Raw genomic sequence first — 110,809 nt, 5'->3', positions numbered from 1 at the left:
GTTGTGGGTCGAAGAAAACAAGCCGCGCGGCGCGACGTTCATCTTCACCTTGCCGGCTTAGGTGAGGCAACAACACGACGGCGAATGACGATGGAGCAATCCCCACTTGGCCTCCCCTCGCCTGACATCAGTCGGACGACACGGCAAAGCATCTGACGGGGCTAAATGCGGTTCACGCACGGCCAGCGGCACAGCCTTCTCTCCATGCGAGGCAACCAAGCGAAAAGAGGAGAACTCAAGCGGCCTGTCGGCGCCTGAATCGCCGGAAAGACCGAAACTCCCGCAGATCGCATTACCGCCAAGAATGGCTGGTCGATTGTGCCATCCCCAGGAGGAACGACATGCGCTTCACGCTGATCATCATTGCCCTGGCTCTTTCCGGCTGCGGCGGCTCCGACCAACCCAATGGAGTCGCCCGGAACCTGACCTTGGGAACGGCACAATGCTCCAAGTTCGCCTGGGGAACCTCTCAGATGGCCGAGTGCCTTGATCGGGCCGCAGCCAGCCAATCGGCGACGGTCGGTGGCGCGAAGCAGGGCGACAGCGGCTGATACCGCACGATATCAGAGCTCTGGTCCCGGTAGTCCCATCACAAGTCGGCGAGATCGCGTCGCACCCGCTCACGCGCCTTGTGCACTGCAACAATTGTTCATATGTAACACGTGCCTCAAGCAACCTCCCCAACATTCGAAAGGAGCGATCCATGCTGGAAAGGCACGATTGTGAGTGTGCGCTCGAGACCGAGCACGACCACGAAGAGAACCACGAAGCGCAGCAGCAGGACGACACCGAAACGTTCTCGCCGCGCGACCACCAGGCGGGCTTCTGGAGCTAGAAGCCGAGACGAGTGCGGAGGGCTTTGGTGCCCTCCGCCGACTACGGCGAGGCAGACGAACCCGCCCGCGCGATGCCGGCCTGAACGAGCCCGAGCTGCGCCCCTCCCCCTATATCACGCCAACGTCGAGCCACAGGCCGCAGCGAAAGCCGCCAGCGCAGCGAGGCTGGTGAGCAATGCCAGCGGAAACCGCATCAGGCTGCGCCTCGTCCAGTCGCGCGCGGCGATTTCATCGACCGTCTCCGCCTTCTCGAACGCGATCGCCTTCGGGATCATGTCGAAGGCCGACCAGAGCCGCAGCACAACATGCGCGGCGAGAGCCAGCAGCAAGGCCCGGCGGACTCCGTCATTGCCCCAACCGAGATAGAGCGTGACGAGCAGGACGAGCTCGAAGGCGGTATGGGCTGGAATCCAGAACCCGGCACGCCAGATCCCGCCCTTGCGGGGTTGGACGATCTCCGGCTTGCGGGGCCAGGCCCGGTCGACGACGCCATGCTCGAAAATGCCGCCGCCCAATCCGATATTGGCCAGAAGCGCCGTCAGCGCCGTGGACAGCACGACCGCATCCATGGAATTATCTCTTCAGCTAATTATCTTTGCAACTAAGATATGTGACGAATGGCCCTTCCAAGTCAAGACCAGGCGATCGCGCGCCTGACGACGGTCCTGCGTCGGATGGGCGCCGCCAGCGCCCTGCACAGCCAGGCGGTCGCCAAGCGGGTCGGCCTCGCCTCGGTCGATCTCGAATGCCTGGACCTGATCCTGCTGGCCGGTCCCGTGACCGCCGGGCAGATCATGGAGCACACCAAGCTGACCAGCGGCGCCGTGACCGGCCTGATCGATCGCCTCGCCAGGAAGGGCTATGTCGAGCGGGCTGCCGATCCGCAGGACCGACGCAAGGTCCTGGTCCGGATCGTGCCGGAGGCGGTCAGGCCGATCGAGAATCTCTTCATCCCGATGGCAGAGCGATCGGCGGCGATCATGGCGCAGTACAGCGTCGAGGAGCTCGACCTGATCGCCGGCTTCGTCGAGAAGGGCACCAAGCTCGCGCTGGAACGCGCCAAGGAGCTGGACGGCTAGCGGCGCCGCCCAGCCTGTCTCGCGACGTTACCGCTTGACCGACGCCATGTCGGACGACTCCCGAGCGAAGGGAAACAGGGCCTGCAGCCGGCGGTCGCGCAGCCAGAGGCCTCCCCACATGAACAGCCCGAGATAGAGGCTGAAGAGCACATGGCTGAAGAGCGGGCTTCCGACCCGGATTTGCGTCGCCATCGCGCCGCCCAGCAGGCCCATCATCAGGATCGCGCCCAGCACGGCCGTACGCGGGACGAGGTAGAGCACGAGGCACGCCAGCTCGATCAGGCCGATCATGAAGGCATAGCCGGCCGGCCAGCCGAGCTGCGCCATCGTCTCCTCGGCAATCGGCATGCGCAGCAATTTGGGCGAGATGGATGCGCCCAGCATGAAGAGCGCAAAGACCCCTGTCAGGACGCGACCCGTCCAAAGCGCAGCGTTGGTGTTCATGAAACTCTCCCTCGATACCGGAGCCAGCAAACCTCACCGTGCGCCATTGCATGACAGGAATGATCCTGCGGTCAGGTCCTCACCGAGCGTGGGATTCTTACTGACGCGTGATGGAACCGATCATGCGAAGCTCGATCGCATCGCCACCACCGCCCTGGGCTGCTGGCCGAGGTGAACGGCCCGCCAAAAACCGCGACGCGAGCGCATCTGAACCGAGGAGACCCCGATGGCCCTGACCGACTTCAAGACGATCGACGACTACCTCGCCAGCCTCAGCGACGAGAACAGGGCTGGCGTCGAGGCCATATGCGCCGCGATCAGGCGGGCCGTTCCGGAGGCCGAAAGCGTCATCAGCTACCAGATCCCGGCCTTTCGCCATGGTGGCGGCTGGATCTTCTATGTCTCGGCCCACAAGGACCACTACTCGCTCTCCTGCCCGCCCCCGATCCCGTCCTTCGAGGCGTTCAAGGACGAGCTCGCGCGCTACGCCAAGACGAAGTCGGCGCTTAAGCTGCCGAAGAAGGAGCCGCTCCCGATCGAGCTGATCGAAAAAATGGCGGCCCTTCACGCGAGCCACAATCTGGCGCTGGCTGGGAAGAAGCGCGGGAAGGCGTGACGTTGCAGCCACGCCCTGCCTCCTCGCACCTGACGCCTTTCAGGCTGCGTGGCGCGCAGCGAGATTCGTCGAGGCTTGCCCGCGTGATGCCTCGGGCGCCTCGAGGTTGAAATAGGAAACCAGCGCGGCGAGCCTGTCGGCCTCCTGCGCCAGGGCCTGGGAGGCTGCGGTCGACTGCTCGGCCATGGCGGCGTTCTGCTGCGTCGCCTGGTCCATCTCGTTGACCGCGGTGTTGACCTCCTGCAGGCCCGTCGCCTGCTCCTGCGCAGCCGAGGCGATCTCGGCCACCAGCGAGGTGGCACGGGTGATCTCGCCCGACATCCGCTCCAGCGCCGTTCCGGTCTGGCCGACCAGCGCGACACCCTTCTCGACCTCGACGCTGGATGCGGTGATCAGCCCCTTGATCTCCTTGGCCGCATCCGCCGAGCGCTGCGCCAGCGCGCGCACCTCGGAGGCGACGACCGCAAAGCCCTTGCCGGCATCGCCAGCACGCGCCGCCTCGACCGAGGCGTTGAGGGCGAGCAGGTTGGTCTGGAAGGCGATCTCGTCGATGACGCCGACGATCTGCGAGATCTCGTCAGAGGATTTCTCGATGCCGCTCATGGCGGCGACGGCCTCACGCACGATCTGGCCGGACTGCTCGGCCTCGCCCTTGACCTGGGTCGTGGCGAGGCTCGCCTGACGCGCACCCTCGGCGGTCTGGCGCACGGTCGCGGTCAATTGGTCGAGCGCGGTCGCGGTCTCCTCGACGGAAGAAGCCTGCTGCTCGGTGCGGCTGGCGAGGTCGTCGGCCGCCTGGCTGATCTCGCCCGCGCCCGCCTTCATGCTCTCGGTACTCGTCGCGATCCGCCGCATCGTGTCGCGCAGCTTTCCGATCGCCGCGTTGAAGTCGTCCTTCAACTTGGCGTAGGCGGCTGCCACCGGCTGATCGATGCGATAGCCGAGATTGCCATTGGCGAGATGCTCCAGGCCGGTCCCCAGCACCGAGACCACCACCGCCAGCTGCTCGGTGGCGTCCTGGCGCTCGGCCTCGTTACGCGACCGCTCGGCATCGGCGGAATGGCGCTGGGCCTCGACCTCCTGCTGGGCATGACGCCTTTCAGCAGCGATGGCTTCCTTCTCGATGGCGGCGCGCTTGAAGACATCGACCGCCTGCGCCATCTCGCCAATCTCGTCACGACGCGACAGCGAGGGAACGAGCACGTCGCGATCGCCCTGCGCCAGCGCCGTCATCGTGCTGGTCATGCCGCGCACCGGGGCGGCGATCCAGCGGTTCAGCATCCAGGCGCAGGCGATCGCCGAGATCAGGCTGACGAGCGCGACCAGGGCCGAGGCCGACAGCGCAGCATCCATGATCGAGCTCAGGGCGGAGATGTCGGAGACCAGCGCATAGGCTCCGATCACATCGCCGCGGTAGTCCTTGACCGGCGCGTAGACGATGGCGCTGTCGCGCCCGGCAATGGCGAGACGCTGAACCTCCGTCGTCCCACCCAGGCCGAGACGCAAGCCCTCCTGCGAGAGCAGGCCGTCATCGGGAAGCGTCGAGGCGAAGCGCTTGAGCTCGCCATTGGCCAGGACGAAGAAAGCGATGTCGTTGCCGGAGATCTTCTTGAACGCGTCGAAGAAGGCCTGGCCGAAGCTAAGTCCGACCTCGACCGTCCCGACGGCCTTCCCCTCGAAACGCACCGGCATCACGCCGCGCACGCCAAGGCCCTCGACGCCGTTCTCGAGGCCGAAGACCGGCTTGCCCGCCTTGTTGGCCTCGACCACCGTGAAGCGGAAGGAAGACAGGTCATCGCCGAACTTCTCCGGACGATGCGCGCGCAGGAACGAGGTCGCCGGCGCAACGTGGAACTGCAGCTGGACGACGCCGTCATTCGCCTTCAGCGCGGCGAAGCCGGGGACAGTTGCCGCGGCCAGGGCGTCTCGATCACCGGCAGCGAAACGCGCCTGGATCTGGGCATTGCTCGCGATGACATGTGCCATGGAGACGGCGCGCTTGATCTCGCTGTCCAGGCTGGTGCGCAAGGTTTCCTGCGCGCTGGTCATTTCGCGGGCGATGGTCTCGGTCAGAATCCGGTTGCCGAGCCGCTGCGTCGAAAAGGCGCCGGCCGCGGCGACCAGTGCGACGGCGGCCGTCAGGGCCATGCCGATGACCGCGCCGACACCTGTCAGGCGAAAGCGCTGCCGCGGCGATTGCGGACGGCCCATGCTCAGTCTCCCCGGTCTTCGCACCTCTTTCCATCAAGATATTCGGATATCTGATAATGATCGTTTAACATTAACCAAGGCGCCTTGCCGGGCCGCCAAGGCAGCCCGGCGCGCTTGCGCCAGGGGATAACCCTGAAGGGTTGCGATCCCTCAGGCCGCTTCGCGAATGAAGCGGCTGAGGAAGAGCCTCGTGCGCGGATGGCTCGGATTGGCCAGCACCTGTTCGGGCGGGCCCTGCTCGACGACGAGGCCGCCATCCATGAAGACGACACGGTCGGCCGCCTCGCGGGCAAAGCCGATCTCATGGGTGACGACGATCATGGTCAGGCCCTGGCCGGCAAGATCGCGCATCGTCGAAAGCACCTCGCCGACGAGCTCGGGATCGAGCGCCGAGGTCGGCTCGTCGAACAGCATCAGCTTCGGCCGGATCGCCAGCGCCCGGGCGATGGCGACGCGCTGCTGCTGGCCGCCGGAAAGCTGGCGCGGATAGGCGTTTGCCTTCTCGGTCAACCCGATGCGGGCGAGCAGCTCCATGGCGTAGTCGGTCGCTTCCTTGCGACTGCGGCCATGGACGCCGACCGGCGCCTCGATGATGTTCTCCAGCGCCGTCATGTGCGGGAAGAGGTTGAACTGCTGGAAGACCATGCCGATCTGGCGGCGCTGGGCCGCGATGGCGCGGGCCGAGAGCTTGATCAGCCGCTCGCCACTGAGCCGGTAGCCGATCTGCTCGCCGGCGACCATGATCGAGCCGCGCTGGATCGCCTCGAGATGGTTGATGCAGCGCAGGAAGGTCGACTTGCCGGAGCCGGACGGGCCGAGCACGACGACGACCTCGCCCGGCATGACGTCGAGATCGATGCCCTTCAGCACCTCGTTGTGGCCGAAGGATTTGTGGACGTTGCGGGCGCTGACCAGCGGCGCGCCCTCGCTCGCGATCCGGCTCATGGCGTCGCCTCCGCAATGACCGGCATACGTTCCGTCGCACCGCGTTCGCCGCGGGCATAGTAGCGCTCGATGAAGCCCTGGCCGATGTTCAGGACCGTGGTGATAATGAGATACCAGATCACCGCGACCATCAGCATCGGGACGACCTCGAAAGTGCGGTTGTAGACCGCCTGCACCGAATAGAGCAGATCGGCCATGGCGATGACGCTGACCAGCGAGGTCGCCTTGATCATGCTGATCAGCTGGTTGCCGGTCGGCGGCACGATCGAGCGCATCGCCTGCGGGATGATCACCCGCCACAGCGCCCGCGCCCGCGTCATGCCGAAGGCGTCGCTCGCCTCGGTCTGGCCCTTGTCGACCGAGAGCAGGCCGCCGCGGATGATCTCGGCCATATAGGCGGCCTCGTTGAGCGAGAGGCCGGCGATCGCCGCCGTCATCGGCGTGATCAGGTCATTGGTGTGCCAGCTGACCAGCGTCGGCCCGAACGGGATCGAAATCGAGATCTCGGGGAAGAGCGTCGAGAGATTGTACCAGAAGATCAGCTGGACCAGCAGCGGCGTGCCGCGGAAGAACCAGATGAACAGACCGGCGAGGCCGCTGAACAGCCGATCGTCGGAGAGCCGGGCGATCGCCAGCAGGAGGCCGATGATGACGCCGATCACCATCGCCACCACGGTGAGGCCGAGCGTGACGTAGAGCCCGCGCAGGATCGACTCGGCCGTGAACCATTGCGCCACGACTGGCCAGCCGAAATTCGGGTTCCAGGCGACGATCCAGGCGAAATTGGCGGCGACCGCGAGCACGAAGGCCCAGGTCAGCCAGCGCCCCCATTCGACCGGGCGGTGGGCGTTGGCGACGTCGCGCAGCGTCGCCTGCCGGTCGTGCATCGGCTCAGCCGCGCTGCTCATGGCTTGCCCGCTCAGTTCTTCGAAAGGTTGATGCCGGGCTCACCGATCATGTTGTTGTCGAGCCCCCATTTCTTGAAGATCGCCTCATAGGTACCGTTCGCCTTGAGCGTCTTGATCGATGCAAGCAGGACCTCGCCGAGCGGCGAGCCCTTCGGCACCACCGCGCCCTGGAACAGGTCCTGGAAGCCGTTGGCCTTGCCGACCGCGGCGAGCTCGAGATCGCCCTTGGCCTGCTGGACGAAATAGGTCAGCGGCGCCTGCGAGGAGAAGAAGCCGTCGGAGCGCCTGGAACGGACCGAGAGGATCGAGGTCGGCTGGTCGGTGAAGGACATCACCTCCAGCGCAGGCTTGCCCTCGGCCGCGCATTTCTCGGCCTGCGCCTTGATCACCTTCTCGGCCGAGCCGGCCGACATCACCGCGATCTTCTTGCCGCAGGTGTCGTCGAGGCTGGCGATCGCCTTCGGATTGCCCTTCTGCACCGCGAAAATCACGAACTCCCGGACATAATCGACGAAGTCGTTCGACTCCTGGCGCGACTTGAAGTCCCCGACCGGGCCCATGGCGAACTGGTAGCGGCCGGAAGCGATGCCGCTGAGCGCCGCAGCAAGCCCACTCACCGTCGCATGCTCGATCTTGACGCCGAGCAATTGGCCGATCGCGTCGGAGAGCTCGGCGGCGGCGCCGGTCATGGTCTTGGCGTCGGTGACAATCTCATAGGGTGGGAAGGAGCCGTTGTTGACCGAGATCATCTTGCCGGCGGTGCGGATCGCCTCCGGCAATTTGGCGCGCAGGGCCTCGTCGACCTTCTGCTCGGGGATCTTGATGCTGGCATCCTGGGCGAAGGCCGGAGCCTGCAGAAGTACCGCAGCCAGCGCGGCGGCTCCGGCGAATTTCACGATCATGTTCATGGCGACGTTCCCTTTTTATGGTTTTCAGTAGATCAGCGGCCCGCTCTTAGGCGGCGAGCTCGGGGCCGGCGAAGCGGCGATTGGCGAGGACCGGCAGCGCGGCGCGTGCCGCGGCGATACGGGCCGGGTCGATCTCGGCATAGATCAGCGCCGGAACCTCGCCGGCGCGGGCGATGGCGACGCCGAGCGGATCGACCACCATGCTGGCGCCGATATTGCGCGGGCCGCATTCGCCGGTGGCGATGACGTAGCAGGTGTTCTCCAGCGCGCGGGCGGTGACCATCACTTCCCAATGTGCCTCCTTGCCGAGGCCGCGCACCCAGGCGGCCGGCAGCAGCAACACATTGGCGCCGTCGAGCGCCAGGCGCCGGGCGAGCTCGGGGAAGCGCACGTCGTAGCAGGTCATCAGCCCGCATTTCAGCCCGGCGATCTCGAGCAGCGGCGGCACCTCGGTGCCCGGCTCGACATTGGTCGATTCCAGCGCCGAGAAGGCGTCGTAGAGATGGAGCTTGCGATAGGCCGCGACGATCGCGCCGTCGCGGACCGCGACATGGATGTTGAAGACGCGGCCCTTGCCGTTCGGCACATGGATGCAGAACAGCGTCGTCAGCGCCGAGCCCTTGCTGGCAGCAAGGACGCCCTGCATGAACTGACCGTCGAGAGGCTGCGCCGTCTTGAGCACGATGTCGGGATCGGTGATGTCGCGGGCGAGGATGCCTTCCGGCAGCAGCAGCAGGTCGGCGCCGGCAGCCTTGGCCTCACCCATCAGGCGGACAGAGGTGGCTAGGTTCTCCTGCCATTCGCGGCTGACGGCGAATTGTCCGAGCGCGGCTTTCATCAGATGGCTCCTTCCAGCGCGGAGGCGGCCGGGAACAGGGTCTCCGGCGTCAGGTCGGTCTCGGCGAGCTGTTGGATGTGCAGCTGCTCGATGAACGCGGTGATCATCGTCCGGTTCGCGGCAAGCCCGCTCTCGTTCCAGCTCTCGGGCAGATCATGGCCGCTGCGCACCAGCTCGTCGATCAGCCAGGGCGTGGTGTCGGCATAGCGGCGGCGCTTCTCCAGCCAGACCCGCCCACTTTCGTCGAGGAGATCGCTGAGCGCCTGCGGCAGCCAGGGCTCGCGGGCGGCAAGCTCGGGCTTGATGCCGATGATGTGCATGCCGGGCACGAAGCCGACCTTGCCGAAATAGTCGCGCTCGGCGGCGCGGACATCCGGCAGCAGCGCCCGGAAGCGCGAGCCTTTCGAGAAGAAGCCCTGCGGCATGAACGGCATCAGCACCGCCGCGATCTCGCCAGCGGCGAGCAGGTCGAGCAAGGGTGGCTGGCCGGGCAGCGCCTCGATCCGGCCCGGTCGGGCATAACGCCCGACGCGATCGGTGATCGGATGGTCGGCGGCAAGGCGGCTGACGGCCCAGAAGGCATCGTCGATGCCAAGGCCAGCCGCGGCCATTGCGGCGCGGGTCCAGGTGTTGCCGGAATCCTGCCAGCCGGCGATGCCGATGCGCTTGCCGCGGAGTTCGTCGAAGCGGGTCAGCTTGCTGTCGGCTGCCGTGACGACGCAGCGATGGCGGAAGCCGCGCATGATGAAGTTCGGGATGCCGACGACGCCGGTCTCGCCGCGGGCTCGGCCGGTGGTGTAGCGGCTGAACGAGATCTCGCTGGCGTCGAAACGCGGATCGCTGGCGAAGTCGTCGGGCAGCGCGGCGAGGCGCTCGATCTTCAGCTCGAAACGGTCGGACGCGAGATCGCCGAGCAACAGCGGCGTGATGAAGTCCCAGTCGCGCAGGGCCAGCCGGATCACAGGTTTCAAACGACAGCCTCGCTATGCGGAAAACCTTGGACAGCGGCGAGATTAAATGTTCATTTTGGCTGATCAATCGCTATTACGTTCCTGAACATTTATTTTTGAGTCGATGACCGACGAACCCGACGCCTCCTGGCTGGCAAGCCGCCTGACGCAGCGCACCGCGCGCGGCCTCGCGCTCGACCTCAGCCAGATGATCCGCTCCGGCCTGCTGCCGGTCGGGACGAAGCTGCCGACGGTGCGGGAGCTCGCCTTCCGGCTCGGCGTCAGCCCAGGCACGGTCTCGGAAGCCTGGAGCGAGCTGAAGCGGCAGAAGATCGTCTCAGGCCGCGGGCGCGGCGGCGCCTGGGTCAGCGGCGACAATGCGACGCCGCGGCCGACACGGATGGCCAGCGTCGCCGATTTCGGGCCGGACGCACTCGACCTCTCGCTGGCGGTCCCGGACGCCACGCTGATGCCGCCTCTGGCCGAGGCCCTGGCGCGGGCTGCAACGGCGGAGAACCTCAACAGCTATGAGCGCACGCCGATCCTGCCGGCACTGCGCGAGGCGGTGGTGCCGCACTGGCCCTATGGACCGGACGCCTTCCTTGCCACCAATGGCGGCTACAACGCCGTCTACTCGGTGCTGCACGCGACCGTGCTGCCCGGCTCCTGCATCGCGATCGAGGATCCGACCGCAATGCGGCTGCTCGACATCATCGAGGACCTCGGCGCCGAGATCCTGCCGGTCGGCCGCGATGCTGAAGGCCCCCTGCCCTCGGAACTCGCGGCCGCGCTGGAGCGGCGCCCGTCGGCCTTCATCTTCCAGCCACGCACCCATTCGGTGACCGGTCAGCATGTCAGCTCGGCACGGCTGGCCGAGCTCGGCCGGGTGCTCGCCGGCAGTGATACGCTGGTGATCGAGGACGATGGCCTCGGCGACGTCTCGATCCACCCGCCGATCAGCCTGGGCGCGACGATGCCGGAGCGGGTCGTGCATATCCGCTCCTTCTCGAAATCGCTGGGGCCGGACCTCCGGATCGCCGTGCTGTCGGCACCGGCCATGGTGATCCGGCAGATCCAGTCCTATCGCAGCTTCTCCTCGGGCTGGACCAGCCGGCTGCTGCAGGCCGCGACTGCCTGGCTGCTGACCGATGCCGAGACCGGCCGGCGGGTCGAGGAAGCTCGCGCGGTTTACGCCCAACGCCGGCAGGCGCTGGTCACTAGCCTGGGGGAGCGAGGGCTCGTCATGCCGGAGAGCGACGGGCTGTGCATCTGGGTTCCCGTCGAGAGCGAGCAGTTCGCGCTGGTGACACTGGCGGCTCACGGCATCGCGGTGCTGCCCGGCAGCAAATGCGCGGCGAGGCCGACCGAACATGTCCGGGTCGCGACCGCGATCCTGGCCGAGGGTTATGAACGCGTCGCCGAGGCGCTGATCAAGGCGGCGCAGCGGGGCGATACCCGACCGTAGCGCTCGCTTTGCGGCGCATGTCGCAGGCACGAGCCCGGAATGACAGCGCGGCGAGGAGCCCTGCTATGGCTGATGCAGCGTTGTCGTATGGACCGGCAACTCCTCGTCCTCGAACAGCTCCGGGTGTTCGGCAGCGATGCGCGGCAGCGCGTTGAGGATCTCACGCAGATGGATGCGCATGGCAGTCGCAGCGGTATCGGAATCGCCGCCTTCGAGCGCATCGACGATGGCGTTGTGCTGGGTGATCAGCAGCGGGATCGGCGAGGTCCCGGGCAAGGAGAGATAGCGCACCCGGTCAGTCTGGGCCCGGGCGCTCTCGACCACCTTGCCGGCATAGTCGCAATCGACGATCTCGGCGATCGCCTGATGGAAGGCCTCGTCCAGTACGGTGAAGCCGGAATAGTCATCGCGCCCAGCGGCAGCGGCCTGTTCGGCGATCAGGCGACGTAGGCGGGCGACGCCAGCGGGATCGATCAACCGGCTCGCTGCCCGCGCCAGTGCGCATTCCACCGCCTCGCGCACGAAGCGAGCATTGGCGACCTCGCGCATCGAGATCTTCATGACATAAGTGCCGCGGCTCGGCAGGATCTGCACCAGCCCGGCCTCGGAGAGCTTGATGAAGGCCTCGCGCACCGGCTGCCGGCTGACGCCGAAGCGGCCGGCGATCTCCTTCTCCGACAGCGCCTCGCCGGGCCTGAGCTCGCTGGCAATGATCGCCTGACGCAGGGCCGCGACGAGCTGCGGCGCGATCGGATCGCGAAGCCGGAGCTGGACGTCCATGAGCAAAACTCCTTCGGCCCGCCGTACCGACATTATACCGGTATGGTGGCCTAACGGCAAACGCCGAGGGTCAACCCTCCCGCCGGCGCAGCAGATAGGTGTCCATGATCCAGCCGTTCTGCGCGCGAGCGGCCTCGCGGGTGCGGGCGATCTCGTCAGAGACCTCCACGAGCGGACCGGAAGCCAGCACCTCCTGCGGCGCGCCGAGATAGGCGCCCCACCAGATGTCCAGACCAGCCGGATCGATCCTGGCGAAGGCCTGCTCGCCGTCGAGCATGACGATCGTGCTGCCGGCCTCGTCGCGAAAGCCGCCCTCGGCGAGCTTGCGGCCGGTGGTGATGGTGACCGGCTCGCCGATGCGGTTCAGCACCAGGCGATGTGCCGCCGCCAGCGCCTGGACGCTGGTGATGCCGGGGATGACGTCATAGTCGAAGACCAGACCACGAGCGCGTACGGCTTCGATGATGCGCAGCGTGCTGTCGTAGAGCGAAGGATCGCCCCAGACCAGCAGCGCCCCGGTCTGATCCTCGTCGAGCTCCTCGCGGAACAGGCGCTCATAGCTCTCGGCCAGCGCCGCATGCCAATCGTCGACGCTGCCGCGGTAATCGTCGCCCGCAGCGGCGCGCTTGGGCACGGAAAGCGGCACGGCGCGCCAATTGTCATGCTCGATATAGCGCCGGCAGATCTCCTCGCGCAGCGCGCGCAAGGCCGATTTCTCGGCACCCTTGTCCGGCACGAAGACGACATCGACGCTGTTCAGCGCCCGCACTGCCTGGATCGTGACGTGCTCGGGATTGCCGGCGCCGATGCCGATGATCCTGATCCTGCGCATGGGCACCTCTTTTGTGTTCGAGGCGCCGCATAGCACGATCCAGCAGGGGCGCGTCATGCTCGGGCGCAGGCGCGAGCATCTCGTTCCGGAAATTCTCGGGTCTGCGCTTCGCTTCGCCCGAGAATGACGCCCTTTTCCTTAACCCAACAAATTGCGGACCGTGCGCATGAAGACCCGAGCGCCGGGCGCGATGATTGCGTCCGGGAAGTCGTAATCGGGATTGTGCAGCGGCGGGGTGTCCTCGCCGGAGCCGAGCAGGAACATCGCCGATTTCGAGGAGCGGCCGAACAGGCCGAAGTCCTCGGAGCCGCGCTGCGGCGGCGTCTCGCCACGCGCGATGCCCTCCTCGTCGCAGGCCTGGCGCAGATGCGCCACCGCCTCGGGATGGTTCTCGCAATGATGGAAGACGTCGTGATAATCCATCGACACGGAGAGCCCGCCGGCGGAAGCGGCGTCGCGCACCAGCGCCTCGGCCTCGGCGCAGAGCGAGCCCATCAGGGAATCATTCAGCGTGCGCAAGGTCGCCCAGAGCTCGGCGCGGCCGGGGGTAATACCGAAGGCCGGCTCACCCATGCTGGCATGGGTGACCGTGACGAGGCGGTAATTGCCCTCCAGCGCGCCGCCCAGGCCGAGCGCGGTCAGCTCCGGCATCAGGCGAGCGAGCGCCTTCATCGGCGAGACCGCATGCTCCGGCGTCGCCGCATGCGAGGTGTGGCCGGTCAGCACGATCTTCAGGCCGCGCGAGGCGCAATTGGCCGGACCTTCCGAGATCCGGACAGCGCCGAGCGGCAGCCCGGGCTTGTTGTGCAGCGAGAAAGAGAAGTCGGGCGCGATCTCCGGAAACTTCGGATCGGCGATCACCGCGGCAGCGCCCGCTCCGGTCTCCTCCGCCGGCTGGAACAGCAGGATGGCGCGTCCGCGCTGTGGCCGCTGCCGGCCGAGCCCGCGCGACAGCGCCGCGACCGTGGTCATATGGCCGTCATGGCCGCAGAGATGGCCCTTGCCCGGCACCTGCGACGAATGCGGCACGCCGGAAAGGTCCTCGATCGGCAGGGCGTCGAGCTCGCAGCGGACCAGCACGGTCGGGCCGGGCTCGGCCCCTTCATAGATCGCGGCGACGCCATGGCCGCCGAGGTCGGTGACGATCCGGTCGGGCGCGCTCGGGGCGAGGAAGTCAACAATGGCCTTCGCCGTCTGGCGCTCCTCGCCGGAGATCTCCGGCGCGCGATGCAGGGCATGACGCAATTCGATCAGCTCGACCATGTCGGAATTGGTGAGAAACATGCCTGGCGCTTCCTCGGGTGATTTGCTTCGAGCATCACCAGTGCGCCGGCGGGTTCAACCCCTGTCGCCGCCCGGCCAGGGCAGACGGCCATGCATCCCGCTCACACCGCCAGCAACCCCAGCGCCCGCTCGATGCGCGAGCAGCCGCCGCGGCTGCGCGCCTTGCGATAGGCCCGGCTGAGGCGGCCGCTTGCATAGGCGTCGACGACGATGGCGTGGACATAGCTCTTGCGCACCACGGCTGGCGTGTTGACCAGCCGCTCGGCGATGGCGCGCATGATGTCGGCGAGCTGGCGCTTACGGCCGCGCTCGCTGGCGGCGATGTCGGTCGAGAGCAGCAATTCGGCCGCCGCGGCATTGGCGGCGAGCATGCGCAGATCCTTGCTGGAGATCGGCAGGCCCGCCGCTTCCTTCAGATAGGCGTTGATGTCGGCGGCATTGATCGCGGCGACCGAGCCGTCCTCGGCGCGGTACTGGAACAGGCGTTTGCCCGGGATGGTCTTCAGCCGGGTCAGGGCGCGCGCGAGCGGAGCGTCGTCCCGGCCGCAGGTGATGTCCTTGCCGCCCTTGCCGCGGAAGGCGAGCGTGACATGCTTGCCGGAGACATCGACATGGCGCTTCAGCAGGGTCGAAGCGCCATGGCTGCCATTGGTGCGGGCATAGACCTCGTTGCCGACGCGGATATGGCAGCGATCGATGACCGCGGCGGCACAGGCCAGCGCCTTGGCGCGTGAGAGCGTGCGGTCCTTGAGGTCGGCGGCGATGCGCTCGCGCAGTTTCGGCAGCGCATTGATCAGGCGGCCGAGGCGCTTCAGCTTGCGGCGCTCGCGCACCTTCTCCCAATCCGGGTGATAGCGATGCTGGATGCGCCCGGCATCGTCGCGGCCGGCGGCCTGGAGATGGGCGCGCGGATCACTGGCGATCAGCACATCCTCATAGGCCGGCGGGATTGCCAGCGAGCGGATACGGGCGAGCGTTCCTTCGTCGGTGATCTTGCCGCCGTCGGCGTCGCGATAACCGAAATTGCGGCCGACCCTGACGCGGCGGATGGTGAGATCGTAGATGGTCGCACGGCGCAGGCGGCCCTGGCTCGCATTGGCGCCTTCCCTGCCCTTCGTGACCATTCAGCGCCTCCGCAGCTCGACCGGCTGCGGATGAATGCAGGATAGGCTCCGAGGTTCCCTACCGCTTCGCCCGCGCGACGATCTGCGTCGGGTTGACGAAGCGCAGCGCGATCACCAGCCAGACCAGCGTCGTCACCATGTAGATCACCGCCATGGCGTCGATCGACTGCACGGCGCGCACGCCGGCGGCGAAGACCGCGTAATAGAGCGCAACCACCAGCGTCTGGCTCGTCGGGCCGGCCGTGAGGAAGGTCAGCTCGAACATCGCGATCGTGCGGACCAGCACGAGCAGCAGCGCGGCGAGGATGCCGGGCATCAGCAGCGGCAGCAGGACGTGGATGAAGAGCTTGAAGGTGTTGGCGCCGAAGACGCGCGCCGCCGCCTCGATCTTGGTGTCGATCTGCTCGATGAACGGGATCATCACCAGGATGACGAAAGGCACCGTCGGCACGAGATTGGCGAGCACCACGCCCGACATCGAGCCGGCAAGGCCGGTGCGGTAGAGCACCGTCGCCAGCGGGATGCCGAAGGTGATCGGCGGCACCAGAAGTGGCAGCAGGAAGAGCAGCATCACCAGCTTCTTGCCGGGGAAGTCGCGCCGCGCCAGCGCATAGGCGGCCGGCACGCCGATCAGTCCCGAGAGGAAGACGACGAGGAAGACGATCTGGAAGGTGACCGTCAGCACGTCGCCGAGCTGGAACTCGGCCCAGGCGGCGCCATACCAGCGCGTCGTCCAGCCGTCCGGCAGCCAGGAGCGCAGCCAGCGCGTCGAGAACGAACTCGTCACCACCGCGGCGATCATGCCGAACAGGTTGACGATGAAGAAGCCGATCAGCGTCCAATTGGCAGCGGCCCAGAGTTTGGTCGAGAGGCGGGTGTCCTTGACCATCGGATCAGCCCTTCCCGCCGCCGGCCGGGCCGCGATAGAGCATACCGCGCAGGCCCAGAACTGCGACGACGATCGCGAGCTGGACCATGCCCATGATCATCGCGACGGCCGAGGCCATCGAGTAGTCGTATTCCTCGAAGGCGGCCTGGTAGGCGGCGATCGAGATGACGCGGGTCGGTCCCGCCGGCGCCCCCAGCAGCACCGCCGAGGGGAAGACCGAGAAGGCCTGCACGAAGGAGAGGCAGAAGGTGATCGCGAGGCCCGGCAGCAGCAGCGGGAAGAGGATGTGCTTGAAGCGCTCCCAGGGTCCGGCGCCGAGCGTCGCGCCGGCCTGCTCCAGCGCCGGGTCGACGCCGGTGAGATAGGACAGCGTCAGCAGGAAGGTGAAGGGGAAGCCGGTGATGACCAGCGAGAGCATCACGCCCCAGTAATTGTGCAGGAGCTTCACCGGCGAGGAGATGATGCCGAGCGTCATCAGCGTGCGGTTGAACCAGCCTTGCGGGCCGAGATAGTTCAGCAAGCCTTCAGCGACGAGCACGGTGCCGAGCGTGATCGGGATCACCAGGATGGTGGTGAGCAGGCGTTGGTTCTTCATCAGCCGGACGCGGAAGGCGATCGGGATCGCCAGCAGCAGCGTCACGATCGTCACAGGCATGGCGAGCCAAAGCGTTGTCGCGATCGTGCCGTAAAGGAAAGAATCCGAGAAGAAGCGCTGATAGTTGGCCAGCGCCCCGCCCGCCTTCGGCGTGAAGGAGAGGAAGAGCCCGTAGAAGAACGGGTAGATGAACAGCGCCAGCAGGAAGATCACCGCAGGCAGGACGAGCAGGGTCAGCCCGTCGAGGCCGCGCGCGGCGAGGCGCTGCTTGAGCGGAATCTCGGCGGTGCCGGGCGCCGCGCCAGACAGAGTGCTCATGCGCCCTCTCCGAAGACGAGGACGCGATCCGGAGCGGCCGAAAGGCGGATCTCGGTGCCCGGCGCGATCCGGCTTTCGGCGAGGAAGGTCAGCGGCGTATCGTCCGCCATGCGGGCGAAGCCGACGAATTCACGGCCGTGGAACTCGGTCGAGACGACCTTGGCTTTGAGCCCCGGAGCGCCATCCGCCACCGGGTGCAGGTCCTCGGGGCGGATCGAGATATGGGCGCCCTGCCCGGCCGCAACCGGCGACCTGACGCGCCCGGCGACGCCGACCTCGCCGACCGTGACCGTAGCCAACTCCGCCGTGGCGGAGGCGACGCGGCCGGCGACCTTGTTGCGGAAGCCCATGAACTCGGCGACGTCGAGATGATCGGGCCGCGAGAACAGGTCCTCCGGCCCGCCGACCTGGCGGATCTCGCCATCGCGCATCACCACGATGCGGTCGGCGAGCGAGAGCGCCTCCTCCTGGTCGTGGGTGACGTAGATGGTGGTCGCGCCGAGCGTGTTGTGGATGCGCCTGATCTCGGCGCGCATCTCGAGACGCAATTTGGCGTCGAGATTGGAAAGCGGCTCGTCCATCAGCACGAGTGGCGGCTGGACCGCGATGGCGCGGGCGATGGCGACGCGCTGCTGCTGGCCGCCGGAGAGCTGGCCTGGCAGCTTCGCCTCCTGGCCCTGCAGGCGGACCAGCGCGACGGCCTCGGCGACGCGGCGCTCGCTCTCGGCCTTGGCGATGCCGCGCATCTTCAGGCCGAAGCCGATGTTCTTCTTGACGCTCATATGCGGGAAGAGCGCGTAGCTCTGGAAGACCATGCCGAAGCCGCGCTCTTCCGGGCGGAGCGGGTCGATGCGCTTCTCGTCGAGCCAGATGCCGCCGCCGGTCGCCGGCAAGAGGCCGGCGATCAGGTTCAGCGTCGTCGACTTGCCGCAGCCGGATGGGCCGAGCAGCGCGATGAACTCGCCCTGCTTGATCGTCAGCGAGACGTCCTTGACGGCATTATGCGTGCCGAAGTCGCGGCAGAGCCGGTCGAGCCTGAGTTCGCGGAAATTCGCGGCATGTATCGACATGAAGGACCATCGAGTTGGAACGGATGGGCGGTCGGCTGAAGGCAGGCGACAGCAAGGCGGCAGGCCGGTCAAGGACCGGCCTGCTTCGTGATCTCGGCAGGGGCTATTTGCGCTTGGCGCCGCCGACCTGCTCGTCCCACATGCGGAAGGCGACGACCATCTTGTCGGGGTCGAGCGGCGTCTCCAGCGGCGCCTCGGCGATCAGCTTCTCGTATTCGGGCCGGCCGAATTCCTTGATCGCCTTCTGGCTGTCCTCCGGGGCCATGTCGAGCGTGACACCCTTCACCGCCGGGCCCGGATAGAAATAGCCCTCGTCATAGGTGTAGGCCTGCTGCTCCTTGGTGAGCAGGAAGCTCATCAGGTCGAGCAACACGGCGAGCTTGTCGTCGCCGACGCCCTTGGGGATGCACATGTAGTGCGCGTCGGTGACCCAGTGGAAGCCCTTGATCGCGCCGACCTTGGCCTCCTTCGGCACGACGCCGAGAACGCGCGGATTGATGTCCCAGCCGGTGGTGGTCACCGTCATGTCGCGCGAGCCCTCGCCGAGCTCCTTCATCACCGCGCCGGTGCCGGCAGGGTAATACTCGACGTTCTCGCCGATGGCCTTGAGATAGGCCCATGTCTTGTCCCAGCCCTTGACCGGATCCTTCGGATCGCTGTCGCCGAGGATATAGGGCAGGCCCATCATGAAGGTGCGGCCGGGGCCGGAATTGGCCGGGCGGGCATAGAAGAAGCGGTTCTTGTTCTGCTTGGTGTAGTCGAGCAGCTCCTGCGCCGTCGTCGGCACGGTCTTGACCTTGTCCGGCATGTATTCGAGCAGCGGCCCCGAGGGGTAGTAGGTCACGACCACGCCCTGCCCGCTCGCCAGGCCCTGCATCTTGTTGGCGCCGTCGAGATAGATCTCTCCGAGCTTGGGCAGCGCGCCGGCCTGCTGCGGCAGCAGCGGAATCCACAGGCCCTGCTCGACGCCGGCCGAGAGCGCATCGGTGCCGGTCAGCACCATGTCGATGTCGACGCGGTTCGCCGCCTGCTGCGCCTTGATCTTGCCGGGCAGTTCGGGGGCCGGCGCCTTGGTGAAGGTGATGCGCGAGACCAGGTTCGGCTTGGCCTTGCGATAGTTCTCGAAGGCCTTCTGGGTCAGCGCCAGATTGCCGGCGACGTCGACGATCGACAGCGCGACCGGCGAGGTCGGCAGCCTCAGCCCCTGGGCGAAGACGCCGGGCGCAGCCGCGAGACCGGCCATGCCAGCGACGCCGCCGAGGAATGTGCGGCGATGGATCGTATCCTGGACCATGTTCTCCCCTCCCGGCGGGTTCGCCGCCTGCTGTTTCCCCAGCCCGTGAAAAGCGCGCTCTTGCAGCACTTTTAGCACCGGCGCTTACTGAATTCGCGGCTTTCGGAGTTGACGCCTCCGTTTGGGCCGGTATCCTAGTATACTAGTGAACAAGAGCTTGGCAATGGGCATCGCCGCGGCGAGACAGAGCACCGACCAGATCTACCGGGCGCTGCGCGGCGACATCCTGAACGCGGTGCTGCGTCCGGGTGAATCGATCTCGGAAGCGCGTATGGCGCTGCAGTTCGGCGTCAGCCGCACGCCGGTGCGCGAATCGTTCAAGCGGCTGGTCGAGGACGGCTTCCTCGTCGTCGTGCCGCAGGTCGGCACCTTCGTCGCGCCGATCGACCTCGCCGCCGTCTATGACAGCCAGTTCGTGCGCGAGACGCTGGAATGCCGCACGGTCGCGCTGGCGGCGAAGAACATCGACGAGGACGGGCGAACGACCCTCGCCGCTCTGATCCGGACGCAGGAGCAGGCGCTGGCCGATGGCGACCGGGCGGGCTTCTTCCGCAGCGACGAAGCCTTCCATGCCGAGCTCTCGCGGCTCTCGGGCCACCCTTCGGTCTGGAGCCTGATCGAGAGCGTCAAGGCACAACTCGACCGTGTCCGCTGCCTGTCGCTGGAGACGAGCGGCTGGTCCGACATGATCCTGCGCGAGCACCGCGAGATCGCCGCCGCGGTCGCGTCCGGCGACGAGGCGAAGGCCGAGCGCACCATGCGTGCGCATCTGCGCACCGTCTTCGATGCGATCGAGGCGATCGCCCGCGACCATGTCGAAGCCTTCGCCGCGAGCGGCGGGCTCAGCAAACCCACCTGACGACGCCGCGACAGACGGCAGCCCAAAAAGGACAGACGACGATGGAACAGACCTGGCGCTGGTTCGGCCCGGACGATGTGGTGACGCTCGCCCAGGCCCGGCAGGCGGGTGCGCGCGGCATCGTCAACGCGCTGCACCAGATCCCCTATGGCGTGGTCTGGAGCGTCGAGGAGATCGAGAAGCGCAAGGCGATCATCGAAGCCGACAAGAGCCTCGGCCTGCGCTGGGCGGTGGTCGAGAGCCTGCCGATCCACGAGGACGTCAAGATCGGCGAAGGCGACCTCGAAACCATCTTCGCCAATTACCGCCAGTCGCTGCGCAACCTCGCCGCCTGCGGCATCGAGGTGGTCTGCTACAATTTCATGCCGGTGCTAGACTGGACCCGCACTGACCTCGCCCAGCCCTTGCCGGGCGGCGGCACGGCGCTGCGCTTCAACCTGCACGAATACGTCGTCGTCGACCATTTCATGCTGCAGCGGCCGGGCGCCGACGAGGGTCATTCCGCCGAGGTGATGGACAGGGCCAAGGCGTGGTTCGAACGCTCCTCGGAAGCAGACCGGGCCAAGCTGATGGCCAACATCATGGCCGGCCTGCCCGGTGCCTATGACCGCTACGACGTGCCAGGGCTGAAGCGCATCCTCGCGCGCTATGCCGACATGAGCCATGACGGCCTGCGCGCCAATCTGAAGCGCTTCCTCGAAGCGGTGATCCCGACCGCCGAAGAGGTCGGCATCCGCATGTGCATCCATCCGGACGACCCCCCGCGGCCGCTCTTCGGCCTGCCGCGCATCTGCTCGAACGAGGACGACATCGCCTTCATCCTCGGCGCGGTCGACTCGCCGTCGAACGGCCTCACCCTCTGCTCCGGCTCGCTCGGCGCCAATCCGAAGAACGACGTGCCGGCGATTGCGCGCCGCTTCGCCGACCGGATCTGGTTCGCGCATCTGCGCAATGTCGCCAAGGATCCGGACGGCTCGTTCATGGAGGCCGAGCATCTCGGCGGCGACACCGACATGGTCGCCCTGGTCGACGCGCTGATGGCCGAGCAGACCCGGCGCAAGGCCGGCGGCTGGCGGCATTGGCGCATCCCGATGCGCCCCGACCACGGCCACGAATTGCTCGACGACGCCAAGAAGGGCTCGTTCCCGGGCTATCCGGCGGTCGGCCGCCTACGCGGCCTGGCGGAGCTGCGCGGCGTGATGACAGCGCTTGCGAGCGTCAAGGGGTATGCGAGCTGAGGAGCCTGACAGATCGTTCGATCATCAAGACCGATCGCGCTTCACCTTGACCGGTTGCGCGATCTCGATCGAACCGCCTGCAGCGAGATGGGGGCAGGCTTTGGCTATGCGAATAGCCGCCTCCATGTCATCGGCCGTGACGAAGCTCAGCCCGACGACAGGGTTTGGCCCACCATCATCATTGACTGCACCGTCTGGGTGGACGGTCTTGCTGGCGACCATCGGGTTGATATTGCCCTCGAGAGCCTCACCCAGCTGGTCCATCCAGTTCAGCCACGCCGTCATCAGCTCGGGATTTTCGGCGGCGGTCTTCGGGATGCTGCCGCCATGATAGGCGAATAGATACTTCGGCATAATCTTTACTCCTCTCTACGGGAACTCACGTCACTCCTCTCGGCGCGCAACGCCGCAAGCTCAACTGGGCAGATGTCTTGGGGGCACGCGGCGATATCGCACAGTCGGCAAGTCAGCTCACAGGTTGCCCGGTCTGGCGTCAGAGCGGTCAACATCGCGTCGAGCATGTCCGCCAGCTGCTCTTGCTGGCGCGTCGAAAGCACGGTCAAAGCACGCGAAAAAGCTGAGCGGCGCGCCTTCAATACCGCTTCCGCACTCTCGGTCCCGGCCGGCGTCAACAGCACCGCACGGGACCGCCCGTCATCCAAGCTCGCACGGCGCTCGATCAACCCGTCGGCCTGCAGCTTGTCGACAAGGCGCGTGGTCCCCGCGGCCGAGAGTCCAACGATCTTCCGCAAGTGATCTATCGGCCTGTCCGGAAAGGCGAGCACGGTGGCAAGTGCTGCCGCTGCCGTGACGCCTTGGCCTGAAGCATTCTCGATATTGATCCGCATTGCGTCAGCCAGTGCAATGACGAACGCGCCGAGCAGATTGTTCACGCGCTGATCTGAGTTCATGGTCCTAATATTTGCTTGCGTTACGCAAATAGTCAAACGACGATACTTCCTGGCGCCATGGGTGACGCTGGCTGGATGTACGTGGCAGCGAACAGCGTTATCGCGTGCAGATCGAGACGCCGGCCGGTCTGAAAGAGCTGTCCTGAGGCAAGGGCCTCGGCTCAGCGCTCGACCGGCCGATTCGGCGCCCTCAGCAGCGGCAACGCCATGGCAACGACCGGCACAATCAGCAGCGCCCAGGCACAGGCATAGCCGAACTGGTCGGCGACCAGGCCGAATATCCAAGGGCCCAGTGCCATGACGAACAGGCAGAGCGTCGAGGCGAAGCTCACCGTCGAGGCAATCGAGCTCCGCGGCGCCATCTCGGCGATCCCCAGCAGATAGAGCGGGAACCAGCCGATCCCGAAGATGCCGAAGACAACGAGGACCACCGCCGCCAGCGGCGCCGGGACGGCCGCCGGCAGCGCAGCGAGCACCGCGGCAGCGCCAGCCCCGAGGAGCGCGGTCACGGCGAAGGACTGGGAGCGTCGCCCGGGCCTGAACCTGTCGCTGAGCCAGGGCAGCATGACGCGCCCGGGAATCCCCGCAAGCTGCGCCAGCGCGAACAGGCTCGCCGCGCCGAGCATGCCGAGCGCGAGGGCGTCGGCCATATAGCCGATCGCGTGGGCCGTGAAGGTGAACTGGAAGGCCGACATGGCGATGCCGAGGCGGAGCACCGGCCAGAATTGCGGGCTTTCACCGACTGTCCGGATCAGTTCGCGCAGAGGCAGCGGCATCTCGCGCTTGGCCCCCACCGCCTCGCCCTCCTTGTAGAAGAGCAGGAACAGCAGCGCGCCGAGCAGCGACACCGTCGCGCTGGACCAGGCCGCCGCATGCAGGCCGAAACGCACCGCGAGCAGGGGCAGTACGGCGGCTGCGATCATCGTGCCCAGGGGTACCGCCGCCTGGCGGAAGCCGGTGGCAAGGCCGCGATGCCGCGGCGGGAACCAGCGCATGATCGCCCGCGTCCCGCCCGGCTGTACCGCAGCGTAGGTGCCGCCGAGGAAGGCCATGCAGACCAACAACCCGGTCAGCTCGTCGACAAAGGCGGCCGCAGCCATGGCGAGTGCCATGCCGAGCATCGCCAGCCCGACCACGATCCGCTCGCCATGGCGATCGATCGCGCGGCCGAGCGAATACATCGTCACGATCTGCGTGCCGTTCATGGCGGTGACAGCGAGCGCCGCCGAGGCGAGCGAGACGCCGAACGCATCCCGCCAGAACGGGACGAGGATGTAGACCCCCTGCGAGACGAACGAGCCCGCCGTTTGCGTCGCGACCGCCACCGTCAGCACGGTCCAGATATAGGGGTCAGTCTCGGCATGGCTCGCGACCGCTTCGGGAGCGAGGTTCGGACCTGTCTTCGACATCGGCAGCTGGACTCTGGCTAGGGGCTGCCGTGACAAAACACTGATCCGAAAGCGATCGAAACTGTCGTGCCCTCAGTTTCAATGATATCACTTTGTTATGGAAATGCGCCTCACGCTCGACCCGGAAGCCGTCGAGACCTTCGTCCTCGTGGCGGAGCACCGCTCCTTCACGCGCGCCGCCGGCCTGCTGAACACGACCCAGGCTGCCACCTCGCTGCGCTTGCGCCGCCTGGAGGAGCGGCTGGGCCAGCGCCTGCTCGAACGGACGCCGAGGCGCGTCACCCTCACCTCCGCCGGCGAGCGCTTCCTTGCCCCCGCACGCGAGTTTCTGGCCGCGCACCGCCGGGCGACCGATGCGCTTTCCTCCGACAGCGTTCGCCTCTCGGTCGGCATCACGCACCATCTGGTCGGGCCGGATCTCGCCCGCCTGCTGCAGGCTGCGGGCAAGCGCGACGGCGGCGTGACCTTGAACTTGCGGATCGGCTCGACGCGCGCGCTTCTCCAGCGCTACGACGCGGGCGACCTCGATGCGGTCATTGCCCTGCGTTACGACGAGAGCCGCCGCGACGGCGAGCTGTTGACGGACGCGCAATTCGGCTGGTTCTGCGCCCCGGACGTCCCGGTCGCCAGAGACGAACCGCTGCCGCTGGCGGCTCAGCCGGAGCCGTGCAAGCTGCGCCTGATGGCTATCGAGGCACTGGAAGCCGCCGGCATCCCATGGCGCGAAGCGTTCACCGGCGAAGGTGCCGCCGCAGTCGGCGCCGCCGCGATGGCGGGCCTCGGCGTCGCCCTGCTCGCCCGACAGGCCGCGCCGACCGGCCTCAGCGAGATCGGAACCCGCCTCGCGCTTCCCGCCGTGCCGACCCGGCCGATCGTCCTGCACTCAAGCGTCAGCCAACCGCGCGCGGCGGCGACGCTCACGGCAATCGCAGCTGCGTTTCGGTCCTGAGCAGCGGCCTGCCGGCGAAACCGCCCGGCTATCTCAGCACGTACCCCGCCTCGGTCAGCGGCGTATATTCGTAGCAGCAGTTCCATTCGTAGAAGCCGCCGGTCATCAGCCTCGCGCAGGCCGCCGGCTAGGGCATTGGTGCATCCCGGCTGACCTCGCTAAGAATATGCTCGACGACACCATCTGCCTAATGGGGCTAATTACCTGCACGTCTCGAAGATGACATTTGCCAGCGTGAAATATACAGTGAACAACGGTGATGATATTTAATCTAAACAATCATTGCAATTTGATATTTTAGTATCATTTTATTATGAGCATTTTTATAGCAAAATACTCAATACTAGAATATTACTTACGGCTTGAATCCTTTCTAAATCCTACGGTGTCTGGTAAGTTTCTTAGCGCAAGAGACATTAATCTTAAAAAACCCTCTTCACTATGCTTCCCGTCATTTATTATCTGAAAGGCACCAACAACGGTCAAAACAAGAATTATTGCTATTATTGCAAATGGTATATACAAAATTGAAACATATTGAGCAGAGACTAGAAATAAGCAACCAATTATGATTGCCGTAAATAAATAAAATGACCCAGACAACCATGGGTTATTATTTTTCTTTATATCCTGAGTCATAGCTTTATCTTGCTGAAAGGCCAATTCTCGTAGCTTCTCTCTAAATTTACTTAAAATTTTTGATTTTTCTTCTATACTTTCTGCTTCAAGCCCCCACATCATTTCCTCAAATCTATCACGATCCACAATTCCAATATCCGCATCCTCCAAATATTTACGGTACCCCGACAGAACGGCAGCACTAAGGGATCGCTCCGCGCCCGTTCCGACTACATTCATTACAAATATTGTATTTCTACCAACTTCAAACCAATGAAATAAATAATCTTTTTTATCAGAAAACGCATTTCTTATTTTGGCTATGACATCAATGGTTCCATCATTAAATGGGTCTCTTTTTATAATTTCCGACCAACTCAGATCTATATTTTCAAAAAAATTTCTAATTTCAGCCTCGAATGCATCTCCCTTGCTAAATACCCATGTCATGAAAGCAATTCCAGCCTCCAAAGCATCTCTTCGGGAGATATTCTTCATTTTTTCTCTCACCCTCGTCTATTAATAGCTGCAATCCGACTCAACGAATTGCGGTCACAAAAGCTCTTGAGAGACAAGATTGCTGCAAGCCAGTCTTATTACCAGATATATAATACTCAAATTCAGCAGCAACGCGAGGTTGAAGCAAAATCGCGTGCGTGCCTCCGCTACCGATCGGCTCAAATCACGCGAGGACGCGTTGATCGGCCAGATGGACCAGCCGGCCGCCGGCGATGGTCGCGACGATGCGCGGCTGCAGCCCCGGTGCGATGAGGACGAGGTCGGCGCGCTTGCCCGGCGCGATGACGCCACGGTCTGAGAGGCCGAGCGCCGCGGCAGGCCCCTGCGAGACCAGCTGCCAGGCGGTGGCGAAGTCCGTCGCGCCCTTGCGCACGAGGATGAAGGGGGCGAGCGGCAGTGCCGGATAGTAGTAGTCGGAGGCGAGGATGGTGCAGAGCCCTTCGCGCACCATCGCCTCGGCAGCCGGGCAATCGAGATGCGAGCCGCCGCGCACGACGTTCGGCGCGCCGAAGACGATCGCCTCGCCATGGGCTGCGGCCTCGCGCGTCGTCGCCTCGTTGATCGGAAACTCGGCGACGGTGACGCCGAGGCCACGATACCAGCGCCGCATCTCCGGCGTCATGTCGTCATGCGACATGGTTGGGACGCCGGCCGCGCGCGCCGCCGCCGCCAGTCGCTCGATCGAGCCCGGCACCTCGTCCCTGCGGTTCCAGACGTTCTCGGCCAACACCATGAAATCCTCATGCGTCAGCCCGGTACGCTCGACCATCTTGGCGATCTTGCCCGGCCGGCTGCTCGATTTCAGGATGCCGCCGGTATGGTCGTTGAAGGCGAGCACGCCGACACGGCCGGAGCCGAGCCAGTCGATGATCTCGGCCTCGGCAGCGAGGTTGAAGGTCTCGTGGCGCAGATGGAAGCGGGTGTCGGCGCCAAGCTCGGTCCTAAGCGCCGCGATCCGCTCGACCAGCCGGCGAGCGTTCTCAGCGCCGCGCAGGCCGGGTTCCCAGGACCAGGTGACGCCGTGGAAGGCCGTGGTGATGCCGCTCGCCAGCATGGCGCGGTCGGCGTCGCGCAGCGCCAGGTCGATGTCGAAGGCGACGCCCGGACGCGGCATGATATGGCGCTCGAAGGCGTCGCCATGGCAGTCGACGATGCCCGGCAGGACATAAAGGCCGGTTGCATCGAGGCGCAGCGCCGTAGCGGAGGCAGCGCCATCGAGCTCGACGATCGTCTCGCCTTCCGTGGCCAGGTCGGCACGGACGAGCGCGTCGGTCAGCACCTCGCCACCGGTGATATGCAGACTCATGCCCCGCCTCCGTCGCTGAAAGGACGGCGCGCTTGGCTGCTCTTCATGACATGGCGATGACGCCGCCTCAGCCGGCGAGGATCGCAAGCCCGGCAAGGACAAGGCCGCCGCCGGCGACACGGGCGAGAAGCGGAGCGCGGACCGCAAGCGCTCCGGCAAGCAGGATGCCGACAAGGTGGAGTGCGGTTGTCGCGAGGATGAAACCGGTCGCATAGGCGAGGCCGCTGGCGTTCTCCGGCAGCTCGGCGCCATGGGCGAAACCGTGGAAGATGCCGAGGATGCCGCAGGCGAGCGTGCCCGCGGCGAGCGGCGGCGAGGCCTTCAGCGCGACCGCAGCCCCGAGGATGATCACCGAGAAGGCGATGCCGATCTCGACGCCCGGCAGCGCCCCGCCCGACATGCCCCAGACGCCGGCCAGCGCCATGGTGCCGACGAAGGCGGCGGGATAGGCGATGCGCGCCCTGCCGCCGATGAGGCCGGCCCAGAGGCCGACCGCCACCATGGCCAGCAGATGGTCGAGCCCGGTCAGCGGATGCATCAGGCCGTGGACGAAGCCGTCGATCGGGCCGGCGCCGGTATGAGCGAAGACCGGAGCAGAGGCGAGGGTCAGCAGCATGGCAAGGAGTCCGGTCGCACGCATCGTCATCATGAAGTCCTCGTCAGCTCAGGACCGGCGCCTTCAGGCCGCCGGCGGTCTCGATGAAATCGACGACCAGGTCGACGCCCTCCCCCGCCCGCGTATTGGTGAAGGCATAGGGGCGCTTGCCGCGCATGGTCTTCGAGTCCCGGTCCATCACAGCAAGATCCGCGCCGACATGCGGGGCAAGGTCGGTCTTGTTGATGACCAGCAGGTCCGAGCGGGTGATGCCCGGGCCGCCCTTGCGCGGGATCTTCTCGCCGGCCGCGACGTCGATGACGTAGATCGTCAGGTCGGCGAGCTCGGGCGAGAAGGTCGCGGCGAGGTTGTCGCCGCCGGATTCGATCAGGATCAGGTCGAGCGAGGGAAACTTGCCGCGCATCTCCGCGACCGCCGCGAGGTTGATCGAGCAGTCCTCGCGGATTGCGGTATGCGGGCAGCCACCGGTCTCGACGCCCATGATCCGTTCCTCCGGCAGGGCGCCGGAGACGGTGAGGATACGGGCATCCTCCTTGGTGTAGATATCGTTGGTGATGGCGCAGATCTCGTAGCGGTCGCGCATGCGCTTGCACAGCGCTTCCATCAGCGCGGTCTTGCCGGAACCGACCGGGCCGCCGATGCCGACACGCAAGGGGCCGTGGGGAGAGCTGGTCATCGATCAGGGTCCTTGCAGGAGCAGAACGGCATAGCCCGCGGCGATCAGCAGGCAAAGCGGCGAGTAATAGCGGCGATCATAGCTGGCGAAAGGCTCGCGCGGATGCAGCCGCCGCCAGGCCGGCAGGTAGCCGGCGATTCCGCGAAGCAAGAACACCGCCATGATCGCGAAGCCGCCGAACTTGAGCAGCGGGCGCAGGGTCGCCGTATCGGATACCGGTGCAAGGAGCAGCGGCCAGATGGCCGTCACAGCAATCGCCAGCGCGACAAGCAAGCAGAGCCCCGGCGACGGCATGCGCTTTGCCCTGGCATTGCCGATGACGGTGGCGATCAGCTCGTCCTCACTCGCCGCCGGCCAGAGACCGCCCCGGCCCCAATAGGCATGCAGCGCGGCGATGGCAGCCAGGACGAGCGCCAGCGCGAGTGCAACAGCAGAGGTCATCAGTGAGCTCGCCTCTGGATTGTCATTTGCATGCGCCACACGTAGCGTTGCCGGAACGGCCAAAGTCGTAACGCGAAACGCTCGCGACAGTCACGAGCGATGGCGCATCCGGGAGGCGAAGGAAGATGATGCGTCTTTTCGGCAACCCGGCCCATCATGTGCGCGCCATGGCAGCAGCTGTCGCATTCATCGCAAGCGGCATGCTGGCGAGCGAGAGCGTTGCCCAGACGAATCCGACCGACGAGAAGCGGGCGCTGGCGGTCGAGATCACTCAGGCCGGGCTCGAAAGCGTCAACCTTGATCAGCTTTCGCTGGCTGCGCTCGACCAATTCGTCCGCAACTCCCCGAATAAATCCGAGGAATTTCGACAGGTTCTACTTTCAATGGCGCCCATTGTACGCGGCGAAGTAGAGCCCATGATGAGCGATATCACCAAGATCGTAGCGCGCTTCTATGAGGAGCGCTTCGAGGTCGATGAACTTAAGCAGCTCCGTTCCTTCGTCCTGAGCCCCGTCGGCAAGAAACAGGCACGCTTGGGGTCCGAGTTCTCGGCGCGCTTTGCTGTCACCCTGCAGCAATCGATGGCGGCTCGCGCCCCGGCCATCGAAGCAAAGATCAAGGCCGAACTGGGTAAGCGAGGCTACAAGCTCTGAGCCCATTGGCGGCCGCTCAAGACCGGAACAATCGCGAATATTGCGTCTCGTGCTTCAGCGACGCGAGGTCGGAGCGGAAGACGCAGCCGCCGAGATCGTCGAGCGCCATCGCCTCCGCCCGGACCGCGGCCTCGCGCAAGGCCGGCGTCAGCCGGGCGATGACCTTCTGCCCGTCGGTCTGGCCGACGATGCCGAGCCGGACGGCGGCCGAGACGAGATTGGCAATGAAGGCGAGCGCGAAGGCCTCGAGCGAAGGCGCCAGCGGCAGGCCATGGCCGCTGGCGGCGACGCCAACCGCGATGGGATAGGCAACATCGCCCGGCCAGGCGGCGCGCAGCGCGTCGATTGAGGCGCAGGGCCAGGCGGCGGCAAGCGCCGAGACGAAGGCGTTGCCCTGCGTCACCGTCTCCAGTCGGCGCTCGGCCGAGTTCGCCAGAGCGAGCGCCAGTTCCGCGATCTCCCGTAGCGCCTTGACATCGCCCTCCCCGCTCGCACGCCAGGCGGCGACGAAGAGGATGAGGTCATTGCGCAACGCACCGTGCTCGACGAGGGCATCGAGCCAGTCGGCGAGGCCCTCGGCATCAGTGAGATCGCCGGTCTCGAAAGCCCATTCCAGCCCGTGCGAGTAGGCGAAGCCGCCGACCGGAAAGGCCGGCGAGAGCCAGACCATCAGGGGCAGCAGCGCGCCCTGCATGGCTCAGTGATCGTGCTTGTGGCCCTTGTGGCCGTGCTCATGGCCGTGATGGCCATGATCGTGCTTGTGGCCGTGGTCGTCATGATGGTGGTGGTCATGGCCGCAGTCGCAGGCGGCGCCGTGGGCGTGCTCGTGCCCGTGATGATGCTCGTGGCCATGATCATGGCTGTGGCCGGCATGGGAATGGTCGTGGTCGTGGCCGTGCTCATGACCGTGATCGTGATGATCGTGACCGTGATGGTCATGGCCGCAATTGGCGTGATCATGGTCGTAGGCGCCGCGTTCCGGCTGGAATGGCCGCTCGACATCGGCCATCGCGCAGCCCTGGCCGCGGACCATCTCGGCCAGCACATGGTCGTGCTCGATATAGATCGCGGTCGCGGTGATCTCGGCCGGGGTGTGGCGGTTGCCGATATGCCAGGCGACACGCGCCAGCCGCAGCGGGTTCTCGGCGGTGATTTCGATCAGCTTCTGCGCCGCCGCCTTGATCAGCACGAGCGAGCCGTCCTCGAGCTTGACGGCGTCGCCGTCGTTCAGCGCGGTCGGCTTGTCGAGGTCGAGCAGGATGTCCTGCCCGCCATCGCCTTTCAGCGCGACGCGGCGGCGATTGCGGTCCTCATGGTCGAGAGTCAGCGTCTCGACGACCCGGTCCTGCTTGACCGCGGCCTTGCGGACGACGGAGATGGCGCGCTGCATGACGAAACCCGTGGCGTGATGGATCAGAGGCGATCGACCGATCGCGGTTCCACCACTTCGATCACCGGAGCGGCGCTGACGCAAGTCCCGGCGATGGCGAGGAAGGCCTGGAGATGGGTCTGCTGCATGTGCCGGTCGACATCGGCGCGCTTCTCCCAGCTCTCGACACTGAGAAAAAAGCCGGGATCGGAGAGGCTTTCGCAAATGTCGTAGCCGAGGCAGCCCTGCTCGCGACGCGTTGCCGCAATGCAGTCGCGCGCCGCCGCGACGAAGCGCTCGCGCTCTGTGGAAAGGACCCTGGCGCGGGCGATGACGAGGACGGGATCGGACATGCCGGACAGAGCTCCAGAGTTACAGGCCCATTCAGTACGCGGCAGAGACAGGTTTGGATGCAGCACCTAGTCTATTAGCCAAATAAATAACTCTGGCTCGCTCAGCGCAGGCGCGGTTAGATCGGCGGGCCAATAATCAAGGGATTCTCATGCTCGGAATTTCAGCACACCGCGCCCGTAATTTCGGCAGCGCTCTGGCGGGCCTCTGCCTCGCGGCGGCGCTTCCGATCGCTGCCCAGGCCCAGACGACACTGGAGCGGATCAAGCAGCGCGGGCACCTGGTCTGCGGCACCAGCCAGGGCGTCGCCGGCTTCTCGCTGCCGGATGCGCAAGGGCAATGGCGCGGCTTCGACACCGATCTCTGCCGGGGCCTGGCAGCGGCGATCTTCAACGACCAGGAGAAGGCGAAGTACATCTCGCTCGCCTCGAAGGACCGGCTGACGGCGCTGCAAAGCGGCGAGATCGACGTGCTCTCGCGGACCACGACCTGGACGCTCGGCCGCGACGCCGGCTTCGGCCTCAACTTCACCGCGATCAACTATTTCGACGGCCAGGGCTTCCTTGTCCGCAAGAGCACCGGCGTAAAGGACATCAAGGCACTGAACGGCGCCTCGATCTGCGTCGCGCAGGGCACCACCACCGAGCTCAACCTCGCCGATTATTTCCGCAATCACGGCATGAAATACGAGGTCATCGCCTATGCCGGCCTCGACGAGACGATCCAGGCCTATGAGGCCGGCCGCTGCGACGCCTACACCACCGACCTGTCACAGTTGGCGGCGAACCGGATGAAGCTCAAGGTCCCGGCCGAGCATGACCTGCTGCCCGAGATGATCTCGAAGGAGCCGCTCGGTCCCTGGGTCCGCCAGGGCGACGACGGCTGGTTCGATATCGTGCGCTGGACGGTCTACGCCATGCTGAACGCCGAGGAGTTCGGCATCACCCAGGCCAATGTCGAGGAGATGGCGAAATCGACCAATCCCGAGATCAAGCGCCTGCTCGGCGCCGAGGGCAAGTTCGGCGAGGGCCTCGGCCTCTCCAACGACTGGGTGGTGCGCATCGTCAAGGCGGTCGGCAATTACGGTGAGAGCTTCGATCGGCATCTCGGCACCAAATCGCCGCTCAACCTGCCGCGCGGCATGAACCGCCTGTGGACGCAGGGCGGCCTGCAGTACGCGCCGCCGGTACGCTGATTCAAGGTTCGAGGCCGAGCATTGCCAAAGAGCGCTCGATCGGCCTCGACCAACCATCCCGGCCACGTCGCATGGCATCGCCCAGCGCATCCTGCCAGGCATAGGGAGCGTCGGCGCGCAGCAGTTCGATCATCGCCCTCGCCTGTGCGAGGTCCTTGCGGCTCTTGATGATCTCATGCGCGCCGCGCCTTTGCGCGACGATGAGCTTGTGAACCGCAAAACGGCTCGGCTGGGGCAACATCACCGGAACACCCGCGCCGTGCAGAGCGACCGCGGGGATCGGCTCCGCGATCAGCCAGTCGAGATGCTGGAGGGGCGTCGCGCCGGCGGCGAGCTCCTTGAGAGGCATCGGGTCGCGGTCGCTGCGACGACGCAGTGGGGTCAACAGATCGACGACGAACCCTTGCGCGTTGCGGAAGCGCGAGGATGGCGCTTTCGGGTCGAGCCCCGGTACGGCGGAAAAGCTGGTTTCGGCACGCCGCAAGATCGTCAGCATGCTCTCGCTCTCGACATCCGCATCAAGCGCCAGATCGGCCGTGGCGAGATCGAGGTCCTGCGTCATCACCGTCGCTGCCGGCAGGACGGCGCCGAGCAGTGGCGGATAGCACTGATAAGCTGCCGTGCCGACCAACACGGCGCCGCGCCGGAACAGACCGGCATGGGCGATGGCATCGGCCACCTTTCCCAGCGCAGCGGTCGGGCCCGGAATGAGGCGCCGCAGCGCCGCGACCAGGCGGCGGCGCTCTTCCCGTCGCGCCATCTCGGTGCGGGCGGCCTCGGCGCGCGCAAGCACGTCGGGATCATCGGCGCGACCAAGATGCTCGACTGTGCGGCTCGTCCCGACCCAGCGCTGCAGGCGCAGATAGCGGATGCCGGCGACAGTCGTCGCCACGACCGTCGCCTCGTCCGATGACGCCGTCTCGACCTGTTGCTGCAGATCGGCGTAAAGCGTCTGGATGTTGAGCGGAATGCGCTGCATCCCGATTTAGTAGCACAAACTGAGGTTTGTGCTACTAAATCAACATCACCCTCAGCGCGGCAGCCCCTTCACCTCGTCGTCGAACTTCTTCAGGAGGCGCGAGCGCTCGGCCGGGCTGCCCCAGCGCGGGGTGTCGTAGTCGATGAGCTTGATCTCCTCGAATTTCGGCGCGTCAGGCGAAAGCTTGGAATTCCTGTTCGACGGGATCGAGTTGATCTTGAGCTTGGCGTTGATGTCCTGCGCCTCAGGCGAGAGCGTGAAATCGACGAATTTGCGCGCCGCTTCCGGGTTCTTGCCGCCCTTGATCACCGAAACCGAGCCGGTCTCGTAGCCGGTGCCCTCGCAAGGAGCGACGATGCCGATCGGCGCGCCCTGCAGCTTCTGCGTCAGCATGTCGTGCATGAAGGCGATGCCCACCGCCGTCTCGCCGAGGGCCGTCGCCTTCACCGGGGCGATGCCGGACTTGGTGTACTGGCTGATGTTCCTGTGCAGGCTCTTGAGGAATTCGAAGCCCTTGTCCTCGCCTAGGCGCTGGACAGTGGTGGCGAGGAAGACATAGGCCGTGCCGGATGAGCTGGGATCGGCGACCTGGACCTCGTCCTTGAACTTGGGATCGAGCAGGTCGGCCCAGCATTTGGGCTCGACCAGTTTCTTGCTCTTCAAGGTCTCGGTGTTGTAGCCGATGCCGAGCGCACCGAGATAAATGCCCGAAGTCTGGAACTTCGACTGCTCGGCATGGCGCCTGGCCCAATCATGCAGTTCCGAAAGCTTCGGCGACTTGTACTCGTCGAGCAGGCCCTCGTCGGCGGCCTGCAGATGCGGCTCGCCCGGCCCGCCCCACCAGACGTCGCCGCGTGGATTGGTCGCCTCGGCCTTGACCTGGGCATAGACCTCGCCGGTCGACTTGCGCACCATCTGGACCTTGATGCCGGTCGCCTTCTCGAAGATCGAGGCACCCTCGCGGCACTGCTCCTCGAGGATCGAGTAGTAGACGGTGACCTGGCCCTGGGCGGCCGCGGGCGTCGCGAGGGCGGCGAGAGCGACGCCAGCAAGTGCGGCAGCGTGAGACGAACGGAGCAAGGCAACCTCCCTGGACGGCTGATTTTATTTAGCCGTCTACAAGAATGAGAGGCCCGCCAAGTGTCAATATCGAAGGCCAAGCAAGCCCGAGCTCAATGCCGCCGGGTCCGGTCCGGCAGCTTGTTGATGGCCCTGTCGGCGCCCTGATCCTTGCCGAGAACGCCTTCGCGCAGCACCTTCGTCGCTGCATCCTGTTTCTTTTCAGGGGATGTCTTCAGCGGTTTCGTCGTCCTGGTGGCTTCGAGACCGATCTCCTTCGGCTTCTTGCCGTCATTGCGAGCGCTGGCGGCAAAGGTCGCAAGCGCTTCCGGCTGCTGGCCCTTGGGGCCTGCTGTCTTGGACTTAGCCATGGGTGCCTCCCTGATCTGATGGGAGGGAACGTGGAGGTGGCAGGCGATGTTCCCGCTGTCTTGGCCGCTCAGAACAGGAAATACCGCTGCGCCAGCGGCAGCTCCTTCGCCGGTTCGCAGACCAGCAGCTCGCCGTCAGCCACCACCGCATAGGTCTCCGGATCGATCTGGATGTCCGGCGTCGCGTCGTTGTGGATCATGCTCTTCTTGGAGATGCCACCGCGCACGTTCTCGACCGCGACCATCTCCTTGTCGGTGCCGAGCCGGCCCTTGAGGCCGTTCGCCATGGCGGCCTGCGAGACGAAGACCAGCGAGGTCGCGGTCACCGCCTTGCCGAAGGCGCCGAACATCGGCCGGTAATGCACCGGCTGCGGCGTCGGGATCGAGGCGTTGGGGTCGCCCATCGGAGCTGCGGCGATCGAGCCGCCCTTGACGACGAGATCGGGCTTGGCGCCGAAGAAGGCCGGAGACCAGACGACGAGATCGGCGAGCTTGCCGACCTCGACCGAGCCGATATGGCGGGAGATGCCATGGGCGATCGCCGGATTGATCGTGTATTTGGCGACATAGCGCTTGGCGCGGAAATTGTCGGCGCCGGTGCCGGCATCCTGCGGCAGCGGGCCGCGCTGGACCTTCATCTTGTGGGCGGTCTGCCAGGTGCGGGTGATCACCTCGCCGATACGGCCCATGGCCTGGCTGTCCGACGACATCATCGAGAGTGCGCCGAGATCGTGCAGGATGTCCTCGGCGGCGATCGTCTCCTTGCGGATGCGGCTCTCGGCGAAGGCGAGGTCCTCGGGGATCGACGGCGACAGGTGATGGCAGACCATCAGCATGTCGAGGTGCTCGTCGAGCGTGTTGACGGTGAACGGCCGGGTCGGGTTGGTCGATGAGGGCAGCACGTTGGGCAGCCCGGCGACCTTCATGATGTCAGGGGCATGGCCGCCGCCCGCCCCTTCGGTGTGGAAGGCGTGGATGGTGCGGCCCTTGAAGGCCGCGACCGTGTCCTCGACGAAGCCCGACTCGTTCAGCGTGTCGGTGTGGATCATCACCTGGATGTCGTATTCGTCGGCGACCGAGAGGCAGTTGTCGATCGCGCCCGGGGTCGTGCCCCAGTCCTCGTGCAGCTTGAGCGCGCAGGCGCCGGCCTCGATCATTTCTGTCAGCGCGCCGGGCAGTGCGGCATTGCCCTTGCCGGCGAAGGCGAGGTTCATCGGGAAGGCGTCGGCGGCCTTGATCATCTGGCTTAAGTGCCAAGGGCCTGGCGTGCAGGTCGTCGCCAATGTGCCATGGGCCGGGCCGGTGCCGCCGCCCAGCATGGTGGTCAGCCCGCTCATCAGCGCATCCTCGATCTGCTGCGGGCAGATATAGTGGATATGGCTGTCGAAGCCGCCGGCAGTGACGATCTTGCCCTCGCCGGCGATGACCTCGGTGCCGGGGCCGACGACGATCGTCTCGTCAGGCGCAAAATTGCCGAAGCCGGCCTGGATGTCGGGATTGCCGGCCTTGCCGATGGCGCAGATGCGGCCAGCCCTGATGCCGATATCGGCTTTCACGATGCCCCAATGGTCGAGGATCAGCGCATTGGTGATGACGGTGTCGACGGCACCGTCGGCGTTCCTGACCTGGCTCTGGCCCATGCCGTCGCGGATGACCTTGCCGCCGCCGAACTTCACCTCCTCGCCATATGTGGTGAAATCCTTCTCGACCCTGACGACGAGCTCGGTGTCGCCGAGCCGGACGGTATCGCCGGTGGTCGGACCGAACATCGCGGCATAGGCATTGCGCGGAAAGGCGAAGGGCATGGGCTATCCTCGTCAACCAGCCGGCTGAGCCGGCATATCGTCAATGCTTCTGGCTGCAGCGGCAGCGGCTTGGTCGAACAACAGGTCGAGCGGGCTGTTGAGACCGCGGCAGCCGGCGGCGACATCGTTCGCGAACTGCAGCCAGGCGCGCCGACGCGCCTGGTCCCAGCCGACGGGCGGGTCTTCCGCCAGCTCGCGCAGGCCGCTGATCTTGTCGGCGAGCCGCAGCAGGCGGGCCGCTTCGCTCTTCTCGCCGATCGTCTCGATCTGCATGCGGTGCCGCTCCGCCTCCGGCAGGCTCTTGTCGTCACTCACTTCGGCAACGAGAGATGCAACTCGCGGGCCGAAGAGGCTCTCGATCTCATCGCCCGTGATCTTCGTCTTCTCGACGGCGTCATGCAGCCAGGCCGCTGCGACCAGCTCGGCATCGGGCTGCTCCAGCGCCTTGGCCAGGAGATCGGCAACTTCGGCGAGATGCAGGATAAAGGCGGGACTGCTCCCGCCCTTGCGGGTCTGGCCGGCATGGACGCGCGCGGCAAAGCCTGCCGCATGTGTCACCAGCGCGATCTGGTCGCGCAGGACATGATCGTCGTCATGCATCGGAGCGCCCTCCCGAAGGCTCGCTTCCCTCAGCCCCTGTGTCTGCCGCAACCACAGCCACCTTCTTCTTCGCCACCGGCTTCTTGCGTCGTTTCGGCTTGCGCCTGGGCAATTGCGCCTCCTGCAGCATTTCGAGCTGGACCTGCTGGATCTCGGCGAGGCGCTGCCATTGCCGCGTGATCAGATGGTCGATCTTCTCGTGCAGGTGCCGGACCTCGAGCTCGGCCTTGAGGTTGACCTGGTAGTCGTTGAAGGAGCGCAGGCGGTCCTTCGCCTCCTGCCGCTTCTGGCTCATCATGATGATTGGCGCCTGGATGGCTGCGATGCAGGACAGGACGAGGTTGAGCAGGATGAAGGGGTAAGGATCGAAGGCGCTGGCCGCCATCGCGATGTTCAGCGCCATCCAGCCGAACAGCACCACGCCGAAGCTGATCAGGAAGGCCCATGAGCCGCCGAAGCTGGCGAGCCCATCCGAGAGACGCTCGCCGAGGGTGCGATGCTCCTCGAAATCGTCCTCGACGTTCTCCGCGATGGTCTCCTGCCGGGCGATGCTCTCGGCGACCTCGCGGTCGAGATCGGTGTACTCGCCGTGCTCCTCGCGCAGGATCTCCTCGACATAGCGCGTACGGTAGCGCGCCAGCTCCTTGAGGCTGATCAGGCTGTGATCGTCGAGATCGGGGAAGTCGCGCCGGATATGCTCGACCAGCGAGGGCCGCAGCGTTCCGAGCGCGATCAGGCTCTTGCGGCTGAGCTCGGCGCCGCTGATGGCGCAGACGCCACGCTTGCCCTTGCCGGTTTCGAGCGTCGGGAGAGACGGGAGCACAGCGTCGTCTTGCATCGCGGCCTGGCCTGAGGATGGTTCGAGCATGGCAGGTACCGCCGGCCGGCGGAAGCCGACGACGCCATGTCACAACGCTGAAGCGGAATCTCGTCGCAAATGCGGTCTCAGGCGCCGCCTCACAGCTTGCCCATGACCTCCTGGCGGAAGCCATAGACCTCGCGCTTGCCAGCGAGCGCGACGAGCCTGACCTCGCGGGTCTGGCCGGGCTCGAAACGCACGGCGGTGCCGGCGGGAATGTCGAGCCTGAACCCTCTGGCCCTCTCGCGCTCGAAAGCGAGTGCGGGGTTGGCCTCGAAGAAATGATAGTGCGAACCGACCTGGATTGGCCGGTCGCCGGTGTTGGAGACGGTGAGCGTCAGGCTCTCGCGGCCCTCGTTGAGAATGAGATCGCCCGGCAGGGTCGTGACCTCGCCCGGCTTCAGCCTGCCCTTGGAGCCGCGAATCGGCTCGTGGACGGTGACGAGCTTGGTGCCATCAGGAAAGGTCGCCTCGACCTGGACGTCGTGCAGCATCTCGGCGATGCCGTCCATGACCTGATCGGCCGAGAGGACATGGGCGCCCGCCTCCATCAACTCGGCGACGGACTTGCCGTCGCGCGCACCCTCGACCACGAAGTCGGTGATCAGCGCGACGGCTTCGGGATGGTTGAGCTTGACGCCGCGCTCGAGCCTTCGCCTCGCCACCATGGCAGCCATGGCGATGATGAGCTTGTCCTTCTCGCGCGGCGTCAGATTCATGCCTTGACCTTCTCGTCCTCGTCCTCGGCGACTTCGTCTTCGTCGTCTTCAGCGACTTCGGCGTCCTCGTCCTCTTCCTCGTCCGCCTCGTCGTCGGTCTCGTCCTCATCCTCGTCTTCGTCGTCGAGGGTGGCGTATTCATAGGCAAAGACGATCTCGCCCGTCGCCGGATCGAAGCTGCTCGAGGTCGACTCGTCGAAGGCCTCGATCAGCATCTCGGCATCCTCGGGGCCGTCGACATCGAAGCGGCGCACGGCTTCCTCGCCCTCGCCCTTCAGCGCGAGCTCGATCGCCCAGCCGCGGGAGCCGGTATCATAGACGCATTTCAGTCCCTGGATTGCCAGCATCACGCTCTCCTCAGATTGACCAGGTGCGCGGCAGCGCACGGCCGATCAGATGCCCGAGGAGCATGACGAGGGCGCGACGCAGCGCCTGTGCGTCGGCGGAGAGAAGGCGGATCAGAAGGAAGCCGTCGAGCGTGCCGGCGCCGGCTTCGACCGCGGCGAAGGTGGGATCATCAGCGAGCAAGGCGCGGATTTCGCCGAGCTTTTCCGGCTGACCAGGCCCCACCGCGAGGACCGTCGCGGCGGCCCGCGCGCCCTGCCCGATCGCCTTGCGACCCAAGGTCGCGTCGATGGCGCCGTCGAGCCGCAGATCCTCGGCGAAGATCAGCTTTCCGTCACGGCGGATGCGCCAGCGGTCGTGCAGATGACCGCGCGACAGGCTCTCGCCCATGGCGGCGCGGCCGAAATAGAGTGTCTCGGCAGCGATAAAGCTGGCATCGGCCACGAGCGCGACATCGAGGCTGCGCGCCAGGCGCGAACCGGAGAACAGGATCGTCTCCTGCGGCAGCCAGGCGAGCTCGGCACCATCTGCGACGTCGACGCGGGTCTCGACCCGCGTCTGGCTGCCCTGGCTGCGATAGATCTTTTCTGCCGCCTGCGTCGTCACCACCGCCTGCGCGCCGGGTTCGAGGGCGATCCGCGTGACGGCGCGGTCGCCACCGGCCATGCCGCCGGCGGTGTTGATCAGCACAGCTTCGCAACGCTCGTCATAGGCGGTCGGGAAGCGGGCGCGGTAGCCGCCGCTCTCGGCGACCTCCAGCCGCATCGTGCGCGCGCCGACCTTGCCAAAGCGCAGGCGCACGCCACCATCGGCGCGGACATAGTCCGGCAGGATCGGTTCGGGTGATTGCGGCAACGCGGGCGCGAACATGGGAGGCTCTGACGATCCGGCGCAGTTTTCCGCGCAATGCGCCGGCTCGCAAGATCGGCCCACGGCCTACCTGCCCATATTCTAGGCAGTACAGCCTCAGAAGCTGACTTCGCCGTTCTCCTCGCCATCCCAGTATTTGATGCGCTGGGCGCCAACCCTGATCATCACCAGGCCGGGCGTGTCGACGCCCTCCTTGAACCAGGCGTCAAGATCGGGAGACCAGTGCTCGGCGAAGGCCTGCTTGTCGCGGATCAGATCGGCCCGGCCCTCGACCGCGACGAAGAAGCCGTCCTTGCTGGAGAACTGCAGTCCGACCGTCGGGTCGCGCTCGATATCGCCGACCATCCGCGTCGAGTCTTCGGTGAAGTAGAAGGAGTCGCCGTCGTACTCGACGTCGGAATTGTTGCTCATCGGCCGCGCCGCGAGCTCGCCTCCATCCGTCCGCGTGGTGAGGAAGGCGATGTCGATGTCGCGCATCTTCTCGGCGATGTCGTGAAGGTTTCTGCTGGCCATGGCTTTCCTCCGGCGAGTTCGGGGTCTCGCCATCTACCGCCGAAGGGCAGCGAAGTTCCCGCGCCTCAATGCGCCGCGAGGAAGCGCTCGACCTCATCGCGCGTCGGGGTACCGGCGCGGCCGCCGAAGCGGGTGCATTTGATCGCGGCTACCGCCGAGGCGAAGCGTACCGCGTCGCGCTCTCCCTGCCCTTCGGCCAACGCCAGCGCGAAGGCGCCATGCCACACATCGCCGGCACCGAGCGTATCGACCGCCTCGATCGGAAAGGCCGGCAGATGGGCGATGCCGCCATTCTCCATGAAGAGCACGCCGCGCGGGCCGAGCGTCACCGCAAGCCAGTTCTGCGCGCCGCGCACCAGTGCTTCCAGCGCCGCCCGCGGCTCCTGCCCGCCCGAGATCTCGCTTAGTGCCTTCTCGCTGAAGGCGACGTGGCTGGCGGCGGTCACCATCTCCGGATGGGTCGGCTGGCGGTCGCCATCGATCACGCCGGGCACGCCGGCCTGGCGGGCGAGCTGCAGCGCCGCGAGCGAGCCCTCGCCCCAGCGGGTATCGACCAGCACGCCGTCACAGCCGGCCGGCAGCGCATCGGGCAGCCAGTCGGTCGTCAGCGGCGTCTTCGGGTCGGTATAGGAGACGACCATGCGCTCGCCCTGGGCGTCGATCAAGATCGAGGAGACCGGCGAGCGCAGGCCGGGAAAGCGCGGTGAGAGCGAGGTGTCGACGCCGTCCTGCTGCAACTGTGCGACGATGGTGTCGCCGACGGCGTCGTCGCCCAGGCGCGTCGCCAGCCAGGCCTTACCGCCGAGCCGGCCGATCGCGGCCGAGCCGCTGCCGGCGCAACCGCCGCCGGTGACGACAAGATCGCGCGCCCGATCCTTCTCGCCGGGGTTGGGCACGCGCTCGACGCTGTAGACATAGTCGAGCGTCGCGATACCCAAACAGAAGACACCGGCCATGCGACTTACGCTCCGAACCTGAATTCGCTGATCTGGCGATAGACCTCGCCGGGGCGCAGCACCGTCGAGGGGAAATGCGGGAGGTTGGGCGAGTCCGGCACATGCTGCGGTTCGAGCGCGATCCCGGCGCAGGCGCCGTATGGCGCTCCGTCGAGCCCTGCGACCGGGGTATCCAGCTTGAAGCCGTCATAGACCTGCAGCGCCGGCTCGGTGGTCCAGACTTCCATGGCAAGACCGGAGCGGCGCGAGCGCAAGGTCGCGGCATGGGCGAGTTCGAGGCCCGTCGCCGCCGCCGGCTCGCGGCGGTCACGGCGCAGCAGATAATTATGGTCGTACCAGAAGCGCGAGCCGTCCGGCTTGTCGAAGCGGATCGGCCGGCTCTTTCGGAAATCGAAGGGGGTCCCGGCTACCGAGGCAACCGAGCCGTCCGGGATCAGATCGGCATCGACCGGGGTGATCAGATTGGCGCGGACCTCGAACTCGTGGTCGAGGATGTCCGGACCATCGTCGAGGCGGAAATAGGAGTGATGCGCCAGGTTGACGATCGTCGGCGCGTCGGTCGTCGCAGTGAGCTCGATCCGCAAGGTCGCAGCCCCGGTGAGGCTGTAGCGGCAGAAGAGATCGAGCGTGCCGGGATAGCCGGCATCGCCGGCGGGGGAGACCAGCGCCAATATCGCGCTCGCCTCGTCGTGCTGCACCAAAGTCCAGGGCCGCTTGCCGAAGCCCTGCCCGCCGCCATGCAGCGAGTTGCGGCCGTGCTCATTCAGCGGGGTCTGGTATTCGACACCGTCGAGCATGAAGCGGCCGCCGCCGATGCGGTTGGCGAAGCGGCCGGCGATCGCGCCCATATGTGGAGAGTATTTGGGATAGTCGGCGAAGTCGGGGAAGCCGAGCACGACGCGCTGGCGCCCGCCATTGGGCAGTGGCACGACGAGATCGCGCAGCACCGCACCCCATTCCATCACCCGCGCTTCTGCTCCGGAGGCCGAGCGCAGCACGGCCTCGTGGATCGGCGTGCCGTCATCGAGCGTGCCGAACAGCATCTTGGTCAAGGCCAGCCTCCCGCCGCGCCGCCCTTCACCCGAGCGGTCGCGGCTCCCTCGCTAGTCGCAGGTGCGCTGTACGCGCAAGCCCTGCTGCTATGCCTTCACCAAGCCCCGGTATTCGGCATGCTCAGCCACGGCTCGGCCGGCGGCTTGGGATCGCCCTTCTGCAGGATCTCGATCGAGATGTTGTCGGGCGAGCGGACGAAGGCCATGTTGCCGTCGCGCGGCGGCCGGTTGATGGTGATGCCGGCCTTCATCAGCTTGTCGCAGGTCGCGTAGATGTCGTCGACCTCATAGGCGAGATGGCCGAAATTGCGCCCGCCCGTGTAGACTTCCGGATCCCAGTTGAAGGTCAGCTCCAGCGTCGGGCGGCCGCGGCTGCCCTGCTCCTTGACTGCAGCCGCATCGTCGGGCGCAGCGAGGAAGACGAGGGTGAAGCGACCCTTCTCGTTCTCGATCCGGCGGGTTTCGACCAGGCCGAACTTGTTCACATAGAAATCGAGCGCGGCATCGAGGTCGGTGACGCGAACCATGGTGTGGAGATAGCGCATAATTTTTCTAAGCCCTTCTAACTGTTTGCTAATTCCGACACCTGAACGGTGACCATCTTGCAACTGGTTAGCACGGCCCGTAGCAGCCTTTCCAGACTGGCGGTGGCTAGCGCCTGATAATAGTACGCGGCGTAGACCTCCGAAACGCTGCCACGTTCGACACCGCATGGAGAGGTTGATGGCATCTTTTGGTATCCCGGCCGGATTGGCCAAGCTTAAAGGGCGTACCACGCGGCCGCCCATCGGAGCATTTCGCCGCTGCATCGCCGCTGGTAGAAGTCATGTGTTATTAAAGCACGTCCTCATCGTTCGAATCAAATGAAGTCGAGAACGCCATCTCATCGAGATGCCGCTCATCGCCGGGAGCTAGCAATAGTTCCAGAGGAAGGTTGTTGAACATAATGTACCTTTCGACCAATTTTTTCATTCTTTTACCTTTATCGCTCACACTGTAATAGAATAACAGCACTAATTCTTGATCAGATATCTGAGATCTTAGAATCCTTGTGTATTTATATTTGTCCCCGATTGCTGAATTGTCAATAAATCTGAGTATGTTGAATATATATCGAAAATAATGTCCAACATTTTGTCGATGATCACCGTGAAACACTCGATAGCCATTCTTTAAATTCTCTAGCCTAGGCTGCTTTGAATGCTCTTCAAAGTGACTGATATTGGTTCTCAAATAGGCTACGAGAGAAATAAATGCTTGACGCCCCACCTTCCCCGATCCCGACATTGAGATTCCTTCGACAATCCCGTTATATAACCCGAGCATTTGAAAGAATGTCGCTTCAAAATTGCTTTGTCTAAGTGTATCAAGTTGAGCTTCAAGGGCAGTCGCTGCACGTGCGTATTCCGCCCTTGTAAGGCTTAACTCAGCTCGCTGAAGAACAATGGTGATAAGCACGCCGGTGAATGTCAGAAATGTAAGCGCCGGGTTCAGAAACCCTCCAAAAAAATCGCCGGCCTGCCCGAGCTTATCAAACTTCACGCCGGCCAGCGTGAGAGTGAGATAGACCATGGATGCGATCGTTACCGCGCTAACCGCGACCAAGAACAGCCTGTAGAGCGCCAGCTTTGCGCCGCCTTCGCCTGGATCAACGATGTTGTCAAAAAAGCGCCGGGCGGCGCCGATACGTGCGGGCGGAACCTGTTCACTCATTGAGCACCTGCTTCATCGATGGAACCTGCCAGCAATTCAGTCGCAACCAGCCAAAAGTCGTATAGGATTGTTTTTAATTATACTTCTGGACGGGGCAACAGCTTCCCAACCATTCCCATGCCATCACGCAGCTCTAAGTGGTCGTTTGGCTGTATGAGATCGAGCGGTAAATTGTCGAGCATATCGTACCTGCCGACATATACCCGCATCTTCTGACCTTTTTCCGAGAGCACGTTATAAAACAGCAGAGCGAGCTCAAAATCTGACAACTGCGCCCTCAAAATTCGTGTATATTTTATTTTTGGGTCAACGACATCGTAACTCAGCCTTGGCAAATGCGCCTCATCAATAAATCTGAGAAAATTATACAAATACCGATAATAATGACTTAGATCTTTTCTCCAAGACTGCCAGCACGTGCGGTATGCGTCCTGAATTTTTTGCAACTCCGTGGGACCATTCGCACTCAAACTGCGATTAAATTGCTCTCTCAGCCGACTCATATATTCCGAAAAGCATTCCCTCCCCCTAATCTTTTCGCCTTCATGGGGAGCCGGATACTCAATACTTTCTAATATGCGGTTCTGAACCGCCAGCATCTGAAAGAAAGTGTTCTCGAACTACTGCCGCTGAGCCTCACGGTGGCTTTCCGCCAGATCGGACCGCTGCAGATAGATCGAGTACATGACGCCCATGAAGGCGAGGAAGCTCAACAGCGGGTTGACGAAGCCGCCGAAAAGATCGCCGCGCGGTCCGAGTTCGGCCCACTCGCGCTTGTTGGCGCTAGGCCAAATCCACTCGGGCATTAGCGGCAGGAGCCATCCGACCGTGACAATAAGGAGAGCCAGAGCGACGAATGCGCCTAGCGGCCAATGCTTTTTCATTTAGCGCTCCCCCACCCCCAAGTGCATAGCCGCAACCTAAACGCGCTTCACGCTAGATCTTCGCCCTATGCCGATTTGAGAGGCCCTATGCACATTTTTATCTAGGACGACGTGCGCCTCGAAGGCTCGGTTAGATAGCGCATCGTTTGTCTCCCGGGGTTGATCTGGCAGATGGATCGGGCCAAACCCGGCCACGATCAAAGAGGGCTCGCGCGGACCTATCATGAGCGAAACGCAGGATCGCACGCCGAACCCGGCCGGCCCGGTGTCACCCGCCGAGGTCTCCCGGGTCAAGCAGAAGGCGGCGACGCTGTCGGTGATCGCCAGCGTCGTGCTGACGCTCGCCAAATTCGGCGCCGCAATCCTATCGGGCTCGCTCGCCCTGATGACCGACGCGCTGCAGGGGCTGATCGACATCGGCTCGACCATGTTCACCTGGTTCGCCGTGCGCGCTGCCGACAAGCCGGCCGATGACGAGCATCATTACGGCCACGGCAAGTTCGAGGCGCTCGCCGCGCTGCTGGAGACCGCGATCCTATTCGGGCTCTCGGGCGCAATCCTGTGGGAAGCGGCCAACCGCCTGTGGACCGGCAGCGAGCCGCATGTCGCGGTGACGCCGATCGTGATCGGCGTGCTGCTGTTCTCGCTGATGGTCGACGCGACGCGCTGGCGCACGCTGACCATGGTCGCCAAGGAGACCCGCAGCGAAGCGCTCTCCGCCGAGGCGCTGCATTTCGCCACCGATTTCGTCGGCACGGCGCTGGTGCTGCTCGGCCTGATCCTGACGCGGATGGGCGTGCCGATGGCCGACAGCGCGACGGCGCTGGCGCTCGCCGTGTTCATGATCGCGACCGCGGTGAAGCTCGGCCGGCGCACAGTCGATACACTGATCGACGCCGCGCCTAAGGGCGTCGCCGAGCGCCTGCGCGAAGCGGCGCAGGGCGTTGCCGGCGTGGTCAATGTCGAATGGCTCAGGCTGCGGCCCGCCGGCGGCGTGGTGCAGGGCGAGATCGGCATCCAGGTCTCGCGGACCCTGCCGCTCGACCGCGTCAGCGCGATCAAGGATGACCTGCTGCGGGCCCTGGCGGTCGTCGAACCGGATTCGGCGCTGACCGTTACCGCCAACCCGGTCCAGGTCGACGACGAGACGGCGCTGGAACGGGTGCTGCTGATCGCGCTGAAGATGAAGGTGCCGGTGCACCATGTCAGCGTCCACACGATCGGCGAGCGGCTCGCCGTCTCGCTCGACATGGAGGTCGACGCGGTGCTTCCGCTCGGCGAGGCCCACGAGATCGCCACAAGGCTGGAGAACGCGATCCGCGCCGAGTTCGGCGGCGAGACCGAGGTCGACACCCATATCGAGCCGATGGAGACCGGCCAGCCTTCCGGCCACAACGCACCCTGGGAGGTGGTCGAGGCGATCGGCAAGGCGATCGCCCAGGAAGCGGCCCATTTGGCCGATGCCGGCGGCCCGATCCGCGACATCCACAGCGTCCGCGTGCGCGAGACCCGCAACGGCCTGGTGGTCAACTATCACTGCCGGGCCGATGCTGCGCTCGACGTCGCCGCCGTGCATAGGGCCGTCGACAGGATCGAGCGCAAGGTTCGCGAGGCCCGGCCGGATGTCTGCCGCCTGGTCAGTCATGCCGAACCGGCGGTGGTATCCAACGACAAGACCTATGCCCTGCCCTGACGGCTTCCGTCGTCGTCTCCGGCTTCATAGATAAAAGCGACTGAAGGAAGCGAGCCTGCCATGCGCGCCGAAGACGCCCCGCTGATCCGCCTCGAGGATTATCGCCCCTCCGACTGGCTGATCGACACTGTTGATCTCGACATCGTCCTCGATCCGACGCGGACCAGGGTGCGCGCGCTGCTGCAATTGCGGCCGAACCCGGCCGGCCATGCCGGCGCGCCGCTCGTCCTCGATGGCGACGAGCTGACGCCGGATTCCATCCTGCTCGACGAGGTCCAGCTCGATCCGGCGCTGTATTCCCTTTCGCCGCAGGGGCTGACGATCCAGGCGCCGCCGGCGCGGGCCTTCTCGCTCCGGATCGAGACGACGCTCGACCCCAGCGCCAACACCAAGCTGATGGGGCTCTACCGCTCCAGCGGCGTCTACTGCACGCAATGCGAGGCGGACGGCTTCCGCCGCATCACCTATTTCCTCGACCGGCCGGACGTGATGAGCGTCTACACGGTCCGCCTCGAGGCCGAGAAGACGCAGGCGCCGGTCCTGCTCTCCAACGGCAACCTCGTCGCCGCGGCCGAACTGCCTGGCGGCGAGCGCCATTTCGCCGTCTGGCACGACCCGCACCCGAAGCCGGCCTATCTGTTCGCGCTGGTCGGCGGCAAGCTCGACCATGTCCGGCAGCCTTACGTCACGGCTGATGGCCATAAGGTCGAGCTCGCCGTCTATGTCGAGCCGGGCAAGGCCGGGCGCGCCGGCTGGGCGCTGGATTCGCTCGAGCGCTGCATGCGCTGGGACGAGCGCGTCTTCGGCCGCAACTACGATCTCGACGTATTCAACGTCGTCGCCGTGTCGGACTTCAACATGGGGGCAATGGAGAACAAGGGCCTCAACATCTTCAATGACAAATATGTGCTCGCCGACCCGCTGACGGCGAGCGACGGCGACTATGCCTCGATCGAGGCGATCATCGCGCATGAGTACTTCCACAACTGGACCGGCAACCGCATCACCTGCCGCGACTGGTTCCAGCTCTGCCTGAAGGAAGGCCTCACCGTCTTCCGCGACCAGGAATTCTCCTCCGACGAGCGCTCGCGCCCGGTAAAGCGCATCGCCGATGTGCGCACGCTGCGTTCGACGCAGTTCTCCGAGGATGCCGGCCCCCTCGCCCATCAGGTTCGGCCGCGCGCCTACAAGGAGATCAACAACTTCTACACGCCGACGGTCTACGAAAAGGGCGCGGAGGTGATCCGCATGCTCAAGGTTCTGATCGGCGAGGACGCCTTCGCCCGCGGCATGGACCTCTATTTCCAGCGTTGCGACGGCACTGCCGCGACGATCGAGGAATTCCTCGATTGCTTCGTCGAGTCCTCCGGTCAGGACCTCGCCCATTTCGCCGGATGGTACGAGCAGGCGGGCACGCCGACCGTGGTCGCCTCCGGCAAATACGATGCGAAAGCGAAGAGCTATACGCTGCAGCTGGCGCAATCGACGCCGCCGACGCCCGGCCAGCCCGAGAAGAAGCCAGTCGTCATTCCCGTCGCGCTCGGCCTCGTCGGCAAGGACGGCGACCTGCCGCTCACCAGCATCTCGCCGACGCTGAAAGCTGGCGGCGTGGTCGTGCTCGACCAGCCTTCGCTCTCCGTGACCTTCACCGATCTGCCGGAGCCGCCGACGCCGTCGCTGCTGCGCGGCTTTTCGGCACCGGTCCGGCTCGAGCTCGACCTCGGCGATGCCGAGCTCCTGACGCTGTTCACGGCCGACAGCGATTCCTTCAACCGCTGGCAGGCCTTGCAGACGGTGGCGACACGGGCGCTGGTACGTGCCGGCAGGGGCGATCATTCCACGCTGGGCGAGACCGCGACGGCACTCGCCGGGGTGCTCTCGGGCTTCCTCGCCGGTCCGGCGCTGGCGGATCCGGCCTTCGCCGCGCAGGTTCTGCGCCTGCCCGCCCCGGCCGACATCGCTCGCGAGATCGGTCGGGACGTCGATCCGGACGTCGTGCACGGCACCCACCGCCAGCTCTCGGCCACGATCGGCGTGGCGCTTGCCGGCCAGCTCGCGGCCTTGCGCGACAGCCTCGCCGAGCGCGGACCCTATTCGCCGGCCGCGGCGCCGGCCGGGCGGCGTGCGTTGCGCAACGAAGCGCTCGGGCTGCTCGCGCTCGGAGCTCCGGCCGAGGGCGCGCGGCTGGCGCTGGCGCAATTCACCGAAGCCGACAACCTCACCGACCGGCTCGCGGCACTCGCCGCGATGACGCTGATCCCCGGAGCCGAGCGTGAGGATCTGATCACGCGCTTTGGCGAGCTCTATGCCCGCGAGCCGCTCGTGCTCGACAAATGGCTGATGGCGCAGGCGCTGATCGCGGAGGATGGCACCCTCGCCCGGGTCAAGGGGCTCATGAGCCACCCTGCCTTCTCGCTCGGCAATCCGAACCGGGTGCGCGGCCTGATCGGCGGCTTTGCGGCGAACCTGACCCAGTTCAACCGGGCCGATGGCGAAGGCTACGGCTTCGTCGCCGACATCGTGATCGCGCTCGACCGAACCAATCCCCAGGTCGCCTCGCGCCTGCTCGGCTCGTTCAAGAGCTGGCGCATGCTGGAGGCCGGTCGCCGGGCCAAGGCGGAGGCGGCGCTGCGCATGGTCGGGGCCACCCCGAACCTGTCGCGAGACGTGGCGGACATCGCGGCCCGCTCGCTGGCCTGAGCCGGCGCCATTGGCACGTTGTCATGGTTGAAAGAAGCCGGCGTCGAGACCGATCGGAAGGTCCTTGGTGCCGGCTCGCATACCCCCCGAGAATCGCGCGTTAACCGCCTGCGCCGCCAAAGGTTAACGAAGTCCTGCGCGCGCAGGATTCAACCGATTCGCCACTACAACCAGGGCGCGCAAAACCACTGTCAGGACGAAGTTTCCGCTAGACAAAGCGAGTCCCTCGGATTCAACTGACTGTGATTCGGAGATGCGGCACGTCTCCCGATCTTACTGACGGTACATCGCTTCCGAAGGGGGACGGGCATGACGCGTGCCGACGCGGCTTGCGCACACGTGCGCGCAAATTCAGTTCTAGGCGTAGCACGATCCCTTACGCATCCGCTCTATCAGCGCTTCGAACAGCTGGAGCCGACCTTCCGGAAAGTCATTCCGGCGCTGGTGGCCGGCTTCGTCCTGCTCCTCGCGCTCGGTGCCTACATTCAAACCAGTGCACTGCGCGACGATGCGCTCGATGATGCAGCAATGGACCTCGAGGCGCTCGCCGCGTTGCTTGTGCGCGAACTCGATCTAGCCTCCAAAGACGACAAACACCCCGAGACCGCCCTCACGGCATTGACGACCAAGCATATCGCCGGCCGCGGCCGCATCGCCTATGTCAGCGACGCCAGCGGTCGCCTGGTCGCTGGCGAGCCGACGATCGGCGCGAGCGAGCGCAGCCTCACCGACCTGCTCGGCCCCGGGCAGGCGCTCACCGTCTTCGCCGACCGCGCCGGCGTGATGCCGATCACGCTTCCGGGCGGGATCGAGACGCTCGCCACCGTCCGCAACCTCGCCGCCCCCCTCGGCCAGGTCGCGGTGCTCCACCCGGTGAAGCGCGCGCTGTCGACCTGGGACGAGCGGCGCCGCTCGATCCTGGTTTTGTTCGGCTCGGCGGCGATCGTGCTCGCCGGCATCACCGCGGCCTTCGTCCTTCAATCCCGGCGCGCCCGCGCCGCCGACGAGGATTGCGATTGCGTCCGCGACCGCATCGACACGGCGCTCAGCCGTGGCCATTGCGGCCTGTGGGATTGGGACCTCGCCCACGGCCGGATGTACTGGTCAGATTCGATGTACGCGATGCTCGGCTACGATCGCACCGGCGAGTTCATGTCCTTCGGCGAGGTCAACGCCTTCATCCACCCCGAGGACGCCGACCTCTACGGCCTGGCCGATGCGGTCAGCCGCGGCGAGACCAATCATCTCGACCAGGAATTCCGCGTCCGCAACGCCTCCGGCGAATGGGTCTGGCTCAAGGCACGGGCCGAGCTGGTCACCGACCGCCGCACCGGCGCCCAGCATCTCGTCGGCATCGTCGTCGACATCTCCGAACAGCGCCGCATGGCCGCCCGCACCGCCACCGCCGATGCCCGCCTGCGCGACGCGGTCGAGGCGATCTCGGAAGCCTTCGTGCTCTGGGATGCCGAGCAGAAGCTCGTGCTCTGCAATGCCAAGTACCAGCAGCTGCACATGCTGTCGCCCGAGCTGGTCAAGACCGGCACGGCCTACGAGCAGATCATGAGCCACAGCGCCCAGCCGAGCATCGACCGCGAGCCGGTCCGCAGCGCGCGCGCCGGCTCCGGCAGCCAGTCCTACGAGGCGAAGCTCTCGGACGGGCGCTGGCTGCAGATCAACGGCCGCCGCACCAAGGATGGCGGCTCGGTCTCGGTCGGCACCGACATCACCATGCTGAAGCAGCAGGAGGAGCGCCTGACCCGCTCCGAGCACGAGCTGCTCAAGACCGTCACCGACCTCAAGGCCTCGCGCCAGAAGCTCGAAGCGCAGGCGCAGCAGCTCGCCGAGCTGGCCGAGCTCTATTTGGAGCAGAAGGCCGCCGCCGAAAGCGCCAACCGCGCCAAGTCGGAATTCCTCGCCAATATGAGCCATGAGCTGCGCACGCCGCTCAACGCCATCCTCGGCTTCTCCGAGATCATGGATGACGGGCTGTTCGGCCCGCTCGGCTCCGAGCGCTACGTCGAGTATGTCCGCGACATCCGCTCCAGCGGCGGCTACCTGCTCGCGGTGATCAACGACATCCTGAACATGGCCCGGATCGAGGCCGGCAGGCTCGAACTCGAAAAGACCGATGTCGCGCTCGACCTCGTGGTCGGCGAAGCGATCAACTGCCACCGCGAGGCGATCACGCACAAGCGGCTCTCGCTCACCAGCGATCTCGGCAGCGATCTGCGCCTCGAAGCGGATGCGCACGCCCTCTTCCAGATCGTCGGCAACCTCGTCGACAATGCCATCAAGTTCACGCCCGAGGGCGGCAAGATCGCCGTACGCGTCAAGCCGGCGCCCGACGCGCTCAACCTCTATGTCGAGGACAGCGGCATCGGCATCCCGCGCGAGAAGCTCGGCCGGATTGGGCGCCCGTTCGAGCAGGTCGAGGGCGATCTCATCCGCAGCCATGGCGGCTCCGGCCTCGGCCTCGCCATCGCCCGCTCGCTGGCCGAGCTGCATGGCGGCTCGCTGCGGATCCGCTCGATCATGGGCTCGGGCACGATCGTGATGGTCCACCTGCCGCTGCGGCATCATGCCGACGGAGCCGTCGCGGAGGCGGCCTGACGGGCGCGCGAGCGCCGGCCGCCGCCCGAGATGGCACGAAATGTCGCCGCCATCTTAGGCATCGCTTAACCGCGCACCTTGACGAAGCCTAAACTCGCCTGCGGCAAGCCTCGATCTACGACGCTCATATCGGCGGCTGGCCGGGGGGTCTCCACGAGGCGTGGATCGATGCAGGCCCAGTTCAACACAGACCATCCGCGAGCCGCTCAGCGAGCCGGCTGGGCACTTGGACGCTCGGCGGCCGTCACCATCGCCTTCCTCGCCCTGATGATCGCCCTCGTCATTTCCGGGTTCGCCTATATCGGCCATCAGGAGATCAGAGTAGAGGAGGTGCGCAAGAGCACCCGGACCCTGCGCGTGGCGCGCCAGGCCGTGATGGAGACCGGCGCCGCAGTCGCCGATCTGATGATCAGGCGCGACAGCGAACCCAATCTGCTCAGATATGCGCAGGCGCTCAGCCGCCTGAATACTTTCGGCGACGACAGCTTTCCCGAAACCGCGGTACGCGGAACCGAGGAAGTGTCGACACAAGTGATCGTAACCGCGCTCAAAGCCGGTTGGGCCGACATCGTTTCTGCCATCTCGGCGAAGCAGCCCGACATCGCGCAGTCGCTCTATGTCGCTCGCGGGATCGAGCGCAACGTCACGATCCTGACCCGAGCAATCTTTACGGATTTGACCAGGAAGGAGGCCATCGAAGCCTCGCTCAACAGCAATATCACGCACGCGACGAGCATCGTGCTCGGGCTGCAGATTCTGACCGGCGCGTTCTGTATCCTGGCCTTCGCCGGCGCCTCGCGCAGCAGTACGCGGGACGCCAAGGCACGCGATCTGGCCGTCGCCAATGCCAACTCATCACGCGAGCAGGTTTCGCGTCTGTTCGGGATGACTGAAATGCTGCAGAGCGCGCTCGACCACGGCGACGCCAATGCCGTCCTGCGCGCGACTGCGGCCGAACTCATTCCCGATCTCGGCGGCGCGCTCTACGTCTTCAACAACTCGCGCGACCGGCTGGCCCTCTCGACGACATGGGGGCGCGAGGATCTCGAGGCGCTGCCCGACTCGATCGGACTGCAGCAATGTTGGGCCCTGAAGCGCGGCAAGCCGCACGCCAACCGACCCGGCTCGCACAAACTCTGCTGCGAACATCACATCGTCAGCGATCATGCGCTCGAGATCCCGATGATCGCACGCGGCGAAATCCTCGGCCTCCTCCAGCTCTACTGCAGCGGCCCCGAGGCGGATCAGCGGCTCGAAGCCGCCGCCGGCATCGGCACCGCTCTGGCCGACGCCATGTCGCTCGCACTCTCCAACATCGCCCTGCGCGACAAGCTGCGCAGCCAGGCCCTGCGCGACCCTCTGACCGGTCTCTACAATCGCCGTTACATGGAGGATGCGCTCGAACGCGTCGTCCGCCTGGCCGAGCGCGAGAGGACCGAAGTGTCGGTCATCATGATCGATCTCGACCACTTCAAGCGGCTCAACGACCAGCACGGCCATGCCAAAGGCGATGCTGTATTGCGCGATGCGGCCGCCGCGATCATCAACCAGTTGCGCGAGACCGATATCGCCTGCCGCTATGGCGGTGAGGAACTCATCGTCGTGCTGCCCAATTGCGGGCTCGACATGGCAGCGGCAAAGGCCGAGCGCATCCGGACCAGCATCGAAGCCCTGTCGGAGCTGAACGGAGCCCAGGTCTCCGCCTCCCTCGGTGTCGCCTGCGTCCCGGTGACCTCGAACTCCAGCCGAGACCTGCTGGCCAACTCCGATGCGGCGCTCTACCGCGCCAAACAGGAGGGCCGGAATCGGGTCGTGCGCGCGCCGTCGCAAAAGACCAAGGGCGCACGAATGGAGCAGAGCGGCGCGGCCGGCTCTCTCGCGGCGGAGTAGAGCGCAGCGCCGTTCAGGACGCTCGCCCCGTCCCCAACAGACGCCGGAAGATGGCCCTCACGGCAGCGCGCGTCTCGTCGAGTTCGGCCTTCAGCATCTTGGCGTCGGGCAGGCCGACCGCCGTCGCGATCCGGCGCATCACCCGATCCGGCACAGCCTTGGCATCGAAACCCTCCTCCACCGCGAAGCGCTGCCAGAGCTGGACGTCACCGATGAAGCGGGCTGCGCCGGCGAGCCGCTCGGCGTCCTCGGAAGGTATGACTCCGGTGTCGCGCGCCGCGGCGAAGACGCCCGACGTGGTGCGGGCAAGCAGTTGCGGATGGCCGTGGCCATGGGCGAGCACAAGGTACTGCGCCAGGAAGTCGAGATCGGTCAGCCCGCCGGCTGCGAGCTTCAGGTCCCAGGCGTCGCTCTCGCCCTTCTCCTTGGCGATCAGCGCCCGCATCTCGGCGACGGCAGCGGCGACCTTGGCCGGCTCGCGCTTGCGCAGCAGGATCTGCCGGATCGCGGCTTCGACCTTCTCCCGCAGGCCGGCATCTCCAGCGACGACGCGGGCGCGGGTCAGCGCCATCTCCTCCCAGATCTCGGCTTCGCCCTGATGGTAGGCCTCGAACCCACCGAATTGTGTCGCTACCGGGCTCTTGTTGCCGGAAGGCCGCAGCCGCATGTCGACCTGATAGAGCGTGCCGCGCCTTGTCGGCACGGTCAGCCCCGCGACGAGGCGCTGGGTGAAGCGGACATGCCAAGTCACCGGGTCGAGCGGGCGCTTGCCGTCGCTGGCCTCGGCGTCCTCCGGCCGGTCGTAGAGCAGCATCAGATCGAGATCGGATGAGGGGGTGAGCTCGCCGGCGCCAAGGCGGCCCATGCCGAGCACGACCGCTTCCGCTCCCGCGACAAGGCCATGATCGGCGGCGAAGGCGGCGCGGGTATCCTCGAAGGCGACGCGGATGCAGGCCTGCGCCACCGCGGCATAGCCCTGCGCCGCCTGCTCGGCGTTGACCACGCCGGAGAGCAGCCGGGCTCCGACCAGGAAGTTCTCCTGCCGGGCGGCGTCGCGCATGCGGTCGAGCCCGTCCTCGACGCTGGGTGGCGGCGTGCCAACCATGGCACGCACGCGCTGCGCTACCCGCTCGGCATCGTGGCGGGGGGCGCTGAAGGCGGGGTCGATCACCGCGTCGAGCACATGCGGATAGAGCGCGGCGACCCTGGCGAGACGCGGCGCGCTACCAAGGATCTCAGCGAAGAGCTGCAGCAGGGCTTCATGCGAGCGCAGCAGGGTCAAAAGCTCGACCGCCGCCGGCATGCGAACGAAGGCATTGTCGAGATGGGCGAGCGCGCCGTCGGGGTCGGTGGTGCGCCCGAGCGCGACGAGCAGCGCCGGCGTCAGCTCGGTCAGCACCTCGCGGGCGCGGGCGCTGGTGACGGCGGCGCGGCGGCCGAAATGCCAGCCGCGCACCGTCTCCGCTGCGGTCGCCGGCTGGCGGAAGCCGAGCTTGCCCAGCGTCGCCAAGGTCTCGGGGTCGTTCTCGGTCCCGGTGAAGGAGAGCGATCCGGCCTCGCTGGCGAGGCTCGGTGCATCCTCGAACAGCAGGGCGTAGTGGCCCTCGACACGCCTGGCATGCGCCTCCAGATCCTTGCCGAAGGCCTTGGCGGAGGGGTAGCCGCAGAAGCGGGCGAAGGCGTCGAGATCGGCAGCGTCGGTCGGCAGGGTCTGCGTCTGCTCGTCATGGCGCATCTGCAAACGGTGCTCGATGGTGCGCAGCCAGCAATAGGATTCCGTCAGCTCGTCGCGCGCCTGCGGGCTGATCCAGTTCTCCCTGGTGAGTTCGCCGAGCATGTCGAGGGTGCGCGGCCCGCGCAGCGCCGGGCGCCTGCCGCCGAAGACGAGTTGCTGGGTCTGGACGAAGAACTCGATCTCGCGGATGCCGCCGCGGCCGAGCTTGACGTTGTGGCCGGGCAGGCTGAGCGTCTCGAAGCCCTTCACCGACTGGATCTGCCGCTTCATCGCATGAATGTCGGCGATGGCAGCGAAGTCGAAGTATTTGCGCCAGATGAAGGGAGCGAGATCGGCGATGAAGCGCCGGCCGAGTTCGAGGTCGCCGGCGACGGGCCGCGCCTTGATCATCGCGGCGCGTTCCCAGTTCTGGCCGACCGTCTCGTAATAGGCATAGGCGGTCGGCAGGGCGACGGCGACATGGGTCGAGCCGGGATCGGGGCGCAGGCGCAGGTCGACGCGGAAGACATAGCCGTCCGGCGTGCGCTCCTGAATGATGCGGGCGATCTGCTGGGTCAGCTTGACGAAGAAGCTGGTGGGCTCGCCGACGCCGGCGGCCTCGGCCATCTCCGGATCGAAGAAGACGACGATGTCGATGTCGGACGAGTAGTTCAGCTCGCCGGCGCCATGCTTGCCGAGTGCCAGCACGACAAGGCCGGAACCCTTGCCGGGTTCGCTCGCATCGGGAAGCTCGATCCGGCCAAGGCCGGCGGCCTGATGCAGCGCATGCTCGCTGGCGAGCTTCACCGCCATGTCAGCGGCGGCGCTGAGAGCGGCAGTCACCATCTCGACCGGCCAGACGCCACCGATATCGGCGAGCGCGATCAGCAGCGCCATCGCCTGACGGAAACGGCGCAATTCGCGCATCAGGTCGGCGGTCGCGGTCTCCGGCGTGGCGAAGGCGGCGATCCTCGCCAGCAGCGCGTCGCGGCGCTCCTCCGGAGCGACTGTCAGCGAGGCGAACAGCCCCTCCGGATCGCGCCGCATGATCTGGGTGAGGAAAGGCGAATGCGCCAGGATGCCTGCGACGAGCGTGGCCGAGGCCTCATGGCCCGCAAGATGCGCGACGAGCCGTTCACCGGCCTCGGCATCGAACAGGCGTTCGATCAGCTCCTCGCGCCAGAGCGCCTCGACCTTGCCGCGGGCGGGCAGGACGGGCGCCGCCTTCAGGCGTTCGCATAAGGGCTCGCCCACACTGACCTCCGCGTCGACCGGCTGAGCGAGCCTTAGCCCTTCATCAAGCCGACTGGAACCCTGCCCCGTCCGGCTGCGATGTCGAGCCCGCAGGCGCCTCCACGGCAGGGCTGTCCACAGGAGGAGGACTGACCGGCAGCGACATCACGACATCGAGCCCTGGCGCATTGTCCGACAGGCGGATCGCGCCGCCATGCAGATGCGCTACCGCCGAGGCAAGCGCGAGCCCCAGTCCGAAGCCGGGCTTGCTGCGGCTCTGATCGAGCCGGACGAAGCGCTCCAGGACGCGGCCGCGATCAGCTTCCGGGATGCCGGCGCCGTGATCGGCAACGCCGAGCTCGATCCTGTCGTCGACCCGCCGCGCGGTGACTGCGACGGTCGCCGGCGCATCGCCTTCCGGCTTGCCGTATTTCAGGGCGTTGTCGATCAGATTGGCGAGCGCCTGGCCAATCAGCTCGCGATTGCCGGTGAGCGACAGGCCGGGCTCGACGGAGGCAGACAGAGTGAGCCCTGCCTCCTCGGCCAGCGGCTCATAGAGCTCGGAGAGGCCGTCGACGATCTCAGCGAGGTCGAGCGGCGCCATACTGTCGCTGATCTGGCGGGTCTCCAGCCGCGCGATCATCAGGAGAGCGTTGAAGACGCGGATCAGCCCGTCGGCCTCCTCGATCGAACCATCGAGCGCCGCGCGCAATTGCTCGGGCGATTGCGCCGTGCGCAGCGCCTCCTCGGCACGGTTGCGCAGGCGCGTCAGCGGCGTCTTCAGGTCGTGGGCGATATTGTCCGTGACCTGCTGCATGCCGCTCATCAGTTCGCCGATGCGATCGAGCATGGCGTTGAGATTGCCGGCCAGCCGGTCGAGCTCGTCGCCGGTGCCGGCGATGGCGAGCCGGCCCTTGAGGTCGCCGGCCATGATCGAGCGGGCCGTGTCGTTCATGCCATCGATGCGCTTCAGTACGCGCCGCGCCACGAACCAGCCAGCGAAGCAGCCGAGCACGACCACGAGCAGGACCGACCAACCGGCGGCACGCTTGATCACGACGCGCAGGCGCTCGCGCTCCTCGACGTCGCGGCCGACCAGCAGGCGGAAGCCCGCCGGCAGCATGAAGACGCGGACGATGGCGTGGTTGGTCTGGTCGAGCGCCTCGGAGGAGCGGGCATACTCGATCTCGCTCTCGCCCTGGCGATCGAGCGTGCCCGGCGGCAGCGCCTCGATATTGCCGGCGATGCGTTCGCCCAGCGGGGTGGTGACGAGATAGAGCGAGGCGCCCGGCCCGCGCGAGCGCCGCTCGATCACCTGGACCAGCCTCCGGATGCCGCCGAGGCGCTGCTGCTCGGCCAACCCCTGGATCTCGGCGTCGATGGTCGAGCGGATCTGGTCGTCGAGCAGGTTCTTGGCGTTCCAGGCGACATAGCCCAGCACGAAGATGGCGAAAGCCGCGAAGACGACGAGATAGATCGCCGTCAGCTTGAAGGCGGTGGTGCGGACGAGATGCGGCAGGAAGCGCAGGCGGCCGGAAGGCTGCGGCGCTTCGCTTACCCTGCCATCAGCGAGCTGTGTCACGGACCATGTATCCCGCGCCGCGGATGGTGTGGATCATCGGATGCTCGAAGCCCTTGTCGACCTTCGAGCGCAAACGCGAGACGTGCACGTCGATGACATTGGTCTGTGGGTCGAAGTGATAGTCCCAGACGTTCTCAAGCAGCATGGTGCGGGTCACGACCTGCCCGGCATGCTTCATCAGGTATTCGAGCAGGCGGAACTCGCGCGGCTGCAGCACGATCTCCTCGCCGGCGCGGGTGACGCGATGCGCCAGCCGGTCGAGCAGGAGATCGCCGACGCGATAGGTGGTCGGCTCGGAGGCCGGCGCGCCGCGGCGGCGCGAGAGCACCTCGACGCGGGCGAGCAGCTCGGAGAAGGCATAGGGCTTGGGCAGATAGTCGTCGCCGCCGGCGCGCAGGCCCTTCACCCGGTCGTCGACCTGGGCGAGCGCAGAGAGGATCAGCGCCGGCACCGTCTCGCCCTGCTCGCGCAGGGAGCGGATCACCGAAAGCCCGTCCATGCGCGGCAGCATGCGGTCGACCACGAGCACGTCATAGCCGCCGCCCTGCGCCATGGCGTAGCCCTCCAGGCCATCGGGGGCGTGGTCGGCGACATGGCCGGCCTCACGAAAGGCCTTGACCAGATAGGCGGCCGCTTCGGCGTCGTCTTCAACGATCAGGAGTCGCATGACTGCAAACTAGCCCAACGAAATGAAAAGCGGCAGGCCGGAGGTGACGATCCGACCTGCCGCCGTGACGGCTGGCATTCCCGGCAGGGGGCGACGTGACAGCCGGGAGAAACCATCCGCCTGGAACACGCTCTCGCAGATCAACTGACGCTACGCGCGAGAGCATGCCCCAACTTGGATGCCCCGGGTCAGGCCGCCGGCTGGCGGCCGACCTCGAAGGAGACCTCGCGCTCCTTGCCGTCGCGCCAGATGGTCAGGCTGGTCTTGGTGCCCGGCGCGAAGGTCGCGATCTTCTTCGACAGCTCGCGGGCATCGGCGATCTTCTCGCCATTGACGGCGAGAATGGTGTCGCCGCGCTTCAGCCCGGCCTTGGCGGCAGGACCATTGGCCTGCGCCTCGGCGATCAGAGCGCCCTTGGCATCCTTCAGGCCGATGGCGTCGGCGACCTCGGCCGTGACCGGCTGGATCTGCACGCCGATGAAGCCGCGGGCGACCGAGCCGTGCTCCTTGAGCTGCTCGACGACGCTCTGGACGGTGGCCGCCGGGATCGCGAAGGCGATGCCGACATTGCCGCCCGACGGCGAGTAGATCGCGGTATTGACGCCGACGACTTCGCCCTTCTGGTTGAAGGTCGGACCGCCGGAGTTGCCACGGTTCACCGCCGCGTCGATCTGCAGGAAGTCGTCATAGGGGCCGGAGCCGATGTCGCGTCCCTGCGCCGAGACGATGCCTGCCGTGACGGTACCGCCGAGCCCGAACGGATTGCCGACCGCGAGCACCCACTCGCCGATGCGGGGCTTGCCCGAGGCGAGCTGGACGAAGGGATAGTTGCCGCTTTCGTTGACCTTGAGCAACGCGAGATCGGTGCGCGGATCGGTGCCGATCACCTTGGCCGAGAGCGTCTTGCCACCATCGGTGACGAGCTGGACCTCGGCCGCATTGGCGACGACGTGGTTGTTGGTGACGACATAGCCGTCCTGGCTGATGAAGAAGCCCGAGCCCTGCGAGAGCTGGAGGCGCGGCTGCTGCTGCGGCCCGCGCGGGCCCATGCCCTCCTCGCCGAAGCGGCGGAGGAAGCGCTCGAGCGGATGGCCGGGAGGCAGGCCTTCGATACCGGCCGGGCCGCCCTCGTCATTGGCGCTGGCGACGACCTTGGCCTTGACGCGAACTGAGACGACGGCGGGCTTAACCCGGTCGACGACATCGGCAAAGGACGGCAGCTGCGTCTGCTGCAGGCCGGAGAGCTGCACCGGCTGCGCATTGGCGGCGCCGTGGGTGTTGAGGAAATTGTCGGCGAGGCCGGCCATCAGGCCGATGCTCAGCGTCGCGGCGCCGGCGACGATCGCGCCGCGCTTCAGGATCGAGCGGGCGGTGGCGGGCGTGCGAGTGGCGGTCTCGGGGGTGTTGTTCTCTTGGGTGGTCATGGTTCTCACCTCGATGCGGGAGGCAGGGCCTTCCCTGCTTCGTGAGGTGGACCATGACGGGCGGTGCCTTACCTGGATTTCGCCCGATGATGACAGTTTCGTAAGGTTGGCAAGGCGCTGGGCTAGGGATCGGCTTGACGCCGGCTCGGTCACAATGCTCCCTACTCTCGATGCGCGCGATAAGAGCAGGCCGAGATGAAACACGCGATTGGATACATGGCCCTCGCCGCATTGCTGCTCGCCGGGGACAGCGCGCTGGCGCAGGACCTGCCCGCCTATGAAACCGGAGTACGCCTCGCGCAGCGCCGCGGCTATGACAACGCCGATTGCTATGGGCGGGTCTTCGCCAGGCATGCGGTGGTCGTCGAGAAACCCGGCGGCCGGAGAAGCTGGTTCGCCGCCTCGACACAGGCCTACAACGCCGAGCTGCAACGCCGCTGCGGCGTCGACCGGCTCGGCGATCTGAGGCAGAAGCGACAGCAGTCAGGTCCAGTCACATCGCAATATCGTGGCGGTGCGTACCAGGCCGGCCTCAGGATCGCAGCGAAACGAGGCTATTCCGGCCCCACCGCTGCTTGCTTTGCACGGGTTTTTGCCAATCAGGCCAGCGTTGGCCCGTCCTCGCTACGTGCCGGCCGGATGACGTGGGGCGCTTATCTCACGCCGTCGATCAGCGGCGAAATGCACCGGCAGTGCGGTATCTCGGTCTAAGCCTGCTCAGGAATCGCCGCGCTTCATCAGTTCGTCCAGCCTCGCCTGCTCTTCGGCAGTGAGTGCAGCGCTGGCCGGAGCAACGCTCCGATTGCGCCTGCGCCAGAGGAAGACGGCTCCGGACAGCACGATCAGGAAGGGCGCCGCCCAAAGGGCTATCGTGCGCGCATTCATTGGCGGGCGCAGCAGGACGAAGTCGCCATAGCGCGCGACGACGAAATCGATCACGGCCCCGTCGCTGTCGCCGGCGGTCAACCGCTCGCGCACCAGGACGCGCAGATCCTTGGCGAGCGGCGCATCGGAATCGTCGATCGACTGGTTCTGGCAGACCAGGCAACGCAAGCCGGAGGAAATCTGCCGCGCGCGCTGCTCCAGCGCGGGGTTCTTGAGCACCTCGTTCGGTTGCACGGCAAGGGCCGGCGCAGAGAAGGCCAGCACCCCGACGAGAAGGAGCGGGAGAGCGCGCACCGGCTTCACTCGGCCGCCTGCGGCATCGCAGCCGGCACCGCCACGCGTCGCGGCGCAGCCAACCGGAAGCGCCGGTCGGTCAGCGAGAGCGCGCCGCCCGCCGCCATCACCAGCGCGCCGATCCAGATCAGCAGGATGAGCGGCTTGTCATGCAGCTTGACCGCGATCGCGCCGCTGTCGTCGGGCTCGCCCAGGCTGATATAGGCTTGCCCGAGACCAACGGTGCGGATGCCGGCTTCGGTGGTCGGCATGGCACGGGCCGTATAGATGCGCTTCATCGCCTCGACCGGCTTCAGCTCGCGGCCATCGGCGACGATGCGGAAACGCGCGGCGTCCTCGCGATAATTCGGCCCGGTGCGCGGCGTCACCGCCTCCAGCGTCACCGTGTAGCGGCCGCTGGTCAGGCTCTCGCCGACCTTGAGCATGCCGATCGCCTCGGTGCCCCAGGCGACAGCGGCGATGCCGATCACGCTGATGCCGACGCCGGCATGGCCGAGCGCCGTGCCCCAGGCCGAGCGCGGCAGGCCCTTCGCCCGCGACAGAATGGCCGACGCGCCGCTGGCACGGCCGACGACACGTTCGCCGACTTCCCAGAACGCGCCGACGACGAGGAAGACGCCGAGGCCGATACCGAGCGGCGCCAGCACCGGGCCGCCGCGCACGAAGGCGAAGATGGCCAGCGTCGTGGCGACGCCGACACCGAAGGCGACCTGGGCGCGCTGGGCTGCCCCGAGCAGGTCGCCGCGCTTCCAGGCCAGCGTCTGGCCGATCGGCAGCAGCAGCAGCAGCGGCACCAGCAGCGGCACGAAGGTGGCGTTGAAGAAGGGCGGGCCGACCGAGATCTTGTCGCCGGTGACCATCTCCAACACGAGCGGGTAGAGCGTGCCGATGAAGACGGTGGCGCAGGCCGTCGCCAGGAAGAGGTTGTTGACGACGAGCGCGCTCTCCCGCGAGACCGGCGCGAACAGGCCGCCCTGCTTCAGGAGCGGCGCGCGCCAGGCGAACAGCGCCAGCGAGCCGCCGATGAAGGCGATCAGGATGCCGAGGATGAACAGGCCGCGCTGCGGGTCGCTGGCGAAGGAATGCACCGAGGTCAGCACGCCCGAGCGGACGATGAAGGTGCCGAGCAGCGAGAGCGAGAAGGTCAGGATCGCGAGCAGGATCGTCCAGACCTTGAGCGCGTCGCGCTTCTCCATCACCACCGTCGAGTGGATCAGCGCCGTGCCGGCGAGCCAGGGCATCAGCGAGGCGTTTTCGACCGGGTCCCAGAACCACCAGCCACCCCAGCCGAGCTCGTAATAGGCCCAGTAGGAGCCCATGGCGATGCCGAGCGTTAGGAAGGTCCAGGCCAGCAGGGTCCATGGGCGGACGGCGCGGGCCCAGACCGCGTCGATCTTGCCCTCGATCAGCGCCGCGACAGCGAAGGCATAGGTGATCGAGAAGCCGACATAGCCGACATAGAGCAGCGGCGGATGGATGGCGAGGCCGAGGTCCTGCAGGATCGGATTGAGGTCCTGCCCCTCGCCCGGCGCCGGGACGAGCCGCCGGAACGGGTTCGAGGTCAGCAGCGTGAAGGCGAGGAAGGCGACGCTGACGCTGCCTTGCGCCGCGAGCGTGCCGGCCCGCAGCTTCGCCGGCAGCGAACGCCGCGACAGCGCGACCAGTGCGCCGAACAGCACGAGGATGAGGACCCAGAGCAGCATCGAGCCCTCATGGTTCCCCCAGACCGAGGTCAGCTTGTAGATCAGCGGCTGCGTCGAGTGCGAATTGGCCGCGACGTTCTCGACCGAGAAGTCGGAGACCACATAGGACGCCATCAGGCAGCCGAAGGAGAGCGCGACCAGCAGGAAGCAGGCGATCGCCGCGGCCGGGCCGACCGAGGCCAAAGCGGGATCGTTCCGGCTCACGCCCCAGAGCGGCACGATCGTCTGGACGACCGCGACGCCGAGCGCCAACGCCAAAGCGAAATGACCGATCTCGACGAACACAGGCGCGGCCCTATTTCGTGGCCGGCGCAGCAGGCGCGCCGGGCTTGGTTTCGCCGGGCTGCCAATGGCCCTGCTTCTTCAATGCGTCGGCGACCTCGCGCGGCATATAGGTCTCATCATGCTTGGCGAGGACCGAGTCGGCGCGGAACCGCCCAGGCGCCTCGAGCACGCCTTCGGTGACGACGCCCTGCCCTTCGCGGAAGAGATCGGGCAGCAGGCCGGTATAGCTGACCATGGTCCTGGTCTTGCCGTCGGTGACGGCGAAGCCGACGCGCTGGTTGGCGCCGCGCTCGACCGAACCGGTCTCGACCAGGCCGCCAAGGCGCAGCCGCGTGCCGGGTGTGAGGCCCTTCTCGACGATCTCGGTCGGTCCGTAGAAGAAGACGATCGAATCCCGCAGCGCATAAGCGACGAGGCCAGCGGCAAGGCCGAGGACGACGCCGGCCGAGGCGATCACGACGAGGCGGCGCTGCTTGCGGGTCAAGCGCTTGCGCGGCGGCGTGACTGGGATACCGGCCTGAATGGTCATGGTGCGGCCTCCTGCAGGCCGAGTTCGGTGCGCAAGCCGTCGAGAGCGGGCGCTGCCGACTGATCGGAAGCCAGACGCTGGCGAGCCGTCGACAGCGACTTCTGCGCCGCCTCGCGTTCGCCGAGCACCGCCTGCGAGCGGATCAGGCGCGACCAATCGGCAAGGCTGCCGCCACCCTCGGCGAGCCGCGCCGCGAGGCCCTCGACCATGCCGCGGATCGCACCCATGCGTTCGGCTTCGGGCAGGCTGGCGATCGCATCGGCCGGCGCTGCCGTACGCTCCAGCCCATCAAGGCGCGCCCGGACGGTCGCCGCCCAGGGGGCGTCAGCCGGCGCATCGGCGAGCAGGGCCTTGAGCGACGCGATCGCGGCCGGCGCCTGCCCATCCTGCTCCTGCGCGATCGCCATGAAGAAGCGGGCGCGCGGATTGGCCGGGTCGAGCTTCAATGCCTCGGCAAGGCTCTCCCGCGCCGCCGCAGTGACGACGCCGCCCGCAGCGAGAAGTTGCGCCTCAGCCTGACCACCCAGCCGCTCGGTCGTCGCTCCGTCGTAGCGGATCGCATTGGCGAAGGCCTTGGCGGCATCCTCGAAGCGGCCCTGGCGCAGATAGACCGGGGCGAGCACGTTCCAGCCCTTGCCGTCGGTCGGGTTGGTGGCGAGATGAGACTCGATCCGCGCCAGCGCCAGCTCGAAATCCTGCGCTGGATTGCCCTGCATCCGCGCCGCGAGCGGCTGGTCAGGGACGCTAGGCGAGCCATAGGCGCCGTAGATCAGCAGCGCCAGCAGGGGCACGCAGGAGAGCGCGATCGCAGAGGCCGCGCGACGGCGACGCAGCGCCGGCTCGCTTTCACCGGCAGGAGCGGCCTCCGACGCCGTCTCGCGCAACAGCCTGCGCGCCGCCTCGGCCTTGGCCGCATCGGCCTCAGGGATGCCGATCAGCTTGCGACCGAGATCGCGATCGATCTCGGCAAGCTGGGCGCGGTAGAGCGCGGTCGCCCCGGCCGTATCGACGGACAGCACTGGAGCCCGGCGACCGAGCGGCCAGAGCACCGCCATGACCGCGGCCCCGGTCATGACCGCGAAGATGATCCAGATCAGCATTCGCTGTTCATAGCCGTTCGAAGGTGTCGGTTCATGTCCGAAGATGGCGACAAAGGGTCACGCGGGCAATGCGACGTCAGACCGCCGGCAGGACGAGCCGAGCCCGAAGGCCGCCGAGCGGCGAACGCTCCAGCGAGAGGCCACCACCATAGAGCTTGGCGAGATCGACGACGATCGATAGGCCGAGCCCCGAACCCGGCGTCGTCTCGTCGAGCCTGCGGCCGCGCTTCAGGACTTCGGCCATGGCCTCGTCCGGAAGGCCGGGGCCGTCATCGTCGATCAGCAGAACGAGACGCCCTTCCGGCATCTGCGCTTCCGGCGCCAGGCTGACCTGCACTTCGGTACGCGCCCATTTGAAGGCGTTATCGAGCAGATTGCCGAGCATCTCCTCGAAATCCTGCTTCTCGCCGCGAAAGCGGGTGCCAGCGGGAACAGTGTGGTTGCCCTCGATCGCCCTGCCCTGCGCGATCTTCTCGAAAGTGCGAATCAAGGCGTCCAGCGAGGGCGAGACTTCGCAGATGCCGCCGAGCGCGCCGGACAGGGCGGCCGCCCGGGCCCGGTCGAGATAGTATTGCACCTGATCGCGCATGATCGCGGTCTGGTGGCGAACTGTCTGGGACAGGACGCCCTGCCCGGCCTCGGCCTCGTTCTGCATCACGCTGAGCGGCGTCTTGAGGGCATGGGCGAGATTCCCGACCTGGGTGCGGGCGCGCTCCAGGATCTCGCGATTGGCGTCGATGAGTTGGTTGAGCTCGCCTGCCAGCGGGGCAAGATCGGGCGGATAGCGCCCGGCGATGCGCGTGCTCTCGCCGGTGCGTACCGTGCCGACCGCGGCGCGCAGGCGCGCCAGCGGGCGCAGGCCAAAGCGGACCTGTGCGATGGTCGAAGCGACGAGGGCGAGCCCGAGGAACAGGAAGGTCAGTGTGAGGGCGAAGCGGAAGTCGCGAATGTCGCCTTCGATCTCATCGGCCGGCGCGGCGACCCCGACCGTGAAGCGGCCGTCCTCGCCGACATCGATCTCGCGCTCGAGCACGCGTAGGCCCCGCTCGTCCGGGCCGGAGACATAACTCTCGCGCAGGCCGCGCGTATTCGGCTGCAGGTTCTGGTCGAGCAGCTTCGGCAACTGCCCACCGACGAGGGAACGCGAGGTACGCACGCTCGGCCGCTCGCCGTCGAGCCGGATGATCTGCCAGTACCAGCCGGAGAGCGGCAGGTCGAAGCGCGGCTCGCCGAGATCGCCGATCGCCTGGCGCTCGGCCTCAGGCGGTGCCGCGAGATCGGCGACGAGCTCCTTAATGTAGACGCTGAGGCGTTCGTCGAAGCCACGTTCGGCCGCGCGCCGGTAGAAGGTGGTGAGGCCGAAGCCGGCGAGGATCAGCACCAGCGCACAGCAGATGGCGGCCGAGATGAAGAGCCGGGCACCGAGCGAGAAGCGCTGCCGCGTGACCGGCATGGCAGTGCTCAGGCCTTCGCTGCGGCGATGTAGCCGAGCCCGCGCACGGTCTCGATGACGTCGACGCCGAGCTTCTTGCGCAGGCGGCCGACGAAGACTTCGATCGTATTGGAATCGCGATCGAAGTCCTGGTCGTAGAGATGCTCGACCAGTTCGGTGCGCGAGACCACGCGCCCCTGATGGTGCATCAGATAGGCCAGCAGCCGGTATTCGTGCGAGGTGAGCTTCACCGGATTGCCGTCGACAACGACGCGGCTGGCGCGCGTGTCGAGGCGGACCGGACCGCAGATCAACTCGGCGGTCGCATGGCCGGCGGCGCGACGCAGCAAAGCACGAACGCGAGCGAGCAGTTCCTCGATGTGGAACGGCTTGACGACATAGTCGTCCGCGCCGGCGTCGAAGCCCGAGACCTTGTCGCTCCAGCGGTCGCGTGCCGTCAGGATCAGCACCGGCATGGTCTTGCCGGCCCGGCGCCAACCCTGCAGCACCGCAACGCCGTCGACCTTGGGCAAACCAAGATCGAGGATCACCGCGTCATAGGGCTCGGTCTCGCCGAGATAGAGCCCCTCCTCGCCATCGAAAGCCTTGTCGACGGCATAGCCGGCGTTCTCCAGCGCATTGACGATCTGGCGGTTGAGGTCCTTGTCGTCCTCGACGACGAGCAGTCGCACGGCGGCTTTTCTCCGATTGGCGGATCAGGAACGGGAAATAGCGGAACTAGCGGATATCCGCCACCTTGCCCGAGGCGCCGTCGAGCGTGACCCGGGCAACGCGGCCGTCGCGCTTCATCGTCGTCACCACATAGATGAACTCGTCGCCCTGGCGACAGAGCCTGATCCGCAAGACTTCGCCGGGCGCGGCCTCGCGAGCATGGCGGGAGGCCGCTGCGGGCTGCATGACCTTGCCGTCGGACACCGCTTCACGCGTTTCCTGTGCCGACAGGCAGGAGATCGGCGGCGGCGAATCGACCGGTTCCACCGGTGAAGCGGTGGCGGTTACGAGCGCGAGAATCGCGACGTTAGGGTCGAGCAGCATCATCGCCATTGGGCTAGCCCGGTACGCGTGAATGCGCCATGAACATCAGCGTGAGGCTAGCTCAGCGAACGGTGACGAGTCCACGCCGGGAAAAGCCCGGTCCCGCGACGACGCTGAGCTGTACCAGCTCGACATCCAGCGCGCTCTGAGGGCCGCTGAAATCGGCGAGTTCCTGCGCCGTTTCGTAGAGCACCGTGGTTGCACCTGTCTCGAAGACCCTGACGATGTCGTCGCCGGCACGGATCGTCACGCGATAGTGTTCGATCTCCTCACCCAGTGGTACCTCGACAGCCTCCCAGGAATCGCCACCGACGCGGCTGCGTCGGATCCAGCTCAAGGCGACACCGGACAGCGAGCGGCAGGCTCGCAGGCGGACCGGCGCCAGCGGCCGCAATGGTGCGGTCCCGACCGTGGCGGAGAGCTCGCGCATCGATGCTGCCGCAACATCGGCATTGGGCGGGCCGATCCGATATCGGAGATGACGGCCGACATCGTCGAGGCTCGTCGTCAGCGGGACCGCCGCACCGTCGAGCACGACGACGCGCGCTCCCGAAGCCAAGGTCCGCGCCGCGGCCACCTCCGAACCGCCGAGCCCGCGCACCATCTGCGACAGCCGGAATGTCCGCGCTCCGACCAGTTCGACCCGCGCCGCCGTCACGATCTCGACCTCCCCTGCCGCATCGATAAACGCGAGCGCGTTGGCACCCGCCAAGGCGGCCTCCGAGGCAATGGAGGCGAGATTGCCGCCACGCAAGCGGACATCGACCGAGGCGTGCCGATCGGTCCGCCAGAGCGGCCCGGGCGCGAGCACCGTCAGGCTCTCGCCCATGATGGAGGGCGCCGCCACAATGCCGGCCAGAGCGAACGGCATGCCCTCGGCGGCACGCCAGATCGCCAGCCCACCGGGCCAGGGATCGGCGAAAACCGCGAGCGACTGCAGCGGCGGCGGCGTCTCCCGCGCGATCGGAAGATCAAGGATCAGAGCGTCCGGCCGTCCGGCGACCCGCGGCGTCACCTTCGGAGAGCGCTCACCGTCTCCCGCTCCGGCTGCCGCGCCGCGATAGATCGCCGGCTCGACTGCGCGTGCCTCGGCACGCCGCGTCGGGCCGTCACTGATGCGCGTCAACCGGAACAGGCGCGACTGCCCTGCAAGCTCGAGTGATACGACATCGCCCGCTTCGAGACCGATGCAGCGCGGCGACAGCTCCAGCTCGAGCGTCTCGCGGCCGGCCCAGATCTCCTGCAGCCGCTGATCGGCGAGGCGCTGCCCTTCGCCACGGCGTGTGATCACCGGCAATTCGACGGCGTTCTCCCGGCGCGAGGCTCCGGCCAGGCGCCGCGAACGGGCCGTCACCTGGCGATAATCATTATTGCCATCGATATGGACGAGGCGCAGCTCGCGCGGCAGTTCGCTCTCCTGCGCCCGGCGCAGCTCGAAGGGCTGGCCGTCGCGATCGAGCACGAGATCGTCGGTCGACAAAGCACGCGCGACAGTCGCCGCGCGACCACGGAAGGCGAGCTTGCCGGAGGACATCACAGCGTCGAACCCGAATGCCTGAGCCAGCGGCTCGAGCGCCTGCCGCGCCGAGATCGGCCGATCGAGGACGAAACCATCGACGAAGCCGTCGATGGCGACTTCCTCTGGTGCGGGCAGGCCGTAGTCGGTCAGGATCGCTCGTACCAGCCGGTCGAGCGTTACGCCTTCGAGCCGGCCGTTGATCCAATGGCCCGTCTCGTAGTTCGCTCCATCGGCCCAGACCGAGGCCAGATCCGGGAAGGCCGGGAACGGCCTGGCATCCCAGGTCCAGACGAAGATGTTGGCCGGATCGACCATGCGCTGGCCGAGCGAGAGCCAAGTCGGATTGCGCTGCGAATCGAATCCCGGGAGCGCAGGATCGAAGCCCGACAGGATCGCCTCCAGCCCGCGCGCCTGGACGAGGTCGTCGCGCGCCCTCGTCGAGAAATGCGGATAGCCGCCATCGATCGATTTCGGATCGGGGAAGACGTTCGGCGAATTGCCGCCCTTGTCGACTGCTGGGAGGCCGATCTCGGTCAGCCAGATCGGTTTCGAGCCCGGAAGCCAGCCGGTCGCGCCGATCTCTATGCCGCCAAAGCGTTGGACATGCGGATTCAGCCACCAGTTCGGCAGGTCCTTCTGGCGGAAGATCCAGGGCTTGCCGAAGGCGCCGTCCGCAATCGGCAGGCGCGTCTGGGCCTGACGGCCGGCGAAGCTGGCATAATACCAGTCGTAGGCTTCTCCAGACGTCAGCCTGCTGCGCAGATGATCGACGTCGGCAGGGCCGCGCGCGGCGGCGATATCGGCATGGTCGGGCGTATCGCGCCAGTCGGAGAGCGGGGCGTAGTAGTCGATGCCGATCGCGTCGATGTGTGCGCTCGACCAGAGCGGATCGAGCGGAAAGCGGACCTCCTGCCCGCCATCGCGGACATGGGCGCCATATTCGGTCCAGTCGGCCGCATAGGTCAGTTTGGCCGGCGTCGGCAGAATGGTGCGGACCTCGGCGGCAAGCGCAACGAGCCCGTCGACCATGGGATAGGAACCGGATGCCGCTCGGACCCGGGTCAGGCCGACCAGTTCGGAGCCGATGATGAAGCCCTCGACCCCGCCGGCCGCCTTGGCGAGCATGGCCGCATGCAGCACGGCGCGGCGGAAGCTCCATTCGTCCGGCCGCGCGCAGACGACCTTGTCGCCATCGAGCGAGAAATCGGCTGCAGTCGAGGTGCCGAGGAAATTCGCGATCTGGTCGGCCGCGGTCGACGTTCCGTCGGACGATCCGGACTGGCTCGGAGCCGGGGAGCAGGTAATCCGGCCGCGCCAGGGATAGGGCGGCTGGGAGGCGTTGCCGGTGTGTGGATCGGGCAGCGCGTTGCCGGCCGGCACGTCCATCATCACGAAGGGATAGAGAACGACTTCGAGCCCATAGACTTGGCGCAAGCGCCGGATCAGGGCGATCACGCTCTCGTCCGAGGGCGTGCCGCCATAGGCTGGTCGGCTGCTCGACTGGCTGACGATGCGCGCGCTTGCCCGATCCAGGCCAGCGACCAGCCACGGCGCATCCGGGGTGTTCTTGTCGGCGATCTCGACGCGCGGCGCGATGGTGCAGGAACCGGCGCGCAGATCGTCGCCGAACCAGCTGACGACCAGCGAGATGCGCCGCAGGTAAGGGCAGAGCGCCAGCAGATGCCCGATCGCACCGTCGATATCGGTGACGCTGTGCAACTGATGCCGGTTCTCGGCGATGGTGACGCCGGCTTCAGGCTCCTGGTTGATCAGGGTCGGCTGGTAGATGAATTCGCTCGCCCCAGGGATCAGAGTGACCGCACGGATCATCTCGCCGAGCCCCGGCACCGCGCGCACCACCTCGAAGGAGAATTGTGGCACGCGATTGCCGTAATCGGCGAGCGGGAAGCGCTCGAACACCACATAGGCGGTACCGCGATAGGCCGGAGCCGCGCCGGCCTCCTTGGCTGAGATCAGCGGATCCGGCTCCTGGTTCTCGAAACCGCGATGGATGCGCAGCGTCACAGCGTTGAAGTCGATCTCACGCCCATCGGCCCAGATCCGTCGCACGAAGGCGATCGGCCCCTCGCAGACCGCAACTGCGAGGTTGGCGTAGTAGCTATAGGTGGTCTCGTAGGTCTTCTGCGCCTTCTGACCGCCTTTGCCGCCGCTCTTGGTACGAGTGACGGTGGTCGTCACCTCCTCCTCGAAGCGCGTCGCCCAGAGCAGCTGGCCGCCGAGCCTGGCCCGGCCGTAGACGCGCGGAATCGGCGCTCCTTCGGTCGAGGCGAGACCATCGACCTCCTTCAGGCGCGGACCCTCGACGATACGCGTGCCGCCCCCGCCTCCGAAGAGACCTTGGTCGAGGCTCGCGCCGGCGATCGCACCGAGCGAACGGCCGATCATGGCACCGAACGGACCGCCGACGGCCGCGCCGAGCACCGAACCGGCGACCTGCAGAACGAGCGTGGCCATCAGGCATCGAGCTCCGGAAAGACAAAGGCATGGCTGAGATGGCGCCGCCACCAGCCGGTGAAGGCTACTTCGCCGACCGCGGCACCGTCATGCGCGTGCAGGATGCGGTCTGCGTCGGTCAGGATGGCGCAGTGTGCAGCCGGTAGATGGGCGCGCCAGCGGAAGAGCAGCACATCGCCCGGACGTGCCGTTTCAAGCTCGACCGGAACGAGATGGCGTTCCGCTGCCAGCGCCAGTGTCTCGCCTGCGCCCTGTTGCGCCCAGTATGGCGAATAGGGCGGCGTCGGCTCAGGCTCATCGCCATAGAGGTCGCGCCAGACGCCACGCACCAGGCCGAGGCAATCACAGCCAACGCCGCGCAGCGAGGCCTGGTGATGATAGGGCGTGCCGAGCCAGCCGCGCGCGGCGGCGACAATCCGCTCCCGTGACACATCGATGCCCGTCATCGGAACAGGCTCCCGCCGTCGAACGGACCTGCGCCGGGGCTGCCGGCGCCGGTGCCGCCGACGATGAAGTCGTTCCCTGGCAGATGCGGGAAGCCACGGAAGTTGACGCCGTTGCCGAACTTGTCGCGGCAGGTGGCAAAGCGCTTGTCGCAACCGGGGAAGGCCATGAAGAAGTCGCCGATCGCGATCGGGCGCGGCGCCGCCTGCCAGAGTTGCAGAACGACGGCACCGTCGGCATTGCGATGGCTGCGGATCTCGGTCGAGAATCCGACATTCTGGCCTGCCTGGAACGTCAGCCGTCCCCCGCCGAAATGCCCGTCCTGGAAACCGCCGAGAACCGGCGCCGTGATGGTGAGCCGGCCGTCTGTGGCAGCCACCATCCCCGGAGCCGGAAGCACCGGCGCACCGCAGCGACTATCCCCTAGATCAGCGGAACAGGTCGCCGTGTAGAGCCGCCCGCGCTCTTCGTCGAAGGCCTTGCCGAGCCCGCGGACCTCGGCGGAGAAATTGCTGTCGCTGCGCTTCACCTCGCCGACGAAACCCGTCTCCAGCAAGGTGCGCTGGCCGGGGTCGGCCCAGTTGACCAGCCAGAGGGCGACACGGGCATCATCGTAAAGGCCACGCGACAGATCCGCCTCGCTGAGCCCGCTCGCCGCCAGGGCTCCGAGCACCTCGCCGCCGCCGGTCGCAAAGCCGAGTTCGGAGCTGGATTCGGCCGCCTCCAGGCCGGCATTTGCGCGGAACAGGATGCCGTCGAAGGATAGATCGCGGTCATGATCGGTGAAGCCGAGCACCGTGCCGTCGCCGCGGGTCAGGCTCCAGCACCGGCACAGCGTAGTCGCCTCGCCGGCGACATGCGCGGCGAGCCCAGGGGACAATATCCGCATGGCAAAGCCTTTAGTCGGCGATCTCGACGATCGGGATCTTGGGGATGTCACCGGCCTCGAAGGCCGACAGGTCGACCTCGATCGCATCGGTGTCGAAGCGAACCGGAACGTCAAAGGAAAAGCCGGCGCTGACGACGGCGCCGGCAGGCGGGGCATGGCCGACGACGAAGGTGACTGCACCGCTGGCGTGATCGCAGGACACGGCCGTCGGCTGCGCCTGTGCGACACCGTCGACAGCGATCAGCACCGTTCCAGCGACAGGCTTGGTGATGCGGCGGACATAGGGCGCATGCAGGCCGCCATAGAGCTTGCAGAGCTGGAAGACCCGCGTCGCGCCGTCGCCGACGCCGATCTGCTGATCGTTCGCTGCGGGCGTCGCAGATGGGGCACTGCTCTTCCAGTCGAGCTGGTCACGCCAACGAAAGCCATAGAGCCGGCCGCGCCTTTCCTCGAAAAAGCCGACGACTTCGGCCAGCGCATCGAGCGTGCGGATGCCGAAGCCGGCGTCATAGCGTCGGCGCGAATGCGCCCAACGGCTGTTGCGAACCTCCCGGCCCGAGGCCAACGTCACGACCTGGGTCAGCCGTTCCGGCCCACCACGTGCGCCGCGGGCGATTCCCGCCGGGAAGCGCACCTCATGGAAGCCGCTCATGCCGCCCCTCCCTGTCCTGTCGTCATGCGGGGCTCAGAGGGCCCGGTTGCCGCGCGCCACCGCGCGCGCGATCGCCGCCGAGACCTGCGCCTCGGAGCGGCGGAAGCTGTCGGCATCAGGCGTCGAGACCTGGACGGTGACGCTGACCGGGCGCCGCTCGCCGCCGCCTGCCCGCACGCCGAGCTTGCCGTCGGGACCACGCGACAGCGGCATGATGGCCTCTGCTCCGCGTTCGCCCATCAGCCCGAGCCCGCGCCCCATGGCGAAATAGGATGGCGCTCCGATAACGCCCCCATCGGCGAAGAACGTCACTGGCGGGCTGCCGCCACCGCCTCCGATGCCTCCGCTGAAAAGCCCGGCCAGGCTGTTGATGCCGGAGCCGAGCCAGCTCGAGATCGCGCTCTGCAGCGGCTTCAGCGCCGATTTAAGCAAGCTCTGGCTCAGCGAGGTGCCGATGCTGCGCAGCACGTCCTCGAAGCGCTTGCCCTCGACGATGCCGCTGGCGAAAGCCGTGGTGATCGACTTGCCGAAGGCCTGCGACGCCTTCGTCAGACTCTGGGTCAGCGTATTCAGCGTGCGCAGGCCGCCGAAATCGAATGAGGGAGAACCGTCTTCGTCAGCCATTGATGCAGCCCTTCCAATCGTCGTCACGGGAAAGCTGGTCCGGATGGGCCTGCATCAGCGCATCGAGCGCAGCCCGTGGAGGTGCCTCGCTCATCTGAGATGGCCGATGAGCACCGATCGCCGCGAGGATCTCGCGCGGGGTCGCGGCCCAGAAGGCGTCCGGCGTCCAGCGCAGGCGCCCGAGCCCGAAGGCCATCACTTCGCGCCAGGGAAAGGGAATCGCCGCCGGAGCGCCTAAGCCGCCGGCGGCGCATGAGGGCGGGATTCCACCCCCTCGCCTGCCGGCGCGAAGGTGGCTTCGAGCAGTGCGATCGCCGCGGCGATGGCGCCGTTGAGCCCGCCGTCGAAAGAGAGCGCCGCCACCTCGTCCACGGCCATCGTGCCGCCGGCGCCGCGCAAGCCGGCTGAGAGGATGCGCGTGATGTCGCGGGCCGAGAGCCGGCCGGCGGCGAAGCGTTCGCCCAGCGCTGGCAGATTCTCGACCGCGAAGGCGTCCTCGAGCTCGGCGAGTGCGCCGAGAGTGAGCCGCATCGGCAGCGCCCGCCCCTCGACCATCAGGGCGACCTCGCCCCTGTAGCGATTGACCATGCGAGCGTTCCTCAGGCGAGCGTGAAGCTGAGCTGGCCGGCCGATTCTAGCGACAGCTCGAAGGTGACTTCGGCAGCGTGGTCGCCGCGATATTCGAGCGTCGAAAGCTGGAACGGCCCGGTGATCACGCCGAAATCGGGCACGATCACCTGCCAGTCCCGGATCGCGCCGTCGAAGAAGATCTGGCGTACCAACGCGTCAGAGGACTCGTCCTTGAAGATGCCGGCGCCGCTGATGCTGGCGCGGCGCATGCCGGCGCCCGCCAGCAATTCGCGCCAGCGCCCGGCCGACTCGGCATGGGTGACGTCGACTGCCTCGGCATTGAAGGCGATCTGGCGGGCGCGCAGGCCCGCCACGGTGACGAAGCCGCCGCCGGCATCGGCAGCCTTGAGCAGCAGGTCCTTGCCTTTCTGGGCGGGCATCGGCGGTCCTTTCGTAGGGGTCAGAGCGCCTCGGTGACGGCCCGGAAGGTCAGCGTCACGGTCGGCAGATGGGTTTTGGGATCGCGGGCGAGCTTCGAGGAGAGCCAACCGAGATTGACCAGGCGGTGGCTCTCCGGTGCGAGCGCAGCGCTTTCCAGGCTGGCGACGATGCGCGCTGCCGCCTCGAGCGCCTTGCGCGAGGAGGCGCTCTCCCCGGCCCAAACTGTCAGGGAGAACTTCTGCTCGCAGCCACGATCGCTGCCGGTCGACCAGTCCTCGGCCGTGACCTCGCCATGGACGATGTAGAGCCCGCTGAAGGCACGCGGCGGCTCGTCATGGATGCGGCCCGCTCCGATCAGGGCCGTCAGCCCGGCATCACCCGAGAGATGTGCGTGGATGGTGCGCCGCAGCGGCAGGATGGCGTCGCTCATCGGCTCACCTCCTCGACCAGGCAGACGAGGCGCCGGCGACCGCCATCGGGATCGCCGACCGTGCGGATCTCGAAGACCTGGTCGCCATCACGCAGGCGCTGGCCGGCATCGACTCCGGCACGCCAGCGCAGGGTGATATGGTGGCTCATCGCCTGCTCAGGCCGCTCGGCCCGCCAACGCTCATTGCCCGAAAGCCATTCGACCTGAGCCCAGACGGCGGCGATCGTTTCGAAGCTGCGCAACTGGCCACCGGCGCCATCCGCCGCCTCGACGGGCGCCTCCAGGAGCAGGCGCCGGCGCAGTGCGCCGACGGGGCGGCGTCCCTTCGATGTCTCGCGGAGCATCACAGCCTCACGCGGCGAAAGGGCGCGACGAGTGCGGCGATCTCGGCCGGCAGCCGTAGTGCATCACGGCTGACCACGTCGCCGCGATGTTCGAACCAGCGGCAGGCGAGTCGCAGCACGGCCTGCCGCAACGGCGCCGGCACCGTATCGCGCGTTGCGCCGAAACCGGCAACGAGGTCGACCTCGACCGAGCCATGGGCGCGGCCGGGCATCGGCACCGGCCCGGTAACTCTGATCAGCGGTGGATCGGCCCCCTCGACCAGAGTCAGTGACGACGGCACAATCGTTTCTGCAGCGCCAACGGCAGGATGAACGCGTGCAGCGGTGAGGCTGCGCACCGGTGAGAGCGGCAGGCGGATCTCGCCGCCCTGCGGCCAGGCATCGAGCACGATTCGCCAGCCCTGCTCGATCAGCAGGCGTCCGGAGGCGGCCTCGATCATCAGCCTTGCCGCCGTGATCAAGGTCCCGAGCAATTCGTCCTCGTCATCGGCGATGATCCGCAGAAAGTCCTTGGCTTCCGACAGCGAGACCGGCTCGATGGCCGGCGGCGTCAACGCGAGCGGCGTCATGGTCCTTCCTCTTTCCGGTTTGAACAGTGCCAGCGATGCTGTATCGAGCCCGGCCCGACAGCGGAGACGGTTCGATGCGTGGCAGAGCGGCGATTGCACTGACGGCCTTGGCAGCGGCACTCGCTGCGCCCTGGCCCGCCTCGGCGGTGGTCGGCGGGCGCGAGGGTGGCCCTCTCGCCGGCGCGACCCTGATGATCCTGAATGCGCGGGGCGGCGTCTGCACCGGCATCGTGCTGTCGCGCCGCACCATCCTCACCGCCGCCCATTGCGCCGATGCCCGCGTCGACCTGCGCATCCATTGGCGCGATGGCGGCGAGCCCGTGCTGATCGAGCCGGCGGCGATCGCCCTTCATCCCGAATTCAACGCCAAGTCCGTCACGAACCGGCAGCGTTCGATCGACCTCGCCCTGGTCAGGCTGGCGGCGCCGCTGCCGGCGCGTTTCTCGACCGCGACGCTGGTCGACAGTGGCCTGCCGCGAGCCGGATCGCCGGTCACGCTCGCAGGCTACGGCGTCGCGCGCGAGGGCGAGGCGAAGACCACTGGCACCTACCGTTCGGCCTCGCTCGCCACCGTCGAACCTTACGGGCCCGGCAAGATCCTGCTCTGGGCCTCTGACCCGGCGACCGGCGGCAAGCGCCCCGGCGCCGGCGCCTGCCAGGGCGATTCCGGCGGACCGATCCTCGCGGGCTCGGACGGCGTCGTCGCCGTCTCCAGCTGGTCGACCGGACCATCAGGCAAGCAATGCGGCCTGCTCAGCCAGGGCGTTCTCGTCGCGCCGCAGCGTAGCTGGATCGATCGCACGTTGTCCGGCTGGGGCGAGAGCGCCGACTGGACGACTGCTCCCTGATCGCCCTTGTCTACGAAGAGCACTGGACTGCGCTGCAGCAAACCCTAGACTGGCACCATGGCAATGATGGCCTCGACCATGACCTCCTCCAAGCGCGCAGCGACCGCCGCAATCGCTTTTTGCGCCGGCCTGCAGATGACTGTGCCGGCACAAGCGGTGATCGGCGGCGTGCAGTCGCGCGCGGTCGATGGCGTGCGCGCCTCGACCTTGCGGGTCGAGACCAGCCGCGGCGAGCTCTGCTCCGGCGCGGCGATCTCCTCCGAACTCGTGGTCACGGCAGCGCATTGCCTGATGACCGGCGGATCAGTCCGCGTGATCAGCCTCGACAAGCGCTTCCGCAACCGCACGCATGCCGTCGCGGCCGTGCTGCCGCACCCGACCTTCGTGCCCGGTACGACGCCGCGCACCCAGCCGGGCGCTGACCTCGCGCTGTTGCGTCTCGCCGCGCCGCTGCCGGCCGACATCCAGCCGCTGACGCTCGGCAGCGGCCTGTGGCAGGGCGAGACCGTGACCATGGCCGGTTTCGGCCTCGCTTCGGAGACGAACAAGAAGACCGCGCGCACATTGCGCGAGGTGACCTTGGTCAACGCCGGCAACTACACCACTGCCAACACGGTCAAGGTCGCGGTCGACACCGAGAACCGTGGCGAGATCCTCGGCGCCGGCGCCTGCCGTGGCGACTCCGGTGGGCCAGTACTACGTGGTCCGCCCGGATCGCGTGATCTCGTCGGCATCGTCTCCTGGTCGAGCGGCCCCTTGAGCTCGCGCGTCAAGCTGATCTGCGGCGGCTTCACCGCGATCACCCCGATCAACGACCACCGTGCCTGGATCGCCGAGGCGAGCGAGCGGCTGCTCAACTATGGCGACGAGCCGCGCCAGGCGGGCGAGAATGCCCGCCCGAGCGCAAGCTACAGCTGGTGGTTCGGGCGTTAGCCGCGGTCAGGCCGAGAACTTCAGCCCCTTGATCGCGGCGAAGTCCTGCACGCCGCCGCCGACGCGCTTGGTCGTGTAGAACAGCACATGCGGCTTGGCGGAGTAGGGATCGCGCAGGATCCGTACGCCCGCCCGGTCGACGACGAGATAGCCGCGCCGGAAGTCACCGAAGGCGATCGAGACCGAGTCGGTCGCAATGTTCGGCATGTCCTCGGCCTCGACGACCGGGAAACCGAGCAGCGTCGCCTGCGCGCCCGCAGCGGCCGGCGGCTGCCAGAGATACTGGCCGGTCGAGTCCTTGAACTTGCGCACCGCAGCTTGCGTCTTGCGGTTCATCACGAAGCTGGCGTTCTGGCGATAGCCGGCCTTCAGCGCATAGACGAGATCGACCAGGGTGTCGGACGGGTTCGAGGCGGCGAAGGCGCCGGCGACGCCGGTCTTCAGCGTGCCGATGTTGCCCCAGCTCCAGCTCGCATCGGCGACAATCGGATAAGCCAGGAAGCCCTTCGGCTTGTCGACGCCATCGCCATTGACGAAGGCCGCTCCCTCCTGCTCGGCGAAGGCGCTTTCGACCTCCTCGGCGATCCATTGGTCGATGTCGACGATGGCGTCGTCGAGCAGGGTCTGCGTCGCCGCCGGCATGGCGTAGAGTTCCATCGCCGGGAAGGAGAGTTCGGCCAGCGTCGGCGTGCCGGTCTGCGGACGCGCCGCCGTCTCCGCCACCCAGCCGGAGGCCGGGCCGGTGGTCGAGAACGCCTTCTTGTAGGTGCCGGAGGAGATGGTGCGCACCGTCGCGATCGAGCGGATCGGCGAGACGGTCGCGAGACGGCGCAGGATCTCGCCCTCGACCGTCGAGGGCGCGAGATAGCCGCCATCCGGGCCGGAGCCGGCGGAAAGCGCCTTGGCCTCGAGCCGCTTCAGCCCGGTGGCCTCGCCATGGCGAACGTAAGCCGCGAAGGCAGTCTTGTGTTCGGCCACCGCAGGGTCGCGATCCTCGTTCACGCCCAGCGCCGGGCGGCGACTGTCGAGGCTCAGCCGGTCGAGCCGGCGGCGGGTCTCGTCGAGCGCGTCGTCGAGGCGGGCGAGCTTCTCGCCGGTCAGCACATCGCCGCCCATGCGGGTCTCGAGCTCGGCCAACCGCTCGTCATTGGTGGAGCGATAGGCCTCCAGCGTATAGCGCAGATCGTCATAGATAGCGGCGGCCTCGCCGGTCGCCTTGGTCTCGGGAGCCTGGTTCAGCGCAGTCATGGAATCTCCTGTGGTTCTGCGGCTTCAGGTTGGTTTCAGGCAAAGACAGCGCGGCCGGGCGGGCGCAGCGCCTTGACGGCGCTGACCCTTGCCTGCGGCAGCATCGGGAAGGTGACGAGCGAGATCTCCCAGAGGTCGACCTTCTCCAGCCGACGCAGCCCGCTGCGCGGCTCGCTGCGGGCGCGCTGCGAGCGGAAGCCGATCGAAAGCCCGTCGACCGCGCCGTCGCGCATCAGCGCATGCAGCTCGCGGGCCCGCGCCACGGCGAGCGAGAGCCGGCCTCGAACATAAAGGCCACGCGAATCCTCGCGCAGTTCGAGCCAGCGGCCGATCGGCTGCGTCGGATCATGCTGCCAGAGCATCCTGATACCGGCGGCGCCGCGGCGGGCGAGGCTGTCGCGGAAGGCGCCGGGCTCGACCACATCCTTGCCGAGATCGGCGATGCGGAACAGGCTGGCATAGCCCTCGAAAGCGCCGTCCGGCTCGACCCGGGCCAGCGGCTGCGCCAGGAACTTGGCCTCCCGCGCCAATGCGGAATAACGAGGCGAAACGGCTCTCATCGCGCCCCTCCCCGCCCGCTACGACCACTGGCGTCGAGCTGTCCGAGCGTCTCGAAGAAGCGTCCGAACACCTCGCGCGGCTGGCGGCCGGGCCGGGGCGCCATGCCCGACCTGACAGCCGCGGGAGCCGGCCTGGGCGGCGATTTGCCACCGGTCTTGCTCATGAATCCCCTCCCTCGTAGCGGGCATTGAAGCGGGCGAATTCGCGCACGAACTCGTCGAAGCGCCGGTTGGCGGCGATCAGCTCGCGCAGGGCAAACAGCGCGAGCCCCGAGGCGCAGAAGGCCCAGAGCAGCAGCGCGAGATGGCCGAGATCGCCGCGCGCGACGATCCCCGCCGCGGCTTCATCGAAGGGACTCATGACGACACCTCCCGGCGGCCATAGCCGACCGCCTCGCGTTTCTCGTCTTCGTTGAGAAACCCAGCTGCGGAGACCCGCCGCCAGAGCGATTCCCGCTCGTCCGCCAGCGCCTCGATCGCATCGAGATCGGGCTCGAGCGAGAGCGCATCGCCGAAGGCCGGGCCGAGCCATTGCGCCAGCGACTGCGCCGTGCGCCTGACCAGCGGGATCAGCGTCTGGCGCCAGAAGGCGCGGTTGGCCTCGGCGAAATTGGCATGGGTGTTGTCGCCGGGCAGGCCGAGCAGCAGCGGCGGCACGCCGAAGGCGAGCGCAATCTCGCGGGCGGCGACGCCCTTGGCGGCGACGAAGTCGAGTTCGGCCGGCGACAATGAGAGCGGCTTCCAGTCGAGCCCGCCTTCGAGCAGCAGCGGCCGCCCTGCGTTGCGCGCACCCTGGAAACCGTCCTCCAGCTCCTGCTTCAGCCGCTCGAACTGCGCCTCGGTCAGCGTGCCGCCTTCGGGCCCGTCATAGACCAGCGCACCGGACGGCCGCGCCGCATTGTCGAGCAGCGCCTTGTGCCAGGCGCCGGCAGCGTTGTGGACGTCGAGCGAGCAGGCCGCCGCCTCGATCGGCGACAGACCGTAATGATCGTCGACCGGATGGAACAGCGACAGATGCAGGATCGGCGGCAGCGCGCCCTCGTCCTGGCTGAAGCGGATCGTCTGCGCGCCGACCGAATAGTCATAGGCTTCGGGCCAGCCATCACGGCCGGGCACCACCCGCATCCGGTCGGGCCGCAGCGCATAGAGTTCGCGCGGCTCGCGGCCGATGCTTGCCGCCTCGACATAGGCATTTCCGGCGACGAGCAGGTGACCGTAGAGCATCTCGCGGAAGGCGATGCCGCCCTGGCGCGGATTGGGCCGATCGATCAGCGCCAGCGCCGGATGCTCCGGCATCTCACGCTCGCCGACCTTGGCGATCAGCTGGGTCTGCGCCGCCGCCTCGGCGATCAGCCGGACGCAGCGATGCACCACCGGATTGCGCTGGTAGCCCTCCCTTGCAAGGGCGCCATAGTCGCGCGGCGTCCAGACCGGGCGACCGGCCTCGTGCAGGGCGATCAGCGGCCCGACGCGCGAGCGCTTCCGTTCCGGCGCGGTGAGACCGCGCAGGCTGCGAAGGAAATTGAGCATTAGTGTCTCGCTGTTGTTGCGATGGGCGGGCGCTAAAGCCCCCTCACCCGCGGCCGGCCCTTCGGCCCGAGCATCAGATGGGTCAGCGCCCAGACCAGCGCATCGAGCCGGTCGGGCGAGCGGCCTGAGCTCAGGCCGGTTGGGCCGAAGTCACACATCTCATCCTCCAGCGCCGGGAAAGCCCCGGCGTGGCGCACCCGGCCCTGCGCATAGAGCGCCGCCACCGGCTCGGCCCGCAGGAATTTCCCGCGCGAAGCCCTTACCGGCGTCACCGGCACGCCGGGATCGACCTCGCGGATGACACTTGTCGCCATCTCGCCACCCTGGTTGACCTCGACCACCAAGGCGTCGGCCTCCAGCCGGCGATAGAGCGCGACGGCGACCTGCGCCCATTCATGTGGCTTGGCGCCGGCCAGCGTCGCATCCGCCAGCACATGGCCGATGCCGTCACGGTCGATCCCGGCTGCGACGAGCCCACAAGAGTCAGCCCGCTTGGACGAAGACGCCGGCGGGTCGACCGCCACCACAATCCGCGCCAGCGGCGGCGCCTCGCGCTCGCGGCAGTCCTCGATCAGCGCCCGGCTCCAGAGCGCATCGGCACTTTCCTCGACGATCTCGCCTTCGAGCTCCTGCCGGCCGAGCCGCGTGCCGCCATAAGCCTGCTGCACGCTGTCTAGAAAGCTCGGCGCCAGGTTGAAGCGGTTGGCGCTGGTCGCGGCCCGGCTGACGGCGACGCGCGGGTCGTCGAGCAGCCGCTTGATCAACGGCAGTGGACGCGGCGTCGTCGTCACCACCTGGCGCGGCCGGTCGCCGAGCCTCAGGCCGAGTTGCAGCATGTCCCAGGTCTCCTGAAGGTTCGGCCATTTCGCCAGTTCATCGGACCAGGCGGCGCCGAATTGCGGCCCGCGCAGGCCTTCCGGATCCTCGGCGGTGAACACCTGCGCGATCGCGCCATTGCCCCATTCGAGCCGGCGCCGAGATGGCGACCAGATCGGCTTTTCCCAGCGATGATGGATCGAAAGCAGTCCGGAGACGCCCTCGATCATCACGTCGCGAACCTGCGCCTGCGTTTCGCCGACAAGGGCTATGCGGCCGACGGGTTCGGCCGCGAACGGCCATCGCCCCAGTGCGGCCCCGCGCACCCATTCGGCGCCTGTCCGGGTCTTGCCGGCCCCTCGGCCACCGAGGACCAGCCAGCTGAACCAGCTCTCATGGAAGGTGGGAAACTGATCCGGACGCGCCCACGCGGCCCAAGTCGTCAGAATAATTGGCTGCTCTTCAGGTGAGGCCGTCTCCATGAGGCGACGCACCAGTCGCGCCCGCCTCCTCGGCGGCAAGCGCCGCAAGACGGCGTCCAAGCTCGCTGCGAAGCTCATCGACCCGGCGCAATCCTTCGGCGGGGCTGGGCTCATCCTCGGACTTTCCTCCCTCCCCCGCTGCGGCAGAATCCAGAGCGACCAGCTCGCGCACGGTGCGAGCGAGCGTCGCCAGCGTCTTGGCGTCGGTCTCGCTCGCGGCGGCGCCCGCAGGTAGCTCGGCCAGATGTGCCTCATGCGCTTCGAGCTGCGTCTGCGCTGCCTTCCAGAGCTTACTGATCACGGCCTTGCGGCCGCGCGGCGCGGGCTTGCGCTTCACCGCCGGCCGAGCCGGGGCGGTCTCATCAGTCTCGTCGGTCATCGGAACCTCGGCTCGGCCCGGACACGCAAAAGCCGCCGGCTGGGCAGCGCGGCGGCTTCGTTCGTCTCAGGCGCAATTCGTGAGCGTTCCTGATCTCTACCCGATCAGCGTCACGATGTCAAGGATAAAATTCCTATTATCAGAAGAGGCATCAAACCTCCGACTTCTCCACCCATTTGATCTGGGTCTGCGGCTTGTAGGCGTCCATCTTGTCGAGCAGCGCCGCCGGGTCGGTCTCCATCATCGCCATGTCGCGATGGGCCTGCCACATGAAGCCGGCCTTCGTCGTGTTGTCGAGGAAGGCGGCGAGCGCGTCGTAGAAGCCATCGATGTTGAGGAAGCCGAGCGGCTTGCCGTGGATGCCGAGCTGGCTCCAGGTCCAGATCTCGAAGATCTCCTCGAAGGTACCGATCCCGCCGGACATGGCGATGAAGCCGTCGGAGAGCTCGGCCATGCGCGCCTTGCGGATATGCATGGTCTCGACCACGTCGAGCCTGGTCAGCTTGTTGTGGCCGACTTCCTTCTCGCGCAGCGCCCGCGGGATCACGCCATGGACCTCGCCGCCGGCTTCGAGCGCGGCATTGGCGACGATGCCCATCAGGCCGACGGCGCCGCCGCCATAGACCAGCGTCAGGCCGCGTTTGGCGATGGCCGTGCCCATGGCGCGGGCGCCCTCGGCATGGACGGGATCATGGCCCGGGCTCGAGCCGCAGAAGACACAGACTGATTTCATGAGGCGAGTGCTTGCAAGATGCGGGCCCAGGAGCGCTGGCCCTTGTGGAAGGAGGAGAGATCGTATTTCTCGTTCGGCGAATGGATGCGGTCGTCGTCGAGGCCGAAGCCGACGAAGAGCGTGTCGAGCCCGAGCGTGCGCTTGAAGTCGCCGCCGACCGGGATCGAGCCGCCGCTGCCGATGCTGACGACGCGGCCGCCCCATTCCTCGGCGAGGGCCTTGCGCGCCTTGTGCAGGACCGGGGAATCGACCGGCACCGCCAGCGCCGGCGAGCCGGAATGGCCGATGAACTCGGCGGTGACATCCTCCGGCAGCCGCTCGCGCACGAACTGGTGGAAGGCGGCGGCGATCTTTTCCGGATCCTGGTCGCCGACGAGGCGGAAGGAGACCTTGGCCGAGGCCTTGGCCGGAATGACAGTCTTCGAGCCCTCGCCGGTATAGCCGCCCCAGATGCCGTTGACGTCGCAGGTCGGGCGCGACTGGATCTGCTCGATCAGCATGCGGCCTTTCTCGCCGATCGAGTGCTTCAGCCCGATCTGGCCGAGGAACTCCGTCTCGGTCAGGTTGAGATCGGCCCATTCGGCCTTCTGCGCATTGGTCGGCTCGTGCACGCCGTCATAGAAGCCGGGAATGGTGATCCGGCCGGTCTCGTCATGGATCTCGGCGACGATCTTGGTCAGCACATGGATCGGATTGGCGGCGGCGCCGCCGAACATGCCCGAATGCAGGTCGCGGTCGGCGGCGGTCAGCCTGACCTCCTGATAGACCATGCCGCGCAGGGTCGAGGTGATCAGCGGCGTAACGCGATCCCACATGCCGGTGTCGCAGACCAGTGCAAAATCGGCCTTCAGTTCGGCCGCATTGGCCTTGATGAAGCCCGGCAGGTTGACCGAACCGGATTCCTCCTCGCCCTCGACCAGAATGGTGAGGCCGATCGGCAGGTCGCCGGTCTCGGCGAGCGTCGCGCGCATCGCCTCGATGAAGGTCATCACCTGGCCCTTGTCGTCGCAGGCGCCGCGCGCGAGGATCGCCTTGCGCCCCGGCTCGATCTCCTTGACCGCCGGCTTGAACGGATCGTTGTCCCAGAGTTCGAGCGGATCGACCGGCTGGACGTCGTAATGGCCATAGAACAGCGCATGCGGCGCGCCCGGCTTCGGGCGATGCGCCAGCACGACCGGATGGCCGCCGGTCTCGCGCAGCTCGGCCTTGAAGCCGAGGCCTTCGAGATCGGCCCGCAGCCACTCGGCTGCCTGGCGCGTCTGCGGATTGAAGGCCGGATCGGTCCCGATCGAAGGGATTTCGAGCCAGGACGACAGGCGCGCCAGCGAAGCGTCGAGATCGGCGTCGAGGCGGGAGAGGATGGCGGGAAGCTGGGACATGGCGCTCACTGGAGGCTGATTCCGGTGGCGCCATCATGCCCAGTCGCGCGGACGATACCAGCCGTCCGCGCGCATGACGGCAGATTGATTATCGCCGCCCGCCCGTGAGGCTCCCGAGCACGCCGCGCAGGATGGCGTTGCCGACCTGACGGCCGATCGAGGTCGCAGCCGAGCGCGCAGCCGAGGTGATGATCTTCTCCGTCATGCTCTGCGGCAGCGGGCCGCCACGCGAACCCGGGCCAGTCTTCGGGCGTTGCTGGGGAGCGCCACCGCCGAGCCAGCCGCCGATCGTGTCGAGGATGCCGCCGCCCCCTTCCGCCGAGGCCTCGACCGGCGAACCGTCGGCATTCATGCCCTTGCGCTTCATCAGCGCCTCATAGGCCGAGTCGCGGTCGACCATCGTGTCGTATTTGCCGGTGAAGCCGGAGTCGCGCATGCACTGCGCCCGCTCCTGCGGCGTGATCGGGCCGACCTGCGCCATCGGTGGCGCGATCAGGCAGCGCTCGACTATGGTCGGCGAGCCCTTGCCTTCCAGCGTCGAGACCAGCGCCTCGCCGACGGCGAGCTGGGTGATCGCCTGCTCGGTGTTGATCTTCGGGTTCTGCCGGAAGGTCTCGGCCGCGGCCCTGACCGCCTTCTGATCGCGCGGGGTGAAGGCGCGCAGCGCGTGCTGGACGCGGTTGCCAAGCTGGGCCAGCACCGTGTCGGGAATATCGAGCGGGTTCTGCGTGACGAAATAGACGCCGACGCCCTTGGAGCGGATCAGGCGCACCACCTGCTCGACCGCGGTCAGCAACGCCTTGGGCGCGCCGTTGAAGAGCAGATGTGCCTCGTCGAAGAAGAAGACGAGCTTTGGCTTGTCGAGGTCGCCGACCTCCGGCAGCTGCTCGAACAATTCCGAGAGCAGCCAGAGCAGGAAGGTGGCATAGAGCCGCGGATTGGCCATCAGCTTGTCGGCGGCCATGATGTTGACGATGCCGCGGCCTTCGCGGTCGGTCTTCATCAGGTCGTTGATGTCGAGCGCCGGCTCGCCGAAGAACAGGTCGCCCTTCTGGTTCTCCAGCACGAGCAGAGCGCGCTGGATGGTGCCGACCGAGGCAGAGGTGACGTTGCCGTATTTGGTCGTCAGCTCCTGCGCGTTCTCGGCGATGAAGGCGAGGATCGCCCGCAGGTCCTTGAGGTCGAGCAGCAAGAGCTTCTGCTCGTCGGCGATGCGGAAGGCGATGTTGAGCACGCCTTCCTGGGTGTCGTTGAGGTCGAGCAGGCGCGCCAGCAGCAGCGGGCCCATCTCCGAGATCGTGGCGCGAACCGGATGGCCCTGCTCGCCGAACACGTCCCAGAACACGGTGGTGAACTGGTCGGGCTCGTATTTGAGCTTGAGTTCCTCGGCGCGCTTAACGAAGGGCGGCTTGGAATTGCCGGGCGCGGCAATGCCGGAGAGGTCGCCCTTGATGTCGGCGGCGAAGACCGGCACGCCGTGCTTGGCGAAGCCCTCTGCCAGCACCTGCAAGGTCACCGTCTTGCCGGTGCCGGTCGCGCCGGTGACCAGGCCGTGGCGGTTGGCGAGCTTGAGCAGCAGCACCTCCGGCTTCTCGCTCTTGCCGATCAGGATCGTGCCGTCATCCGCCATGGTCGCGTCTGTTCCGTTGCCATAAGGTCGTGGAAAGGGTGTAGCGAAACGAGAAGTGGGGCGGAAGCATGAAGATCGCTTCCATCCGAGATAGTTTATGTGTAAACTATTTTGAGAGCACCAGAAGACTCAGTACCAGAGGACCGCACGATGGATGAACTGATCTCCCGCATCATGGCCGCTTCCGGCCTCGACCAGTCGCTGGCCCAGAAGGCGATCGGCATCATCCTCGCCTTCCTGCAGAAGGAAGGTCCCGCGGCCGAGATCGGCCAGCTGATGGCGGCACTGCCGGGCGCGCAGGAGCTCGCCGAAGCGGAAGGCGGAGCTAAAGGTGGGCTTCTCGGCACGATCGGCGGCATGATGGGCGGTGGCGGCGGCGTCATGGCGCTCGGCGGCCAGCTGATGGGCGCCGGCCTGTCGATGGGCCAGATCCAGAGCGTCTCGAAGGAAATGTTCGCGGTCGGCCGCGAGAAGGCGGGCGAGGACACGATGGGCGCGATCGTCGGCGCGATCCCGGGTCTCGGCCAGTTCGTCTGAGCGGAACTACCCCCTCGAATTACGGTAGCGCCGCCCCTATCGGGCGGCGTTTTCGTTTGCAGGCATAGGCGTTCCCTGTCGCGGGGATAGGCATTTCGGCACGGCTTTCCGACAAAGGGGGCATTTGCGTTCGCGCCGAGCCATGGCAATCAGGACTTCGCGGTTGCACAATGGACCGCCAATTGGCGCGTCTTCGATCGCCTGATGGATATGGCGGGAGGAATGCGTGCAAGGAGTTCGTTGCTGATGACCTCGACAGTCCTCGCCGACCTGCCCTTCATGGATGCTTTCCCCACCCCGGGCGAAGCGCAGTGGCGCGCGGCGGTCGACAAGGTGCTGAAGGGCGCCGATTTCGAGAAGAAGCTGGTCGGGCGGACGACGGACGGCGTCCGTATTGAACCGCTCTACGAGGCGGCATCCGAACAAGGCGCACGCCCCCTGCGCGCAGAAGCTGGGCGCTGGCGAGTCGCTGCGCGCGTCGATCATCCGGAAGCCACCGAGGCGGCAAGGCTCGCCCTCGCGGAGCTGGAAGGCGGCGCCGATTCCCTCAGCCTGGCTTTCGCCGGTGCGCCTTCGGCGCGTGGCTTCGGCCTTACCGCAACATCCGTCGAAGCACTCGATACAGCGCTCGACGGCGTCATGCTCGACCTTGTCCGCCTGCGTCTTGACCTGGCCCCCGGCGGGCGCAAGCAGGCGCTGCTGCTGGCCGATCTGGCCGAGAAGCGCGGCCATACCCCCTCCTCCCTCCAGATCGATTTCGGCATGGAGCCGATCGGCGTGCTGGCGAGCACCGGAGCGCTCACCCCCTCCTTACCCGAGCTCGGCAAACGCATCGCCGAGACGATCGCCAATCTGAAGAGGCGCGGCTTCGCCGGCCCGTTCCTCGCCGCCGATGGCCGGATCTGGCATGAGGCCGGCGCGACCGAGGCGCAGGAGCTCGGAGCCGTGCTGGCGACGGCCGTGACCTATCTGCGCCTGCTGGAGGCGCAAAGCATCCCGCTCACCGAGGCGCGCGACGCCATTTCCTTCACGCTCGTCGCTGATGCCGACGAGTTCGTCACCATCGCCAAGCTGCGGGCCGCGCGCCTGCTTTGGGACCGGGTGCAGCGCGCCTGCGGCCTCGATCCGAAGCCCGTCTTCATCCATGCCGAGACCGCTTGGCGCTCGCTGACCCGGCGCGATCCCTGGGTCAACCTGCTGCGCGGCACGATCGCTGCCTTCTCGGCCGGCGTCGGCGGCGCCGATTCGATCGGCGTGCAGCCATTCACCGCAGCGCTCGGCCTGCCCGACGGTTTCGCCCGGCGCATTGCGCGCAATACCCAATTGATCCTGCTCGAAGAAGCCAATCTCTGGCGCGTTGCCGACCCGGCCGCCGGAGCCGGCGGCTTCGAGGCACTGACGCAGGCGCTGTGCGAGCAGGGCTGGCGCAAGTTCCAGGACCTCGAAGCGGAAAGCTCCGGAGACCTGACCGGCATCGTCGGCGCCCTCGCCAACGGCCATATCCAGAAGGGGCTGTCGCGTGAGCGCGATGCCCGGGCCAAGGCGATCGCGATCCGGCGCGAGCCGATCACCGGCACCAGCGAATTCCCGAACCTGTCGGAGGCCTCGGTATCGGTGCTGGCACCGCCTCCGGCGCCCCGGCCGAATGGTGAGGCAACCGGCGCGGTCACCGTCGAAGCTCTGCCGAGCATCCGCCTGGCCGAACCGTTCGAGGCGCTGCGCGCCAGCGCCGACATCGCCGAAGCTGCCGGCGAGCGGCCCACGGCCTTCCTTGCCACGCTGGGCTCGATCGCTGGCTTCACCGCCCGCGCCGGCTTCGCGCGCAACCTGTTCGAGGCCGGCGGCATCGCTGCGCCTTCCGGCGACGGCTTCGCCAAGACCGGCGCGACCGATCTCGACGCGCTCGTCGCGGCCTTCCATGCTTCGGGCGCGAAGCTCGCCTGCCTATGCGGCTCCGACGAGGCCTATGCCGCCGAGGCGATCCCTGCAGCGAAGGCGCTGATCGCGGCCGGAGCCACGGTCTGGCTCGCCGGCCGTCCGGGCGAGCAGGAGGCGGCGCTGCGCGAGGCCGGTGTGACGAATTTCGTCTTCGCAGGCGGCGACGCCATCGCCGTGCTGCAGGATGCGCTGGCGATCGCCATATCCCCAGTCAGCACGAACAAGGGATAAGCATGCCGATCGCGCTCACCATTGCGGGCTCCGACTCCAGCGGCGGCGCCGGCATCCAGGCCGACCTCAAGACCTTCGCCGCGCACCAGGTCTATGGCGCCAGCGTCATCGTCGCGCTGACCGCGCAGAACACCACCGCGGTGACGGCGATCCATCCGGTGCCGGCCGATTTCGTCGCCGCGCAGATCGACGCCGTCTTCGACGACCTCGCGGTCGATGCGGTAAAGATCGGCATGCTTGCAACTGCCGAGCTGATCGAGACCGTCGCCGACGGGCTCGAACGCCATAACGCGAAGAACATCGTGCTCGATCCGGTGATGATCGCGGCTTCCGGCGGGCGCCTCCTGAAGGAAGATGCGATCGAGGCGCTGAAGCGCCGCCTGCTGCCGCTCTGCACGATCGTCACGCCCAATCTACCAGAGGCAGCCGCCCTGCTCGGAACCGCCATGGCGGAGACGGAAGATGCCGCCGCAGAGCAAGCCGAGGCGCTGCTCGCTCTTGGCGCAGCCAATGTGCTGGTCAAGGGCGGCCATGGCACCGGCGACGACAGCGTCGATATCCTGATCGGCAAGGATGGCCGCCGCGAGCGCCTGGTCGCGCCGCGCATCGCCACCCAGAACACCCACGGCACCGGCTGCACACTCTCCTCGGCGATCGCCTCCGGCCTTGCCCACGGCATCGCGCTCAACGAAGCGGTGGCGCTGGCCAAAAGCTATATCTCGGCCGCGATCGCGGCCTCGGACACGGTCAAGGTTGGCCGCGGCCACGGACCGGTGCATCATTTCCACCATTGGTGGGACAGGCCAGACGGGAGCAAGCCATGACCGCGATCCCGGATTTCACGAAGCTCGCTTTCGCCGATGCCGCGGCGAGCGCGGCCGCTCCTCAGAGCACGGGCGAGCTTTGGCAGACGCCGGAGGACATCCCGGTCAAGCCGCTCTACACCGCCGCCGATCGCGACGGCCTGCCCTTCGTCGGCACGCTTCCCGGCATCGCGCCCTATCTGCGCGGCCCTTACCCGACCATGTACGTCAACCAGCCCTGGACGATCCGGCAATATGCCGGCTTCTCCACGGCGGAGGACTCGAACGCGTTCTATCGGCGCAATCTTGCCGCCGGGCAGAAGGGCCTCTCGGTCGCCTTCGATCTCGCCACCCATCGCGGCTATGACAGCGACCATCCACGCGTCGGCGGCGATGTCGGCATGGCCGGCGTCGCGATCGACTCGATCTACGACATGCGCACGCTGTTCTCCGGCATCCCGCTCGACCAGATGAGCGTGTCGATGACCATGAACGGCGCCGTGCTGCCGGTGCTGGCGCTCTATATCGTCGCGGCGGAAGAGCAGGGCGTGCCGGCGGCCAAGCTCTCGGGGACCATTCAGAACGACATCCTCAAGGAGTTCATGGTCCGCAACACCTATATCTACCCGCCCTCGCCCTCGATGCGGATCATCGGCGACATCTTCGCCTACACCTCGGCGAACATGCCGAAGTTTAATTCGATCTCGATCTCCGGCTACCACATGCAGGAGGCCGGAGCGACGCAGGACCTCGAGCTCGGCTACACCCTCGCCGACGGCGTCGAGTATATCCGCGCCGGCCAGCAGGCGGGTCTTGGCGTCGACGTCTTCGCCCCACGGCTCTCCTTCTTCTGGGCCATCGGCATGAATTTCTTCATGGAGGTGGCGAAGCTCAGGGCCGCGCGGCTGATCTGGGCCAAGCTGGTCAAGGATTTCGGCGCGCAGAACGAAAAGTCGCTGCCCTTGCGCACCCATTGCCAGACCTCGGGCTGGTCGCTGACCGCGCAGGACGTCTTCAACAACGTGCCGCGCACCATGATCGAAGCGATGGCGGCGACGCAGGGGCACACCCAGTCGCTGCACACCAACGCGCTCGACGAGGCGCTGGCGCTGCCGACCGATTTCTCCGCCCGCATCGCCCGCAATACCCAGATCGTGCTGCAGCAGGAGAGCGGCACCAACCGGATCATCGATCCCTGGGGTGGCTCCTATTATGTCGAGCGGCTCACCGCCGAGCTCGCGGCCAAGGCCTGGGGCCATATCCAGGAGGTCGAAGCGCTGGGCGGCATGGCCAAGGCGATCGAGGCCGGCATCCCCAAGCTCCGGATCGAGGAAGCTGCCGCCAAGACGCAGGCGCGCATCGATGGCGGCCAGCAGGCGATCATCGGCGTCAACATCTACAAGCCCGAGAACGAAGCGGCGATCGACGTCCTCAAGGTCGACAACGCTTCGGTCCGCGCCCAGCAGCTCGACAAGCTCCGGCGGCTCAAAGCCGAGCGCAACGAGGCGGAGACGCAAGCCGCCCTCACCGCGCTGACCAACGGCGCGCAAGGCGACGGCAACCTGCTCGACCTCGCCGTCAAGGCAGCGCGGGCGAAGGCGACCGTCGGCGAAATCTCGATGGCGATGGAGACGGTCTTCGGGCGCCACCGCGCCGAGATCAAGGCGATCTCGGGCGTCTACAAGCGGGAGGTCGGCGAGATGAACCCTGCCGTGACGCGCGTGCAATTGATGTGCGAGGCCTTCGAGGAGGCGGATGGACGCCGCCCGCGCATCCTCGTCGCCAAGATGGGCCAGGACGGGCATGACCGCGGCCAGAAGGTGATCGCCTCGGCCTTTGCCGATCTCGGCTTCGACGTCGATATCGGCCCGCTCTTCGCCACTCCGGACGAGGCGGCGCGGCAAGGCGTCGAGAATGACGTCCACATCGTCGGCGTCTCCTCGCTGGCGGCAGGCCATCTGACACTGGTGCCGGAGCTGAAAGCTGCGCTCGCCAAGGCCGGCCGGCCCGACATCATGATCGTGGTCGGCGGCGTGATCCCGCCGCAGGATTTCGACGCCCTGATCGCGGCCGGCGCCTCGGCGATCTTCCCGCCTGGCACTGTCATCGCGGATGCAGCCGAGAAGCTGCTGGAGGAGCTCAACCAGCGGCTCGGCTACGCGCAGAAAAGCGCGGCGGAGTGATCCGCCGCGCTGCGCTCATTTTCAGGCCTCACCATTCACGCCAGCGGCGGTGGTAGCGCGGCGGCGGGGGCGGCGGGCCGTAGAAGCGCGGGCCCTCGTAGTGGCGACGCCAGCGCGGCACGCCCCAGTAGCCATAGGCCGGCGGCGCACGCCAGCCATAGCCCGGACCGTCATAATAGGCCTGCTGGATCAGGACGCCGGCCTCGGCCTTGCTGGGCGATGCCGCGCTGATCCCGAGCGCGGCGGCTGCGATGAGGCCGGCAGAAGCGAGAGTGCGAAACATCGTGATGTCTCCTTGTGCCGGAGCGGAAACGCTTCCCGCTCTGGCACGCACTATCGCGCCGCTCGGCTGAACCGGTTTTGAGCGGGACGTTCAGCGTCCGTTTAGCTCAGCGCCCCGCCAACGCGTCCCGCTTCATCAGCAGGGAGGCTCCGATCACCGCGACCGCCACCGCCGCGATCATGATCGTGCAGGCGGCGTTGATCTCGGGCGTCACCCCGAGCCGGATCGCCGAATAGAGCCGCATCGGCAAGGTCGTCGCGCCCGGGCCGGTGGTGAAGCTCGCGATGACGAGGTCGTCGAGCGAGAGCGTGAAGGCCAGCATCCAGGCGGCGGCCACTGCCGGCCAGATCAGCGGCAGCGTCACCGTCGCGAAGGTCTCCACCGGCGTCGCGCCAAGATCACGCGCGGCTTCCTCCAGCGAGCGGTCGAAGCCGGCGAGCCTGGCCTGCACGACGATGCAGGCGAAGCCGAGGCTGAAGGTCGCGTGGGCGATCACCACGGTCCAGTAGCCGCGCTCAACATCACCAGCGACGAAGAGCAGCAGCAGCGACAGGCCGGTGATCACCTCCGGCATCACCAGCGGCGCCATCACCATGCCGGAGAACAGGGTGCGGCCGGTGAAAATCCGGTAGCGCGCCAGCGCCAGCGCGGCCAGTGTCCCCAGCACCGTGGCAAGCGTCGCCGAGACCAGCGCGACGCGGATCGTCAGCCAGGCCGCATCGAGCAAGGGCTCGTTGCGCATGAGCGCGCCGTACCAATGCGTCGAGAAACCACCCCAGACCGTCACCAGCCGCGAAGCGTTGAAGGAATAGGCGATCAGGGCGACGATCGGCAGATAGAGGAAGGCGAAGCCGGTGACGAGCGCGGCGAGATGGAAGGCTCCGAAGCGCCTCATCGGGCTGCTCCCCTCGCCCGCTGCAGCAGCATCAGCGGCAGGACGAGCACGACGAGCAGAACGATCGCCACCGCCGAGGCCAGCGGCCAGTCGCGGTTGGAGAAGAACTCGTTCCAGAGCACCTTGCCGACCATCAGCGTATCGGATCCCCCCAGTAGATCGGGAATGACGAACTCGCCGATCGCCGGGATGAAGACCAGGGCCGAGCCCGCGAGGATGCCGGGTATCGAGAGCGGCAAGGTCACGGTCAGGAAGGTGATCAGCGGCGTCGCGCCGAGATCGGAGGCCGCTTCCAGCAAGGTGCCGTCGAGCTTCTGCAAGGTCGAGAACAACGGCAGGACCATGAAGGGCAGATAGGAATAGACCATGCCAATCAGCACGGCGGCATCGGTGTTGAGCAGGCGCAGGGGTTCGTTGGTCAGCCCGATACCCATCAGCGCCATGTCGAGCAGCCCGTCTGGCCGCAGGATGCCGATCCAGGCGTAGACGCGGATCAGGAACGAGGTCCAGAACGGCAGAATGACGAGGACGAGCAGGATGCCCTGCCAGCGCTTCGGTGCCAGCGCCATCGCATAGGCGAGCGGGTAGCCGATCGCGAGGGCGATCAGCGTGGTCAGCGCCGCGATGCGCAGCGAGGAGAGGTAGCTCTGCCAGTAGAGCGGGTCGTCGCCGAGCAGGCGGAAATTCTCCAGATCGAGCTGACCGAGGAACTCGCCGAGCTGGCCGATGCCGGGGAAATGCGGCGCATAAGGCGGCTGGTCGGTCGCGGCGTCCGAAAGCGCGATCCGCAGCACGATCACGAAGGGCGCAAGGAAGAAGGCGACGAGCCAGAGATAGGGAATGGCCGCGACCAAGAGGCCGCGCCCCGTCCCGGCACCTCGGGGAACCGGCGTGCTCACCACAGCGCTCCGCCGTCATTCCGGGGCGCTGCGCAGCAGCGAGCCCGGAACCCAGAACCGATGCGCTTCATCGAAAGAGCGAAAGCGACGCCGCACTCTTCCGACATCTGGCATCGGCTCTGGGTTCCGGGCTCAGCGCTACGCGCTGCCCCGGAAAGACGAAGGCGGTTCCAGATGGCGCTCACGACGCCAGCACCATGCCCGCCTCGACGTCCCAGGAGAGCCAGACCTTGTCTTCCCAGGCGAACGGCCGCTCGATCCGCCTGGTGCGGTTGGTCAGCGAGACCTTGAAAAGCTTGCCCTCGTCGCCGCCGACCATGACCTGAACCATGGTCATGTCGCCGAGATAGCCGATGTCCCAGATCTCGCCGGCGACCTTGTTGACGTCCTGTACCGGCTCTTCATGGCTGAGCGCGACCTTCTCGGGGCGCAGGCCGACAGTGAGCGCATCGCCCGGCCGGCAGCTCGGCGCATCCTCGTCGAGCTCGATCACGCCGGCGGGCCCGCTCTCCAGCGTGACGAGATCGCCCGCGACGGCGGTGACCCTACCCTCGATGAGGTTGATGTCGCCGACGAACTCGGCGACGAACCGGCTGGATGGCGCCTCGTAGACCAGGTCAGGCGGCGCGATCTGCAGCAGCTGGCCATGATCCATCACCGCCATGCGGTCGGCCATGGTCATGGCCTCGTCCTGGTCATGCGTGACGACCATGAAGGTCAGGCCGAGATCGGCCTGGAGGTCCATCAGCTCGTATTGCGTCTCTTCGCGCAATTTCTTGTCGAGCGCTCCGAGCGGCTCGTCGAGCAGGAGGAGCTTCGGCTGCTTGACCAGCGCGCGGGCGAGCGCGACGCGCTGGCGCTGGCCGCCCGAGAGCTGGTCCGGCCGGCGCTTCTCCATGCCCTTGAGACGCACGCGCCCAAGCATCGCGTCGACGCGCGCAGCGATCTCCACCTTGGGCAAGCCTTCACGCTTCAGCCCGTAGGCGATGTTGTCGCCGACGCTCAGATGCGGGAACAGCGCATAGGACTGGAACATCATGTTGACCGGCCGCCGGTGCGGCGGCACGGCCGTAATGTCGACGCCGTCGAGCAGGATTTCGCCCTCGTCGGGCTGCTCGAAGCCGGCGAGCATCCGCATCAGCGTGGTCTTGCCGCACCCGGACGGGCCTAGCAGCGCGAAGAACTCGCGCTGATGGATCGAAAGCGACAGCCGGTCGACCGCGACCACCGCGCCGAAGCGCTTGGTCACATTGCGGAATTCGACCAGCGGCTTGGCGGCCGGATCGTTCCAGGGCTGGAAATCCCGCCGGACGCTGCCCGGCGAGGCGCGCCTTCCAGCAGCCTCAGGCCGGTTCACCTGCCGCTCTTGACGCGAGTCCACAGCCGGTTGACCACCCGCTGCGTCTTCTGGTCGTAGGGCGTGATCGTATAGAGCCGGCCCATAACCGCATCCGGCGGATAGATGCCAGGATTGTCCCGGACCTCGGCCGAAAGCAGCGGCTTCGAGGCGATATTGCCGTTGGCGTACTGGATGAAGTCCGAGTTCTTCGCCGCCATCTCGGGCCGGTTGACGAAGTCGATGAACTTCAGCGCCGCGTCCTGATTGCCGGCATCCTTCGGGATGACGAAGGAATCGAACCACATCAGCGCGCCTTCCTTCGGGATCGAATAGGCGATCTCGACCTTGTTCTTGGCCTCGCTGGCGCGCTTCTTCGCCTGCAGCACATCGCCGGAATAGCCGACCGCCAGGCAGATATCGCCGTTGGCGAGCGCGTTGATGTATTCCGACGAATGGAACTTCTGGATGTGCGGCCGGATCTTGCGCAGCAATTCGCCAGCCTTGTTGAGATCGGCCTCGTTCTTCGAATCGGAATCGAGCCCGAGATAGCGCAGCGCCGCCGGGAACATCTCCTCGACCGCGTCGAGCACATGCACCCCGCAATTGGAGAGCTTCTTCAGCTTCTCCGGATCGAAGACGATGCTCCAGCTGTCGATGACGGCGTCGTTGCCGAGCCGCTCCTTGATCTTGGCGGTGTTGTAGCCGATCCCGGTGGTGCCCCACATATAGTTCACGGCGAACTTGTTGCCGGGGTCGTATTTCGACAGGCGCTGCTTGATCTCCGGCCAGGCGTGCTTGAGATTCGGGACTTTGGCGGTGTCGATCGGCGTATAGAGCCCGAGCGGGATGTGCCTGGGCAGGAAGGATGCGGTGACGACGACGAGATCGTAGCCGGTCTTGCCGGCGAGCAGCTTGGTCTCGACCGTCTCCATCTGGTCGAAGGTGTCGTAGACGACGGTGATGCCGGTCTCTTTCTTGAAGGCGTCGAGCACCTCCGGATTGACGTAGTCCGACCAGTTGAAGATGCGCAGTTCCTTGTTTTCCTGCGCTCCTGCCGGGCCGGCCGCAAGAGCGAGCCCGAGAGCCGCCGCAGCGGCCAAGCTATGCATAACCGACGTCAAAGTGCGCAATCTGCCCCTCCTCTAGATTTCGCGCGGGCAAGCTAACAGCTTGTAGCCAAGCCTCAACCTCGATTTCGTGATCGGCGACGCTCCGTCGCGCCTTGTTGCGGCCCCGCCTCGCCCTCTATTTTCCGCAGAAGAATGATCCGACGGTTTTTCCTGTTCTTCGCGCTCGTTTTTCTCCTGCCGCTCGGCACTCATGCCGCCTGGTGGCAGTTGCAGCCGCTGGCCTCCGACTGGGCCCGTGCCGACTGGTCGAGCGCCGCGCTCCTGCCCGCCCCCGCCATCGCGCCCGAGGCGACAGTTCACATCTTCGCCGCCCGCGTCGGGCGCTGGCGCGGCGTCTTCGCCCATCACTCCTGGGTGGTGGTCAAGGAGAAGGGCGCCTCAGCTTATACCCGTTTCGACGTCGTCGGCTGGGGCAACCCGGTGCGCGTCAACGTCCGCGTCGCCGATGGCCGCTGGTATGGCAATGTCCCCGAGCTCGTCGGCGAAATCAGGGGCGAAGCTGCAGAGTTGCTGATCCCGCGCATCCGCGACGCCGTGAAGAGTTATGGCTACAGTGACTACGGCTCCTACGCCGCCTGGCCCGGGCCGAACTCGAACAGCTTCGTCCAGCACGTCCTCGCCGAGGTGCCGGAGCTCGGCCGCGCTTTGCCGCCGACCGCGATTGGCAAGGACTGGCGCGAGAGCGGGCTCTATGCCGGCTTCACGCCGAGCCGCACCGGCTTGCAGGCCTCGCTCTACGGGCTCGCCGGAGTGACCTTCGGCTGGGTCGAGGGCGTCGAGATCAACCTGCTCGGGCTAGTCGCCGGCTTCGACCTGCAACGGCCAGCGCTGAAGCTGCCGGGCTGGGGGCGGGTGGGGTGGTGAACGATCGCCGTCATTCCGGGGCGCTGCGCAGCAGCGAGCCCGGAACCCAGAACCGACGCGGCCCATCGTTAGCCATGGCGACCGCAGCGCTAGTTCCGGAAATGGCATCGGTTCTGGGTTCCGGGCTCATCGCTGCGCGATGCCCCGGAACGACACCGCGTCTCGTCAATTCCGCAGCACCAGGCACGCCCCGCCGGCCTGCCGCAGTCGATTGCAAGCCAATGTCGCCTCGCGCAGGCTCTGGGCCGGCAGCCTGACGCGATAGAAGCGCCCCCTGCCCCGCCCGGGCACGGCCGAGCCCAGGATCATGGTCGGCTTGCCTGATAGCAACGAGGCGAAGCGCGCGGCGACACGCTGATAGGAAGCGATGGCGCGCGCTTTCGAGGTGTTGCCTGAGAGCTGCACACCGAACGGCCCATAGGCGCCCTCGACCAGCACGGCCGGTGTCGTGATCCGGATCGAGGCGACCGTGGCGAGGCAATCGGTCTCCTCCCGCGTCGCCGGCGGCGGAAGTTCGCCGGCGCCAAGCCGCCATTCCTCGACACCGCGGCCGGTTATGAAGCGGACATAGGCCTGCGTCTCATAGGGCAGCATGCCGCCGCGCTCGACCCAGCGCGCGACCCGGTTCGGCCCGCCATTATAGGCGGCTGCGGCGAGGCCGAGATTGCCGAACTGGTTCTTCAGCGCCGCGATGAAGGCGGCCGAATGCGGAATCGCCGCCTCGGGATCGAATGGATCGGCGAGGCCACGCTCGTTCGCCGTGCCCGGCATGAACTGCGCGATGCCCTGCGCTCCCGCCGGGCTGACGACGTTCGGCCGGAAGCTGCTCTCGCGCCAGATCAGACGGGTAAAGAAGGCGACCGGCAGGTCGTGCGTCTTCGCGGCGCCCTCGATCAGGCGGCAGATGGTCTGGGCCACGCTCTCGGTCTGCGGCTCGGCGAAAGCCGGACCGCCGAGCAGCGTGGCGGCGAGCGCCGCGACGAGAATGCGGCGTCGCCCTGCCCTCACGCGGCGTCGAGCGCCTGGGCGAGATCCGAGATCAGGTCCTCGATGTTCTCGATGCCGACCGAGATGCGGATCAGCGCGTCGGTGAGGCCGATCTCCTCGCGCAATTCACGGGCGACGCCGGAATGGGTCATCGCGGCGGGATGCGAAACCAATGTCTCGGTGCCGCCGAGGCTGACGGCGAGCTTCATGATCTGGAGGTTATCGAGCACGGCGAAGGCTTCCTTCTCGCCACCCTTGACGTCGAAAGCGAAGGTCGAGCCGGGCTCGACGCATTGCCGGTCGAAGACGGGCTTGCGGGGATCGCCCTCGGCGAGATCGCCGAGATAATGCACCCTAGCGATCTTCGGATGCTTGCGCAGATAGTCGGCAACCTTGCGGCCGTTCTCATTGGCGCGGTGCATGCGGATGTCGAGCGTCTCGAGCGAGCGCATCAGCATCCAGCAGGAATTCGGATCGAGCTGCGTGCCGAGCGAGCCGCGCCAGCTCTTCACCTGCCGCACCAGCGCCTTCGAGCCGCTGATCGAGCCGCCGACGAGATCGCTGTGGCCGCCGACATATTTGGTCAGCGACAGCAAGGTGAGATCGGCGCCGTGCTTCAGCGGCTTCTGGAAGATCGGCCCGAGCATGGTGTTGTCGACCACCACCGGCGGGCGATGGCCCTGGCTCTTCTCCAACTCATCGGCGATCGCCTTGCAGGCCGCGAGGTCGACGAGGCCGTTGGTCGGGTTGGCCGGGGTCTCGACCAGGATCATCGCGACCCGGCCCTTGGCGGCGGCGTCTTGCGCGACCTTGCGCATCTGCGCGACGTCGACGCCGTCGGTGAAGCCGAAAGGCGTGACGCCGAAGGCGCCCATCTGGTTCTTCAGCAGCGTCTCGGTGCCGCCATAGAGCGGGCGGCTATGGACGATGGTGTCACCGGGGCGCAGGAAGGCGAAGCAGGTCGTCGCGATCGCGGCCATGCCGCTGGCGAAGACGGCGCAGGCCTCGGCCTCGTCCCAGATCGCCAGGCGATCCTCGAGGATCTCCATGTTGGGATGATTGAAGCGCGAATAGACCAGGCCCGACTTCTCGCCCGGCTTGAGCTGGCGGCGGCCGGCGGTCAGGTCGAAGAAATCCTTGCCCTGCTGGGCGTTCTCGAAGACGAAGGTCGAGGTCAGGAAGACCGGCGGCTTGAGCGCGCCTTCCGACATGGCAGGCGAGTAGCCATAGCCCATCATCAGGGTCTCAGGGTGGAGCCGGCGATTGGCGATCCGGTCCTTGTGATAGTTGTCGTCGCTCATGACTGCCTCCTCGCCGGCCAGCGCGGCCCCGCGACGCGAGCCTAGGACGATCCTAAGGCCATTGCATGAACGATCATCCGTGCTCTAGAGCAAGATTTTGCAGCTTCCTGCTCGCTTGAACGCCCGGAGGAGCAGATCATGCTCGATACGATCGACCGCCGCATGCTGACCCTCCTGCAGGAGGATGGCCGCATCACCAATCAGGACCTGTCGGAGAAGGTCGGCCTGTCGCCGACGCCCTGCCTGCGCCGATTGAAGCGCCTGGAGGAGACCGGCGTCATCAAGGGCTATTCGGCGATCGTCGATCCCAAGGCTTATGGCCTGCCCTTCAGCGTCTTCGTCTCGGTCCGGCTCAGCCAGCAGAACACGGAGCAGATCGCCGAGTTCGAAAAGGCGGTCGAGAACTGGCCCGAAGTGGCGGAATGCTATCTGATGACCGGCTCGCAGGACTATCTGCTGCGGGTGCTGACCGACGGCATCGAGGGCTATGAGCGCTTCCTGAAGCAGAAGATGACGCGCTTGAAATGCGTCCAGTCGGTCGAATCCAATTTCGCCCTGGCGACGATCAAGAAGCGGGTCGGCCTGCCGCCGCTCTAGAAGCATTTTTCGAGACGATAAGGCTGCAACGTCGTGGACATCAGACTTGAAACCTCCCGCCTCGTTCTCCGCCCCTGGAGCGAAGCAGACATCGAACAGCTCACGCTGGGCTTGAACGATATTGAGGTCGCAAGGTGGCTGGCCTTCGTCCCCCATCCCTATTCGACAGCGCATGCCAGGGACTGGGTCAGGCGGTGCCAAGAGGTGGCGAGCGCGAGCACCCAGCCGACTGCCTACGAGTTTGCGATCGATCTTAAGTCCGAGCAGCGCGTGATCGGCGGGATCAGCCTCAACAAGGTCGATCGGACGGCCGCGACGGGTGGCGGCGGAATCTGGATCGCCAACGGCTACCAGGGACGCGGCTACGGGCGCGAAGCGTTCGAGGGGAAGATCCGGTTCGCTTTCCGCGAACTGGGCCTGACGAAGCTGATCAACGGCTACTTCGACGGCAACGAGAACTCCTGGGCGATGCAGCGCAAACTGGGGTATCGGCCCGCTGGCGAGGTTCCCAGCCGCTGCATGGCCGACGGACGGCAAACGATCGAACATGTGACGACGTTGCTGCGCAGCGAGTGGGACGAGCGCGAGGGCTGAGCGTCCAACCACGCAAGGAACGCTCCAGATCACATGCCGGCGCGGCAGGGCCGCCATGTGGTCATGGCCGGTGGCCAGCCTCCGCTCTCCCCCTAAGCTCCTCCGTAAGGACTGTCGCCAAAGACGGGCCGCACGGAGGAACACCATGAGCAGAGCAGATCGCGCCCACAGCGCAGCGTCGCTATTTGCCATTGCCGTCGTCACCATCGCCGGATGCCTGCCCGCCAGGGCCGAGCTGTCCAGCGCCGTGAAGCGTTCCGAACAGACCGTCGCCGGCCTGCAGGGGCCGGCGGAGCTGATCCTCGATCAATGGGGCGTGGCGCACATCTACGCCGCCTCGAGCCGCGACGCACTGTTCCTGCAAGGCTACAACGCGGCGCGCGACCGGCTCTGGCAGATCGACCTCTGGCGCAAGCGCGGGCTCGGGCTGCTCGCGAGGGATTTCGGCCCGTCCTATGTCGCGCAGGATCGTGCCGCCCGGCTCTTCCTCTATCGCGGCGAGATGGACAAGGAATGGGCCGCCTATGGCCCCGACGCCAAGGCCTATACCGACGCCTTCGTCGCCGGCATCAATGCCCGAGTCGACGAGGTGCGGGCCGGCAAGCAGCCATTGCCGCTCGACTTCCGCGTCTCCGGCACCTTGCCGGATCGCTGGAGCGCCGAGGATGTGGTGCGCATCCGCAGCCATGGCCTGACCCGCAACGTGATGTCCGAGGTGGTGCGCGCCCGCGTCGCCTGCGCCGCCGGGATCGAGGCGGATCGCTTCCGGCGCGTGCTGGAGCCGAGCGTGAAGACCAAGGTTCCGGAAGGGCTCGATCCCTGCGCGATCAAGCCGGATATCCTCGACGACTACAATCTCGCGACCCGCGAGGTCACCTTCGCCGCTCCCGGCGAGAAGCGCGCCGCGCTCGACCGCGATGCGATCTTCGCCGCGGCCGGCGACAGCATCTCGACCATCGGCTCGAACAACTGGACGATCGCTGCGAACCGCACTGCAACCGGCCGGCCGATCCTGGCCAACGACCCGCATCGCGCCCATGGCGTGCCGTCGCTGCGCTATGTCGTGCACCTCAACGCACCGGGCCTGTCGGTGATCGGCGGCGGTGAGCCGGCCCTGCCGGGCATCTCGATCGGCCACAACGGTGAGATCGCCTTCGGGCTGACGATCTTCGCGATCGATCAGGAGGATCTCTACGTCTACGAGACCAACCCGGCCAATCCGAACCAGTATCGCTATGGCAGCGGCTGGGAAGAGATGCGGACCGTCAACGAGGCGATCGAGGTCAAGGGCGAGGCGCCGCGCCAGGTCGCGCTCAAATTCACCCGCCACGGCCCGATCATGAAGGCCGAGCCCGACGAGAAGCGCGCCTTCGCGATCCGCACGGTCTGGTTCGAGCCAGGCACCTCGGCCTATTTCAACTCGGCCGAGTACATGACCGCCAAGGACTGGGCCGGCTTCAAGAAGGCGATGGCCGAATGGGGGGCGCCGTCCGAGAACCAGGTCTATGCCGACAACAAGGGCAATATCGGCTGGATCGTCGGCGGGCGGGCGCCGCAGCGCCCGAACCATGACGGCCTGATGCCGGTCCCCGGCGATGGCCGCTATGAATGGACCGGCTTCCTGAAAGCAGGCGAGCTACCGGAGACCTACAACCCGACCGAGGGCTTCTTCGCCACCGCCAACGAGATGAACATCCCGAAGGACCATCCGCTGCTGGTCAAGCGCATCGGCTACGAATGGTCCGACCCCTCGCGGATCAACCGGATCAAGGCCGTGCTCGGCACCAAGAGCAAGGTGACGCTCGCCGACGCGATGGCGCTGCAGAACGACGACAGCTCCGACAATGGCCGCAAGCTCGCCGCCCTGCTGGCGCCGCTGTCCTCGGACGATCCGGTCACCGCCGAAGGCCTCAAGCTGATCAAGGGCTGGAACCACGAGACGGCGGTCGACAGCGCCGCCGCTGCGCTTTCCGAGGTCTGGATGAGCAAACATCTCGGCCGCGCACTGACGGCAAAGGCCGTGCCGGAAAAGGCGCGCGGCGTGATCGGTCCGCTCGATGTCGCTGCGGTGGTCGCCTATCTCGAAGCCCCCGACAGCGCGCTCGGCGCCGATCCGAAGGCGGCACGCGACGCCCTGCTGCTCGAGACGCTGAAAGCGGCGATGGAGGAGCTGCGCCAGTCGCTCGGACCGGATGTCGCGGGCTGGAACTGGGGCAAGATCCACCATGCCCAGTTCGACCACGCGCTCTCACCGCTCGCCGGCGGCCCGGACCGGGCGCAGCTCAATGTCGGCCGGCTCGCCATGGGCGGCTCGGCCTTCAGCCCGCGCGCTGCTTCCTACCGGATCTCCGACTTCAAGGTGACCGCGGGCGCCTCGTTCCGCATGGTGCTTGACGTCGGCAACTGGGATGAGAGCCGCTTCATCAACACGCCCGGGCAGTCGGGCGACGCCTACAGCCCGCATTACCGCGATCTCGCGCCGCTCTGGGCCGCCGGTGACTATGCGCCGCTGCTTTATTCCCGCGAGGCGATCGAGAAGGCGGCCCGCTCGGTCATCACGCTCAAGCCCGCCGGCTGACGCGACAAGGACCTGGAACGGAGGCGCTGGCCTCCGTTCTCAGGAGCGCGCCCGGTCGATCGCTCGCCGCACGACCTGCGTCACCTCGCTGTTCGTCAGGAAGAGGTCGTGGCGCAGCAGGCTCCAGCCACGGCCGGCGGTATCGGCAACGCGCACGCCGAGCTGCTCCAGCCGTTCGCGGTCGGCGGCGCCGGCGCGGGCGACGCCACCGGCAAGGCGGGAGGAGACTGCCAGCGCCTTGTCGCCGGGATCGATGATCACCGTCATCCGCTGGGCGATCGGGCCGAGCCGCGGCACGGTCTGCTCGAAGGCGTCGATGTCGACATCGGGCGAAGCCAGCACGACGGCGCCGATCCGGTCGGACAGCCCCTCGAAATCGCGCAATTCGCGCAGACCTTCCAGCGTCAGGAAGCTGCCCATCGAATGCGCGACGATGTTGATCCGCCCGATCGTCGGGTTGGCGACCAGCGCCTTGAGGGTCTGGACGAAGCCGTCACGCGACCAGAGCGCGCTTTCCCGATCATAGGCATAGGCGAGCAGACCGCCGCCCGACGGCCAGGTGAACAGCGCCGTGCGCCCCTCGAAGGCGAGCGCATGCGAAAGCTGGCCGGCGCTGCGGGCGGCCGTCTCGAAGGTCTCGTTGAAGCCGTGGACATAGAGCAGCACGTCGCGGCCGGTCGCGGCCTCCGAGAAGGCGCGGGCAGCATCGCTGGCACTGCGGCGGGTCACGCCGAGCACGGCCCAGTCGCCGCTGACGACAGAGCTCACCTGCGCGGCAACGCCGCGGCCCGGCGCCGACAGCCTGACCTCGGCGAAGGTCAAGCCGCTGCCGCGTTCGGAGCCGAAATAAGGCGCGCGATCGCCGGTCGGCTTGCGCGTCGTGGCGACGAGCAGCTGTGGCTCCTTGCCGAAGCTGGATGAATCCGCCGGCCCGACGAAGGGCGAGATAGAGGCCTCGCTCTGCGCACAGCCGGCCAACCCCGCCCCGAGCAGGGCGACGAAGGAGCGGCGTGAAACGGCGTGTCGCGAAGGCGAATTCACTGGCTAGGTCCGGAAATGGGGGTGCGCGGACCTTCTGGCCGCGAAACCCTTAAGGCCAGACCAACGCGGCCAGAATTAGGCAGCTATTTGTCACGTGCGACGAAGTCCGGCGATTCAGTGCGGCCGATGCCGAGTGTACTGCCATCCAGGCCATCGGCGCCGAGCCGCTGTCCGATCATCTGGACGACGCGCGGAGTGGTCGCGAACTTGCCGTGGTTGTAGTCGTCGCCGCTGCGATCCTTCGACAAGTCGATGATCCTTGCGCCGGCGCGGCTGAGATCGGCCACGATCTCGGCATCCTTCTCCGATATGGCCCCGAGCCTGGCCTTGTCCCCGGCGAACTGGCGCGAAAAATCGAGCGCGCGGTCATCCGAGGAGACGAAGACGGTAACCGGCCGCTTGATCGCGGCGAGCTGGGTCTTGAAGACGTCGAGATCGATATCGGGCGCGGCCAGCATGACATTGCGCAGCTTGCCACCGAAGCTGCCGTCGCCGCGGATCGCCGCCTGGCGCAAGGTCTCGACGGTCAGCAGCGTCCCCATCGAGTGCGCCAGGATGTCGAAGCGGTTGGCGCCGAGATCGCGAGCGATGACGCGCAAACCGGTCTCGAGCGCATCGCGCGAGAAATCGGCACTGTCGCGGTCATAGGGGTAGGCGAAGAGCTGCGCCCGCGATGGCCAGGTGAACAGCACCGGCACGCCCTTGAAGCCGGAATCGGTGACGATCTGGGCGAAACGGAAGGCGGCGTCGGCGAAATTGGTGTTGTAGCCGTGGACGAAGACGAGCACCTCACGGTCGGCTTGTGGCCGCTGAGCGACCGCCCCCTTCACTTCTTTCAACATCTCCGGCTCGGAGAGGAGTTTGACACCACCGACGGTGAAATGGCTGGCTGGATCGCCGGCAGCCGTGACGCTGCCCGGGAGTTCGAGTTTGCCGACCTGGTGGCTGCGCGGGACGCTAATATCGAGCCGGGCAAAGGCGACCGCCGGACTGCGCTCACCACTGAAATATTCCGGCTGCTTGGTCGAGGCGCGCGAGGTCGCGACAAAGATGCTGACCGTGCCGGCTGTGTCCTCGGGTCTAGCCGACGACACGACCAGGACGCGCGGTGGGCCGCCACAGGCGGCAAGCACCAGCGCCAACGAGACGAGAACGACAATCCGTAAGCCGGACACGCAACAGACTCTCCGCACCCCGCGCGACTCGTCTCACCGTCCCCGCCTGTTAGCAAGAGCCTCGATGGAGCGCCGTCGGCAAAAAAGCGTTGCTTCCGCTGCGAACACTCTCTTGCTACCAGCGGGTATGGTCGACCTCACAGCGCTCGGCGATGCGATTCTCAGGGGCGAGCGCGCGGCGCTGGCGCGGGCGATCACGCTCGCCGAAAGCCGGCGCGCCGATCATCGCGAACAGGCACAGGCCCTGCTTTCCCGCCTCCTGCCGCATACCGGCAAGGCGATCCGGGTCGGCATCACCGGCGTGCCCGGCGTCGGCAAGTCGACGACGATCGACGCGCTCGGCAGCTATCTCACGGAACAGGGCCACAAGGTCGCGGTGCTCGCGGTCGACCCGTCCTCGACGCGCAGCGGCGGCTCGATCCTCGGCGACAAGACCCGGATGGCGCAGCTCGCCGTCGATCCCAACGCCTATATCCGCCCCTCGCCCTCCTCCGGCACGCTCGGCGGCGTCGCTGCCAAGACGCGCGAGACCATGCTGCTCTGCGAAGCCGCCGGCTTCGATGTCATCCTGGTCGAGACCGTCGGCGTCGGTCAGTCGGAGACGGCGGTCGCCGACCTCACCGACTTCTTCCTGGTGCTGATGCTGCCCAATGCCGGCGACGAATTGCAGGGCATCAAGAAGGGTATCATCGAGCTCGCCGACATGCTCGCGGTCAACAAGGCCGATGGCGAGGGCGCGACCGCCGCGCGCGCCGCGGCCGCGCAGTACAAGGCGGCGCTGCATATCCTCGCCCCCGCCTCGATGCTGTGGTCGACGCCTGTGGTGACGATCTCCGGCCTGACCGGCGCGGGGCTCGACGCGCTCTGGGCGAAGATCGAGGAGCACCGTGCGCGCTTCGAGGCGAAAGGCCTGATCGCCGAGAAGCGCAGACGGCAGGACGTCAAGTGGATGTGGGCGATGGTACAGGATCGGCTGCAGGCCAAGCTCCGGCACGACCCAGCGCTGAAGGCGCGCACGCCGAAGCTTGAAACCGCCGTCGCGGCGGGCGAAATGGCGCCGACCGCCGCGGCCGACGAGATCGCGAAGGCGCTCGGCCTGTGAGCTAGCTGACGGCACGCATTTTGAAAGCCTCCGGCCATGATGGAGGCTCCAATGACGCTTTCGCGCCGCGACTGGCTGCGGACGGCCCTTTTCGGCACGACGGCGGCTTGCGCCGGTCCCGCTCTGGCACAGGCCCCGCGGGTGAATAGCGCGGCGCCGCTTGGCGCGCTCGGGCTCGAGGCGGCGCAGTTCGGCCTCCGTCCCGGCGCGGCTGAAGATCAGTCGCGTATCCTCCAGGCTGCCCTGGTCGAAGCCGCCAAGCACAATGCTCCGCTGATCGTCGCGCCCGGCCGCTATCGCATCAGCAATGTCGTCCTGCCCGAGAATGCCCGGCTGATCGGCGTTCCCGGTGCGACCCAGTTCGTCGCCGCACAGGCCGGGCCGCTGCTGGTGGCGCGGCGCATCAAGCGCGCTGCCGTCTCCGGGATCGTGCTCGATGGGCTCGACATCAAGCTCGGCCAACGCAGCGGCCTCTTCGCTGTCGAGGAGGTGCTCGACCTTGCTGTGTCCGACTGCGAGTTCGCCAATGCCGGCTCGGTCGGGCTGACGCTCCATCGCACCGCGGGGCGCATCGAGCGCAACCGCTTCCGCTCGATGCGGGATTCGGCGTTGTTCTCGCTCGACTCGCGCGGTCTCTCGATCGAGGCCAACACGGTCGAGGATTGCGGCAACAACGGCATCCAGCTCTGGCGCAGCCAGCCAGGTGACGACCAGAGCCTCATCCGCGGCAACCGCCTCAACCGCATCCGCAGCGATGCCGGCGGCGACGGGCCGAACGGCAACGGCATCAGCCTCTACCGGGCCGGCGGCGTCATCGTCGAAGGCAACAGCTTACGCGACTGCGCGCTGACCTTCATCCGCAACAATTCCGGCTCCGCCGTGCAGATCCTCGGCAATCAGGGCCGCCGCTGCGGCGAGACCGCGCTCTATTCGGAGTTCGCCTTCGAGGGTGCGATCATCGCCAATAATCTCGTCGAGGATTGCGCGCAGGGCGCCAACATCACCAATCTCGACCATGGTGGGCGTCTTTCGGTTTTCGCCAACAACATCATCCGAAATGCGCAGAAGGGGTTGGCGCCGAAGGGCAAGGAGCCCGTTGGCGGCCTCGGCGTGCATGTCGAAGCCGAGGCGGCGGTCACCGGCAATGTCATCGAGAACGCCAGCGAGGTCGGCATCTCGCTCGGCTGGTCCTGGGCGATGCGCAATCTCGTGGCGACAGGCAATGTCGTCCGGCGCACCGGGATCGGCATCTCGGTCTCGCTCATCCCGAAGGAGCGCAATGCGCTGATCGCCAACAACGTGATCAACGAGGCGAAGCTCGGCGCGGTGGTCGGCACCGAGTACGGCAAGGTCGTGACCGGCGACCTGACCAGGGGCGAGGACAAGCGCGCTACCGGCATCCGGATCGAAGGCAACGCGGTCGGCTGACGCTCAGTCCGAAGGACCGCACCAGCCAGGCAGATGCTCGGCCTCCCGCGACCGGGCGAGATCGAGCGCCTTGCGTAGCGCCTTGGCGAAGAACCGCTCGACCAGGGCGGGCTTGATCCGGCGGCGCAGGAAGTCGGCCCAGAGGAACTCGCTGAACGGAGCCTCAGCCTTGGCATAGCCGCCAGCAAGCCGGAGCGCGCCCGCCAATGAACGGTAGGGGTCGTCGACGAGGCCGGAGACTTTGCGCGGGATCTCGTCCTGGCTGCGCCGTCGGCCTTCCGCATCGAAGGGATGCATCCAGCTGCGATTGTCGAGAACGCTCCAGAACTCGCCCTTGCCGAGCCGCGACAGGTCGGCGACCTCGGCAATCAGCACCTCCTGTTCGCCCTCCAGCTGCAAGGCGAGCGCAAGGTGATGATGATCGATCAGATAGAGGCGACGCTTGGGGCCGATGACGACCGGGACGGCGTGGCGGCCGAGGAAGTCGGCGCCCTTCTCCTCGCGCTCGGCCCGCCAATGGATGCGCTTCATCTCGACCTCGCGCAGGCCGACGGTGATCTGCGTCGGCCTCAGCTCGGCGATGGCGACGGGGTGCAGGCGCGGTTCGACCGAATAGCTCATGACAACTCCTTCGCGGCCGGCGCAAGCGCCCTCACCGCCTCCTCGACGCTGTGGAAGACATGCTCAGCGCCGATCTCGGCGACCACGCCGAAATCCTGCAACGCCTGGAGCGCGCGTACGGATTCGGCCCGGGCGATCGCGAAGCTGCCGCCCAGCTCTCGGCAGGCATCGGCGACAGCGAGCAAGCCTTGCGCCGCCGTATAGTCGATGGCGGGGATACCGCCGGCATCGAGCACGAGCAGCCTCGGCTTCCGCTCTGTCAGCAGCCCGAGCACGCCGCGCCGGAAGATCTCGGCATTGGCGAAAAGCAGCGGCGCCGGAAAGGCGACCACAAGCACACCCGCCACTTGTTCGCCGTGATGGCCGGGCTCGGGCGGCCACCAGATCGTCGTGCCGGGAATGCGCAATTGCTCGATCGGCTCGCTGCGCGTCGTCATCCAGACACCGTGCAGCAGCGACAGGCCGATCCCGACGGCGACCCCCGTCTCGACCGGCAGCCAGACGATGGCGAGCGCCGTGAGCAAGACGAGTGCGAACTCGGTCCGCGACTGGCTGCCGATGCGCCGAATGACCTCGACTCGGACGATGCGCTGCGCCACGAACAGCAGCACGCCGGCCAGCGCCGCCACGGGCACCTGCGCCAGCAGCGAGCCGCCGGCGACCGCAAGCGCAAGCACGATCAGCGCCGCCGTCACCGCCGCGAGCTGCGAGCGTCCGCCGCTCTCGGCAACCACCGCCGTCCGCGGTGGGCTGGCGTTGACGGGAAAGGT

Annotated in this window: 115 protein-coding genes (2 of these 115 cut by a window edge); 29 read left to right on the top strand and 86 right to left on the bottom strand. The window is 66.7% G+C overall.

Annotated features, from left to right (window positions below):
* From AC07O0_RS05115 to AC07O0_RS05105, 3 genes are all read left to right on the top strand, one after another.
* Positions 1-61, top strand: the end of a protein-coding gene (locus AC07O0_RS05115; protein ID WP_494620589.1) for an MASE1 domain-containing protein. 2,777 nt of this gene lie to the left of the window's left edge; only the last 61 of its 2,838 coding nucleotides appear in the window; its start codon lies off the left edge, out of view; it ends in the stop codon at positions 59-61.
* 280 nt (positions 62-341) lie between these two features.
* Positions 342-551, top strand: a complete 210-nt coding sequence (locus tag AC07O0_RS05110) for a hypothetical protein (RefSeq protein ID WP_494620587.1) — start codon at positions 342-344, stop codon at positions 549-551.
* 152 nt (positions 552-703) lie between these two features.
* On the top strand, positions 704-835 hold the full coding sequence (locus AC07O0_RS05105; protein WP_494620585.1) for a hypothetical protein: 132 nt from the start codon (positions 704-706) through the stop codon (positions 833-835).
* A gap of 114 nt (positions 836-949) precedes the next feature.
* Here AC07O0_RS05105 and AC07O0_RS05100 read toward each other — a convergent pair whose 3' ends face one another.
* Positions 950-1,405, bottom strand: coding sequence for a hypothetical protein (locus tag AC07O0_RS05100; protein ID WP_494620584.1), 456 nt, complete (start codon positions 1,403-1,405; stop codon positions 950-952).
* Positions 1,406-1,453: 48 nt separating this feature from the next.
* Between AC07O0_RS05100 and AC07O0_RS05095 the strand changes: the two genes are divergently transcribed.
* Positions 1,454-1,915, top strand: coding sequence for a MarR family winged helix-turn-helix transcriptional regulator (locus AC07O0_RS05095; RefSeq protein WP_494620582.1), 462 nt, complete (start codon positions 1,454-1,456; stop codon positions 1,913-1,915).
* Between the two features lie 27 nt (positions 1,916-1,942).
* Here the strand turns inward: AC07O0_RS05095 and AC07O0_RS05090 are convergent, their stop codons facing one another.
* Entirely contained in the window at positions 1,943-2,359 is a 417-nt protein-coding gene (locus tag AC07O0_RS05090) for a DoxX family protein (RefSeq protein ID WP_494620581.1), read from the bottom strand.
* A 226-nt stretch (positions 2,360-2,585) separates the two neighbouring features.
* On the opposite strand from AC07O0_RS05090, the gene AC07O0_RS05085 reads away from it, so the two are divergent.
* Positions 2,586-2,975 carry an iron chaperone gene (locus tag AC07O0_RS05085; RefSeq protein ID WP_494620579.1) on the top strand — a complete coding sequence of 130 codons (390 nt, stop codon included), beginning with the start codon at positions 2,586-2,588 and terminating at the stop codon, positions 2,973-2,975.
* Positions 2,976-3,014: 39 nt separating this feature from the next.
* On the opposite strand, the gene AC07O0_RS05080 is transcribed toward AC07O0_RS05085, so the two are convergent.
* The 6 genes from AC07O0_RS05080 to AC07O0_RS05055 all read right to left on the bottom strand — a co-directional run bounded on the left by AC07O0_RS05080 (position 3,015) and on the right by AC07O0_RS05055 (position 9,747).
* On the bottom strand, positions 3,015-5,186 hold the full coding sequence (locus AC07O0_RS05080; RefSeq protein WP_494620577.1) for a methyl-accepting chemotaxis protein: 2,172 nt from the start codon (positions 5,184-5,186) through the stop codon (positions 3,015-3,017).
* A 150-nt stretch (positions 5,187-5,336) separates the two neighbouring features.
* Complete coding sequence (locus tag AC07O0_RS05075) at positions 5,337-6,131, bottom strand: amino acid ABC transporter ATP-binding protein (RefSeq protein WP_494620575.1); 795 nt, start codon at positions 6,129-6,131, stop codon at positions 5,337-5,339.
* Positions 6,128-7,039 (bottom strand): amino acid ABC transporter permease, encoded by a 912-nt coding sequence (locus tag AC07O0_RS05070; RefSeq protein WP_494620573.1) that lies wholly within the window; start codon positions 7,037-7,039, stop codon positions 6,128-6,130. The genes AC07O0_RS05075 and AC07O0_RS05070 overlap by 4 nt, the downstream gene beginning before the upstream one ends.
* Before the next feature lie 11 nt (positions 7,040-7,050).
* Positions 7,051-7,947 carry an ABC transporter substrate-binding protein gene (locus AC07O0_RS05065; protein WP_494620572.1) on the bottom strand — a complete coding sequence of 299 codons (897 nt, stop codon included), beginning with the start codon at positions 7,945-7,947 and terminating at the stop codon, positions 7,051-7,053.
* A gap of 46 nt (positions 7,948-7,993) precedes the next feature.
* Positions 7,994-8,785: a deaminated glutathione amidase gene (locus AC07O0_RS05060; protein ID WP_494620571.1), complete on the bottom strand. Its 792-nt coding sequence runs from the start codon at positions 8,783-8,785 to the stop codon at positions 7,994-7,996.
* Positions 8,785-9,747 (bottom strand): substrate-binding domain-containing protein, encoded by a 963-nt coding sequence (locus tag AC07O0_RS05055; RefSeq protein WP_494620674.1) that lies wholly within the window; start codon positions 9,745-9,747, stop codon positions 8,785-8,787. Before AC07O0_RS05055 ends, AC07O0_RS05060 begins: the two co-directional genes overlap by 1 nt.
* Before the next feature lie 112 nt (positions 9,748-9,859).
* Here AC07O0_RS05055 and AC07O0_RS05050 point away from each other — a divergent pair, with 112 nt between their 5' ends.
* The gene (locus tag AC07O0_RS05050) at positions 9,860-11,200 is read left to right on the top strand and encodes an aminotransferase-like domain-containing protein (protein ID WP_494620570.1); all 1,341 of its coding nucleotides are present in this window, start codon (positions 9,860-9,862) and stop codon (positions 11,198-11,200) included.
* A gap of 63 nt (positions 11,201-11,263) precedes the next feature.
* Here the strand turns inward: AC07O0_RS05050 and AC07O0_RS05045 are convergent, their stop codons facing one another.
* Both AC07O0_RS05045 and cobF read right to left on the bottom strand, forming a co-directional pair.
* A complete protein-coding gene (locus AC07O0_RS05045; RefSeq protein ID WP_494620569.1) occupies positions 11,264-11,980 on the bottom strand; it encodes a GntR family transcriptional regulator in 717 nt (238 codons plus the stop codon).
* 70 nt (positions 11,981-12,050) lie between these two features.
* The gene (gene cobF, locus AC07O0_RS05040) at positions 12,051-12,812 is read right to left on the bottom strand and encodes a precorrin-6A synthase (deacetylating) (RefSeq protein ID WP_494620568.1); all 762 of its coding nucleotides are present in this window, start codon (positions 12,810-12,812) and stop codon (positions 12,051-12,053) included.
* Between cobF and AC07O0_RS05035 the strand changes: the two genes are divergently transcribed.
* Positions 12,793-12,939, top strand: coding sequence for a hypothetical protein (locus AC07O0_RS05035; RefSeq protein ID WP_494620567.1), 147 nt, complete (start codon positions 12,793-12,795; stop codon positions 12,937-12,939). The genes cobF and AC07O0_RS05035 overlap by 20 nt on opposite strands.
* Before the next feature lie 11 nt (positions 12,940-12,950).
* Here AC07O0_RS05035 and AC07O0_RS05030 read toward each other — a convergent pair whose 3' ends face one another.
* From AC07O0_RS05030 to AC07O0_RS05005, 6 genes are all read right to left on the bottom strand, one after another.
* On the bottom strand, positions 12,951-14,096 hold the full coding sequence (locus AC07O0_RS05030) for an amidohydrolase (RefSeq protein WP_494620566.1): 1,146 nt from the start codon (positions 14,094-14,096) through the stop codon (positions 12,951-12,953).
* A 101-nt stretch (positions 14,097-14,197) separates the two neighbouring features.
* Entirely contained in the window at positions 14,198-15,220 is a 1,023-nt protein-coding gene (locus tag AC07O0_RS05025) for a DNA topoisomerase IB (protein WP_494620565.1), read from the bottom strand.
* 58 nt (positions 15,221-15,278) lie between these two features.
* Entirely contained in the window at positions 15,279-16,109 is an 831-nt protein-coding gene (locus AC07O0_RS05020; RefSeq protein WP_494620564.1) for an ABC transporter permease, read from the bottom strand.
* Between the two features lie 4 nt (positions 16,110-16,113).
* A complete protein-coding gene (locus AC07O0_RS05015) occupies positions 16,114-17,022 on the bottom strand; it encodes an ABC transporter permease (RefSeq protein WP_494620563.1) in 909 nt (302 codons plus the stop codon).
* A complete protein-coding gene (locus tag AC07O0_RS05010; protein WP_494620562.1) occupies positions 17,019-18,092 on the bottom strand; it encodes an ABC transporter ATP-binding protein in 1,074 nt (357 codons plus the stop codon). The genes AC07O0_RS05015 and AC07O0_RS05010 overlap by 4 nt, the downstream gene beginning before the upstream one ends.
* A gap of 103 nt (positions 18,093-18,195) precedes the next feature.
* Positions 18,196-19,386, bottom strand: coding sequence for an ABC transporter substrate-binding protein (locus AC07O0_RS05005; protein ID WP_494620561.1), 1,191 nt, complete (start codon positions 19,384-19,386; stop codon positions 18,196-18,198).
* Between the two features lie 163 nt (positions 19,387-19,549).
* On the opposite strand from AC07O0_RS05005, the gene AC07O0_RS05000 reads away from it, so the two are divergent.
* Both AC07O0_RS05000 and uxuA read left to right on the top strand, forming a co-directional pair.
* Complete coding sequence (locus tag AC07O0_RS05000; RefSeq protein WP_494620560.1) at positions 19,550-20,245, top strand: GntR family transcriptional regulator; 696 nt, start codon at positions 19,550-19,552, stop codon at positions 20,243-20,245.
* Positions 20,246-20,286: 41 nt separating this feature from the next.
* Entirely contained in the window at positions 20,287-21,483 is a 1,197-nt protein-coding gene (uxuA, locus tag AC07O0_RS04995) for a mannonate dehydratase (protein ID WP_494620558.1), read from the top strand.
* A 24-nt stretch (positions 21,484-21,507) separates the two neighbouring features.
* On the opposite strand, the gene AC07O0_RS04990 is transcribed toward uxuA, so the two are convergent.
* The 3 genes from AC07O0_RS04990 to AC07O0_RS04980 all read right to left on the bottom strand — a co-directional run bounded on the left by AC07O0_RS04990 (position 21,508) and on the right by AC07O0_RS04980 (position 23,803).
* Complete coding sequence (locus AC07O0_RS04990; RefSeq protein ID WP_494620556.1) at positions 21,508-21,837, bottom strand: YciI family protein; 330 nt, start codon at positions 21,835-21,837, stop codon at positions 21,508-21,510.
* Between the two features lie 5 nt (positions 21,838-21,842).
* Positions 21,843-22,376, bottom strand: coding sequence for a MarR family winged helix-turn-helix transcriptional regulator (locus tag AC07O0_RS04985; RefSeq protein WP_494620554.1), 534 nt, complete (start codon positions 22,374-22,376; stop codon positions 21,843-21,845).
* A 179-nt stretch (positions 22,377-22,555) separates the two neighbouring features.
* The gene (locus AC07O0_RS04980; RefSeq protein ID WP_494620553.1) at positions 22,556-23,803 is read right to left on the bottom strand and encodes an MFS transporter; all 1,248 of its coding nucleotides are present in this window, start codon (positions 23,801-23,803) and stop codon (positions 22,556-22,558) included.
* Between the two features lie 97 nt (positions 23,804-23,900).
* Between AC07O0_RS04980 and AC07O0_RS04975 the strand changes: the two genes are divergently transcribed.
* Positions 23,901-24,752: a LysR family transcriptional regulator gene (locus AC07O0_RS04975; RefSeq protein ID WP_494620551.1), complete on the top strand. Its 852-nt coding sequence runs from the start codon at positions 23,901-23,903 to the stop codon at positions 24,750-24,752.
* 351 nt (positions 24,753-25,103) lie between these two features.
* Here AC07O0_RS04975 and AC07O0_RS04970 read toward each other — a convergent pair whose 3' ends face one another.
* The 5 genes from AC07O0_RS04970 to AC07O0_RS04950 all read right to left on the bottom strand — a co-directional run bounded on the left by AC07O0_RS04970 (position 25,104) and on the right by AC07O0_RS04950 (position 28,928).
* A complete protein-coding gene (locus AC07O0_RS04970) occupies positions 25,104-25,868 on the bottom strand; it encodes a hypothetical protein (protein WP_494620549.1) in 765 nt (254 codons plus the stop codon).
* A gap of 184 nt (positions 25,869-26,052) precedes the next feature.
* Positions 26,053-27,195, bottom strand: coding sequence for an alpha-D-ribose 1-methylphosphonate 5-triphosphate diphosphatase (locus AC07O0_RS04965; RefSeq protein ID WP_494620547.1), 1,143 nt, complete (start codon positions 27,193-27,195; stop codon positions 26,053-26,055).
* 67 nt (positions 27,196-27,262) lie between these two features.
* The gene (locus AC07O0_RS04960) at positions 27,263-27,844 is read right to left on the bottom strand and encodes a HupE/UreJ family protein (RefSeq protein WP_494620545.1); all 582 of its coding nucleotides are present in this window, start codon (positions 27,842-27,844) and stop codon (positions 27,263-27,265) included.
* Positions 27,845-27,854: 10 nt separating this feature from the next.
* The gene (ureG, locus tag AC07O0_RS04955; RefSeq protein ID WP_454025915.1) at positions 27,855-28,487 is read right to left on the bottom strand and encodes an urease accessory protein UreG; all 633 of its coding nucleotides are present in this window, start codon (positions 28,485-28,487) and stop codon (positions 27,855-27,857) included.
* Positions 28,488-28,490: 3 nt separating this feature from the next.
* Positions 28,491-28,928, bottom strand: coding sequence for a DUF3995 domain-containing protein (locus tag AC07O0_RS04950; protein ID WP_494620543.1), 438 nt, complete (start codon positions 28,926-28,928; stop codon positions 28,491-28,493).
* 125 nt (positions 28,929-29,053) lie between these two features.
* Between AC07O0_RS04950 and AC07O0_RS04945 the strand changes: the two genes are divergently transcribed.
* Entirely contained in the window at positions 29,054-29,581 is a 528-nt protein-coding gene (locus tag AC07O0_RS04945) for a DUF2059 domain-containing protein (RefSeq protein ID WP_494620541.1), read from the top strand.
* 16 nt (positions 29,582-29,597) lie between these two features.
* On the opposite strand, the gene AC07O0_RS04940 is transcribed toward AC07O0_RS04945, so the two are convergent.
* The 3 genes from AC07O0_RS04940 to AC07O0_RS04930 are packed head-to-tail and all read right to left on the bottom strand — an operon-like array spanning position 29,598 to position 31,303.
* Positions 29,598-30,275 (bottom strand): urease accessory protein UreF, encoded by a 678-nt coding sequence (locus AC07O0_RS04940; RefSeq protein WP_494620539.1) that lies wholly within the window; start codon positions 30,273-30,275, stop codon positions 29,598-29,600.
* A gap of 3 nt (positions 30,276-30,278) precedes the next feature.
* Positions 30,279-30,971 (bottom strand): urease accessory protein UreE, encoded by a 693-nt coding sequence (locus AC07O0_RS04935; protein ID WP_494620537.1) that lies wholly within the window; start codon positions 30,969-30,971, stop codon positions 30,279-30,281.
* 23 nt (positions 30,972-30,994) lie between these two features.
* Positions 30,995-31,303, bottom strand: coding sequence for a putative quinol monooxygenase (locus tag AC07O0_RS04930; protein ID WP_494620535.1), 309 nt, complete (start codon positions 31,301-31,303; stop codon positions 30,995-30,997).
* A gap of 149 nt (positions 31,304-31,452) precedes the next feature.
* Between AC07O0_RS04930 and AC07O0_RS04925 the strand changes: the two genes are divergently transcribed.
* A complete protein-coding gene (locus tag AC07O0_RS04925; protein WP_494620533.1) occupies positions 31,453-32,496 on the top strand; it encodes an amino acid ABC transporter substrate-binding protein in 1,044 nt (347 codons plus the stop codon).
* A 1-nt stretch (position 32,497) separates the two neighbouring features.
* On the opposite strand, the gene AC07O0_RS04920 is transcribed toward AC07O0_RS04925, so the two are convergent.
* The 16 genes from AC07O0_RS04920 to AC07O0_RS04845 all read right to left on the bottom strand — a co-directional run bounded on the left by AC07O0_RS04920 (position 32,498) and on the right by AC07O0_RS04845 (position 45,221).
* Entirely contained in the window at positions 32,498-33,475 is a 978-nt protein-coding gene (locus tag AC07O0_RS04920; RefSeq protein WP_494620531.1) for a GSU2403 family nucleotidyltransferase fold protein, read from the bottom strand.
* A gap of 51 nt (positions 33,476-33,526) precedes the next feature.
* Positions 33,527-34,555, bottom strand: coding sequence for an ABC transporter substrate-binding protein (locus AC07O0_RS04915; protein ID WP_494620529.1), 1,029 nt, complete (start codon positions 34,553-34,555; stop codon positions 33,527-33,529).
* A gap of 92 nt (positions 34,556-34,647) precedes the next feature.
* Positions 34,648-34,905, bottom strand: a complete 258-nt coding sequence (locus tag AC07O0_RS04910) for a hypothetical protein (protein WP_494620527.1) — start codon at positions 34,903-34,905, stop codon at positions 34,648-34,650.
* Positions 34,906-34,973: 68 nt separating this feature from the next.
* Positions 34,974-36,710 (bottom strand): urease subunit alpha, encoded by a 1,737-nt coding sequence (gene ureC, locus AC07O0_RS04905; RefSeq protein ID WP_494620525.1) that lies wholly within the window; start codon positions 36,708-36,710, stop codon positions 34,974-34,976.
* Between the two features lie 12 nt (positions 36,711-36,722).
* Positions 36,723-37,310 (bottom strand): HD domain-containing protein, encoded by a 588-nt coding sequence (locus tag AC07O0_RS04900; protein WP_494620523.1) that lies wholly within the window; start codon positions 37,308-37,310, stop codon positions 36,723-36,725.
* The gene (locus AC07O0_RS04895; RefSeq protein ID WP_494620521.1) at positions 37,303-38,148 is read right to left on the bottom strand and encodes a DUF1003 domain-containing protein; all 846 of its coding nucleotides are present in this window, start codon (positions 38,146-38,148) and stop codon (positions 37,303-37,305) included. Before AC07O0_RS04895 ends, AC07O0_RS04900 begins: the two co-directional genes overlap by 8 nt.
* Before the next feature lie 119 nt (positions 38,149-38,267).
* Positions 38,268-38,888, bottom strand: coding sequence for an urease subunit gamma (locus tag AC07O0_RS04890; RefSeq protein ID WP_494620519.1), 621 nt, complete (start codon positions 38,886-38,888; stop codon positions 38,268-38,270).
* On the bottom strand, positions 38,885-39,235 hold the full coding sequence (locus tag AC07O0_RS04885) for a hypothetical protein (RefSeq protein WP_494620518.1): 351 nt from the start codon (positions 39,233-39,235) through the stop codon (positions 38,885-38,887). Before AC07O0_RS04885 ends, AC07O0_RS04890 begins: the two co-directional genes overlap by 4 nt.
* A gap of 10 nt (positions 39,236-39,245) precedes the next feature.
* Entirely contained in the window at positions 39,246-40,103 is an 858-nt protein-coding gene (locus AC07O0_RS04880; RefSeq protein ID WP_494620516.1) for an urease accessory protein UreD, read from the bottom strand.
* A gap of 96 nt (positions 40,104-40,199) precedes the next feature.
* Positions 40,200-40,616, bottom strand: coding sequence for a pyridoxamine 5'-phosphate oxidase family protein (locus AC07O0_RS04875; protein WP_494620515.1), 417 nt, complete (start codon positions 40,614-40,616; stop codon positions 40,200-40,202).
* A 65-nt stretch (positions 40,617-40,681) separates the two neighbouring features.
* A complete protein-coding gene (locus AC07O0_RS04870; RefSeq protein WP_494620513.1) occupies positions 40,682-41,572 on the bottom strand; it encodes a PfkB family carbohydrate kinase in 891 nt (296 codons plus the stop codon).
* Between the two features lie 5 nt (positions 41,573-41,577).
* Positions 41,578-42,615, bottom strand: a complete 1,038-nt coding sequence (locus AC07O0_RS04865) for an aldose epimerase family protein (protein WP_494620672.1) — start codon at positions 42,613-42,615, stop codon at positions 41,578-41,580.
* A 104-nt stretch (positions 42,616-42,719) separates the two neighbouring features.
* Positions 42,720-43,169 carry a VOC family protein gene (locus AC07O0_RS04860; protein WP_494620512.1) on the bottom strand — a complete coding sequence of 150 codons (450 nt, stop codon included), beginning with the start codon at positions 43,167-43,169 and terminating at the stop codon, positions 42,720-42,722.
* Positions 43,170-43,458: 289 nt separating this feature from the next.
* Entirely contained in the window at positions 43,459-44,337 is an 879-nt protein-coding gene (locus tag AC07O0_RS04855) for a putative phage abortive infection protein (protein ID WP_494620510.1), read from the bottom strand.
* Positions 44,338-44,414: 77 nt separating this feature from the next.
* On the bottom strand, positions 44,415-44,936 hold the full coding sequence (locus tag AC07O0_RS04850) for a putative phage abortive infection protein (RefSeq protein ID WP_494620509.1): 522 nt from the start codon (positions 44,934-44,936) through the stop codon (positions 44,415-44,417).
* A gap of 21 nt (positions 44,937-44,957) precedes the next feature.
* Positions 44,958-45,221 carry a hypothetical protein gene (locus tag AC07O0_RS04845; protein WP_494620508.1) on the bottom strand — a complete coding sequence of 88 codons (264 nt, stop codon included), beginning with the start codon at positions 45,219-45,221 and terminating at the stop codon, positions 44,958-44,960.
* A 223-nt stretch (positions 45,222-45,444) separates the two neighbouring features.
* Between AC07O0_RS04845 and AC07O0_RS04840 the strand changes: the two genes are divergently transcribed.
* The 4 genes from AC07O0_RS04840 (at position 45,445) to AC07O0_RS04825 (ending at position 54,114) form a co-directional block, all read left to right on the top strand.
* The gene (locus tag AC07O0_RS04840; RefSeq protein WP_494620507.1) at positions 45,445-46,914 is read left to right on the top strand and encodes a cation diffusion facilitator family transporter; all 1,470 of its coding nucleotides are present in this window, start codon (positions 45,445-45,447) and stop codon (positions 46,912-46,914) included.
* A 60-nt stretch (positions 46,915-46,974) separates the two neighbouring features.
* Entirely contained in the window at positions 46,975-49,614 is a 2,640-nt protein-coding gene (gene pepN / locus AC07O0_RS04835) for an aminopeptidase N (RefSeq protein ID WP_494620506.1), read from the top strand.
* Between the two features lie 444 nt (positions 49,615-50,058).
* A complete protein-coding gene (locus tag AC07O0_RS04830) occupies positions 50,059-52,224 on the top strand; it encodes a PAS domain-containing sensor histidine kinase (protein WP_494620504.1) in 2,166 nt (721 codons plus the stop codon).
* Between the two features lie 168 nt (positions 52,225-52,392).
* On the top strand, positions 52,393-54,114 hold the full coding sequence (locus AC07O0_RS04825; RefSeq protein WP_494620503.1) for a GGDEF domain-containing protein: 1,722 nt from the start codon (positions 52,393-52,395) through the stop codon (positions 54,112-54,114).
* 13 nt (positions 54,115-54,127) lie between these two features.
* On the opposite strand, the gene AC07O0_RS04820 is transcribed toward AC07O0_RS04825, so the two are convergent.
* From AC07O0_RS04820 to AC07O0_RS04805, 4 genes are all read right to left on the bottom strand, one after another.
* Positions 54,128-57,082 carry a bifunctional [glutamine synthetase] adenylyltransferase/[glutamine synthetase]-adenylyl-L-tyrosine phosphorylase gene (locus AC07O0_RS04820; protein ID WP_494620501.1) on the bottom strand — a complete coding sequence of 985 codons (2,955 nt, stop codon included), beginning with the start codon at positions 57,080-57,082 and terminating at the stop codon, positions 54,128-54,130.
* A 43-nt stretch (positions 57,083-57,125) separates the two neighbouring features.
* Positions 57,126-58,643 (bottom strand): HAMP domain-containing sensor histidine kinase, encoded by a 1,518-nt coding sequence (locus AC07O0_RS04815; RefSeq protein ID WP_494620499.1) that lies wholly within the window; start codon positions 58,641-58,643, stop codon positions 57,126-57,128.
* Positions 58,627-59,310 carry a response regulator transcription factor gene (locus tag AC07O0_RS04810; protein WP_110490698.1) on the bottom strand — a complete coding sequence of 228 codons (684 nt, stop codon included), beginning with the start codon at positions 59,308-59,310 and terminating at the stop codon, positions 58,627-58,629. The genes AC07O0_RS04815 and AC07O0_RS04810 overlap by 17 nt, the downstream gene beginning before the upstream one ends.
* Positions 59,311-59,498: 188 nt before the next feature.
* On the bottom strand, positions 59,499-60,734 hold the full coding sequence (locus tag AC07O0_RS04805) for a trypsin-like peptidase domain-containing protein (RefSeq protein WP_494620497.1): 1,236 nt from the start codon (positions 60,732-60,734) through the stop codon (positions 59,499-59,501).
* Between the two features lie 195 nt (positions 60,735-60,929).
* On the opposite strand from AC07O0_RS04805, the gene AC07O0_RS04800 reads away from it, so the two are divergent.
* Positions 60,930-61,445 (top strand): hypothetical protein, encoded by a 516-nt coding sequence (locus tag AC07O0_RS04800; protein WP_494620496.1) that lies wholly within the window; start codon positions 60,930-60,932, stop codon positions 61,443-61,445.
* Between the two features lie 6 nt (positions 61,446-61,451).
* Here the strand turns inward: AC07O0_RS04800 and AC07O0_RS04795 are convergent, their stop codons facing one another.
* The 18 genes from AC07O0_RS04795 to AC07O0_RS04710 all read right to left on the bottom strand — a co-directional run bounded on the left by AC07O0_RS04795 (position 61,452) and on the right by AC07O0_RS04710 (position 76,975).
* The gene (locus AC07O0_RS04795) at positions 61,452-61,913 is read right to left on the bottom strand and encodes a cytochrome c-type biogenesis protein (RefSeq protein ID WP_494620494.1); all 462 of its coding nucleotides are present in this window, start codon (positions 61,911-61,913) and stop codon (positions 61,452-61,454) included.
* 5 nt (positions 61,914-61,918) lie between these two features.
* Positions 61,919-63,901, bottom strand: coding sequence for a heme lyase CcmF/NrfE family subunit (locus AC07O0_RS04790; RefSeq protein ID WP_494620492.1), 1,983 nt, complete (start codon positions 63,899-63,901; stop codon positions 61,919-61,921).
* 10 nt (positions 63,902-63,911) lie between these two features.
* A complete protein-coding gene (gene ccmE, locus AC07O0_RS04785; protein ID WP_494620670.1) occupies positions 63,912-64,385 on the bottom strand; it encodes a cytochrome c maturation protein CcmE in 474 nt (157 codons plus the stop codon).
* A gap of 41 nt (positions 64,386-64,426) precedes the next feature.
* The gene (ccmI, locus tag AC07O0_RS04780) at positions 64,427-65,530 is read right to left on the bottom strand and encodes a c-type cytochrome biogenesis protein CcmI (protein ID WP_494620491.1); all 1,104 of its coding nucleotides are present in this window, start codon (positions 65,528-65,530) and stop codon (positions 64,427-64,429) included.
* A 76-nt stretch (positions 65,531-65,606) separates the two neighbouring features.
* Positions 65,607-66,983: an ATP-binding protein gene (locus AC07O0_RS04775; protein WP_494620489.1), complete on the bottom strand. Its 1,377-nt coding sequence runs from the start codon at positions 66,981-66,983 to the stop codon at positions 65,607-65,609.
* 8 nt (positions 66,984-66,991) lie between these two features.
* Entirely contained in the window at positions 66,992-67,654 is a 663-nt protein-coding gene (locus tag AC07O0_RS04770) for a response regulator transcription factor (protein ID WP_110490706.1), read from the bottom strand.
* 46 nt (positions 67,655-67,700) lie between these two features.
* Positions 67,701-68,027: a PepSY domain-containing protein gene (locus tag AC07O0_RS04765; RefSeq protein ID WP_494620487.1), complete on the bottom strand. Its 327-nt coding sequence runs from the start codon at positions 68,025-68,027 to the stop codon at positions 67,701-67,703.
* 52 nt (positions 68,028-68,079) lie between these two features.
* Complete coding sequence (locus AC07O0_RS04760) at positions 68,080-72,012, bottom strand: baseplate multidomain protein megatron (protein ID WP_494620485.1); 3,933 nt, start codon at positions 72,010-72,012, stop codon at positions 68,080-68,082.
* On the bottom strand, positions 72,012-72,458 hold the full coding sequence (locus tag AC07O0_RS04755; protein WP_494620483.1) for an NlpC/P60 family protein: 447 nt from the start codon (positions 72,456-72,458) through the stop codon (positions 72,012-72,014). The genes AC07O0_RS04760 and AC07O0_RS04755 overlap by 1 nt, the downstream gene beginning before the upstream one ends.
* A complete protein-coding gene (locus AC07O0_RS04750) occupies positions 72,455-73,345 on the bottom strand; it encodes a phage/gene transfer agent baseplate hub protein (RefSeq protein ID WP_494620481.1) in 891 nt (296 codons plus the stop codon). Before AC07O0_RS04750 ends, AC07O0_RS04755 begins: the two co-directional genes overlap by 4 nt.
* 10 nt (positions 73,346-73,355) lie before the next feature.
* The gene (locus tag AC07O0_RS04745; RefSeq protein ID WP_494620479.1) at positions 73,356-73,997 is read right to left on the bottom strand and encodes a phage distal tail protein, Rcc01695 family; all 642 of its coding nucleotides are present in this window, start codon (positions 73,995-73,997) and stop codon (positions 73,356-73,358) included.
* 33 nt (positions 73,998-74,030) lie between these two features.
* Positions 74,031-74,621 (bottom strand): phage tail tape measure protein, encoded by a 591-nt coding sequence (locus AC07O0_RS04740; RefSeq protein WP_494620477.1) that lies wholly within the window; start codon positions 74,619-74,621, stop codon positions 74,031-74,033.
* Positions 74,614-74,841 carry a rcc01693 family protein gene (locus AC07O0_RS04735; RefSeq protein WP_494620668.1) on the bottom strand — a complete coding sequence of 76 codons (228 nt, stop codon included), beginning with the start codon at positions 74,839-74,841 and terminating at the stop codon, positions 74,614-74,616. Before AC07O0_RS04735 ends, AC07O0_RS04740 begins: the two co-directional genes overlap by 8 nt.
* 14 nt (positions 74,842-74,855) lie before the next feature.
* Positions 74,856-75,209, bottom strand: a complete 354-nt coding sequence (locus AC07O0_RS04730) for a gene transfer agent family protein (protein WP_494620475.1) — start codon at positions 75,207-75,209, stop codon at positions 74,856-74,858.
* A gap of 11 nt (positions 75,210-75,220) precedes the next feature.
* Positions 75,221-75,631 carry a phage major tail protein, TP901-1 family gene (locus AC07O0_RS04725; protein WP_494620473.1) on the bottom strand — a complete coding sequence of 137 codons (411 nt, stop codon included), beginning with the start codon at positions 75,629-75,631 and terminating at the stop codon, positions 75,221-75,223.
* Between the two features lie 20 nt (positions 75,632-75,651).
* The gene (locus AC07O0_RS04720) at positions 75,652-76,062 is read right to left on the bottom strand and encodes a DUF3168 domain-containing protein (RefSeq protein ID WP_494620471.1); all 411 of its coding nucleotides are present in this window, start codon (positions 76,060-76,062) and stop codon (positions 75,652-75,654) included.
* The gene (locus tag AC07O0_RS04715; RefSeq protein WP_494620469.1) at positions 76,059-76,406 is read right to left on the bottom strand and encodes a phage head closure protein; all 348 of its coding nucleotides are present in this window, start codon (positions 76,404-76,406) and stop codon (positions 76,059-76,061) included. The genes AC07O0_RS04720 and AC07O0_RS04715 overlap by 4 nt, the downstream gene beginning before the upstream one ends.
* Positions 76,406-76,975 (bottom strand): head-tail connector protein, encoded by a 570-nt coding sequence (locus AC07O0_RS04710; protein ID WP_494620467.1) that lies wholly within the window; start codon positions 76,973-76,975, stop codon positions 76,406-76,408. The genes AC07O0_RS04715 and AC07O0_RS04710 overlap by 1 nt, the downstream gene beginning before the upstream one ends.
* Positions 76,976-77,049: 74 nt before the next feature.
* Here AC07O0_RS04710 and AC07O0_RS04705 point away from each other — a divergent pair, with 74 nt between their 5' ends.
* Both AC07O0_RS04705 and AC07O0_RS04700 read left to right on the top strand, forming a co-directional pair.
* On the top strand, positions 77,050-77,823 hold the full coding sequence (locus tag AC07O0_RS04705) for a S1 family peptidase (protein ID WP_494620465.1): 774 nt from the start codon (positions 77,050-77,052) through the stop codon (positions 77,821-77,823).
* A gap of 78 nt (positions 77,824-77,901) precedes the next feature.
* On the top strand, positions 77,902-78,756 hold the full coding sequence (locus tag AC07O0_RS04700; protein ID WP_494620463.1) for a S1 family peptidase: 855 nt from the start codon (positions 77,902-77,904) through the stop codon (positions 78,754-78,756).
* Between the two features lie 6 nt (positions 78,757-78,762).
* On the opposite strand, the gene AC07O0_RS04695 is transcribed toward AC07O0_RS04700, so the two are convergent.
* From AC07O0_RS04695 to AC07O0_RS04650, 10 genes are all read right to left on the bottom strand, one after another.
* Positions 78,763-80,004, bottom strand: a complete 1,242-nt coding sequence (locus tag AC07O0_RS04695; RefSeq protein WP_494620461.1) for a phage major capsid protein — start codon at positions 80,002-80,004, stop codon at positions 78,763-78,765.
* A 35-nt stretch (positions 80,005-80,039) separates the two neighbouring features.
* Positions 80,040-80,564 carry an HK97 family phage prohead protease gene (locus AC07O0_RS04690; protein ID WP_494620459.1) on the bottom strand — a complete coding sequence of 175 codons (525 nt, stop codon included), beginning with the start codon at positions 80,562-80,564 and terminating at the stop codon, positions 80,040-80,042.
* The gene (locus tag AC07O0_RS04685; protein ID WP_494620458.1) at positions 80,561-80,728 is read right to left on the bottom strand and encodes a hypothetical protein; all 168 of its coding nucleotides are present in this window, start codon (positions 80,726-80,728) and stop codon (positions 80,561-80,563) included. The genes AC07O0_RS04690 and AC07O0_RS04685 overlap by 4 nt, the downstream gene beginning before the upstream one ends.
* A complete protein-coding gene (locus AC07O0_RS04680) occupies positions 80,725-80,925 on the bottom strand; it encodes a hypothetical protein (RefSeq protein ID WP_186418980.1) in 201 nt (66 codons plus the stop codon). The genes AC07O0_RS04685 and AC07O0_RS04680 overlap by 4 nt, the downstream gene beginning before the upstream one ends.
* Positions 80,922-82,094 carry a phage portal protein gene (locus AC07O0_RS04675; protein ID WP_494620456.1) on the bottom strand — a complete coding sequence of 391 codons (1,173 nt, stop codon included), beginning with the start codon at positions 82,092-82,094 and terminating at the stop codon, positions 80,922-80,924. The genes AC07O0_RS04680 and AC07O0_RS04675 overlap by 4 nt, the downstream gene beginning before the upstream one ends.
* Positions 82,095-82,126: 32 nt before the next feature.
* Positions 82,127-83,392: a DNA-packaging protein gene (locus AC07O0_RS04670; RefSeq protein WP_494620666.1), complete on the bottom strand. Its 1,266-nt coding sequence runs from the start codon at positions 83,390-83,392 to the stop codon at positions 82,127-82,129.
* Positions 83,373-83,771: a hypothetical protein gene (locus AC07O0_RS04665; protein WP_494620454.1), complete on the bottom strand. Its 399-nt coding sequence runs from the start codon at positions 83,769-83,771 to the stop codon at positions 83,373-83,375. Before AC07O0_RS04665 ends, AC07O0_RS04670 begins: the two co-directional genes overlap by 20 nt.
* Before the next feature lie 151 nt (positions 83,772-83,922).
* The gene (locus AC07O0_RS04660; protein WP_494620452.1) at positions 83,923-84,504 is read right to left on the bottom strand and encodes an LOG family protein; all 582 of its coding nucleotides are present in this window, start codon (positions 84,502-84,504) and stop codon (positions 83,923-83,925) included.
* On the bottom strand, positions 84,501-85,883 hold the full coding sequence (locus AC07O0_RS04655) for a M20/M25/M40 family metallo-hydrolase (protein WP_494620450.1): 1,383 nt from the start codon (positions 85,881-85,883) through the stop codon (positions 84,501-84,503). The genes AC07O0_RS04660 and AC07O0_RS04655 overlap by 4 nt, the downstream gene beginning before the upstream one ends.
* An 88-nt stretch (positions 85,884-85,971) precedes the next feature.
* The gene (locus AC07O0_RS04650) at positions 85,972-87,513 is read right to left on the bottom strand and encodes a helicase HerA-like domain-containing protein (protein WP_494620448.1); all 1,542 of its coding nucleotides are present in this window, start codon (positions 87,511-87,513) and stop codon (positions 85,972-85,974) included.
* A gap of 150 nt (positions 87,514-87,663) precedes the next feature.
* Between AC07O0_RS04650 and AC07O0_RS04645 the strand changes: the two genes are divergently transcribed.
* From AC07O0_RS04645 to scpA, 4 genes are all read left to right on the top strand, one after another.
* On the top strand, positions 87,664-88,050 hold the full coding sequence (locus AC07O0_RS04645; protein ID WP_454025969.1) for a DUF2267 domain-containing protein: 387 nt from the start codon (positions 87,664-87,666) through the stop codon (positions 88,048-88,050).
* A 246-nt stretch (positions 88,051-88,296) separates the two neighbouring features.
* The gene (locus AC07O0_RS04640) at positions 88,297-90,219 is read left to right on the top strand and encodes a methylmalonyl-CoA mutase family protein (RefSeq protein ID WP_494620445.1); all 1,923 of its coding nucleotides are present in this window, start codon (positions 88,297-88,299) and stop codon (positions 90,217-90,219) included.
* A complete protein-coding gene (gene thiD, locus AC07O0_RS04635) occupies positions 90,216-91,043 on the top strand; it encodes a bifunctional hydroxymethylpyrimidine kinase/phosphomethylpyrimidine kinase (protein ID WP_494620664.1) in 828 nt (275 codons plus the stop codon). The genes AC07O0_RS04640 and thiD overlap by 4 nt, the downstream gene beginning before the upstream one ends.
* A complete protein-coding gene (scpA, locus tag AC07O0_RS04630; RefSeq protein ID WP_494620443.1) occupies positions 91,040-93,205 on the top strand; it encodes a methylmalonyl-CoA mutase in 2,166 nt (721 codons plus the stop codon). Before thiD ends, scpA begins: the two co-directional genes overlap by 4 nt.
* A gap of 28 nt (positions 93,206-93,233) precedes the next feature.
* Here the strand turns inward: scpA and AC07O0_RS04625 are convergent, their stop codons facing one another.
* The 5 genes from AC07O0_RS04625 to AC07O0_RS04605 form a co-directional block, all read right to left on the bottom strand.
* Positions 93,234-93,488, bottom strand: coding sequence for a hypothetical protein (locus AC07O0_RS04625; RefSeq protein WP_494620441.1), 255 nt, complete (start codon positions 93,486-93,488; stop codon positions 93,234-93,236).
* A 106-nt stretch (positions 93,489-93,594) separates the two neighbouring features.
* A complete protein-coding gene (locus AC07O0_RS04620; protein WP_494620439.1) occupies positions 93,595-94,383 on the bottom strand; it encodes an ABC transporter permease in 789 nt (262 codons plus the stop codon).
* Complete coding sequence (locus AC07O0_RS04615) at positions 94,380-95,285, bottom strand: ABC transporter permease (protein ID WP_494620437.1); 906 nt, start codon at positions 95,283-95,285, stop codon at positions 94,380-94,382. Before AC07O0_RS04615 ends, AC07O0_RS04620 begins: the two co-directional genes overlap by 4 nt.
* Positions 95,286-95,463: 178 nt before the next feature.
* Positions 95,464-96,639: an ABC transporter ATP-binding protein gene (locus AC07O0_RS04610; RefSeq protein WP_494620435.1), complete on the bottom strand. Its 1,176-nt coding sequence runs from the start codon at positions 96,637-96,639 to the stop codon at positions 95,464-95,466.
* Positions 96,636-97,730, bottom strand: coding sequence for a polyamine ABC transporter substrate-binding protein (locus AC07O0_RS04605; protein WP_494620433.1), 1,095 nt, complete (start codon positions 97,728-97,730; stop codon positions 96,636-96,638). The genes AC07O0_RS04610 and AC07O0_RS04605 overlap by 4 nt, the downstream gene beginning before the upstream one ends.
* Positions 97,731-97,883: 153 nt before the next feature.
* Between AC07O0_RS04605 and AC07O0_RS04600 the strand changes: the two genes are divergently transcribed.
* Positions 97,884-98,615, top strand: coding sequence for a DUF3750 domain-containing protein (locus AC07O0_RS04600; protein ID WP_494620431.1), 732 nt, complete (start codon positions 97,884-97,886; stop codon positions 98,613-98,615).
* Between the two features lie 165 nt (positions 98,616-98,780).
* Here AC07O0_RS04600 and AC07O0_RS04595 read toward each other — a convergent pair whose 3' ends face one another.
* Together AC07O0_RS04595 and AC07O0_RS04590 are read right to left on the bottom strand one after the other, a co-directional pair.
* A complete protein-coding gene (locus AC07O0_RS04595; RefSeq protein ID WP_494620429.1) occupies positions 98,781-99,623 on the bottom strand; it encodes a lytic transglycosylase domain-containing protein in 843 nt (280 codons plus the stop codon).
* Positions 99,620-100,903, bottom strand: coding sequence for a cystathionine gamma-synthase family protein (locus tag AC07O0_RS04590; protein ID WP_494620427.1), 1,284 nt, complete (start codon positions 100,901-100,903; stop codon positions 99,620-99,622). The genes AC07O0_RS04595 and AC07O0_RS04590 overlap by 4 nt, the downstream gene beginning before the upstream one ends.
* Positions 100,904-101,041: 138 nt before the next feature.
* On the opposite strand from AC07O0_RS04590, the gene AC07O0_RS04585 reads away from it, so the two are divergent.
* From AC07O0_RS04585 to AC07O0_RS04575, 3 genes are all read left to right on the top strand, one after another.
* Positions 101,042-101,500: an Lrp/AsnC family transcriptional regulator gene (locus AC07O0_RS04585; protein WP_326877319.1), complete on the top strand. Its 459-nt coding sequence runs from the start codon at positions 101,042-101,044 to the stop codon at positions 101,498-101,500.
* A 33-nt stretch (positions 101,501-101,533) separates the two neighbouring features.
* Entirely contained in the window at positions 101,534-102,094 is a 561-nt protein-coding gene (locus AC07O0_RS04580) for a GNAT family N-acetyltransferase (protein WP_494620425.1), read from the top strand.
* A 145-nt stretch (positions 102,095-102,239) separates the two neighbouring features.
* Positions 102,240-104,672 (top strand): penicillin acylase family protein, encoded by a 2,433-nt coding sequence (locus AC07O0_RS04575; protein WP_494620423.1) that lies wholly within the window; start codon positions 102,240-102,242, stop codon positions 104,670-104,672.
* Between the two features lie 39 nt (positions 104,673-104,711).
* Here the strand turns inward: AC07O0_RS04575 and AC07O0_RS04570 are convergent, their stop codons facing one another.
* Positions 104,712-105,713 carry an alpha/beta hydrolase gene (locus AC07O0_RS04570; protein WP_494620421.1) on the bottom strand — a complete coding sequence of 334 codons (1,002 nt, stop codon included), beginning with the start codon at positions 105,711-105,713 and terminating at the stop codon, positions 104,712-104,714.
* An 83-nt stretch (positions 105,714-105,796) separates the two neighbouring features.
* On the bottom strand, positions 105,797-106,888 hold the full coding sequence (locus AC07O0_RS04565) for an alpha/beta hydrolase (protein ID WP_494620419.1): 1,092 nt from the start codon (positions 106,886-106,888) through the stop codon (positions 105,797-105,799).
* A 127-nt stretch (positions 106,889-107,015) separates the two neighbouring features.
* On the opposite strand from AC07O0_RS04565, the gene meaB reads away from it, so the two are divergent.
* A complete protein-coding gene (gene meaB / locus AC07O0_RS04560) occupies positions 107,016-107,990 on the top strand; it encodes a methylmalonyl Co-A mutase-associated GTPase MeaB (protein WP_494620417.1) in 975 nt (324 codons plus the stop codon).
* 51 nt (positions 107,991-108,041) lie between these two features.
* On the top strand, positions 108,042-109,418 hold the full coding sequence (locus tag AC07O0_RS04555) for a TIGR03808 family TAT-translocated repetitive protein (protein ID WP_494620415.1): 1,377 nt from the start codon (positions 108,042-108,044) through the stop codon (positions 109,416-109,418).
* A 3-nt stretch (positions 109,419-109,421) separates the two neighbouring features.
* On the opposite strand, the gene AC07O0_RS04550 is transcribed toward AC07O0_RS04555, so the two are convergent.
* On the bottom strand, positions 109,422-110,039 hold the full coding sequence (locus tag AC07O0_RS04550; protein WP_494620413.1) for a ParB-like protein: 618 nt from the start codon (positions 110,037-110,039) through the stop codon (positions 109,422-109,424).
* Positions 110,036-110,809: the 3' end of a SulP family inorganic anion transporter gene (locus tag AC07O0_RS04545; RefSeq protein ID WP_494620411.1), read on the bottom strand. 903 nt of this gene lie beyond the right edge of the window; only the last 774 of its 1,677 coding nucleotides appear in the window; the start codon falls outside the window, past its right edge; the stop codon is at positions 110,036-110,038. The genes AC07O0_RS04550 and AC07O0_RS04545 overlap by 4 nt, the downstream gene beginning before the upstream one ends.

It is taken from the genome of Allobosea sp. GW821-FHT10B12, assembly GCF_059415545.1.
The sequence above is the reverse complement of the archived record's forward strand: the minus strand, read 5'-3'. Positions and strand labels throughout refer to the sequence as shown.

Coding starts and splice junctions, on each gene's coding strand:
- AC07O0_RS05110 (WP_494620587.1), top strand. CDS start 342: ATGCGCTTCACGCTGATCATCATTGCCCTGGCTCTTTCCGGCTGCGGC.
- AC07O0_RS05105 (WP_494620585.1), top strand. CDS start 704: ATGCTGGAAAGGCACGATTGTGAGTGTGCGCTCGAGACCGAGCACGAC.
- AC07O0_RS05100 (WP_494620584.1), bottom strand. CDS start 1,405: ATGGATGCGGTCGTGCTGTCCACGGCGCTGACGGCGCTTCTGGCCAAT.
- AC07O0_RS05095 (WP_494620582.1), top strand. CDS start 1,454: ATGGCCCTTCCAAGTCAAGACCAGGCGATCGCGCGCCTGACGACGGTC.
- AC07O0_RS05090 (WP_494620581.1), bottom strand. CDS start 2,359: ATGAACACCAACGCTGCGCTTTGGACGGGTCGCGTCCTGACAGGGGTC.
- AC07O0_RS05085 (WP_494620579.1), top strand. CDS start 2,586: ATGGCCCTGACCGACTTCAAGACGATCGACGACTACCTCGCCAGCCTC.
- AC07O0_RS05080 (WP_494620577.1), bottom strand. CDS start 5,186: ATGGGCCGTCCGCAATCGCCGCGGCAGCGCTTTCGCCTGACAGGTGTC.
- AC07O0_RS05075 (WP_494620575.1), bottom strand. CDS start 6,131: ATGAGCCGGATCGCGAGCGAGGGCGCGCCGCTGGTCAGCGCCCGCAAC.
- AC07O0_RS05070 (WP_494620573.1), bottom strand. CDS start 7,039: ATGAGCAGCGCGGCTGAGCCGATGCACGACCGGCAGGCGACGCTGCGC.
- AC07O0_RS05065 (WP_494620572.1), bottom strand. CDS start 7,947: ATGAACATGATCGTGAAATTCGCCGGAGCCGCCGCGCTGGCTGCGGTA.
- AC07O0_RS05060 (WP_494620571.1), bottom strand. CDS start 8,785: ATGAAAGCCGCGCTCGGACAATTCGCCGTCAGCCGCGAATGGCAGGAG.
- AC07O0_RS05050 (WP_494620570.1), top strand. CDS start 9,860: ATGACCGACGAACCCGACGCCTCCTGGCTGGCAAGCCGCCTGACGCAG.
- AC07O0_RS05045 (WP_494620569.1), bottom strand. CDS start 11,980: ATGGACGTCCAGCTCCGGCTTCGCGATCCGATCGCGCCGCAGCTCGTC.
- AC07O0_RS05035 (WP_494620567.1), top strand. CDS start 12,793: ATGATCCTGATCCTGCGCATGGGCACCTCTTTTGTGTTCGAGGCGCCG.
- cobF (WP_494620568.1), bottom strand. CDS start 12,812: ATGCGCAGGATCAGGATCATCGGCATCGGCGCCGGCAATCCCGAGCAC.
- AC07O0_RS05030 (WP_494620566.1), bottom strand. CDS start 14,096: ATGTTTCTCACCAATTCCGACATGGTCGAGCTGATCGAATTGCGTCAT.
- AC07O0_RS05025 (WP_494620565.1), bottom strand. CDS start 15,220: ATGGTCACGAAGGGCAGGGAAGGCGCCAATGCGAGCCAGGGCCGCCTG.
- AC07O0_RS05020 (WP_494620564.1), bottom strand. CDS start 16,109: ATGGTCAAGGACACCCGCCTCTCGACCAAACTCTGGGCCGCTGCCAAT.
- AC07O0_RS05015 (WP_494620563.1), bottom strand. CDS start 17,022: ATGAGCACTCTGTCTGGCGCGGCGCCCGGCACCGCCGAGATTCCGCTC.
- AC07O0_RS05010 (WP_494620562.1), bottom strand. CDS start 18,092: ATGTCGATACATGCCGCGAATTTCCGCGAACTCAGGCTCGACCGGCTC.
- AC07O0_RS05005 (WP_494620561.1), bottom strand. CDS start 19,386: ATGGTCCAGGATACGATCCATCGCCGCACATTCCTCGGCGGCGTCGCT.
- AC07O0_RS05000 (WP_494620560.1), top strand. CDS start 19,550: ATGGGCATCGCCGCGGCGAGACAGAGCACCGACCAGATCTACCGGGCG.
- uxuA (WP_494620558.1), top strand. CDS start 20,287: ATGGAACAGACCTGGCGCTGGTTCGGCCCGGACGATGTGGTGACGCTC.
- AC07O0_RS04990 (WP_494620556.1), bottom strand. CDS start 21,837: ATGCCGAAGTATCTATTCGCCTATCATGGCGGCAGCATCCCGAAGACC.
- AC07O0_RS04980 (WP_494620553.1), bottom strand. CDS start 23,803: ATGTCGAAGACAGGTCCGAACCTCGCTCCCGAAGCGGTCGCGAGCCAT.
- AC07O0_RS04975 (WP_494620551.1), top strand. CDS start 23,901: ATGGAAATGCGCCTCACGCTCGACCCGGAAGCCGTCGAGACCTTCGTC.
- AC07O0_RS04970 (WP_494620549.1), bottom strand. CDS start 25,868: ATGAAGAATATCTCCCGAAGAGATGCTTTGGAGGCTGGAATTGCTTTC.
- AC07O0_RS04965 (WP_494620547.1), bottom strand. CDS start 27,195: ATGAGTCTGCATATCACCGGTGGCGAGGTGCTGACCGACGCGCTCGTC.
- AC07O0_RS04960 (WP_494620545.1), bottom strand. CDS start 27,844: ATGATGACGATGCGTGCGACCGGACTCCTTGCCATGCTGCTGACCCTC.
- ureG (WP_454025915.1), bottom strand. CDS start 28,487: ATGACCAGCTCTCCCCACGGCCCCTTGCGTGTCGGCATCGGCGGCCCG.
- AC07O0_RS04950 (WP_494620543.1), bottom strand. CDS start 28,928: ATGACCTCTGCTGTTGCACTCGCGCTGGCGCTCGTCCTGGCTGCCATC.
- AC07O0_RS04945 (WP_494620541.1), top strand. CDS start 29,054: ATGATGCGTCTTTTCGGCAACCCGGCCCATCATGTGCGCGCCATGGCA.
- AC07O0_RS04940 (WP_494620539.1), bottom strand. CDS start 30,275: ATGCAGGGCGCGCTGCTGCCCCTGATGGTCTGGCTCTCGCCGGCCTTT.
- AC07O0_RS04935 (WP_494620537.1), bottom strand. CDS start 30,971: ATGCAGCGCGCCATCTCCGTCGTCCGCAAGGCCGCGGTCAAGCAGGAC.
- AC07O0_RS04930 (WP_494620535.1), bottom strand. CDS start 31,303: ATGTCCGATCCCGTCCTCGTCATCGCCCGCGCCAGGGTCCTTTCCACA.
- AC07O0_RS04925 (WP_494620533.1), top strand. CDS start 31,453: ATGCTCGGAATTTCAGCACACCGCGCCCGTAATTTCGGCAGCGCTCTG.
- AC07O0_RS04920 (WP_494620531.1), bottom strand. CDS start 33,475: ATGCAGCGCATTCCGCTCAACATCCAGACGCTTTACGCCGATCTGCAG.
- AC07O0_RS04910 (WP_494620527.1), bottom strand. CDS start 34,905: ATGGCTAAGTCCAAGACAGCAGGCCCCAAGGGCCAGCAGCCGGAAGCG.
- ureC (WP_494620525.1), bottom strand. CDS start 36,710: ATGCCCTTCGCCTTTCCGCGCAATGCCTATGCCGCGATGTTCGGTCCG.
- AC07O0_RS04900 (WP_494620523.1), bottom strand. CDS start 37,310: ATGCATGACGACGATCATGTCCTGCGCGACCAGATCGCGCTGGTGACA.
- AC07O0_RS04895 (WP_494620521.1), bottom strand. CDS start 38,148: ATGCAAGACGACGCTGTGCTCCCGTCTCTCCCGACGCTCGAAACCGGC.
- AC07O0_RS04890 (WP_494620519.1), bottom strand. CDS start 38,888: ATGAATCTGACGCCGCGCGAGAAGGACAAGCTCATCATCGCCATGGCT.
- AC07O0_RS04885 (WP_494620518.1), bottom strand. CDS start 39,235: ATGCTGGCAATCCAGGGACTGAAATGCGTCTATGATACCGGCTCCCGC.
- AC07O0_RS04880 (WP_494620516.1), bottom strand. CDS start 40,103: ATGTTCGCGCCCGCGTTGCCGCAATCACCCGAACCGATCCTGCCGGAC.
- AC07O0_RS04875 (WP_494620515.1), bottom strand. CDS start 40,616: ATGGCCAGCAGAAACCTTCACGACATCGCCGAGAAGATGCGCGACATC.
- AC07O0_RS04870 (WP_494620513.1), bottom strand. CDS start 41,572: ATGGCCGGTGTCTTCTGTTTGGGTATCGCGACGCTCGACTATGTCTAC.
- AC07O0_RS04865 (WP_494620672.1), bottom strand. CDS start 42,615: ATGCTGTTCGGCACGCTCGATGACGGCACGCCGATCCACGAGGCCGTG.
- AC07O0_RS04860 (WP_494620512.1), bottom strand. CDS start 43,169: ATGCGCTATCTCCACACCATGGTTCGCGTCACCGACCTCGATGCCGCG.
- AC07O0_RS04855 (WP_494620510.1), bottom strand. CDS start 44,337: ATGAGTGAACAGGTTCCGCCCGCACGTATCGGCGCCGCCCGGCGCTTT.
- AC07O0_RS04850 (WP_494620509.1), bottom strand. CDS start 44,936: ATGCTGGCGGTTCAGAACCGCATATTAGAAAGTATTGAGTATCCGGCT.
- AC07O0_RS04845 (WP_494620508.1), bottom strand. CDS start 45,221: ATGAAAAAGCATTGGCCGCTAGGCGCATTCGTCGCTCTGGCTCTCCTT.
- AC07O0_RS04840 (WP_494620507.1), top strand. CDS start 45,445: ATGAGCGAAACGCAGGATCGCACGCCGAACCCGGCCGGCCCGGTGTCA.
- pepN (WP_494620506.1), top strand. CDS start 46,975: ATGCGCGCCGAAGACGCCCCGCTGATCCGCCTCGAGGATTATCGCCCC.
- AC07O0_RS04825 (WP_494620503.1), top strand. CDS start 52,393: ATGCAGGCCCAGTTCAACACAGACCATCCGCGAGCCGCTCAGCGAGCC.
- AC07O0_RS04810 (WP_110490698.1), bottom strand. CDS start 59,310: ATGCGACTCCTGATCGTTGAAGACGACGCCGAAGCGGCCGCCTATCTG.
- AC07O0_RS04805 (WP_494620497.1), bottom strand. CDS start 60,734: ATGACCACCCAAGAGAACAACACCCCCGAGACCGCCACTCGCACGCCC.
- AC07O0_RS04800 (WP_494620496.1), top strand. CDS start 60,930: ATGAAACACGCGATTGGATACATGGCCCTCGCCGCATTGCTGCTCGCC.
- ccmI (WP_494620491.1), bottom strand. CDS start 65,530: ATGCTGATCTGGATCATCTTCGCGGTCATGACCGGGGCCGCGGTCATG.
- AC07O0_RS04775 (WP_494620489.1), bottom strand. CDS start 66,983: ATGCCGGTCACGCGGCAGCGCTTCTCGCTCGGTGCCCGGCTCTTCATC.
- AC07O0_RS04765 (WP_494620487.1), bottom strand. CDS start 68,027: ATGGCGATGATGCTGCTCGACCCTAACGTCGCGATTCTCGCGCTCGTA.
- AC07O0_RS04760 (WP_494620485.1), bottom strand. CDS start 72,012: ATGGCCACGCTCGTTCTGCAGGTCGCCGGTTCGGTGCTCGGCGCGGCC.
- AC07O0_RS04755 (WP_494620483.1), bottom strand. CDS start 72,458: ATGACGGGCATCGATGTGTCACGGGAGCGGATTGTCGCCGCCGCGCGC.
- AC07O0_RS04750 (WP_494620481.1), bottom strand. CDS start 73,345: ATGCGGATATTGTCCCCTGGGCTCGCCGCGCATGTCGCCGGCGAGGCG.
- AC07O0_RS04745 (WP_494620479.1), bottom strand. CDS start 73,997: ATGAGCGGCTTCCATGAGGTGCGCTTCCCGGCGGGAATCGCCCGCGGC.
- AC07O0_RS04740 (WP_494620477.1), bottom strand. CDS start 74,621: ATGGCTGACGAAGACGGTTCTCCCTCATTCGATTTCGGCGGCCTGCGC.
- AC07O0_RS04730 (WP_494620475.1), bottom strand. CDS start 75,209: ATGGTCAATCGCTACAGGGGCGAGGTCGCCCTGATGGTCGAGGGGCGG.
- AC07O0_RS04725 (WP_494620473.1), bottom strand. CDS start 75,631: ATGCCCGCCCAGAAAGGCAAGGACCTGCTGCTCAAGGCTGCCGATGCC.
- AC07O0_RS04720 (WP_494620471.1), bottom strand. CDS start 76,062: ATGAGCGACGCCATCCTGCCGCTGCGGCGCACCATCCACGCACATCTC.
- AC07O0_RS04715 (WP_494620469.1), bottom strand. CDS start 76,406: ATGCTCCGCGAGACATCGAAGGGACGCCGCCCCGTCGGCGCACTGCGC.
- AC07O0_RS04710 (WP_494620467.1), bottom strand. CDS start 76,975: ATGACGCCGCTCGCGTTGACGCCGCCGGCCATCGAGCCGGTCTCGCTG.
- AC07O0_RS04705 (WP_494620465.1), top strand. CDS start 77,050: ATGCGTGGCAGAGCGGCGATTGCACTGACGGCCTTGGCAGCGGCACTC.
- AC07O0_RS04700 (WP_494620463.1), top strand. CDS start 77,902: ATGACCTCCTCCAAGCGCGCAGCGACCGCCGCAATCGCTTTTTGCGCC.
- AC07O0_RS04695 (WP_494620461.1), bottom strand. CDS start 80,004: ATGACTGCGCTGAACCAGGCTCCCGAGACCAAGGCGACCGGCGAGGCC.
- AC07O0_RS04690 (WP_494620459.1), bottom strand. CDS start 80,564: ATGAGAGCCGTTTCGCCTCGTTATTCCGCATTGGCGCGGGAGGCCAAG.
- AC07O0_RS04685 (WP_494620458.1), bottom strand. CDS start 80,728: ATGAGCAAGACCGGTGGCAAATCGCCGCCCAGGCCGGCTCCCGCGGCT.
- AC07O0_RS04680 (WP_186418980.1), bottom strand. CDS start 80,925: ATGAGTCCCTTCGATGAAGCCGCGGCGGGGATCGTCGCGCGCGGCGAT.
- AC07O0_RS04675 (WP_494620456.1), bottom strand. CDS start 82,094: ATGCTCAATTTCCTTCGCAGCCTGCGCGGTCTCACCGCGCCGGAACGG.
- AC07O0_RS04670 (WP_494620666.1), bottom strand. CDS start 83,392: ATGGAGACGGCCTCACCTGAAGAGCAGCCAATTATTCTGACGACTTGG.
- AC07O0_RS04665 (WP_494620454.1), bottom strand. CDS start 83,771: ATGACCGACGAGACTGATGAGACCGCCCCGGCTCGGCCGGCGGTGAAG.
- AC07O0_RS04660 (WP_494620452.1), bottom strand. CDS start 84,504: ATGAAATCAGTCTGTGTCTTCTGCGGCTCGAGCCCGGGCCATGATCCC.
- AC07O0_RS04655 (WP_494620450.1), bottom strand. CDS start 85,883: ATGTCCCAGCTTCCCGCCATCCTCTCCCGCCTCGACGCCGATCTCGAC.
- AC07O0_RS04650 (WP_494620448.1), bottom strand. CDS start 87,513: ATGGCGGATGACGGCACGATCCTGATCGGCAAGAGCGAGAAGCCGGAG.
- AC07O0_RS04645 (WP_454025969.1), top strand. CDS start 87,664: ATGGATGAACTGATCTCCCGCATCATGGCCGCTTCCGGCCTCGACCAG.
- AC07O0_RS04640 (WP_494620445.1), top strand. CDS start 88,297: ATGACCTCGACAGTCCTCGCCGACCTGCCCTTCATGGATGCTTTCCCC.
- scpA (WP_494620443.1), top strand. CDS start 91,040: ATGACCGCGATCCCGGATTTCACGAAGCTCGCTTTCGCCGATGCCGCG.
- AC07O0_RS04625 (WP_494620441.1), bottom strand. CDS start 93,488: ATGTTTCGCACTCTCGCTTCTGCCGGCCTCATCGCAGCCGCCGCGCTC.
- AC07O0_RS04620 (WP_494620439.1), bottom strand. CDS start 94,383: ATGAGGCGCTTCGGAGCCTTCCATCTCGCCGCGCTCGTCACCGGCTTC.
- AC07O0_RS04605 (WP_494620433.1), bottom strand. CDS start 97,730: ATGCATAGCTTGGCCGCTGCGGCGGCTCTCGGGCTCGCTCTTGCGGCC.
- AC07O0_RS04600 (WP_494620431.1), top strand. CDS start 97,884: ATGATCCGACGGTTTTTCCTGTTCTTCGCGCTCGTTTTTCTCCTGCCG.
- AC07O0_RS04590 (WP_494620427.1), bottom strand. CDS start 100,903: ATGAGCGACGACAACTATCACAAGGACCGGATCGCCAATCGCCGGCTC.
- AC07O0_RS04585 (WP_326877319.1), top strand. CDS start 101,042: ATGCTCGATACGATCGACCGCCGCATGCTGACCCTCCTGCAGGAGGAT.
- AC07O0_RS04575 (WP_494620423.1), top strand. CDS start 102,240: ATGAGCAGAGCAGATCGCGCCCACAGCGCAGCGTCGCTATTTGCCATT.
- meaB (WP_494620417.1), top strand. CDS start 107,016: ATGGTCGACCTCACAGCGCTCGGCGATGCGATTCTCAGGGGCGAGCGC.
- AC07O0_RS04555 (WP_494620415.1), top strand. CDS start 108,042: ATGACGCTTTCGCGCCGCGACTGGCTGCGGACGGCCCTTTTCGGCACG.
- AC07O0_RS04550 (WP_494620413.1), bottom strand. CDS start 110,039: ATGAGCTATTCGGTCGAACCGCGCCTGCACCCCGTCGCCATCGCCGAG.